Below are 115,343 nucleotides of genomic sequence, written 5' to 3' on the forward strand. Positions count from 1 at the left end.
CGATCAGTCAGCCAGCCTTGGCCTGGGTATTGGCCACAGGTTTCTTGGTCGGTTCGGACTTGGCAGTCGCCTTCTTGGTCTCGGCAGGCTTGTGCGCAGGTTTGTGCGCCGGCGCATGCTTGGCCGGGGCCGCCTTGGTCGCTGCTGGCTTGGCAGCCGCCTCCTTGACCACAGGTGCAGGCGCAACCGGGGCCGGCGCGGCTTGTGGAGCTGGCGCGGGTGCCGGCGCCACTTCCTCAGCCTTGGCGATCGGCTCGGCCTTCACTTGCGGCTTGTCCGCCCCGCCAAACAGGCGCTTGAAGAAGCCCGGTTTGTCCTGCTTGGCCTCTTCGACCTTTTTCGGCTCCTCTTTCACTGGCGCCTTGTCAGCCTTGTCGGACAAACCACCGAACAGATTGGAGAAGAAACCGCCCTTGCTTTCCTTGGCGGCCACCGCACCGGCTGCCGCTGCCGCCGCAACCGGCGCCACTTTGGCCGGGTCGAACGACTTGCCGGCCAACAGGTCCTGCACTTGGCTGGCCGCACGCTGGCCGCTGCGCAGGGCACCTTCCAGGGTGCCAGGGTACAGGGCATCGGTATGCTCACCGGCAAAGGTGATGCGTTGCACCGGGCGCTCCCACAAGCGCCAGTACTTGCTGATCTGCCCCGGGCCATAAGCCAGGTAGGCGCCACCGGTGCCGGCGTCGGTGCTGTAGCGCTTGAGCTCGTAACCGGTAAACGCACCACGGGCCTGTGGGTAGAACGCATGCAGGCGGATCAGCACCTGGTCGACCATCTGCTTGTCGCCAAATGCCTGCAGCAAGCGGGCGTTGTCGCCGGACAGGTTGATCACCACATTGGCGCCGCCCTTGAGCGCAGGCTCGATCCACAGCATGCCGAGGCCGGCGTTACTGAAGATTTCGCCCGACATGCGTGCGCGGCTTTCCCACACCGGCTTCTTGAACTTGAGCATCAGCTGGTCGCGCCAGCCATAGTTGGTGCCCTTCAACGCTGCCAGGTGCTGGTTGTCCAGGCCCGGGGTCATCTGGATCTTGGCCAGGGCGCGCAGCGGCACGGCCATGACCAGGTAATCGGCCTGATAGCCGACGCTGCCGACTTTTACCGTTACCCCGTCCTTGTCCTGGACGATGGCGGTAACCGGCGAGCTGGTCTTGATGGTTTTCAGCTGTTTGACGAACGCCTGGGCCAGCACCGGGCTGCCACCTGGCAGGCGTGCGGCACGCAGGTCGCGGTCGCTGACGCCACGGTACACGCGGTTCTGCTGGGCGAAGTACAGCAGCGACAGGCGCGACGGCTCATCGTAGCGGGTACGAATCTGCTGGTTGACCAGCTGACGGGCCGTGGCCGGCAGCTGCAACTTGTCGAGCCAGGTAGAGACGTTGATCTGGTCGAGGGCAAACAATGTGCTGGTTGCCTGCGGGTTCAGCGGGTCGTCGATGGAGCGGGCCAGGTCGTCGAGGGTTTTCTCGTAGCGCTTGAGTGCTTCGGCGGTAGCCGGCTGCTTGGTGGCCAGGTCCGTGGCGCTGAAATACTCGCCGTCGATCAGGTAACCGGGGGTACGCACGAACTCCGGCGCCGGCAGTGTTTCAAGCTTGAAACGGTCCAGGTACTGATTAAGCACCGGCTGCGCCTTGGCGTTGCCGATCCATTCGCTGGTGGCCAGGCCCGAACGCCCGCCCATGCCCGATTTGGCTTCCAGCAGGGTCACCTGCCAGCCTTTGTTCTGCAGCTCGTAGGCTGCCGTCAGGCCTGCCAGGCCGCCACCCACCACGATTGCCGTAGGCGTCTTGTCCTTTGCCAGCGCGGCGCCGCTGGACACACCAATCAATACCAACGCGCACAGGCGCACCCAAGCAGCAGCCATGTCGGCGAACTCCGAGTCAGAGGTTACAGATACGGGAAGAGGCAGGAATGCCCCGAGAAATGCGTTAAGAATACGTCACCTCCGCCAACCCTGCCAGCGCAGTGACATCAAGTGCTTTTGGCAACTGACATTTTTGCCAGTAGTCATGTCACACGGCCGCAGGCGAAGCTGGCGAAGATGGCCAAAAGCCCCGCCAGGAGGGCATGCGCATGATCTTCGAGGAGCATTTCCAGCACGTCGAACGGCAGTTTCTGTGGCACAAGCAGACGCTTCATATGGCCTCCGGCCTGAGCATCCGCTCGAATAGCACCTCGTGGACCGGCTTTCATGAAGCGTTCAAGGGTGAAGATGGCACCGAGCTGGTGATCGGTGAGCACAGCGATGTGGAAATCGTCTTCGCCCAGGAAGTCGAGTGCCTGCGGCTGGAATACTATGTGGTCAGCGACTTTCTTTGCGACGACCTGCACATGTTGTTCAATACTGAAAGCGTTGACTACGACCTGATTGCCCCGATCCCACGCAACTTCTACTGGCTCACCGTGGAAGGCAGCGGCTTACGCGACTTGCGCCCCGGCCCCATTGCCACGCATCCCTACCATCAGGTGATCGACGGCCCGTTCCGCCGCCTGACCATCTCTACCTCCCAGGCCGGCACCGTACACATCCGGCGCCTCGAATGGACCGGCACTCACCGCCATTGAAAGGCAGCGGTTGTCCTGCCCTGCGGCTTTGCTTAGGCTTACGCGGTCGAACCACGCCGCAAAGCCAGGAGAAGCGCCCATGGGCCTCAATGATCAGTGGATGCAACGTGACCTCAAGGTCCTGTGGCACCCCTGCACCCAGATGAAAGACCACGAGCAGCTGCCGCTGATCCCGATCAAGCGCGGCGAAGGTGTGTGGCTGGAGGACTTCGAAGGCAAGCGCTACCTGGACGCGGTGAGCAGCTGGTGGGTCAACGTGTTCGGCCATGCCAACCGGCGCATCAACCAGCGCATCAAGGACCAGGTCGACCAGCTGGAACATGTGATTCTGGCCGGTTTCAGCCACCAGCCTGTGATCGAGCTGTCCGAGCGCCTGGTGGCCATGACCCCGGCCGGACTCGACCGGGTGTTCTATGCCGACAATGGCTCGTCGTGCATCGAAGTGGCGCTGAAGATGAGCTTCCACTACTGGCAAAACGTCGGCAAGCCAGGCAAGAAGCGCTTCGTTACCCTGACCAACAGCTACCACGGCGAAACCATTGCCGCCATGTCGGTGGGCGATGTGCCGCTGTTCACCGAAACCTACAAGGCGCTGCTGCTGGATACCCTCAAGGTGCCCAGCCCCGACTGCTACCTGCGCCCCGAGGGCATGAGCTGGGAAGAGCACTCGCGCAACATGTTCCAGGCCATGGAACAGACCCTGGCCGAGCACCACGCCTCCATCAGCGCCGTGATCGTCGAGCCGCTGATCCAGGGCGCTGGCGGCATGCGCATGTACCACCCGGTGTACCTCAAGCTGCTGCGTGAGGCCTGCGACCGCTACGACGTGCACCTGATCCACGACGAGATCGCCGTGGGCTTTGGCCGCACCGGCACGATGTTCGCGTGTGAACAGGCGGGCATCCGCCCAGACTTCCTGTGCCTGTCCAAGGCCCTGACCGGTGGTTACCTGCCGTTGGCCGCCTGCCTGACTACCGACAAGGTGTACCAGGCGTTCTACGACGACTACCCGACCCTGCGCGCATTCCTGCACTCGCACAGCTACACCGGCAACCCGCTGGCATGTGCTGCAGCGCTGGCCACCCTGGACATCTTTGAGCAGGACAACGTGATCGAGGCCAACAAGGCCTTGGCTACGCGCATGGCCAGCGCCACCGCGCACCTGGCCGATCATGCTCACGTTGCCGAAATTCGCCAGACCGGCATGGCCCTGGCCATCGAGATGGTCAAGGACAAGGCTGGCAAGGTTGCCTACCCTTGGCAGGAGCGGCGTGGCCTGAAGGTGTTCGAGCATGCCCTGACCCGCGGCGCCCTGCTGCGCCCTCTGGGCAGCGTGGTGTACTTCCTGCCGCCTTACGTGATCACACCCGAGCAGATCGACTTCCTGGCGGAAGTGGCCAGTGAAGGCATCGACATTGCTACCCGGGAAAGCGTCAGCGTTGCCGTGCCGGCCAACTTCCACCCCGACTTCCGCGACCCGGGCTAGGTCCGGCGGCCAACCACCAAACCCTGTGGGAGCGAGTTCACCCGCGAATGCGATAGTGGATCCAGCATCGCATTCGCGGGTAAACCCGCTCCCACAGGGTCACATGATCCTTTTTCGTTCGAGCTGATCCATGAGACTGTCCCGCTTCTTCATCGACGCCCCCCTGAGCCTTGGCGAGCACGACCTGCCCGAAGCCCAAGCCCACTACATCGGCCGCGTACTGCGCATGGCCCCCGGCGATGCCGTGCAGCTGTTCGACGGCAGCGGCCAGGAATACCTCGGCCAGTTGCTTGAAGTGGGCAAGAAAACCGTACGCGTCAGCCTCGACCGGGCCCTGCCCGGCCAGGCCGACTCGCCACTGCACGTGCACCTCGGCCAGGGCCTCTCCCGTGGCGAGCGTATGGACTGGGCGATCCAGAAGGCCACCGAACTGGGTGCCAACGAGATCACCCCGATCGTCAGCGAACGCTGCGAAGTGCGCCTGAAAGACGAACGCGCCGACAAGCGACTGGCCCACTGGCGCCAGGTGGCGATCAGCGCTTGCGAACAATGCGGCCGGTCGACCTTGCCCGTCATCCACCCACCGATCACGCTGGCCGAATGGCTGAACAGCACCAAAGCCGAGCTGAGACTGGTATTGCACCCGGTGGCCGAGCCGCTCACCAGCCACGAAAAGCCTGCGACCCTGGCCTTCCTGATCGGCCCCGAAGGCGGCCTGAGCGAGGCCGAAGTCGAACAGGCCAAGGCATCCGGCTTCCATGCCGCACGCCTCGGCCCAAGGGTACTGCGTACCGAAACTGCGCCCGTGGTGGCGCTGTCGGTGGCACAGCAACTGTGGGGCGATTTTTAATTAGCGTACGTAGAACGACACCGCCACGAAGTGCATGAGGCTGCCGGCGATCACGAACAAGTGCCAGATGCCGTGCCCGTGGCGCAAGCGGCTGTCCAAGGCGAAGAAGATGATGCCGACGGTGTAGAACACCCCGCCGGCAGCCAGCCAGGCAAAACCGGCAGTGCCCAGCGAGTGGAGCAAGGGATTGACCGCCACCAGCACGATCCAGCCCATCACCGCGTAGATGATGATCGACAGAATCCGCGCCTCGGAGCGCGGTTTGATCTCTTGCAGCATGCCGATCACCGCCAGCCCCCAAACCACGCCAAACAAGCTCCAACCCCAGGGGCCGCGCAGGCTGACCAGGCAGAAGGGTGTGTAGCTTCCGGCGATCAGCAGGTAGATCGACAGGTGATCGAGCTTGCGCATGATCACCTTCGCCCGCCCACGGGTGCTGTGGTACAAGGTGGAGATGCTGTACAGCAACAACAGCGTGCTGCCGTAGATGGAGAAACTGACGATCTTCCAAGGGTCGCCTTGCAGGCCTGCGACCACGATCAGCCAGATGGCACCGATACAGGCCAGGACAGCACCCACCAGGTGGGTCCAGGCGTTGAAGCGTTCACCGTAATACATGCAAACACAGACCTCCCCCAACAGCTGTAAGTTTCAAGCGGCAAGCAGCAAGTGAATCGCGATAGCATTGATGTCATCGCTCTGGCTTGCAACTTTCCGCTGCAGCTTACAGCGCTCCTGGTTGCAGTTCCGCGTCACGCACCAGCCTTTCCAGCCCGGCCAGGTCCGGCACCCGCGCCACTTGCTCCCCCACCTGCACCGCCGCCAGTTCCAGGCGCCCCAGCGCCACATCCACATAATTCAGCTGGCTGTCGAGCTTGCACGAACGCGGAATGTCCTGCAGCAACAGCGCCAAATAACGCAGCCCGGTGTCGCCCAGGGCGTTGAGCACCACAACCCGCGCCCGCTCGCCGCACGGCGTCTCACCACCACACGCCGCTTCGAACCCGATCAGCGGCAGGCGCTGCTGTCGCCAGTCGATCCAGCCCAGGTGCCAGGCCGGCTCACCGCGCTGGCACACCAAATTGCGCTGACCGCTCAACTCGGCCACCGCAACGTTAGGCAACACCAAAGTACGGTCGCCCAAGGGCAGCAACAGCCCGGTCAGGCTGCTGCGCTGCCCGGCAATCAGTTCAAGCATGGGGCTGGCTCCAGTGTGCAATGCTCTGCAGCAACAACGACTCCTGATACGGCTTGCCCAGGTATTCGTTGACGCCGATGGCCATGGCGCGGTCGCGGTGCTTCTGCCCGGTACGCGAGGTGATCATGATGATCGGTAGGTCTTTCAGCCGCGCGTCACGGCGAATGCGGGTGGCCACCTCGAAGCCGTCCATGCGCGGCATCTCGATATCCAGCAGCAACACGTCGGGGCGGTGCTCTTCCAGCAAGGCCATGGCATCGACCCCGTCCTTGGCCGTCAGCACGCTCATGCCGTGGCGTTCCAGCAAGCGGCTGGTGACCTTGCGCACAGTCACCGAGTCGTCCACTACCATCACCAACAATGCGCGGCGCGGCACCGGGCCGAGCAACTGGCGCGGGGTGCCGCCACCGGGCAAACGGGCCAGGCGCCGCTGCTGGCCGCGCAGTTGGCCAAGCAGGTCGAGAATCAGCACGACCCGGCCATCGCCCAGCAGCGTCGCCCCCGACAGCCCGGCAACCGCAGCAAACTGCGGCCCCAGGCTCTTCACCACGATCTCGCGGCTGGGCGACAGGCTATCGGCCTGAATGGCGAACGATTGCTCCTTGGCGTGCACCAGCAGCACCGGCAACGGCACACTCTGCCCCAGCAAGGCGGGGCGCGGCAGGCCTTGCAGCAACTCGCCCAGATAACGCAGCTCATATTCATGGCCGGCATACACATAGCGGGGCGGGTCCAGCTGATAACACGCCGCCAGCTCTGCCGGCGGCACACGGACGATGCCCTCGATGGTATTCAGCGGGATCGCGTACTGCTCTTCGCCCAAATGCACCATCAGCGCACGGTTGATCGATACGGTGAACGGCAGGCGGATCAAGAAGCGTGCGCCCTTGCCCTGGGCCGACTCGATGCTCATCGAGCCCCCCAACTGCTTGACCTCTTCGTGCACCACGTCCATGCCCAGGCCACGCCCCGAAATCTGGGTGATCTTTTCAGCGGTGGAAAAGCCCGGGCGCAGGATGAACTGCAAGATCTCGTGATCGCTCAACTGTGCCTGCGGGTCCAGCAGGCCACGCTTGATCGCCTTGCGCCGCACGGCTTCAAGAGGCACACCGGCACCATCGTCGGTCATTTCGATGACGATATCGGCGCCTTCGTGCAGCAGGTTCAGGTGGATGGTGCCCTGCTCCGGCTTGCCGGCAGCCAGGCGCGCTTCGCGGCTTTCCAGGCCATGGTCCACAGCATTGCGCAGCATGTGCTCCAGCGGCGCCACCATGCGCTCCAGCACGCTGCGGTCAAGTTCGCCTTGGGCGTTGCCGACCACCAGTTCTACCTGCTTGCCCAGCTCGCTGGCCACCTGCCGCACCACGCGCTGCAAGCGCGGCACAAGGCGCTCGAACGGCACCATCAAGGTCGCGGTCAGGCCTTCCTGCAACTGGCTGTTCACCCGCGCCTGCTGCTGCAGCAGGCTGTAAGCCTCCTGGGCACGCTGAGCCAGGGTTTCCTTCAGGTCGAGCAAGTCCGAGGCGGACTCGAACAAGGCCCGCGACAACTGTTGCAACTGTGAATGGCGGTCCATTTCCAGCGGATCGAAATCGTCATAGGCATCGCCTTCGAACTGCTGACGACTGGAGATTCGCCCTTGGGTCTCGATGTCCAGGCGCAGCAGCTGGTCGCGCATGCGCTCAAGGGTGGTCTCCATCTCGTTGAGGGTAAACTGTGCATCGTTGACTTGCTGCTCGATGCGCCCACGAATGATCGAATGCTCACCCGCCAGGTTACCCAGGTCGTCGAGCAACTCGGCATCGACCTTGACCATGTCGCCTGGCGCCCGCTCTGGCGCTGCTGTCGGCACCTCGCTGGCGGCGGCTTCGACCGGCCCTTGGCCGGCAGCACTGTCGGTCAGGGCCGCGCTGCTGAAGTTACGGATATAGTCGATCAGCGCCGTGGCGGCATGCAGTGGCTGCCCCAGGCGCACGGCATCGAGCATGTGCGCCAGGCGGTCGTGGCAGTTCTGCAACAGCGCGAACAAAGGCGCGCTCGGCGGCAAGCGGCCGGCAGCCAGCAGTTCGTACAGAAACTCCAGTTCGTGAGCCAGGTCACCGATGGGGGCAATTTCGACCATGCGCGCCACACCCTTGAGGGTGTGCAGGTCGCGCATCAGGTTGTCTACCTCGACGCTGCTGCGCGGGTCGGCCTGCCAGCGCGCCAGGGCTGCGGCGGCGCTTTCGACGATGTCCGAGCTTTCTTCGAGGAACACTTCCAGCAGCTCTTCGCCTGGGCTTTCAGGCTCCTCAACCAGAGGCTCGGTCATGTCAGGCAGCTGCGGCTGATGGGGCAGCCCCAGGCCCAGGGTATCGGCCACGTCCATGTCCGGGTGCAACGGCGTGACCGTGTCGATGCCCACCAGGCCAGTGGCCTCTGGCGCCAACGCTTGGTCCAGCAGATTGCGCAGGCCGTCGACCGTTTCGGACCGCGGCGCGATGTCCTGCCCGGCCGCCACTTCATCGAGCATGTCCAGCAGGGCTTCCTGGGCGCGCTGGGCGTGGGCGAAGAAGCGCGCATTGGCAGGCAGGCTGCCCTCTTCCACGGCGCCATACAGGTCCAGTAAGGCCTCGCACACCTCATCCATCTGCCACAAGTCGGCCAGGTGCGCGGCGTGGCCGAGGGTGGTCAGCTGGTCGAGCAGGGTGTCCAGCGCATCACGTTGCCCAGGCTGTTGCTGCCAGCGCGACAGCAACGACTCGGCATCGAGCAGGATATCCATCGCCTGGGCCAGGAAACTGGCGACCAACTGCGGGTCGCGCTTGCCGCGCCGGACATGCTGCGGGTCGTCATGCAAGCTGGCCAGGCGCGCGTCTACGGCCTGGCCAACCTGTTCGATCAGCTCCGCAGCACCAGGGATGGCGGCCAACGGCGTGCTGTCGAGTTGCGCCAGGCCCAGGTGGAACAGCGAGCGTGCGGCTTCCAGCCATTCGATCTCGGCCATTTGCAAAGGCAGTTGGTGGCCCTTGTATTCCCGGACCAGGCGGTCGAAGGCGGTGGCCAGCTCTGCGACCGGCATCACCCCGGCCATGGCAGCGCTGCCCTTGAGCGTATGCAGGGCGCGCTGCAGGCCATCGCTGACCGGCGTATCGTGGCCGTCTGCGCCCTGCAGAAACACATCGAGGCTGGCCAGGTGGCCTTGCGCCTCAGTGCGGAAAATATCCAGCAGCAACGGGTCGAGGCCATCGATATCGGCAGCACCCGGTACGTCGTTTTCTGCCAGGGCATGCAGGTGCCCAGCCAACTGTTCGATTTCGGTCAGTTGCGGCAACTGGCCAGCCGCAAAGTCGGCCAGCAAATCGGGTAGGTGGACGAACACTTGCTGCAGGGCCACCACGCCCTCCGGGCTCAGCACGCTACGGCCCTCCAGCACCCGGTTCAGCAGGTGCTCGGCGCCCCAGGCCAGCTCGGCCACCGCTTCGGCATGCACCATGCGACCGCTGCCCTTGAGCGTATGCAGCGCACGGCGTACTTCCCCCAGCGCCTCGCGCTGCTGGTTGTCGGCACGCCAGCGCAGCCAGTGCCGCTCGATCTCCGGCAGCAACTCACCGGCTTCATCGAGAAACACCCCGCGCAGCTCGTCATCAATGCCGTCGCCATTGGCATCCTGGCCTGCACGGGTGTCGGCCTGCGCACAATACACGCCCAGCGCTGCCAGGCTTGCACGGGCCATGTCGATGAACGGCTGGGCATCCGCCAGCGGGTCGGCCACCCGCCATTGCAGGTAGCATTCGGCGGCACTCATGGCTTCACCCAGGTGGGCCAGCTCATCGGCGGGCGGCTCGACATCCAGGTGCTGCAACCAGCGCTGCACATAGCTGACGCAGCCGGCGAACAGCTCGGCTACGGCGGGCAGCATCAACATGGCCAGCGCGCCGCGAATCTGCTGCAGCAGCCCCGGCAATGGTTGCAGACGTTGGCGCGGCCAGTCGGACTCCAGGTAGTCGCCGATCAGGTCCTTGGCCTGCTGCAGTACGTTCAGCGATTCGTTCAGCACCAGCTGACGTATCTCGGCCAAGTCCGAGCCTGGCAGCCCGCCCTGCCCGTTTTCTTCCAGCGGGCCGACCATGCCGTTCAGCGAAGCCTCCACGTACAGCAAGGCGCCCGCCACATCCATCAGTACCGCGTCGTCCACCACGCGCTCGCCCTGGGCCAGGGCCTGCAGCGCCAGCACCTGGTCGATGATGACCCGCCGTGGTTGCTGGAAGCCCAGCACAGCCAGGGTATCGGCCACATGACGCAGCGGCGCCAGCAGGGCATCGAGCTGCTCGCTGTGCTGGCGGTCGCTTCGCACGAACTGGTCCAGGCGCTCCTTGATGCGCATCAGGTCGTCGCACAGTGCGGTCACCACCGAGCGCAGGGCATCGCGGCCCGGCCCGGCCTGCAGTTGTTCACGCCAATTGCCCAGCGACAGGTCAAGGTTGGCCAAGTCGTCAGACCCGGCAAAACGCTGTGCTGCACCGCTGATCAGACTGGCTTGGGCCAAGGGCTCGATACCTCGGCAGGCACGTAACTGATTGAGCAGCGGCAGCATCACCAAGGGCAGGTCGTGGCGGGCACCGCGCAAGCGCTCAAGGTACGAGGGCAATTGCTCCAGGCCACGAAACAGCGCCCCCAGGCAATCGCCCCGTGGGCTGACCTGGCCGTCGGCCAGCGCCTTGGCGAACAGTTCCAGCTCTTCGGCCAGGCGCGTCGCACCGCGCAGCTCAAGCATGCGCAGGCAACCCTGTACCTGATGCAGGTTGTCGACCACAAAGGCCAGCATCGACAGGTCGCCCGGTTCGCCGGCAAAACGCTCCAGCGCCTGGCGCGCCTGGCCCAGGCAGTCGAGGATGGCAGCCTTGGTCCAGGCCAGCGCTACCGTGTCGTGGCGCTCGGGACTTACAGCAGCAGAAGCCATGGGCACTCCTCAGCGCGGCGCATCGGTGGGGCTTTGCGCAGGTGGCGGCAGGGTGAAACCGGACACCGAACGGCGCATCTCGCTGGCCATGCGGGCCAAGTGGCGGATGCTGTCGGCGGTGGCACCGGAGCCGGCGGAGGTTTGCGCGGTAATCTGCTGGATCACCGCCATGGTGTGGGAAATCTGCCCGGCCGACGAGGTCTGCAACTGGGCGGCGTCAGAGATGCTGTGGATAAGATCGGCCAGGTTCTGCGATACCCCTTCGATCTCGGCCAGCGCCACCCCGGCATCCTGCGCCAGGCGAGCGCCACGCACCACTTCGGCGGTGGTCTGCTCCATGGAGATGACTGCCTCGTTGGTGTCGGCCTGAATGGTACGCACCAGCGCCTCGATCTGCCGGGTGGCCGACGACGAGCGCTCTGCCAGGCGCTGCACTTCGTCGGCAACCACGGCAAAACCACGGCCAGCCTCGCCGGCCAGCGAGGCCTGGATGGCCGCGTTGAGTGCAAGGATGTTGGTCTGATCGGCAATGTCGTCGATCAGGCTGACGATGTCGCCGATTTCCTGGGAAGACTCGCCCAGGCGTTTGATCCGCTTGGCGGTGTCCTGGATCTGCTCGCGAATGTTGTCCATGCCGTTGATGGTGTTATGCACCACCTCGTTACCCTTGTTGGCGATGGCCACCGAGCGCTCGGCCACCTTGGCCGACTCGTAGGCATGCGCCGAAACCCGATCGATCGACTCGACCATGTCGCCGACCGCCTCGGAGGCCTCGCTGATCTGCTCGGCCTGGTGCTCGGAAGCCTTGGCCAGCTGGCGGGCGGTGTTCTGGGTGTCCTGTACGGCAGCGGCAACCTGCACGGCGCTGTGGTTGATGGTGGCGACCAGGTCGCGCAGCTGGTCCACGGAATAGTTGATCGAATCGGCAATGGCGCCGGTGAAGTCTTCGGTCACCGATACGGTCACGGTCAGATCGCCATCGGCGAGCTCTTCGATTTCATCCAGCAGACGCATGATTGCCTGCTGGTTGCGTTCGTTCTTTTCTGCCGTTTCGCGCAGCTGGCGGTTGGTGGTGCGCACCATGACCAAGCCGATGAGGATGATCGAGGCCAGCGCCAGCAGGCCCAAGGCATAGCCGCCAACGGTATCGAGGGTGCGTCCACCGGCCAGGTTCTCGAAACCGTTGGCCAGGTGTGACGCCTCGTCCAGCAGGGTTTGCGACAGGCTGAAGATGTTGCCCGCGGCCTCACGCACGCGGAACAGTTCGGGCGAGGTTTCGAGAATTTCGTCGACCGAGCCCGCGACGAACTGGAACAGCTCGGCGATTTCGGCCAGGCGTGCACGGGCATCGGCATCCTCTACACGGGTTACCTGGATGGCCGCGTTACCACTGAGCATCCCCTCCAGCACCTGGCCAAAGCGCCCGGCATCGCGGCCAAAGGCATCCGCCGCCTGAGCGGCGGTATCGTCACCCGCCAGCACGGTGTTGACCGAGCCGAGGATGCGCTCGGCCAGCAACAGTTGGCGCTGCGCCACCGCCACCTGGTTGGCCGGAGCGCCGCTTTGCAGCAGGATCTCGACCACTTTTTCGTATTCCACCTGCAACTGCGGCACGGTTTCGGCCAGCGTGGCCGCTACCTGGTGCAGCGACAGCACGGTCTGCTCACTGGCCAGGATGGTGTCGGTATTCTTGCGCAGGTTTTCCCAGTCGCGGCGTACCGCTTCCATCTCGTCTCGCACCGTAGGCGGCGCAGCCGGCAACCCGGTGGACTTGTCACCCTGGCGCAGGTAGCCCCAGCGCCGCTCGAAGTCGTTGCGTGCATCCGACAGCAGCTTGAAGGCCAGGGCCTTGCCCGCGGCGGCTTCGGTGGCGTTCTTGGCAATGCGCTGAGACAGCACCCGCAGCTCGCCGGCATGGCCGATGTACTGCTTGTCGTAGTTGGACTGGGTGTTCAGGTAGGCAAAGTTGGCGAACAGCAGGATGATCGACAGGATCAGGATCAGAAACAGCACGGTGATCTGCGCGATGCTGCGGGTACGTGGGGTCACGGTGGTGGCAGTGACGGGGGTGGCAGGCTTGTTCACGTTCGCAGGTCCTATAACGCCACATCAAGAAAGCCCGGCGCCTGGGCCAAGGCGAAGGGGCTGAAAATTGCCCAGTTGCGTTCACGCGGGAAGTGCCCCTGCACGAAACGTGCAGCGGCGCGGATCAATGGCTGCGGCGGCGACAGTTGCAGGCTGTCGAGGGCGAAGTGTTGCAGGCCAAGTACCTCGTCCACCAGCAAACCAACGAACAGGTCGTCGTGGTCCAGCACCAGCACCCGCCGCTGCTTGCCCGGCGCGGCGTGGCCCAGGCCGAAGAAGCTGCTCAGGTCCATCACCGGCAACAGCCGGCCACGCAGGTTGGCCACCCCGCACACCCACGGTTGCACACCCGGGACGCGGCTGCTGCGCGGTTCGCGCAGTACCTCGGCCACCTCCCCCATGGGCGCGACGAACCACTGCCCGGCAATGCGAAAGCCGATACCGCTCCACTGTTGCAGGCGGTTGTCCTGCGGGGGCTGGTCGGCGACCAGCAGGCGGCAGCGCCGGTCGATGTCCAGCAACAACTCGAAGGCGGTCAGCGACGCGCCTTGCGGGCGGGTGGTCAAGCCCCCAGCACTTCTTTGAGCTTGGCGATCAGCGCGTCTTCTTCCACCGGTTTGGTCAGGAAGTCACGGGCGCCCTGGCGCGTGGCCCAGATGCGGTCGGTTTCCTGGTCCTTGGTGGTGACCACGATCACGGGGATGGCGGCGGTTTCCGGGTCCTTGCTGAGCTGGCGGGTGGCCTGAAAGCCGTTCATGCCGGGCATGACGATGTCCATCAGCACCGCGTCGGGCTTGTCCTGCCGGGCCAGCGCCACGCCATCGGCACCGTTGCTGGCCTTGAGCACCTGGTAGCCGTGCTTTTCCAGCCACTCGGTCAAGCGGTACATCTCTGTCGGCGAGTCGTCGACAATCAGAACTCGGGCCATGCTGTTTCCCCATCAGAAAAGTAAGGCCGTGCCATGGCGGGGCACGGTCAGGGTGCGGGTTGTTGGGTTGCGGCAAAACCGGGCACGTGGGCGCGGATCGCATCGAGCAGTTCTTCTTTGCTGAACGGCTTGGTCAGAAACTGATCAGAACCGACCACCCGGCCGCGGGCTTTGTCGAACAGGCCGTCGCGCGACGACAGCAGGATGACCGGCGTGTCCTTGAAAGCACTGTTGTGCTTGATCACGGCGCAGGTCTGGTAGCCGTCCAGGCGCGGCATCAGCACATCGACGAAGATGATGCCGGGCTGGTGGTCGACGATCTTGGCCAGGGCATCGAAGCCATCGCTGGCGGTGATCACCTCGCAGCCCGCTTCACCGAGCAACATCTGTGCAGTGCGGCGGATCGTGCGGGAATCGTCGATCACCATCACCTTCAGGGGTTGTTCCATAGACGCCTACCAATGGAAATTAGCTGCATTTTTAGCACACTCCGGGTGGCCATTCCATCTGCGCCGCCCCTTGACCGGCGGCGTTTGCGGCGCCACCCTGAGCCACTTTTCTTTCGAGCCATCGCGGCACCTGCCGCCAAGAGGAACCACCCCATGAGCGTACGCCTCGGCATTGTCATGGACCCCATCGCGTCCATCTCCTACAAGAAGGACAGCTCGCTGGCCATGCTGCTGGCCGCCCAGGCACGCGGCTGGAGCCTGTTCTACATGGAACAACAAGACCTGTACCAGGGCGAAAGCAAGGCCCGCGCCCGCATGCGCCCGCTGAAGGTGTTTGCCGACCCGGCGCACTGGTTCGAACTGGGCGAAGAGCAGGACAGCCCCCTGGCCGAACTGGACGTGATCCTGATGCGCAAGGACCCGCCGTTCGACATGGAATTCGTCTACAGCACCTACTTGCTGGAACAGGCCGAAAATGATGGCGTGCTGGTGGTCAACCGCCCGCAGAGCCTGCGCGACTGCAATGAGAAGATGTTCGCCACGCTGTTCCCGCAGTGCACCACGCCGACCCTGGTCAGCCGCCGCCCGGACATCATTCGTGAATTCGCGGCCAAGCATGCCGATGTGATCCTCAAGCCGCTGGACGGCATGGGCGGTACATCGATCTTCCGCCACCGGGCTGGCGACCCCAACCTGTCGGTGATCCTGGAAACCCTGACCGCGCTGGGCACCCAGCAGATCATGGCCCAGGCCTACCTGCCGGCGATCAAAGACGGTGACAAGCGGATCCTGATGATCGACGGCGAGCCCGTGGACTATTGCCTGGCGCGCATCCCGGCCAGCGGCGAAACCCGCGGCAACCTGGCCGCCGGCGGCCGTGGCGAGGCCCGCCCGTTGACCGACCGCGACCGCTGGATTGCCGCCCAGGTGGGCCCGACCCTGCGCGAAAAGGGCCTGCTGTTCGTGGGCCTGGACGTGATCGGCGATTACCTCACCGAAATCAACGTCACCAGCCCTACCTGCATCCGCGAAATCGATGCCGCCTACAACACCGATATCGGTGGCAAGTTGATGGATGCCATTGATCGCAAGCTGAAGGCGCGCTGACAGCCAACGCGAAGCAAAACCGCAGAGTGGGGTATGATGCCGGTCCTATTCGACTGAGCTGCTGCCCCGCCCTGCGGTTGCTGGATACCTGATGACGCTGCCCGCTGACATCCCCGCCACCCTGCTGCCTCCCCGTGTTCGCCCGGTGGACCGGCTTGGCTTTACCCTGTTCCTGGCTGCCCTGGTGCACCTGGCGCTGATCCTTGGCGTCGGCTTCAGCGTGGTCAAGCCTGCCGAAATCCGCCACACCATGGACATCACCCTGGCCACCTTCAAGAGCGAGAAACCGCCCGAGAAGGCCGATTTCCAGGCCCAGGACAACCAGCAGGGCAGCGGCACCCTGGACAAGAAAGCGGTGCCCACAACCACTGAATTGGCACCGTTCCAGGACAGCAAGATCAACAAGATCACCCCGCCGCCTGCCGCCAAGCCCGAGGTGGTGCCGCCCCCTACCCCACAAAAGTCGGCGGTAGTGACCACAGCGCCCAAGCCGCAGAAGGTTGAGCCCAAACCCAAGGAAAGCAAGCCACAGCCCAAGCCGGCGGCGCCAGCGCCAGACTTCGACAGCTCGCAGCTGTCCAGCCAGATCGCCAGCCTGGAAGCGGAGCTGTCCAACGAACAGCAGATGTACGCCAAGCGGCCGAAGATTCACCGGCTGAATGCTGCATCGACCATGCGCGACAAGGGCGCCTGGTACAAGGAAGAGTGGCGCAAGAAGGTCGAGCGGGTGGGTAACCTGAACTACCCCGACGAAGCGCGCCGGCAACAGATTTACGGCAATTTGCGGATGATGGTGTCGATCAACCGCGATGGTTCGTTGTATGAGGTGCTGGTGCTGGAATCGTCGGGGCAGCCGGTGCTGGACCAGGCGGCGCAACGTATTGTGCGACTGGCGGCGCCTTTTGCGCCGTTTACCGGGGATCTGGCCGAGTTTGACCGGCTGGAGATCATTCGTACCTGGCGGTTTGCCCGTGGGGACCGTTTGTCCAGTAATTGAATGCAGGCTTGGGCGTTGGGCTTGAGATGTGTGGTGGCGCGGAGATCGAGCGCCGCCCGCGCGGCGCATCGCGAGCTGCGCTCGCTCCTACGTTTGTTTCCGGCCAGTAACGCCTGTGACAGCCGCGCGCGACCGCCTTGTATGTACGACGCAATATTGCGCCATGCGCCAAAGCGTACGCGCGCAAATCCCGCAGGAATAATTGGCCCGAAACAAACGTAGGAGCGAGCGCAGCTCGCGATGCGCCGCGCGGGCGGCGCTCGATCTCAAAGGCGCCAAAAACCTAAAGGCAGGCGTCAACCAAACGACACAAATCCGCACCTTGTCAGCCTCGCCACCTGGCGCCACACTATCCCCCATGAAAACCCTCGCCCCGAGCTACCTCAAGCATCAGTTCCTGATCGCCATGCCGCACATGGCCGATCCGAACTTCGCCCAGACCCTCACGTACATCGTCGAGCACAACGAGCATGGCGCCATGGGGCTGGTGGTCAACCGGCCGCAGGAGCTGAACCTGGCCGACATCCTCGAGCAGCTGCGCCCGGATGAAACACCACCGGCCAGCACCTTGCAGGTGCCGATCTACCAGGGTGGTCCGGTGCAGACTGACCGCGGCTTCGTGTTGCACAGCAGCGAGTGCAGCTTCCAGGCCACCGTGGCGCTGGAAGGGCTGGCGCTGACCACGTCGCAGGACATCTTGCTGGCCATCGCTGCCGGGGTAGGCCCGAAACAAAGCCTGATCACCCTGGGTTATGCCGGCTGGGAAGCCGGACAGCTGGAAGCCGAGCTGGCCGACAACGCCTGGCTCAACTGCCCGTTCGACCCGGAAATCATCTTTGGCCTGGCCAGCGACCTGCGCCTGGACGCCGCCGCCGCCAGCCTGGGGATCAACCTGAACCTGCTGACCAGCCAGGCGGGCCACGCCTGATGGCCGAACTACGCCTGCTGCTGGGTTTTGACTACGGCAGCAAACAGATCGGTGTGGCCGTTGGCCAGGTCATTACCGGCCAGGCCCGCGAGCTGTGCACCCTGAAGGCGCAGAACGGCGTACCGGACTGGGCTCAGGTGGAAAAGCTCATCAATGAGTGGAAACCCGACGCCATCGTCGTCGGCCTGCCGCTGAACATGGACGGCACGCCCAGCGAAATGAGCGCCCGCGCCGAAAAATTCGCCCGCCGCCTGAATGGCCGCTTCAACCTGCCCGTGCACACCCACGACGAGCGCCTGACCACCTTCGAGGCCAAAAGCGAGCGCATGGCCCGTGGCGGCCAGCGCGGCAGCTACCGCGACAACCCGGTCGATGCCATCGCCGCCGCCCTGTTGCTACAAGGCTGGCTGGAGGCCAATACCTGATCATCTTTGCCGCCGGGCCCGCCCGGCGCACCCTTCCGAGGAGCCCGCAATGAGCCTACCCAATCCCGCCGAGCTGATCCGGCAGATGGCTGTCGACCTTCGCGTCCACCTGGCCCGCCGCAACATCAGCGAGCCACGTTACATCGGCATCCGCACCGGCGGTGTCTGGGTTGCCCAGGCCCTGCAGGAAGCCATGGGTGATACCAGCCCCATGGGCACCCTGGACGTTTCGTTCTACCGCGACGACTTCAGCCAGAACGGCCTGCACCCGCAAGTGCGCCCGTCCGAGTTGCCGTTCGAAGTGGAAGGCCAGCACCTGGTGCTGGTGGATGACGTGCTGATGAGCGGCCGCACCGTGCGCGCTGCGCTCAACGAACTGTTCGATTATGGCCGCCCGGCCAGCGTCACCCTGGTCTGCCTGCTGGACCTGGATGCCGGCGAACTGCCGATCCGCCCGAATGTGCTGGGTGCCACCCTGTCGCTGGCCGCCCATGAACGGGTAAAATTGACCGGACCCGCACCGCTCGCCCTCGAGCGCCAGGACCTCGCCTCCGCTTCCGCCCTTTAAGAGTCCCCCGCGATGACGCCATTCGACGCCAAGCGCCCGCTGCAGCTCAATGATCAGGGCCAGCTGCGCCACTTCCTCTCGCTGGACGGTTTGCCCCGCGAACTGCTCACCGAAATTCTCGACACCGCCGACTCCTTCCTGGAAGTTGGTGCCCGGGCAGTGAAAAAAGTCCCGTTGCTGCGCGGCAAGACCGTGTGCAACGTGTTCTTCGAAAACTCCACCCGTACCCGTACCACCTTCGAGCTGGCAGCCCAGCGCCTGTCGGCCGACGTGATCAGCTTGAACGTGTCGACCTCCTCGACCAGCAAGGGCGAGACCTTGTTCGACACCCTGCGCAACCTCGAAGCCATGGCCGCCGACATGTTCGTCGTGCGCCACTCCGACTCCGGCGCCGCACACTTCATCGCCGAGCACGTGTGCCCGGACGTTGCCGTGATCAACGGCGGTGACGGCCGCCATGCGCACCCGACCCAGGGCATGCTCGACATGCTCACCATCCGCCGCCACAAGGGCAGCTTCGAGAACCTGTCGGTGGCCATCGTCGGCGACATCCTGCACTCGCGCGTGGCCCGCTCCGACATGCTGGCGCTCAAGGCGCTGGGTTGCCCGGATATCCGCGTGATCGGCCCGAAAACCCTGATTCCGATTGGCATCGAGCAGTATGGCGTGAAGGTGTACACCGACCTCGCCGAAGGCCTGAAAGACGTCGATGTGGTGATCATGCTGCGCCTGCAACGCGAGCGCATGGCGGGTGGTTTGCTGCCCAGCGAAGGCGAGTTCTACCGCCTGTTCGGCCTGACCACCGCACGCCTGGCCGGGGCCAAGCCCGACGCCATCGTCATGCACCCGGGCCCGATCAACCGGGGCGTGGAAATCGAGTCGGCGGTGGCCGACGGCAAGCACTCGGTGATCCTCAACCAGGTCACCTACGGCATCGCCGTGCGCATGGCCGTGCTGTCCATGGCCATGAGCGGGCAGAACGCGCAACGTCAATTCGACCAGGAGAACGCCCAGTGACCCTCAGTATTCTCGGCGCCCGGGTCATCGACCCCAAGACAGGCCTGGATCAGGTGACCGACCTGCACCTGGACGGCGGCCGCATTGCCGCCATCGGCGCTGCCCCGGCCGGCTTCAGCGCCAGCCGCACGATCCAGGCCGATGGCCTGGTTGCCGCGCCCGGCCTGGTCGACCTTGGCGTGTCCCTGCGCGAGCCGGGCTACAGCCGCAAAGGCAACATCGCCAGTGAAACCCGCGCGGCCGTGGCGGGTGGTGTCACCAGCCTGTGCTGCCCGCCGCAAACCAAGCCGGTACTGGACACCTCGGCCGTGGCCGAGTTGATCCTGGACCGCGCCCGCGAAGCCGCCAACAGCAAGGTCTACCCGATCGGCGCCCTGACCAAAGGCCTGGAAGGCGAACAACTGGCCGAGCTGGTAGCCCTGCGCGACACCGGTTGCGTGGCCTTTGGCAACGGCCTGAAGGAAATCCCCAACAACCGTACCCTGGCCCGCGCCCTGGAATACGCCGCCACCTTCGACCTGACCGTGGTGTTCCACTCCCAGGACCGCGACCTGTCCCAGGGCGGCCTGGCCCATGAAGGGGCCATGGCCAGCTTCCTCGGCCTGCCGGGCATTCCGGAAACCGCCGAGACCGTGGCCCTGGCGCGCAATCTGCTGCTGGTGGAACAGACCGGCGTGCGTGCTCACTTCACCCAGATCACCAGCGCCCGTGGCGCGCGGCTGATCGAGCAGGCCCAGCAGCTTGGCCTGCCGGTGACCGCCGATGTGGCGCTGTACCAACTGATCCTTACCGACGAGTCGCTGCGTGAGTTCTCCAGCCTGTACCACGTGCAGCCACCGCTGCGCACCGCCGCCGACCGTAACGGCCTGCGTGCGGCGGTGAAGTCGGGCGTGATCCAGGCGATCTCCAGCCACCACCAGCCGCACGAACGCGATGCCAAGCTGGCACCGTTCGGCGCCACCGAGCCGGGTATCAGCAGCGTCGAGTTGCTGCTGCCACTGGCCATGACGCTGGTGCAGGACGGCCTGCTCGACCTGCCGACCCTGCTCGCCCGCCTGAGCAGCGGCCCGGCGGCTGCACTGCGCCTGCCGGCCGGTGAGCTGAAAGTGGGTGGCGCGGCCGACCTGGTGCTGTTCGACCCTCAAGCCTCCACCGTTGCCGGCGAGCAGTGGTTCTCGCGTGGCGAGAACTGCCCGTTCATCGGCCACTGCCTGCCGGGTGCCGTGCGTTATACCTTGGTCGATGGGCATGTTTGCCACGAGGCCTGAGTAACCTTCTTCGCGGGCACGCCCGCTCCCACAGGATCACCACTAACCCAAGGCATGTGGTAACCCTGTGGGAGCGGGCATGCCCGCGAATGCCCTCGCACGGTTCCCCCTGCCAAGCGCGACCATTCATCCCCCACGGTTGAAATCCTTACCCCCACCCCCATATGAGTCTGCATCAGGCACTTTCGCCCCGCTGCGTGGAGACTCTCCCCTTGACCACCATCGTTTCTGTCCGCCGTAACGGCAAAGTCGTCATGGGTGGCGACGGCCAGGTATCCCTCGGCAACACCGTGATGAAAGGCAACGCCAAGAAAGTGCGCCGCCTGTACCACGGCCAGGTCATCGCCGGCTTCGCGGGTGCCACCGCCGACGCCTTCACCCTGTTCGAACGCTTCGAAGGCCAACTGGAAAAACACCAGGGCCACCTGGTCCGCGCCGCCGTCGAGCTGGCCAAGGAATGGCGTACCGACCGCTCCCTGAGCCGCCTGGAAGCCATGCTGGCTGTGGCCAACAAGGACGCGTCCCTGATCATCACCGGTAACGGCGACGTGGTCGAACCCGAAGACGGCCTGATCGCCATGGGTTCCGGTGGCGCCTACGCCCAGGCCGCAGCCCGCGCCCTGCTGAACAAGACCGACCTCTCGGCCCGTGAAATCGCCGAAACCGCCTTGAACATCGCCGGTGACATCTGCGTGTTCACCAACCACAACCTGACCATCGAGGAGCAGGACCTGGCCGACTGATTCAGCTGTTCTGGCGCCCCTTCCCGGTGACGGGGCTTTTCCACGCTGATTCATCTGCCCAAGGACCGTATTGACCATGTCCATGACCCCCCGCGAGATCGTCCACGAACTCAACCGCCACATCATCGGCCAGGACGACGCCAAACGCGCCGTGGCCATTGCCCTGCGCAACCGCTGGCGCCGGATGCAGCTGCCTGCCGAGCTGCGTGCCGAAGTCACCCCGAAGAACATCCTGATGATCGGCCCTACCGGCGTCGGCAAAACCGAAATCGCCCGTCGCCTGGCCAAACTGGCCAATGCGCCGTTCCTCAAGGTCGAAGCCACCAAGTTCACCGAAGTGGGCTACGTGGGCCGTGACGTCGAGTCGATCATCCGTGACCTGGCCGATGCCGCGCTGAAGATGCTGCGCGAGCAGGAGATCATCCGCGTGCGCCACCGCGCCGAAGATGCCGCCGAAGACCGCATCCTCGATGCCCTGCTGCCACAGGCACGGGTGAGCAGCTTCGCCGAAGAAGCCGCACAGACCAGCACCGATTCCAACACCCGCCAGCTGTTCCGCAAGCGCCTGCGTGAAGGCCAGCTGGACGACAAGGAAATCGAAATCGAAGTGGCCGATGCCGTGGGCGTCGAAATTGCCGCGCCACCCGGCATGGAAGAAATGACCAACCAGCTGCAAAGCCTGTTTGCCAACATGGGCAAAGGCAAGCGCAAGGCGCGCAAGCTGAAGGTGAAAGAAGCGCTGAAGATGGTGCGCGATGAAGAAGCGAGCCGCCTGGTCAACGAGGAAGAGCTCAAGGCCAAGGCCCTGGAAGCGGTCGAGCAGCATGGCATCGTGTTCATCGACGAAATCGACAAGGTTGCCAAGCGCGGCAACGTTGGCGGTGCTGACGTGTCCCGTGAAGGCGTACAGCGCGACCTGCTGCCGTTGATCGAAGGCTGCACCGTCAACACCAAGCTGGGCATGGTCAAGACCGACCACATTCTGTTCATTGCCTCGGGTGCATTCCACCTGAGCAAGCCAAGCGACCTGGTGCCCGAGCTGCAAGGCCGTCTGCCGATTCGCGTGGAACTGAAGGCACTGACCCCGGAAGACTTCGAACGCATCCTGCAAGAGCCGCATGCCTCGCTGACCGAGCAGTACCAGGCCCTGTTGAAAACCGAAGGCCTGAACATCGCGTTCCAGGCTGACGGCATCAAGCGCCTGGCCGAGATTGCCTACCAGGTGAACGAGAAGACCGAGAACATCGGTGCACGTCGCCTGCACACCCTGCTTGAGCGTTTGCTCGAAGAGGTGTCGTTCAGTGCTGGCGACCTGGCCAGCACCCACGACGAAACGCCGATCCAGATCGACGCTGCCTATGTGAACAGCCACCTGGGTGAGCTGGCGCAGAACGAAGACTTGTCGCGTTACATCCTGTAAGTCCGCACGGGGCCGCTTTGCGGCCCCTTGCACATTCCTCCAAATCTCCAGAAGCTGTACTTCATCAGCTCCCGAGAGATTCCCCCATGGCCCGTCTACCTACCGCCATCAACCTGCACAAAGCCTCGAAAACCCTCACCCTCACCTACGCCCCCGGCGAGGTGTACACCCTGCCCGCCGAATTCCTGCGCGTGCATTCCCCCTCCGCCGAGGTCCAGGGCCACGGCAACCCCATCCTGCAATTTGGCAAGATCAACGTCGGCCTCGTCGGCCTGGAACCTGCCGGCCAATATGCACTGAAAATGACCTTCGACGACGGCCATGACAGCGGCCTGTTCACCTGGGAGTACCTTGAACAGCTGTGCCTGCGCCAGGAACAGTTGTGGGCCGAGTACCTCGACGAACTGCACAAGGCCGGGAAATCCCGCGATCCGGCCGAATCGGTCGTGAAACTCATGCTCTAGCGCAAGGGCTGCAGGGTTTAGAGCGCATTTTCTAAATTCATCTGTTTGAATGACTTACAGACAGCCCAGTGAAGGGCTGTCTTGCGCATTACATGAAAGTCGGGTAACCAATGGGTGTGGCAAGTTCCCTGCATCATTTTGCAGGCAGTCAGAACCCCCGCAGCACCGCTGTTCCTTATCACTGGTCACCCGAGTAGCAGTACCGGGCTCAGGGCTGTGCTCCTGTCACAGCAACCGGTACTCGTCTCAGGACAACGGAGCGTCGTAGATGAGTAACAAGAACAACGATGAGCTGCAGCGGCAGGCCTCGGACAATACCCTGGGGCTGAACCCGGTCATCGGCATTCGCCGCAAGGACCTGTTGAGCTCGGCACGTACCGTGCTGCGCCAGGCCGTGCGCCAACCGCTGCACAGCGCCAAACATGTGGCCCACTTTGGCCTGGAGCTGAAGAACGTGCTGCTGGGCAAATCCAGCCTGGCCCCGGAAAGCGACGACCGTCGCTTCAATGACCCGGCCTGGAGCAACAACCCGCTGTACCGCCGCTACCTGCAAACCTACCTGGCCTGGCGCAAGGAGCTGCAGGACTGGATTGGCAGCAGCGACCTGTCACCGCAAGACATCAGCCGCGGCCAGTTCGTCATCAACCTGATGACCGAAGCCATGGCACCGACCAATACCCTGTCCAACCCGGCAGCGGTCAAACGCTTCTTCGAAACCGGTGGCAAGAGCCTGCTCGACGGCCTGTCTAACCTGGCCAAGGACATGGTCAACAACGGCGGCATGCCCAGCCAGGTAAACATGGACGCCTTCGAAGTGGGTAAGAACCTGGGCACCAGTGAAGGTGCCGTCGTGTACCGCAACGATGTACTGGAGCTGATCCAGTACAGCCCGATCACCGAACAGGTGCATGCCCGCCCGCTGCTGGTGGTGCCGCCGCAGATCAACAAGTTCTATGTGTTCGACCTGAGCCCGGAGAAGAGCCTGGCGCGCTACTGCCTGCGCTCGCAGCAGCAAACCTTCATCATCAGCTGGCGCAACCCGACCAAGGCCCAGCGCGAGTGGGGCTTGTCCACTTACATCGATGCGCTCAAGGAAGCGGTCGATGCCGTGCTGGCCATTACCGGCAGCAAGGACCTGAATATGCTCGGTGCCTGCTCCGGCGGCATCACCTGCACCGCACTGGTAGGCCACTATGCCGCCCTCGGTGAGAACAAGGTTAATGCCCTGACCCTGCTGGTCAGCGTGCTGGACACCACCATGGATACCCAGGTTGCGCTGTTCGTCGACGAGCAGACCCTGGAGTCTGCCAAGCGCCATTCCTACCAGGCCGGCGTACTTGAGGGCAGCGACATGGCCAAGGTGTTCGCCTGGATGCGCCCCAACGACCTGATCTGGAACTACTGGGTCAACAACTACCTGCTCGGCAACGAGCCGCCCGTGTTCGACATCCTGTTCTGGAACAACGACACCACACGCCTGCCGGCCGCCTTCCACGGCGACCTGATCGAAATGTTCAAGAGCAACCCGCTGACCCGCGCGGACGCCCTGGAAGTGTGCGGCACCCCGATCGACCTGAAGAAAGTGCAGTGCGACATCTTCAGCGTTGCCGGCACCGCCGACCACATCACCCCGTGGCAGTCGTGCTACCGCTCGGCGCACCTGTTTGGCGGCAAGATCGAGTTCGTGCTTTCCAACAGTGGCCATATCCAGAGCATCCTCAACCCGCCAGGCAACCCCAAGGCACGCTTCATGACCGGCGCCGATCGCCCAGGTGACCCGGTGGCCTGGCAGGAAAACGCCACCAAGCATGCCGACTCCTGGTGGCTGTACTGGCAGAGTTGGTTGAGCGAACGTGCCGGGGAGCTTAAAAAGGCGCCGACCCGCTTGGGCAACCGCGCCTATGCCGCTGGCGAAGCCTCACCGGGTACCTACGTTCACGAGCGTTGAGTGGCCTTGCCGTGGCCGCCACCGGCGCGCCACGGTGCTTTTTTCACCGAAGAGTCGAATGCATGCCGGAACCCTACATCTTCAGGACCGTCGAACTGGACGACCAATCCATTCGCACCGCCGTCCGCCCGGGCAAGCCGCACCTGACACCGTTGCTGATTTTCAACGGCATCGGCGCCAACCTGGAGCTGGTGTTCCCGTTCATCGAGGCGCTGGACCCGGACCTTGAGGTCATCGCCTTCGATGTGCCCGGGGTGGGTGGTTCGTCCACACCGCGTCATCCCTATCGCTTTCCGGGGCTGGCCAAGCTGACCGCGCGCATGCTCGATTACCTGGACTACGGCCAGGTCAGCGCCATCGGCGTGTCCTGGGGCGGCGCCCTGGCCCAGCAGTTCGCCCATGACTACCCGGAGCGCTGCAAGAAGCTGGTGCTGGCTGCCACTGCCGCCGGTGCCGTCATGGTGCCGGGCAAGCCCAAAGTGTTGTGGATGATGGCCAGCCCCAGGCGCTACGTGCAGCCCTCCCATGTCATCCGCATCGCGCCAATGATCTACGGCGGTACCTTCCGCCGCGACCCGGACCTGGCCCTGCACCATGCGTCCAAGGTCCGCTCTGGCGGCAAGCTGGGCTACTACTGGCAGCTGTTCGCCGGCCTGGGCTGGACCAGCATCCACTGGCTGCACAAGATCCACCAGCCGACCTTGGTGCTGGCCGGTGACGACGACCCGCTTATTCCGCTGATCAACATGCGCCTGCTGGCCTGGCGGATTCCTAACGCCCAGCTACACATAATCGACGATGGCCACCTGTTCCTGATTACCCGGGCCGAGGCGGTCGCACCGATCATCATGAAGTTTCTCCAGGAAGAACGTCAGCGCGCGGTCATGCATCCGCGCCCCGCCTCCGGCGGTTGATTGTCGCTGCCCGGAAAGCGGGTAAGACGAGGGAGTGTTGCCATGACAGACAAACCGGCCAAAGGAACGAAAACGCTCCCCGCCACCAGCATGAACGTACAGAACGCCATACTCGGCCTGCGCGGGCGCGACCTGGTGTCGACCCTGCGCAGGGTGGGCCGCCACGGCTTGACCAACCCGCTGCATACGGCGCGCCACCTGCTGGCACTCGGCGGCCAGCTGGGCCGCGTGATGCTGGGCGACTCGCCCTACCAGCCCAACCCCCGCGACGCCCGCTTCAGCGACCCGACCTGGAGCCAGAACCCGTTTTACCGCCGTGGCCTGCAGGCCTACCTGGCCTGGCAGAAGCAGACCCGCCAATGGATCGACGAAAGCCACCTGGACGACGATGACCGGGCCCGCGCGCACTTTCTGTTTGGCTTGATCAATGACGCCCTGGCGCCGAGCAACTCGCTGCTCAACCCGCTGGCGGTAAAGGAACTGCTCAATACCGGCGGGCAAAGCCTGGTGCGTGGCGTGGCCCACCTGCTCGACGACCTGCGCCATAACGACGGCCTGCCGCGCCAGGTGGACGAGCGCGCCTTCGAGGTGGGGGGCAACCTGGCGGCAACACCCGGCGCAGTGGTGTTTCGCAATGAGCTGCTGGAGCTGATCCAGTACAAGCCGATGAGTGAAAAGCAACACGCCCGGCCCTTGCTGGTGGTGCCGCCACAAATCAACAAGTTCTATATCTTCGACTTGCAGGCACACAACAGCTTCGTCCAGTACATGCTCAAGAACGGCCTGCAGGTGTTCATGGTCAGCTGGCGCAACCCCGACCCGCGCCACCGCGAGTGGGGGCTGTCCTCGTATGTGCAGGCCCTGGAGGAAGCGCTCAACGCCTGCCGCAGCATCAGTGGCAACCGCGATCCCAACCTGATGGGCGCCTGCGCAGGCGGGCTGACCATGGCCGCGCTGCAGGGGCATCTGCAGGCCAAGCGCCAACTGCGCCGGGTACGTAGCGCCACGTACCTGGTCAGCCTGCTGGACAGCAAGTTCGACAGCCCGGCCAGCCTGTTCGCCGACGAGCAGACCGTCGAGGCCGCCAAACGGCGCTCGTATCAACGGGGGGTGCTGGATGGCGGCGAGGTGGCCAGGATTTTCGCCTGGATGCGCCCCAACGACCTGATCTGGAATTACTGGGTCAACAACTACCTGCTGGGCAAGGCGCCGCCCGCGTTCGACATCCTCTACTGGAACGCCGACAACACGCGCCTGCCGGCAGCCCTGCACGGCGACTTGCTGGACTTCTTCAAGCACAACCCCCTGACCCACCCCGCTGGCCTTGAAGTGTGCGGCACGCCCATCGACCTCAAGCAGGTCGACCTGGACAGTTTCACCGTGGCCGGCAGCAACGATCACATCACCCCGTGGGATGCCGTGTATCGCTCGGCCTTGCTGCTCGGTGGCGACCGCCGCTTCGTGCTGGCCAATAGCGGGCACATCCAGAGCATCATCAACCCGCCGGGCAACCCTAAGGCTTACTACCTGGAAAACCCTAAGCTTTCGGGCGACCCGCGCGCCTGGTTCTACGAAGCCAAACGCAGCGACGGCAGCTGGTGGCCCCTGTGGCTGGAATGGATCACGCCACGTTCCGGCCCGCTCAAGGCACCCCGTACCGAACTGGGCAACAGCACGTATCCACCGCTCGGCCCGGCGCCAGGCACCTATGTCCTGACCCGATGAGCCCGACAACTGGATGAAGACCCGCGACCGTATCCTCGAATGCGCCCTGCAACTGTTCAACCAGCAGGGCGAACCGAACGTTTCCACCTTGGAGATTGCCAACGAACTGGGTATCAGCCCTGGCAACCTGTACTACCACTTCCACGGCAAGGAGCCGTTGGTGCTGGGCTTGTTCGAGCGCTTTGAAGAAGCGCTGATGCCTTTGCTCGACCCGCCCCTGGAAGTACGCCTGGACGCCGAGGATTACTGGCTGTTCCTGCACCTGATCGTCGAGCACATGGCCCAGTACCGCTTCCTGTTCCAGGACCTGTCCAACCTGACCGGGCGCCTACCCAAGCTGGCGCGGGGCATGCGTAGCCTGATCAACGCGCTCAAGCGTACGTTGGCGGCGCTGCTGGCCAGCCTCAAAGGCCAGGGGCTGGTGGAGAGTGAGACCCAGGCGTTGGGGCAGTTGGTGGAGCAGATCACCCTGACGTTAATGTTCTCGCTGGATTACCAGCGGGTGCTGGGGCGCGAGGGGGATGTGGGGATCGTGGTGTATCAGGTGATGATGCTGGTGGCGCCGCATTTGCAGGCGCAGGCGCGGGCGGCGGCGGAGCAGTTGGCGGTGCGGTATCTGGAGGGGTAGGCCTGTTGTTTAGGCGCTAAGGCCTTCGCGGGCAAGCCCGCCCCCACAGGTAGATCACTGCTCTCAAGGGCTGTGATGTACCTGTGGGAGCGGGCTTGCCCGCGACGCAGGCGACGCGGTATTAGATCAGGGTACCGGTACCCGCTGGTGCCGACGGCGTGCTGCTGACCGGGGCAGCGGCAGGTGCCGGAGCTGCGGTAGCGGCCGGGGCGGCGCTGGCTGCTGGGGCTGCTGCCGGTTTGGCCGGAGCCTTTTTCACCGCAGGCTTCTTCGCCGCAGCAGGCTTGGCCGCTGCCGGTTTGGCTGCAAGCTTGGCCGCCGCCACCTTGGCTGCAGGCTTGGCAGCAGGTTTCGCCGCTGCCGTTTTAGCTGCCGGCTTGGCCGCTGCGGTTTTTGCCGCAGGCTTGGCTGCCGCTTTGGCCAGTGGCTTGGCCGCCTTGCTCGCAGCCGGTTTGGCAGCAGCGGTGCGCGACGAAACCGGCGTAACCGAAGCACCGGTCAGCTTCTCGATCTGCTTGGTCAGGCTATCCACCTGCTGGTGCAGGGCCTTGATCTCGTTGCGGCTCGGCACACCCAGGCGCGAAATGGCGCTGTTCAGGCGCTTGTCGAACGCCTCTTCGAGTTCGCTCCATTTGCCCAATGCACGGTCCTTCACGCCAGACACGCGCGAAGTGGTGGAGGACTTGGCGGTTTCGGCCACGTCTTCAGCGGTTTTCTTCGCCTGCTTCTCGGCCTTCTCGCCATCCTTCACCAGCGAGTCGAACAGCCTCGGGCCGTCCTGGTCGATCTTCGAATAGATACCCAGCCCCGCCAGCCAGATCTTGCGGGAGTATTTCTCGATCCCGCCGACCCAGGAGCTGCCTTCTTTTTCGGTGTTCTTCTTGCCAGCCATCCTGCTCTCCTTATGGTTTGTGCGCGACGCGCTCAAGCAGCTCGTGCAACTGTTCAAGCTTGATCGACAGCGCCTCAACGTCATGTTTAGACGGAATGCCGAGGCGATTCAAGGCGCGCCCTACCCGTGCGTCGAAAGCTTTTTCGATCTTGTCGAGTTGAATTTCTACCTTGCCACGTACGCGACTGACCTCTTCAGCCGCCTCGTCGATCTGGTTGTTGGCAGCATCGAGCTCTTTGTCGATACGTTTCTTGCCACGTTTCTCGACGCCTTCGCCGGCCTTGACCAGCTCCTGGAAGTAGTCTGAGCCCTCTTGGCCAACACGGGCGTAAGCGCCAATACCCGCCAGCCAGATCTTGCGTGCGTAGCCGCGAACTTCGCCCAGGGTGCCTTGGGCATCGTCCTTCTTCTTCACATTCACTTTGGCCATGCTCTGTACCTCATGTTCATGAGTGGAGGGATGAACCGCCCATGGAGGTTGGGCTTGAGCATAAGGTAGGAGGATGAATTAGAAACTTCACCCTAAGATCGCCGCACAGATGTATCTACCGCAGCTGCATCACGCTGGCATTTCAGCATTCGCTCCTCTTTGACCGGAGCCTCATGCCATGCCCCAATCGCCCACCACACCGTCCCTATCGTTCAGGCAATGGGTTGCGACGTACTTCGCCAACCGCCCCAGCTTACGAGAGGTCGTTGCCACCATAGGCTTCGACGCACTCGTAGCACGCTACCCATGGACCCGTGAGCAACACCCGCAACTGCACTCCATCAAAGGTTTCAGCATCCTGCATGACACAGATGATGAACCATCGACACAGCCAGACAACCTTGTCGACACGTTGCTTGAACATTTCCTCAGCGGCCGGCAAATGGCACTCAAGCCCACCGATCGGCTCAGCCTGAACCCACCTGCAATCTTCCGACCCAAAGCGCAAGCCCCAACCATCGACATTCGCATGGCCGACCTGAACATTGCCTACGACGATATGCTTGCAACCCTCTGCGAAGCATTCCAGCAGGCACAGGTCAGTTTCTGGAACGGCTGCGAAGGGGACTCGGACGTAACCCGTTTGCGCTGGATGCAGCAGGTGCTCAAGGCCGCATTGCTCGGCACGCTCGAGCGTCAGGGCCTGGACAGCGACCAGAAAGCTTTGCTGTACGCAGTGCTCGCTCAGGCAAAAACCTCGGCAACCGTACAAGGTGTGCAGGTTTCGTTGAGGGCACCAGGCAATACCGTCCACGAGGTCTTGCCGGACCTGCTCATCACCGGCAAGAAAAACGCTCGCGACCTGGTCTTGTGGTGCAAGCCCTCCGGCACTGTACGCGGTTTCAGCGGGCTCGCTGCATTCGCCACCGCTCTGCGCGACGAACTTTCCGAAAGCCATGCATTCGACACGATGTCGTGGGCCTGCACGGCCCTGGACGAAGACCCGTTCGGCTACCAGGCCCGGCAGCTGCTCAACAGCCTGCTGCAAAAAATTGACCGCGTTCAGCTTGGCGCTATCGAACACGTCAGTGATCTGGAGGACGAATTCAGTCAGCTGAGCGACCCCTCATCAATATTCCCTGCGTGCTTTCGTCTTGAGCAAACCACGCCCGCCATCACGCGGCCTGACTGGCTCGACAAAGCCACGGTCACCGACCGCTTCCAGTACCACATCGCACTGCTGGAGCTGTCGGCAAGGCAAATGTTGGAGCAGGGCGAAGGCTCGCTGGATGGAATCGAAGACTTGCAGCAATACACCGTTCGCCGCCTGCGCGAGCAAATACGCGATGACCATCCTGCCCAAGTGCCTCTCAACCCTGATCAGGTTGAGATCACGATTTCGCAGGTGGTGCAGACGTCTTCCGTGGGTCCGGCAACCCTTAAGTACCTGAGAACGATCAGCCTGACCGAACTGGCTATCTCTCGCCTGCCGTTGGGCAGCGACCAGGTTGCCTCGGCCATTCAACTCTCCGGGCAACAAGCGTCTGACACCTGGATGGATCTCGACTATGTCCATGCACTGGTCGCTGCAGTGGATGTGGGTGGTCAGTATCCGCAATATGTCCATGACCAACTCAAGACTGACCCCGACAAACGTCACCAACGCTTTGCCGAAGAATGGCGTGGTGCCCTGCTGCTGAGCGCGCTGCAGGCCAAGATTGCCGGGCATTTGAACGAGCGCAACTGGCAGGTCGTCGCTGATTTCTGTCGCCGTAAAGCCCACGCCGGCGCATCGCTGAAACTGGCGCCACTGTCGTTCAATAGCGTGCCAGACGGTCCGGTCGCCAACCGGGTGCATGGCATGTTCGTCATCGAGCTACCCGCAACGGGGGCCTGGCTACTCTACTGCCCCATGAATACCACGCAGCCCATCAGGCAGTTCGACAGCCACCTCCAGTTGATGAGCAGCATACGGACCGAACAATCCCTGCAGCAGGGCATCCTCCCGTGGCTGGATGACGACGCCCGCTCCATCTATGCCGACGATGGCTTCAACCACCCGCACCTGCATGCCGGCCTCATGGAACTGGCGCACCTGCTGGGGCCCGTTTCCGGGCTGGCCGCCGATGCCATCGAGCGCCTGAGGGCCCCGGTCACCCTGGCGTTCACGCCATGGCCCGATGCAGTTGACGAGAAAATGTTCGAAGCCAGGGCCGACTTGCTCCTGTTGCTGGCCTCCTGGCAGAGTGTTTCGAACGCACAGCAACGCTGGGCACTGGTCGTACGGTTCGCCTGGCTGGCATTCAATACGGTCACACCACTGCTGCGCGGCCCTTTGGGTGTGCTGGCCTGGCTGGTGGCCGCCCTGCTCAGCATCAAGGATGACCTGACGGCATTGACCCAGGGCAGCACCGAAGAAAAGTTGCTCGCTGGCACCGACATCCTGCTGAACCTGGCCATGCTGCTGGCCCATGGCCCGGCCGCTTCCGGGCCTGAACCTGAACGGCCGTTGCCACCCAGGCCGCGCCGTATATCGCGCAACACGGCAGCGCAGCCACCCGAACAAAGCGCTTGGCAAGCGCCGATTGAGCAATCCCGCGCAACGCTTAACGTCAGCCAATGGGGCCATGACCAGCGGCTCGGCAACCTGCCTCGTGAGGCCCGCGCAGCCCTGGACACCTTGCGCGCCAACGTTAGCCTGAACGGGCTCAGTGCGCTGGCCAGTGGCCGTATGCGCGGCCTGTACAAGGTCAACGCGCGGTACTACGTAAAGCTGCAGGATGTCGCCTATGAAGTCGAAGAGCGCTATGGCGGCATGCGCATCATTGGCCCGGACGTCAGCCAAAGTGAATGGTCGCAGACCTGGGGCGCAGAGCCCGACGGCTACTACATCGTCGGCCGCGAACGCAGCCGCGGGCCTTGGCTGACGCGCTGGAACGGCGAATGGATGCTCGACCTGCACATGTCGGGTGGCATGCCGAGAACGGCCAAGGCACTGGTCGACGAAAAAAAGGAAACCTTCAAGAAAATGCTGGAAAGCCGAACGGAGAATGACAAGAAACTCACCAGCACCGAGACCTTCATTGATGGCTATCTGGAGCGGGTAAAAGCCTATGATCAGGCGCTCCTGGCATTCGAGAAGGCCGTGGATGGCCACCCTGGCGCTACCCTCGATAACCTGCCGCCCGCTTTGCGGCAACAGCGACAAGCTCTGCGGGCCCTGCGCAACGAGGGGCGTGCAAACTTCGATGTGCTGGCACTCACCTACGAAAAGCAGGCGAGGCTGATAAGGGAGCAGGCACAACTGTATGCAGACATGAGCGACCCGAAATACGCCAGGTTCGACCCCAAGGCCGCAGCCTCGTTTGCCCGTGGTCAATGGTGGGAACAGTTGCTGACCTCGGACCTGCAGCAGTTCCGCCGCCTGCTCGACATGAATGACTATGAAGCACTCAAGGAGCAGTCGCACAGGCTTGTGCAATTGCCTGCAGGCCAGGAGCAAGCGGCACTCTACCTTGACTACAGCAAGCGCGTCGAAGCCGCCCTGGCGACTCATCGACGCATTTTCAACGTCAGCCAGCGCCTTGACCAGAACCTCGGCGAAGCGCTGACAGATGACAAGATCCAGTTCTCGGGCAAGCGCAAGAAACTCGACACCATCATCCAGAAGAGGCGTTATTCGACCCTGATCACCCGCGCACAGATCCTTAGCGACCTGTATCAGTTGATCGTGAGGCGAGACCTGCTCACCGTAGAAAACTTCGAAAGCACCCTGCTTTCGCAGAAAACCTTGCGCAGCAAACATTTGCACGAAGCGCTGCTGAGCCACGACAGCCTGGCCGCTGCCCATCTGACAGCCGAAGAACAGAAAGCACCGCTGGAAAGCGCTCTGGGCGAATACAAACTGACACTGGGTAATGCCGAGTACCTGCTTTCGCGCAACTTGCCGGCGGTGGACAGCCGCAAGCTCAATGAGTACATCGCTGAACTGCATGCACTGATAGACCTGACCGAAAATGACCTTGCCTACGTTTCTGCTGCGGCCGACACGCAGGATGCAATGCCCGACCAGCCCCTGACCCACAGGGTACGTCCCATCAGGCGCAAGGTGATCCGTACCAACCGGGGCAGATCCCTGGTCGTCGAGCAGGCGGATGAGGACAGCGAAGCCGTGCAAATCGACCCGATGAGCGAGCAGACGATTGCGCGCTACCAGCAACAAGGTGATCACTGGGAAGCCGTGCCGAAAGCTGCGCCAGCGCCTGACTATGCTCGCCTGCGTCGCAGCGGCAATGACCTGCTGGCCCAGAAAACTGCCAGAATCGCCCACGCCTCTCGCCACCTGGACGGCCCCAACAGCCTGGCGGACCTACTCGACTTCTATATTCAGGACATGGCGGACATCGCCGCCCCTTTGCGTGCCGGCCCGGATCAAGGGCATTCACTGGCCGCCAGGCTGGAACAGGCAATAACCGAGGTACAGGCAGAAAAGAAGCGCCTGTTGACCACTGCTTACCTGAACACCCAACACCCGGACAGCAAAGCGCTGCGCTTTCTGGTAGAGGCCGGCGAAGTCGAGGTCAGGCTGACCAGAAGCCGCAAGAAACTCAAGGCCAACGACTTTCTGGATGTGTATGACATTTATCGGCTGCAGCCCAGAGCCAAGCTCTGGGAAGCGCATTTTCATTACACCAGCGCCACTGCCAATGCCCGGCGGTTCGTCAAAGGGCATTTGAAGTTCCCGGACGCCATGAGCCGTGACGAGCGATTGCAACGGGCACTGGCGCCCACGGAGCGCTATCAGATCTATCGGGGTGACTTGCGTCTGGAGCAGATCGAGGACCTTGTCCCGTTTCCCGACAACTGAGCGCAGCGGGCGTCAGGCCAGCGCCTTGTCCAGCGCCCGCTCTATTTCACCCTTGATGGTGCCGCTCATCATCGACAGCATCATGCCCAGCTTCAGCTCCACACGGATGCTGTCCTCGCCAATGTGCACGCTGCCGTTGGCACCGCTGCGCGCCACATCGACCCGGTCACCGTTCCAGGTGGCCTTCAGGTCGTATTCGCGGCTGAGCTTGTCGACCAGGGCTTCGGCCTTGGCACGGGCGGCATCGCGGCCGAGGGAGTGTTTGCGTTCGACGCTGATCTGGGTCATGCGGGTGTTCCTGAAGATGTAGACATAATCGGCATTATGCCCGCCCCTGCCGACTGGCACACCCCGCCAAGACAAATCCGCCCGTTCGCCCTAGAATGGCGGTAATTTTTTCCGGTGAAGCGATATGAACGACCAGCGCAAAGGCGAACACGCCGAACCCACCACCCATTTCGGCTACCAGGACGTCCCTGAAAGCCAGAAGGCGAAGAAAGTCGCCGAAGTGTTCCACTCGGTGGCCGCCAAGTACGACCTGATGAACGACGTGCTGTCCGGCGGCATGCACCGCCTGTGGAAGCGCTTTACCATCGAGCTGTCGGGCGTGCGCAGCGGCAACCGCGTGCTGGATATCGCCGGCGGTACCGGCGACCTGGCCGCCAAGTTCTCGCGCCTTGTAGGCCCGACCGGCCAGGTGGTGCTGGCCGACATCAATGATTCGATGCTCAAGGTCGGCCGTGACCGCCTGCTCGACCGTGGTGTGGCCGGCAACATCGAGTTCGTCCAGGCCGACGCTGAAAAGCTGCCGTTCCCGGACAACCACTTCGACTGCGTGACCATCGCTTTCGGCCTGCGCAACGTCACCCATAAGGACGAAGCCATCCGTTCGATGCTGCGCGTGCTCAAGCCGGGCGGCCGCCTGTTGATCCTGGAGTTCTCCAAGCCGACCAACAAGCTGATGTCCAAGGCCTACGATGCCTACTCGTTCGCCTTCATGCCGCTGGCCGGCAAGCTGATCACCAATGACTCGGAAAGCTACCGTTACCTGGCCGAATCGATCCGCATGCACCCGGACCAGGAAACCCTGAAGAGCATGATGGTCGAGGCCGGTTTCGACCGCGTCACCTACCACAACATGACCAGCGGCATCGTTGCCGTGCACCGGGGGATCAAACCCTGATGCTGCTGGCCGGGCTGCTCGCCAGCGTCGAACATGGCCTGAACCGCATCCTGCGCATGGACAGCACGGCCCTGCCGCGCCTGGCCGCGCTGGAAGGCAAGGTCATCGAGATCGACTGCCGCCAACCGGCCCTGCAGGTGTTCATCCTGCCCGATGAAGAAGGCATGATGCTCGCCGCACACTGGCAGGGCGACGTCGACTGCAGCCTGCGCGCCCCGGCTGGCAGCCTGGCGCAACTGGCCCTGGCCAGGGACAAGACCGCCGTGCTGCACAGCCCGCAGGTCGAACTGCATGGCGACAGCGCCGTGCTGCTCGACCTGTTCGGCGTGCTGCAGGATCTGGAGCTGGACTGGGAGCACGAGCTGCAACGCTGGCTCGGCCCGGTTGCCACGGCCATGCTGGCCGGCCATATCCGCCTGCGTGCACGCTGGACCCGCCAGGGCCTGGCGCGCTTCAGCCAGAACCTGTCCGAGTACCTGGCCGAAGAGTCCCGCACCCTGGTGGGCAAACGCGAAGCCGAAGCCGCCTTCAGCGAACTCGATGCCCTGAAACTCGACACAGAACGCCTTGAGGCCCGCCTCAAGCGCCTCTCCCGATCACTTGATACCAGCGATAACGCATGAAGCTGCTCGCCGTCCGCCGTCTTTTTCGCATCCAGCGTGTGGTGATCCGCTACCGTCTCGATGACCTGCTGTTCGACCTGCCGCTGCCCTGGTGGCTGATGAGCCTGCGCCTGCTGATGCCGTGGCGCTGGCTGCCGCGCAAGCCGTCCGAGCTGAGCCGTGGCGCGCGCCTGCGCCTGGCATTGCAGGACCTGGGGCCAATCTTCATCAAGTTCGGCCAGTTGCTGTCCACCCGTCGCGACCTGCTGCCCAACGACATCGCCGACGAGCTGATGCTGTTGCAGGACCGTGTGCCGCCGTTCGACCCCAAGCAGGCCGTGGCCTTGATCGAGGCACAGCTGGGCGCCCCGGTGGCGCAGCTGTTCAGCCGCTTCGACGTGGAGCCACTGGCCTCGGCCTCGGTGGCCCAGGTGCATGCTGCACGCCTCAAGACCGGCGAAGAAGTGGTGGTCAAGGTGGTGCGCCCGGGCCTGAAGCCGGTCATTGCCCAGGACTTGGCCTGGCTGTTCCTGATCGCCAAGGCCGCCGAGCGCGCCTCCGCCGATGCCCGCCGCCTTCACCCGGTGGAAATCGTTGGCGACTACGAAAAAACCATTTACGACGAGCTCGACCTGCTGCGCGAAGCGGCCAACGCCAGCCAGCTGCGGCGCAACTTCGAAGGCTCCGAGCTGATGTACGTGCCCCAGGTGTACTGGGACCTGTGCCGCCCCAAGGTGCTGGTGATGGAGCGCATCTACGGCGTGCCGGTGACCGACATGGCCACCCTGGCCGACCAGCGCACCGACATGAAACTGCTGGCCGAGCGTGGCGTGGAAGTGTTCTTCACCCAGGTGTTCCGCGACAGTTTCTTCCATGCCGACATGCACCCCGGCAACATCTTCGTCAGCACCGTTAAGCCGTGGAGCCCGCAGTACATCGCTATCGACTGTGGCATTGTCGGTAGCCTTACGGCCGAGGACCAGGACTACCTGGCGCGTAACCTGATTGCCTTCTTCAAGCGTGACTACCGCCGCGTCGCCCAGCTGCACATCGACTCGGGCTGGGTACCAGCGCACACCAAGGTCAACGAATTCGAAGCAGCGATCCGCACCGTGTGCGAGCCAATCTTCGAAAAACCGTTAAAGGATATTTCCTTCGGCCAGGTGCTGATGCGCCTGTTCCAAACCGCACGGCGCTTCAACATGGAAGTGCAGCCGCAGTTGGTGCTGCTGCAAAAGACCCTGCTCAACATCGAAGGCCTGGGCCGCCAGCTGTACCCCGACCTGGACCTGTGGAGCACTGCCAAGCCGTACCTGGAACGCTGGATGCGCGACCGTTACAGCCCCAAGGCGATGTTCGGCAACATCCACAGCCAGGTCGAGCAACTGCCGCACCTGGCCGACATGGCCCGCGACCTGCTCGAACGCCTGTCACAGCCGCACCTGCACGACCCGCAACTGCCGGAACGGCGCCGCCAGGGCGACCGCTGGGCACTGCGCCTGCTGGGCGCCGGCCTGCTCGGTGGAGGTGCGGTACTGGCCGCTGGCGCCGCCGAAGCCGCCAGCCTGGCCGCCCCGGCTGCGTGGCCGGCCTGGCTGATGCTGGCCGCAGGCCTTTACCTGATCGTACGCCAATAGCCAGCCGCGCCCGTGGCTGGCACACTAGCGCAAAGGGCCCGGTACAGGAGCGGGCCCGTTTTGGAGTCGACGATGAAAGACTGGCTGGACGAGATCAAGTGGAACAGCGATGGCCTGGTACCGGCAATCGCCCAGGACCACAAGACCGGACGCGTGCTGATGATGGCCTGGATGAACCGCGAATCGCTGGCACTTACCGCCGCCGAGCAACGCGCCATCTACTGGTCGCGTTCGCGTGGCAAGCTGTGGCGCAAGGGCGAGGAATCCGGGCATGTGCAAAAGCTGCATGAGCTGCGCCTGGACTGCGACGCCGACGTGATCATCCTGATGGTCGAGCAACTGGGTCATATCGCCTGCCATACCGGCCGTGAAAGCTGCTTCTACCGCGTGTACGAAGACGGCCAGTGGAAAATCGTCGACCCGGTCCTGAAGGACCCCGATGCCATCTACAGCGCAGGACACTGACATGAGCGACACCCTCAACCGCCTGGCCCAAGTGCTTGAAGAACGCAAGCAAGCGGCGCCTGACAGCTCCTACGTGGCCAGCCTGTACCACAAGGGCCTGAACAAGATCCTCGAAAAGCTCGGCGAAGAATCGGTCGAGACCATCATCGCGGCCAAAGATGCCGCCGTGAGCAAGGATTACAGCGATGTCATCTACGAAACCGCCGACCTGTGGTTTCATAGCCTGGTGATGCTCAGCGCGCTGGGACAGCACCCACAGGCCGTGCTCGATGAGCTGGAGCGCCGTTTCGGGCTGTCCGGGCACGATGAAAAGGCCGCGCGACAGCCTTCGGCTTGAGCACAACGCATTCTAGGAGAGCACCATGGGTATTTTTGACTGGAAACACTGGATCGTCCTGCTGGTCGTCGTGGTCCTGGTGTTCGGCACCAAAAAGCTGAAAAACTTCGGCAGCGACCTGGGCGAGTCGATCAAGGGCTTCCGCAAGGCCATGAACGACGAAGAGAACAAGCCGGCCGAGCCAACACCGCCGCCTGCCCAACCTGCTCCGCCGGTGCAGAACACTGCGCAGCAGAGCCAAGGCCACACCATCGAAGGCCAGGCCCAGCCGGTCCAAGAGCCACAGCGGAAAGACTGACCCATGTTCGGCATCAGTTTCAGCGAGCTGCTGCTCGTCGGCCTGGTCGCTCTGCTGGTGCTCGGGCCCGAGCGCCTGCCGGGTGCCGCGCGCACGGCAGGCCTGTGGATCGGCCGCCTCAAGCGCAGCTTCAACAGCATCAAGATGGAAGTGGAGCGCGAGATCGGCGCCGACGACATCCGCCGCCAGCTGCACAACGAACACATCCTGCAGATGGAAGAAGAAGCCAAGCGCATCCTCAACCCGATGACGCCACCCGCACAGCCGCCGGTAACCACGGCCAGCGTGCAGCCACCTGCCGGGCTGGAAGCCAGGCCGGTCGAGCCGCCTGCCGCCCCGGCCACGCCTTCTGAACCGCCTCAACCGCCGCGAGCCCCATGAGCGAGATCCCGGAACACGACCAGCCGATGCCGCTGGTTTCGCACCTGACCGAACTGCGCACCCGCCTGCTGCGGTGCGTTGCCGTTATTTTCCTGATCTTTGCCGGGCTGTTCTCCTTCGCCCAGCAGATCTACACACTGGTCTCGGCGCCGCTGCGCGAGCACTTGCCGGCCAATGCGACGATGATCGCCACCGACGTGGCCTCGCCGTTCCTCACGCCGTTCAAGCTGACCATGATCGTGTCGCTGTTCCTGGCGATTCCGTTCATCCTGCAGCAGATCTGGGGCTTTATCGCACCCGGGCTGTACCGCCATGAAAAGCGCATCGCCATTCCGCTGCTGGTGTCGAGCATCTTCCTGTTCTATGCCGGCATGGCGTTCGCCTATTTCCTGGTGTTCCCGCTGATCTTCGGCTTCTTCGCCAGCGCCACGCCGGAAGGCGTGTCGATGATGACCGACATCGCCAGCTACCTCGACTTCGTGATGACGCTGTTCTTCGCCTTTGGCGTGGCCTTCGAAATCCCGGTAGCAGTGGTGCTGCTGGTATGGATCGGCGTGGTCGACGTGAAGTACCTGAAGAAGATCCGCCCCTACGTGATCATCGGCTGCTTCGTGGTCGGCATGGTGCTCACCCCGCCGGATATCTTCTCCCAGACCCTGCTGGCCGTGCCCATGTGGCTGCTGTTCGAGGTGGGTGTGCTGTGCGGCAGCATGATTCGCAAACGCAGCGCCCATGACGAAACCGCCGACGACCATAACGACCAGCCACCTGCGACCCAACCGTGAACCTGCTGCTTCTTGAAGAGGCCGACTTTGTTTCGGCCGACCGCGTCGTTCTTGCTGACCGGCGCTTCACCCACATGCAGGACATCCACCGCGTGGCGGTGGGCGACAACCTGCGCGTGGGCCGTATCAACGGCCTAATGGGCAAGGCCACGGTGCTACGCCTGGAAAAGCACGAAGCCGAGCTGGAAGTTGCGTTTGACCAGCCCCCACCGGCCAAGCTGCCGCTGACCCTGGTGCTGGCGGTGCCGCGGCCGAAAATGCTACGTCGGCTGTTCCAGACCGTGGCCACCCTGGGCGTGCCACGCCTGATCCTGGTGAACAGCTACAAGGTCGAGAAAAGCTTCTGGCAAACGCCCTTCCTGCAGCCCGAGAGCATTCGCGAAAACCTGATCCTTGGCCTGGAACAGGCGCGCGACACCGTGCTGCCCGAAGTCATCATCGAAAAGCGCTTCAAGCCCTTCGTCGAAGACCGCCTGCCCGCCATCGCGGCTGGTACCCTGGGCCTGGTCGGCCACCCCGGCCCCTACCCCGCCTGCCCCCGTGCCGTGGAGCAAGCCGTTACCCTGGCCATCGGCCCCGAAGGCGGCTGGATCCCCTACGAAGTCGACCTCCTAGGCAAGGCCGGGCTGGCGCCGGTGCAACTCGGTGACCGTATCTTGCGGGTCGAGACCGCGGTAACAGCGCTGCTTTCGCGTATTTTCTGACGCAAACGCCGTTTTTTCGCCCATCAAGTTTCCCTCTCCCAGGCCGATGCATTGGCAATACAACAACTATTTGTACTGCCAAGTCGCCAGGGAGTCGTACATGTATCAATGGTTAGCCCAATCGCTGGGCAATGTGAGCGTCAATCGCAAACTGGGGCTGGGCTTCGGCCTGGTGCTGCTGTTGACCCTGGCTATCACCCTGACCGGCTGGCACGGCATGGACAGCATCATCGACCATGGCGACAAGCTGGGAAACATCTCGGTCATCCAGCAGTACACCCAGGAACTGCGCATTGCTCGACAGCACTACGAGCGCCGGCGTGACGATGCCTCGGTGGCAGAACTGGAAAAGGCCTTGGCCAACCTCGACCGCCAGGTACAGCTGATGCTCGGGTTGATCGAGCACCCCGCCGATCGCCAACGCCTGGAGCAGCAGCGCGAAGCCGTGCGCACCTACCAGCAGGCATTCAACGAACTGAAACAGGCTGGCCAGCGCCGCGAAGCCAGCCGTGACGTGCTCGGCGACAGCGCCGACAAGGCAGCGGAACTGATCGGCCGCGTGCAGCGAGGCCTGCAGCAAGGTGGCGATATCAACCAGTACCAGCATGCGGTGGATGTGAGCGCCCTGCTGCAGCAGGCACGTTTTCAGGTGCGCGGCTACACCTACAGCGGCAACGCCGACTTCCAGCAAACGGCGTTGAAGGCCATCGACCAGGCACTGGCCGAGTTGCATGCGCTGCCGTCCAAGGTGCCTGCCGAACATGCCGCCAGCCTGGACGATGCCGCCACAGCCATGGGTGGCTACCGTGATGCGGTCATCCAGTTCGGCAATGCCCAGACCGCCAGCGAGCAGGCCCTGCAACGCATGGCCGAACAAGGCACGGTACTGCTGCAGACCAGCCAGGCGATGACCACGTCCCAAACCGAAGTGCGCGACGCCGCTGCAGCCCAGGCCAAAACCCTGCTCGCGCTTGCAACCGTGCTGGCCCTCGCCTTTGGCCTGGTGGCCGCCTGGGCCATTACCCGGCAGATCATCATCCCTTTGCGCCAGACCCTGCGCGCCGCCGAGCGGGTGGCCAATGGCGACCTGACCCAGAACCTGCCCGTACAACGCCGCGACGAGCTGGGCCAGTTGCAGGCCAGCATGCAGCGCATGACCCAAGGCCTGCGCGAGTTGATCGGCGGCATTGGCGACGGGGTAACGCAGATCGCCAGCGCCGCCGAACAGCTCTCTGCCGTCACCGAGCAAACCAGCGCCGGGGTGAACAACCAAAAGGTCGAGACGGATCAAGTGGCGACCGCCATGAACCAGATGACCGCCACTGTGCATGAAGTGGCGCGCAACGCCGAGCAGGCCTCGGAAGCCGCCCTGATGGCCGACCAGCAAGCCCGCGAAGGGGACCGTGTGGTGGGCGAGGCCGTGGCGCAGATCGAGCGCCTGGCGGGCGAAGTGGTCAACTCCAGCGAAGCGATGAACCAGCTCAAGGCCGAGAGCGACAAAATCGGCAGCGTGCTCGATGTGATCAAGTCGGTGGCTCAACAGACCAACCTGTTGGCCCTGAACGCCGCCATCGAAGCCGCCCGCGCCGGCGAGGCCGGGCGTGGCTTTGCCGTGGTGGCCGACGAAGTGCGCAGCCTGGCCCAGCGCACCCAGCAGTCGACCGAAGAGATCGAAGAGCTGATTGCCGGCCTGCAAAGCGGCACCCAACGGGTGGCCACTGTGATGGACAACAGCCGCCAGCTGACCGACAGCAGCGTCGAGCTGACCCGCCGCGCCGGCAGTTCGCTGGAAACCATCACCCGTACCGTGTCGTCGATCCAGGCGATGAACCAGCAGATTGCCACAGCTGCAGAAGAACAGACGGCCGTGGCCGAAGAGATCAACCGCAGCGTGATGAATGTGCGGGACATTTCCGACCAGACCTCGGCAGCCAGTGAAGAGACAGCCAGTTCCAGCGTGGAGCTGGCGCGGCTGGGCACGCACCTGCAGGGGTTGGTGGGGCGGTTCAGGCTCTAAACCGAGGAGCCAGAGAACCTTCCTACATACAGCAGTGAAATTTCCTACCTGATTATCAGGTCAAGTCCTACAGCTCCGCTGCCGATTGGCAGAGGTGTCATGCTGGTAATACGCCTGCATGCCCTCCCCCAATCGCACGGAGACTTCCCATGCTCGGCTACCTCAACCGCAAGCTAGGCAACCTCAATGTCGCCGCCAAGCTGGCCCTCGGCTTCGCCGTGGTCCTGCTGCTCACCCTGGCCACCACCATCAGCGGCTGGCGTGCTCTGGATGGCGCCATCAACCGCTCGCAACAGCTCAGTGAAATTGGCCATATTAACGATCTGGTCAAAGACCTGCGTGCCGAGCGCATCACCTTCCGCGTACTCAGCGACGACACCAGCAAGGCACGCATCCAGCAGGCCATCGAGCAACTGGAGCGCATGCTGACCACGTTGCAGCAGCGCAGCAGCGTTGACGAGTCCCGTCAGTTGCTGACGCAGAAACTGCAATTGCTGCAACAGCTGCGCGAAGACTTCACCGAGCTGCAAAGCACCGTCGCCAGCCGTACGACACTGCGCCAGGCCATGCAAGCGCAAGCGCTCAAACTGGACGATGTCATCGACGACTTGCAGACCCAAGCCTTGCTGACGATGTCTGAGAGCCAACAAGGCAGCGCGCTGGGCCTGATGGAAAGCCTCAGTCGCCATGTCGAAGGCGCCAACCAGCAAAGCCTTGTACCGGCCTACACCTTCTCGCCCGTCGAGGCGTTCACCAAGGTCGGCGACGATGCACTGGACGCCGCCGACAAGAGCCTTGAGCAACTGCTAAAGGCTCTGGCGCCGCTGAGCTTGCCACGATCACTGACCGAGCAGCCCGGCGTCGAGTTGGCCAAATACCGGGCCAGCCTGGATCAGTACCGCCGCGCAGCGGTGCGCGCCGAGCAGTTGCAGGACAGCATGGAAAAAATGGGCGACGAACTGGGCGTGGCGAGTGTAGAACTGGCCGGGCGCAAAGTTGAACAACGGGACAGCGAAGCCCTGGCCGCCCGCTCGCTGCTCACCAGCGTGGCGCTGCTGGCGCTGTTGCTTGGGGTGGTAGCCGCCTGGCTGATTACCCTGCAGATCACGCAGCCACTACGTCAGACACTGGCCGTGGCCGCGCGCATCGCCAAGGGTGACCTGAGCCAGGTTGACACCGTGCAACGCCGCGACGAAATGGGTCAGCTGCAAACCAGCATGCGCGAAATGACCTTGAGCCTGCGCGAGCTGATCGGGGGCATCGACCAGGGTGTTGGTCAGCTGTCGCAGGCTGCCACACAGCTGGCGACCAGCAGCGAGGATACCAAGCTGCGCATCAACCAGCAGCGTGAGGAAACGGACCAGGTGGCCACCGCCATGAACCAGATGAGCGCCACCGTGCAGGAAGTGGCACAGAACGCCGAGCAGGCCTCGCTGGCCGCGACCAACGCCGACCAGCAGGCGCAACTGGGTGACCAGGTGGTAGCCGAAGCCATCGGCCGTATCGAGCAACTGGCCGGGCAGATGGACCATTGCCTGACGGCCATGCAGCACCTGGCGGGCGAAAGCCAGCGGATTGGCAGCATCCTCGATGTGATCAAGTCGGTGTCCGAACAGACCAACCTGCTGGCCCTGAACGCGGCGATCGAAGCCGCCCGCGCAGGGGAAGCAGGCCGTGGTTTTGCCGTGGTGGCCGATGAAGTGCGCGGCCTGGCGCAACGCACCTCGACCGCCACCGAAGAAATCAGCCAACTGATCAGCAGCCTGCACAACGGTACCGACGAGGTCACCCACCTGCTGGACAACAGCAAACGCCTGACCGAGCAGAGCGTCGAGCTCAGCCGCAAAGCCGGTGATGCCCTGGGCCAGATCACCCACACGGTGTCGAGCATCCAGAGCATGAACCAGCAGATTGCCACCGCCAGCGAGGAGCAGAGCGTGGTGGCCGAGCAGATCAACCGAAGCGTGCTGAATGTGCGGGATGTGTCTGACCAGACCAGTGCGGCCAGTGAACAGACTGCCGCGTCAAGTGGCGAGCTGGAGCAGCTGGGGCAGCAACTCCGGGGGATGGTGGGGCGATTCAGTATCTGAAGGGACCCTAATCAAGAGGCCAGATGTACCTGATGATCAGCGCCTCATGGGCTGCCTTGCAGCCCACTGACACGCGTGGCGTAACGCGAGAGCACCTGACAAAAATGCCAGTTGTCGTTAATTTCCAGCGCCATAAGCGTATTCGCGACACTCATCCAGATCGAGGCGTAGTCATGACGAATACAGAGTTTACAACGCAAATATTCTACCAGAACAATCACGTATTCAATACCTTGCAGAAATGTTCTACTTCTATATTCCTCCGGTGCATCACTGGCCCTCTTGCTGTGCTCAGCAGCGCACGCCCATCACCTTCGCTACTTGCCCACGATCAAAACCACTCGATCTTGACAACACACAGCACACTCGAAACCCGCAACATCAACTATACGCCGTTTGGGTATACCAAAAGCAGCGAAAGAGGAATTCCCGCATACGCGGGAGAACTACTCGACCCGCTATGTGAAAGCTATTTACTTGGCAAAGGCTTCCGCGCTTTTTCGCCTGAGATCAATCGCTTCAAATCGAGTGATACCGTACCACCCTTTGAAATCCTGAACTATTATGCCTACTGCGAAGGTGATCCTATCAACGCCGTCGACCCATCGGGTCATGCAAAAATTTTTGTGCCACATTCAAAATTCGACCATATCAGGCGCCGATTGGTCCAGGAAACTTCCAGCGTAACTGAATACACCCCAAGTCTTCTAGAGAACCCACACACACGCACACATGCCGAAGCAAGCCTGAGTCTGATAGAAAAAATCAACACTCTAGACGGTAAACGCCTTTATCAGTCCTCGCGTATAGTTAATGCTAAAAACAAGCTAGAGAGTGCACGCAGGGTTTTAGCAGAAGCCTACCAGTAGGCGACGGCAACTGGGGATACCGAAACAAAATGAGCGTTGAAGAACGCATTGCAAAAGTATGCTAAAGACTGCAAAAAAAGATGCACCCAAACAACTAAAACAAATAAACTGGAGCATTAACAATCTTCTCGAGCAGCTCAACTTTCACACCACCCAGCTCAAGTTAACTCGCTTTAAAGGAGAAGATTACAGTGAAATGCAAAACCACATATTAACATTGTCAGCCCAAATCAGAAAAAGTAAAACCGCACCCATTGAACGCGGATCAATTCACGCATTTATATATTAACCAGCCAAAAATCTGCTTACAGGAGGGACGCAATGCGCCCTCCTCCACTCACAGCACCTGCCGCAAAAACGCCTGCGCCCGCCCATCCTCCGGCGCCTCGAAGAACTGTGCCGGCGCCGCATCTTCCAGCAGCTTGCCGTGATCGAAGAACAGCACCCGGTCCGCCACTTCCCGGGCAAAGCCCATTTCATGGGTGACGCAGACCATGGTCATGCCTTCCTGGGCCAGGGTCTTCATCACATCCAGCACCTCGCCGACCATTTCCGGGTCCAGCGCCGAGGTGGGCTCGTCAAACAGCATCACCTTCGGGTCCATGGCCAGGGCGCGGGCAATGGCCACCCGCTGCTGCTGACCACCGGACAGGCGTGACGGGTATTCGTTGGCCTTCTGGGCAATGCCCACCTTCTCCAGCAACGCACGCGCCTTGGCCTCGCGCTCGGCCTTGCTGCGCTTGCGCACCACCTTCTGCGCCAGGCACAGGTTTTCCAGCACGGTCATGTGCGGGAACAGGTTGAAGTGCTGGAACACCATGCCCACTTCACGGCGGTACGCGTTGATGTCGGTCTTGGGGTCGGCCAGCTGCAGGCCATCAATGGCCACATGGCCCTCGTCGAAATGCTCCAGGCCGTTCAGGCAGCGCAGGAAGGTCGACTTACCCGAGCCCGATGGGCCGAGCACCACTACCACCTCGCCCTTGGCGACATGGGTGGTGACGTTATCCACAGCCCGTACCACTTGGCCACGGGTGTCGAAGACTTTCAGCAGGTCACGGACTTCAATCACTTTGCGCAAGCCTCCGCTCGAGCCGGCTGGCAATGTGCGACAGCGGCAGGTTGATCAGCAGGTACAGGCCTGCCACGCAGAACCAGATCTCGAACGTCGAGAACGAGGTGGTGATGGCCTCACGGCCGCTCTTGGTCAGTTCGGTAATGGCGATCACCGAAACCAACGAGGTGTCTTTGACCAGGCTGATGAACTGGCCGGCCAGCGGCGGCAGCACGCGTTTGAATGCCTGCGGCAAGATGACGTGCCGCATCGACTGGCCGGCGTTCAGGCCCAGCGAGCGGGCCGCTTCGTTCTGGCCCTTGGCAATGGACTGCACCCCGGCACGGACGATTTCGGCCACATAGGCGCCAGTGAACAGCGCCAGTGCCGCCACCCCGGCAAACTCCCGGGACAGGTTGAGCACGGTGCCGATGAAGAAGTAGAAGATGAAGATCTGTACCAGCAGCGGCGTGCCGCGCACCAGTTCGACATAAACGGTCGACAGGTCGCGCAGGGTCGGGTTGTTCGACAAACGGCACAAACCGGCGAACAGGCCGATTACCAGGCCCAGGGCGCCGGACACTACCGAGATCCACAGCGTGGTCCACAGGCCCCATGCCAGCGGGCCAGCCGCCCAATGACGGGTGACGCCAATCTGGTCGCCTTCGGCCACATCGTCGCCACGACTCAGTTGCAGGCTGTCCTTGGCCACATCAAGTACTTGTTCGGCGCCGCTTTCATCTTTCAGCGTGACGCGGGCGTTATCGCCGGAGATGACGATGTCCTGCACGGTGCCGTAATTGGCAGCGCGCTGTGTTTCCTCGGCCTTGTAGGCGAAGTATTGCGGTACACGGTTCCAGCGCCACTCGTAGGAAATCATCGAGGTGGCCATGTACAGGCTGATCGCCAGGCCTACCAGCACCAGGGCGGTCAGCCCGTGCCAGTGCCACTGGGCTTTCTTGTGTTTGATCACGTGGGGTACTTCCGTAAATGCGAACGCGCAGGGTTTGCCTGCGCGTCGGGGTCATAAAGCCGGGCTTATGGCCTGGGCCTTATTCCATTTCCTTCAGCCAGTCCTTGTTCTTGAACCACTTGTCGTGAATACGATCGTAGGTCCCGTCATGCTTGATCTGGTGCAGGAAGTTGTTGATGAAGTTGATGCTGTCGTAGTCGCCTTTCTTCAGGCCGAAGGCCAGCGGCTCGTAGGTGAAGGGTTCTTCGAGGAACAGCAGCTTGCCAGCGCCGGCCTTCTCAACGGCCACCACGTTGTACGGTGCGTCGTAGACGAAGGCATCAGCCTTGCCGTTGACAACATCCATCACCGCTTCCTGCTCGTTGTCGTAGCCGTGGTACTTGGCTTTGCCGATCAGCTTCTTGGCGACCATTTCACCGGTGGTGCCCAACTTGGACGTCAGGCGGTACTTCTCGTTGTTGAGGTCTTTGTACGACTTGATCTCGCCCGCCAGTTCCTTGCGAATCAGCAGGGTCTGACCCACCACGATGAAGGGTTCGCTGAAGTTCAGGCGCAGGTTGCGTTCCTGGGTCAGGGTCATGCCGCTGCCGATCATGTCGAACTTGTCGGTCAGCAGGGCCGGGATGATGCCGTCATAGGCGGTGGATACAGCTTCGAACTTGACGCCCATGGACTTGGCCATGGCTTTGAGGATATCGACTTCGAAGCCGATGATTTCGCCACGCTTGTTGGTCATCTGGAACGGCATGTAGGTCGGGTCCATGCCCACCCGCAGGGTGCCGCGCTTGACTGCATCATCGATGGCGCCGGCCTGGGCCGCTGTCACGGCGACCAGGGCGGTAACACCGACCAGCAGTCGCGAAAGGTATTTCTTGATCATCACCAAGTCCCCTAGCAAGAAAAGTAGCGAATCTTATTGTATTGGCACGGCCGTACTGGCCGAGGCGTCGTTTCGGAATGGGATGCTAACGCATGGCGGCTCGGGGACCTAGAGCCGGGGGGGACTTTGTTGGCCAAAATCGGATTGTGGCCGAAGAATCGAGCGCCGCTTGCGCGGCGCATCGCGAGCTACGCTCGCTCCTACGGGTATTCATCGTAGGAGCGAGCGTAGCTCGCGATTGCGATCAATCAGGCGCCGACGAGTGCCGGTTGGCCTTCGTTCTCCGGATGCAGCGGCAACAGCGGCGAATGTGGGTCGTTCTTGATCGACGCACGCCACACATCGATCCACGCCGCATTGGGCTCGGCCCACACCTGCTCGTGCAGGCGGCTCAAGGCCACCGGGTCGCTGAGCAGGGCCAGGCGGGTATTGAGGTCCAGCCCTTTCGGCCCAACCTCCATGGCCTTGGCCACACGCTCAGCACGCAGCGCTTCGATCGGCGCCGCCTGACCATGACGGGCAGTGGCCATGGCACAAGCCAGGGCGTTCTGGCGTGGGTCGACCACGGCCCGCACGAAGCCGTCATGCAGGGCATGCCAGCGGTTCTCGTGGGTGTACCGGTCGGTGGCCAGCAACTCTTGCGGGGTAGCGTATTCCTCGGGAATGAGGAACAGCTTCTCGTCTTTGGCTGCCAGGCCCAGGCGCGTACGGCTGGAAATCACCGAAACCGGGATCGACAGCACCAGCGAGCCAACGATAGGCGCCAGCCACCACAGGAAGCTCGGGTTCAGCCACGCCACCAGCCCAGCCCAGGCAATACCCAGCAGGGTTTGCGGACCATGGCGGCGCACAGCCTCGCCCCACGGAGTGGAGTCGTCGTCACGTTGCGGCGAATTCCAGGTCGCGGCCCAGCCGAGGAACGCGGCCAGCACGAAGCGGGTGTGGAAGATCATGCGCACCGGTGCCAACAGCATGGAGAACAGCATCTCCATCAGCATCGACAAGGTGACCTTGACGCGCCCGCCGAACTCGACGGCACCTTTGGCCCAGATCAGGATGACACTGAGCAGCTTGGGCAGGAACAGCAGCACGATGGTGGTGGAGAACAGCGCCACGGCCTTCTCCGGGTGCCACTGCGGCCACAGCGGGTACAACTGGTACGGCTCGATGAAGTACTGAGGCTCCATCAGGGTGTTGGTCGCCAGCAGCGCAGTCGACAGCACCAGGAACAGGAACCACAGCGGCGCCGACAGGTACGACATCACCCCGGTGAGGAACACCGCACGGTGCACCGGGTGCATGCCCTTGACCAGGAACAGGCGGAAGTTCATCAGGTTGCCGTGGCACCAGCGGCGGTCCCGCTTGAGCTCGTCCAGCAGGTTTGGCGGCAGCTCTTCATAGCTACCCGGTAGGTCGTAGGCGATCCACACGCCCCAGCCGGCACGGCGCATCAGCGCGGCTTCGACGAAGTCGTGAGAAAGGATTGCACCGGCGAACGCGCCCTTGCCCGGCAACGGCGCCAGGGCGCAGTGCTCGATGAACGGCTTCATACGGATGATCGCGTTATGGCCCCAGTAGTGCGACTCGCCCAGCTGCCAGAAGTGCAGGCCGGCGGTGAACAGCGGGCCGTACACGCGGGTGGCGAACTGCTGCATACGTGCATACAGGGTATCCATGCCCGAGGCTTTCGGCCCGGTCTGGATGATGCCGGCGTCCGGGTTGGCCTCCATCAGGCGCACCAGGCTGCTCAGGCACTCGCCGCTCATGACGCTGTCGGCGTCGAGCACGACCATGTACTTGTACTCGCCACCCCAACGACGGCAGAAGTCGTCGAGGTTGCCGCTCTTGCGCTTCACCCGGCGCCGACGGCGGCGGTAGAAGATGCGGCCAAAGCCTTTGGTTTCGCGGCACACGTCCAGCCAGGCCTGTTGCTCGGCCACGGCAATGTCGGTGTCGTTGGTGTCGCTGAGCACGAAGAAGTCGAAACGGTCGAGGTTGCCGCTGGCGGCCACCGACTCGAACGTTGCACGCAGGCCGGCGAACACGCGCGGCACGTCTTCGTTACAGATCGGCATAACCAGTGCGGTACGCGCCTCGGGTGCAATCGGCTCGTTGCCGGCGCTGCTGCCCGAAATCTTGTACTTGTCGCGCCCGGTGAGCAGCTCGAGGAAGCCCATGAGCGCAGTCCAGAAGCCCGCCGACACCCAGCAGAACAGGATGCCGAAGAGAATCAGGATGGAGGTTTGCAAGGCATACGGCCACACCTGCACCACCGTATCCCACAGCGACTGGTTGAGGATTTCGTCGAGGTCGACGAACGACCAGCCTTGGTAGGGCAGGATGCCCTTCATGTACCAGCCGGCGACGATGGTCTGGCCGATCATCAGGGCCAGCAAGATGTAGCGGCGGATCGAGCCGACCGTGCGCCAGCGCGCCGGCGGCAGCTCGCGCTTGGGTGGCTGCGGGGCATTGGTGCGGCCGGTCATGCGCCGCCACATGCGGATCAGCACGTTGGTGCGCCAAGGCTCTGGCACCACTTTGGTGCGTTTGATCGGCGGGGCGATTTTCAGGCACAGGCGGCCGCTGCCGTCGACACCGAGCATTTCGGCGTCTTCCAGCTCGGCGGCGCTGCCCACGGTCAGGCGCGGGCCCACCGAGGCCTGCACGGCCTCGGCAGCGTCGGCGGCCGGTTTGGCCGCCAAACGTTGGTGCAGCTCACTGAACGACGTGCAATTGGCGAGCTCCGCCCGTTGCTCGTCACTCAGTGGTAGGTGAGCCAGGTACTCGCCAAGCGATACTGGCCTTGCGCTTGAGTTACTCATCGGCAGGCAACTGATAGCTCCAGGTCTCGGTCAGCACCTTCTCGGTGGTGGCCGGGGCCCCGTTGGTGGGCGCCGCATCGGCGGCAGGTTGTTCGGCCTTGGCAGTTTGCTCAGCCTTGACGGCTTTCTCGGCCTTGGCATGTTTGGCTGCGGCCTTGTCCTGCTTGGCGTCCTGCGCAGGCTTGGCGGGTTCGACCGGCACATCGCGCACCAGCGCGGCACGCATTTCGGTCGATTTGTTGGCTTCCTTGACCTTCAAGCGCAGGGTCAGGCGCCAGCCCTTGGTCTCAGGGTTATAGCGCAGATTGTTCTCGACCACCTCGGCGTTGTCGCCCACGCTGATCTGGCTGCGCACGGCGGTGTCTTCCGGCAGTGCGGCCAGGGCCGGGCCGGCGAAGTCGACCAGGAAGGCCACGCTGCCGTCTGGCTGGCGAATCAGGTTGGACTGCTTCACGTCACCGGTGGAACGCAGGGTCTGCTTGACCGAGCCCAACTCAGGCGCCTGGAACTTCGCCTCGTTGATGGTCCAGTGCAGGCGGTAGGCGTACTCGAACGGCTTGCCTGGCTCCGGCAGCTTTTCCGGGCTCCAGAAGGCAACGATGTTGTCGTTGGTCTCGTCGGCAGTCGGGATTTCGACCAGGTCGACGGTACCTTTGCCCCAATCACCCTTCGGCTCGATCCAGGCGCTTGGGCGCTTCTGGTAGTTGTCGTCGAGGTCTTCGTAGTCGCTGAAGGCGCGCTGACGCTGCATCAGGCCGAAACCACGCGGATTCTCGACACTGAAGTTGCTCACGGCCAGGTGTTTCGGGTTGTTCAGCGGGCGCCAGATCCACTCGCCATTGCCGGCGTGGATCGACAGGCCTTCGGAGTCGTGCAGGGCCGGGCGGTAGTTGAGCACCTTGGACGGCTGGTTAGGGCCGAACAGGTACATGCTGGTCAGCGGGGCTATGCCCAGGCGGCTGACCTGGTCACGCAGGAAGACCTGGGACTGTACGTCGACCACGGTATCGTTGCCCGGGCGCAGGGTCAGCTTGTAGGCACCGGTGGAGCGTGGCGAATCCAGCAGGGCGTAGATCACCAGGTGCTTGTCGGCCGGTTTGGGTTTTTCGACCCAGAACTCGGTGAAGCGCGGGAATTCCTCGCCCGATGGCAGCGCGGTGTCGATGGCCAGGCCACGGGCCGACAGGCCGTACACGTGGCCCTTGCCGACCACACGGAAATAGCTGGCGCCAAGCAGGGTCATGATCTCATCCTGCTTGTCGGCCTTGTTGATCGGGTACAGCACGCGGAAGCCGGCGTAACCCAGATTTTTGGTGGTTTCCGGGTCGTGTGGCACGTCACCGAACTCGAAGCGGCTCGGGTCGTACTTGATTTCCTCGACCTTGGTGGCGGTGACCTCGTTGATTTTTACCGGGGTATCGAAGTGCATGCCCTGGTGATAGAACGACAGCTTGAACGGGGTCTTGTCCTTGGCCCACTCGGCCTTTTCCTGCAGGAAATGAATTTTCTGATAGTCCGCAAACTTCATGTCGCGGAATACGGCCGGCAGGTTGCTTTTGGGTGCTTCGTACTTCTGGCCGGCCAGATCCTTTGCCTTGGCTGCAACATCGTCAAGATTGAATGCCCACAGCTGGCCCGCGCTCATCAGGCCGACCAGTGCCACACTGGCCATCAAAGCCTTGCGCAGCCCGGTTCCGGGGATTCTTGATGCTTTTTGGGGACTAACAATCACGAGCAACCCTCGCCGAAAACAGATCATGAAACCAACGGCCAGCGACAAATGCCGGGTTGGCGAGCACTGTTCGGACCCCGTGAGGGCGTAATGATTCCCCAAACGGATCCAGACAATGCTCGAGTCAGAGTGAAACGAACCTGCGAACGCAGGTCCATGCAGCGCGCGATTATCCAGCAGGTCGCGTGACAACGCATCAGGCTGGAACAACTATTTATCGTACAAAACCCCTTGTTTTCCCATAAACAAAGGGTTTTTTGAGTTCACATTTGTAACATAAATGTTACGGGGCCATCATTGACCAGGTGCACCTGCATATCCGCACCGAAGCGGCCACTGGCCACGTCGGTGTGCTGCGCGTTTGCCTGCTGCAAAAGATAGCCGAACAACTCGGCGCCGAGGGCCGGTGGCGCTGCCGTCGAGAAGCTCGGGCGCATGCCGTTGCGGGTGTCCGCCGCCAAGGTGAACTGCGACACCAGCAACAAACCGCCACCGACATCCTTGAGCGACAGGTTCATCTTGCCCTGCTCGTCGCTGAACACACGGTAGTTCAACAGCTTGTGCAACAGCTTATCGGCCTGTTCACGGGAATCTTCAGGCTCGACGGCCACCAGCACCAGCAAACCCTGGTCGATGGCGCCGACCACCTCGCCCGCCACTTCAACCCGCGCACCCCGCACGCGCTGGAGCAGGCCCCTCATGCTTCTTCCAGCGGCAGGTCGAGCAGGCGCCGGGCCATCTGGTCGGCCGCACGCACCAGGGCATCGGTAATACCCGGCTCGGAAGCCGCGTGGCCGGCGTCGCGGATGACTTTCAGCTCGCTGTTCGGCCAGGCCTGGTGCAGTGCCCAGGCGTTGTCCAGCGGGCAGATCACGTCGTAGCGGCCGTGCACGATAACCGCCGGCAGGTGGGCGATTTTCGGCAGGTCGCGGATCAGCTGGTCCGGCTCGAGGAAGGCATTGTTCATGAAGTAGTGGCATTCGATGCGGGCGATCGACAGCGCACGTTGCGGCTCGGAGAAGCGATCGACCACCAGCGGGTTGGGGCGCAGGGTGGCCGTGCGGCCTTCCCAGGTGGACCAGGCCTTGGCGGCGTGCATCTGGGCAATCTGGTCATTTCCGGTCAGGCGCTTGTGGAAAGCCTTGACCAGATCGCCGCGCTCTTCCGACGGAATTGGCGCGATGTAGTCCTGCCAGTAGTCCGGGAACATTCGGCTGGCGCCTTCCTGGTAGAACCACTCGATCTCCTGCGGCCGGCACAGGAAGATGCCGCGCAGGATCAACCCATGCACGCGCTCGGGGTGGGTCTGGGCATAGGCCAGGGCCAGGGTGGAGCCCCAGGAACCGCCGAACAGCACCCACTTGTCGATACCCAGGTGCTCACGAATGCGCTCCAGGTCCTCGACCAGGTGCCAGGTGGTGTTGTTCTCCAGGCTCGCGTGTGGCGTGGAGCGGCCACAGCCGCGCTGGTCGAAGGTGATGATGCGGTACAGCGTGGGGTCGAAGTAGCAACGGCTCTGGGCGTCGCAACCGGCGCCCGGGCCGCCGTGGATGAACACCACCGGCAGACCTTCGGGCGAGCCGCTTTCGTCGACATACAGCACATGCGGCGCTTCCACGGCCAGATCGTGCCGGGCGTAGGGTTTGATCTGCGGGTAGAGGGTCTGCATTGCGCACTCCGTGTGAGGATATTGACTGCCGTTGGGCATCATAAACCTGAATTGCGCTTAGAGCACCGTCCTCTAGGGTACGGCCACAAACCGGGCACACATATTTACCTCCAGCAGGCCAGGCAGCCCCCCGATAGTCCCTTGTCCCATACCTAGCAAGGGCCCACCATGCCAACCTCAGCCACCACGTCGCCTAGTGTTCATTACACCACCATCGAGCGCAAGATCCCCAATTGGCTCAGGCACGCCCCGCCAGAGGTTCATCGCGCCATGCGCAACGGGCAGCAGGCTCCAGCCTGGCTGGCCACAGCGATCCAGCGGCTACCGAAAATCGCCAAGGCATGGCAGGAAGAACATGCCCGTCACCGCGAACACCAGGCACAGGTGCAGAAACTGTTCGAACAGCTACCTGACCTGCAAGCCTACGCCGCCCAGGCCCTGACTGAAGCCATCAAGCAGCGATTCGGCCTCGACCTGGATGTGCACAACACGTACCTGGTCGATGCCCGCCTGATCGACTCGACCAACGCAAGCGACGCGCGCATGGCCGTAAACCAGGCCACCCGCTCTCTGCTGCAAAGCGCCCTACACAACTTTGACCAGGACGCCGCTGCCGAGCAAGGCATGGACGCGCCCAAGGCGCTGCTGAAGAAGTCCGTCATCCTCGATCATCGGCGCTTCATGGGCACCGTCCCGATCCGCAATGCAGTGGATATCAACGCCGAAGCCTTCGCCGACCTGTGCCGCACGCTGGACATCGGTGGCAAGTACCATGACCTGGTGCATGCGATCTATTACCCTCCGGGCGCGCAGCGCAGCGCGGATGAAGCCAGGCAGTCCGTTTACCAGACCCTGGAGCAAGCAGAGGTTTCGGCCTTCCGGCAGTCTTTGCATTTCGCCCGCCTCAAAGGCGATATCAGCGAGGCGCTGTACACCGCAGCCCTTGCAGTCCCCGTAGACCAGCCGCTATCGGCATCCTCGCCCGTAACGTTCAGCTTTCTCGACTTGTGGGAAGCGGAGCTGACCGGGGTTGTGCTGATCACCATGCGCGCCGCAGGTCATCAGGCCGTGGCACTGTACATCCCGGAGGACAGCGCAGAGCCCCTCAAGGAATTTACAACCCTGGAGGCTTTGCAGGCCGACTTGCGCGACAGGCTTCAGGCCAACATCAGTTACCTGGACAAGCACATCGCCGACCGCGACAAGGCATCGACGATCACTCGTCTCAAGGACCGTCTCACGCCCATCGCGTGGAGCGTTCGCGGGGTACGTGAGCGTGTCCCCGACCCGCATGCCGCCCTGTATCCGGTTAAAAAGCCATTCAGCCACGCGTTCCAGGGCGTCATGGCCTTCCAGAAAGCCGAACGGCATGAAAAGGATGTTCTGTTCCACGCAACTCCAACCGATATCGTCGACCGGCGCACCGCCCAGGCTCACCGGGAGCTGATCGCCAGTCGTGTGCTGACGGGCCTGAACATCGCCGGTTTCTTCGTGCCTGGACTGGGCGAGTTGATGCTTGCCGTCTGCGTGACCCAACTCGCTTACGAGGTATACGAAGGCATCGAGGCCTGGAAGAACGACGAACGCGACATGGCGTTCACCTACATGGTCGATGTCATTGAGAACGTGGCAATCATGGCCGCTTTGGCCGCAGCAGCCAAAGCAGCTGGAAGCCTGTCAGGTAGTGAAGGTGCCGGTGCGCTGGAAGGGCCGGAGGTAGAAAATGTTGCGGTGACGACACCCTCCTTCATCGAAGAGCTGGTGGAAGTCGAGCTACCGGATGGCAGCACACGCCTGTGGAACCAGGACCTGACCCCCTTCGAACAAGACGTCACGCTCCCATCAAACGCCAGCCCCGATGGGCTTGGGCTGTACCGTCAGGATGGCAAGATCTGGCTACGCCTCGAAGGCAAGACATTTTCACTCAAATGGAATGCCGACACCGGCACCTACAGCATTGAGCACCCCGCCAAGGCAGGCGGGTACGAGCCACCACTGCGGCACAATGGCGCCGGGGCGTGGCTGCAGGTAACGGACAAGCCGCTGAGCTGGTCGGGCATCGCACTGCTGCGCCGCATCGGTCACTTGAATGCCCAATTCGACGAACCGACGTTGCAACGAGTAATTGCGGTGAGCGACACCCACGAAGACGTACTGCGTCGGGCTTTGGCCGAGAACCAGCGGCTGCCGGCCTTGCTGGAAGACACGCTGCAACGCTTCAAGCTGGACGAAACGATCCGCCGGTCGCCGGACGCAAGCAGCTGGCCAGCCGAGTTTTCCCGGGCTTACGCCCGCGTATCGAGCGAACTGCCGCCGGAAGCTGAGACCATCCGGCGGGTATATCCGAACCTGCCAGTCGCCATAATCGCTGAGCTGGAGCGCGGCGCCAACGCCAGCGAACGGCAAATGCTCGGCAGCGGCAAAGTTCCCATGCGCCTTGGCGAGGAGATCCGCGTCTACCAGCAACACATCCGCCTTGCACGCGCCCGCGAAGGGATATACCTGTCGTGTGTGCCAAACTGGGACAGCGACCGACTGATCATGCACACGCTTGAGCGCCTGCCAGGCTGGCCCGCGGAAACAAAACTGCAGATGCTCCAGCGCATGTCCTGGCCTGCCCAGGAGCAGCGTATCGGCCCGCAGGACACGCGGCCCTACCCGACCATCACCCATGCAGGGGCAGGCTACATCGTGCACGATGAAAGCCGCCCCAATGCAGCGGTAACAGCATACCCAGACCTTTATGCCGCGTTGTACCAGGCGCTGCCTGAGGCCATGACGCAGTTGGGCGTCGCAGATCAGCTAGCGCTGAAGCGCCTGGTACAGGAAAGCCCCCTACTGCCCCGTTCGACCATGAGGACGATACTGGGCATGCAACCGGTTCGTCCCGGCTACCGTTCGCCCATGCGCTTGGCCGATGGGCGCCTGGGCTATCCGCTGAGTGGGGGCCGCCAGGCAACACAAGGCGTTACCCGCCAGCGCCTGATCGACGCGGTCGAAGCAACAGGACTCGTTGAACATACCGGGCTATCGGCGGACCAGATACTGCTTTCGCTTGCCAGTGGTGGCCGCACGCAAGTACAGATTCTCGAGCATCTGCAGGTGCTGCTGGAGCAGCGCAATGAACTGCAAAGCAGGCTGGCGGACTGGAGCGAGGGCATTTCACCCGAGACAGCGCAGGCTGCACGCGACCACAACGGCCTGCACGAGTCGATCATGCAACACTGGTATGACACCGCCCTGGCGGATGACACCCAGCACACGGCCGAGCTGCGTGTTACCCGCGTCCCCTTGGCCGATATCCCTCTCACCCTGCCCGATTTCTTCACCAATCGCGTGCGCAGCCTGAGCCTGCTCGATCTACCGTCAGGCAGCCTCTCCGGCTGGGCACAGCACGAACGCTTGCTACAACGCCTGCTCAGGCAGATGCCGCAGCTCGAATCACTGGAAATCAGCCGGCCCTATAACCCCAGGTCTACACCTTCTTTCTTTCTGCTCAGTGTCCCTTCCATCACCCAGATCCTGCCCGAGCTGCAACGGCTGGTGCTCACCAACCAGAACCTGCCGTTCTCCGAAAATGAACTCAACCTGTTGGCGGGGCTTCGCCAGTTGAGGTACCTGGACCTGAGTGGCAATCGCCTGGCCCCGAACAATAGCCCAAGCTTCCATGAACTGTCCCTGGATTTTCTGGGCCTGGATCACATGCAACTGGCACAGTGGCCGATCGGGATTGGCAGTGATGCCCTGGGGCGTATCGCCCGCCTGTCCATGCGCAACAACAACCTCAGGTCATTGCCATCATTCCTGCTCAATGAAGCCGACGCACTGCCCAACCCGACGGTGATCGCACTCGAAGGCAACCCTGTCAACGAAACCCATTTACAGCGTTTGCTGCTGAACGAGCGGACCGAGACAGCCGGTATTACCGTGGATGTGCCTGCAGAGTTGACAGGCCGGCTTGCACGCATTCGCGATGAGCGCCAGCAGATGCGCGACGCGATCGAAGGCTGGGCCCAGGCGTCCAGTTCCAGCAACCCGCTGACCCAGGCCGCGCTGGCGGACAGGCAGCGCATTCAGGCAGCGATCAGCCAGTTCTGGGAGCAACAGGAGCAGGGCCAGCGATACCTGCGCCTGCAACTGGAGGACGTGGCTGTCGATCAGTTCCCCAGGCGGCTTCCAGCATTCTTTGATGAGCGGGTTCAGGCACTCGTCCTGACCCGCACCATCGGCACCGCGTCGCAACTCGAAGACCTGCTCAGCCGCTTCCCCAATGTCACCCGGCTGACCATCGATGCACATCAGGCGGCCACTTCCTCACTGGCCTCTGCCTTGGCGCGCCTTCCCCAACTCAACTATCTGGAGTTTCGCAACATGGGGCTGGCCGTCGACCAGGCCATGCTGGAAGTCTTCGCGGGCCTGGAACACCTGACGTCACTGGACTTGTCCGGTAACCACGTCGGTACCATCAGCCAAGTACCCGCACGGCTGTCCAGCAACCTGCAATCACTTGCGCTGACCAACATGAACCTGCAAGCCTGGCCCAGCTGGTGCGACAGCTTGCTGCCGCTGGAACTGCTGGACTTGAGTAACAACCGCATTACCCAATTGCCCGAGCACATTCTCTCGAACCTGAACAATCCCATGCCGATTTCGTCGATCTCGCTGTTCGACAATCCATTGCCCCTTGAGACCATCATGCGTGTCCGCGCATTCTCGGACAGCCAGCACAGTTTTTCCTTTGCGCTGGACATCCCGGACAACCTGTTGCTTGTCAATTCTTCGAGCGAAGGATCACTCGACCATCCTCACTTCCCTCTGATGAGCGACGATACGCCCAGGCTCGAAGACTGGATGCTGGGTAACGAGGCCCAGAACGAGGCCTTGCGCGACTGCTGGGAAATGCTCGAAGGCAGTGATCTGCTGCGCCTGGCAGGCCGTTTGCGCAATGCTGCGCCCTATATGGACCCGACCTCGCAAGCCAGCTTCTGCGAGCGGGTGCGCATGGTGCTGGTTGTGGCCGCCAGCAACGAAGCTGAGCGCCCGTTGATGGAGAGTATCGCCGCGGCCGCATTGCCTCACCCGGAAACCGGCTCGCAGACTTGCCACGATGGTGCCCTGCAGGAGTTCAACAATATCGAGTTGTACCTGATGGGACAGCGCCTGATGATCGAGGCTGGCGATACCCTGCAAACGTTGCGCAGGCGCCTGTTGCAGCTGTTCAGGGTCGAGCAGCTGGAACTACTGGCCCAGCAGCGATCCGGCTCGGGCGACAGGGTTTCGGTGCGACTGGCCTACCGCCGCGAACTGGCCAGGGAGCTCGACCTTCCACTGGCCGACAGCATGCGTTTTCGAAGTGCCGCAAACCTGGCGCCGGATGAACTGTCGCAGGTGCTGGAAAAGGTGCGCAAAAGTGAACTGGGCGATCCCCTGGTCGACTACATGCTGGCGAACACGGACTGGGTTGCACGCCTGAGAGCCGAGCATGCCGACCGCTTTGCACAAGTAGAGGCACGCTTCCGACAGCATGTGCTTGAACTGGCCAGCAAGGACCACTCACTTGAGGAGGAATTGAGCCTGCAGCAGAGATTGCAAAACGATAAAAATCTGGAGGAGCAGGAACTGTTGCGTGAGCTCACGATAGCGCAGATTAACAGCTGATCACTCCCTGCAACTGGCGACGCGCATTGCCCGCAGCGCGTCGCCACCTTCACGGGCGAACTTCAACGCCCATACTGCGCCTTGCCCCAATCCAGCAGTGCCTGCAAAAGCTGCGTCAATACCTGCTGAGTCGGTTGCGCCAGGTCTTCGCGGTAGGCAAATGGCTCGGTCTCATTCATGTAGGTGCACTGCGCCAGCTCCAGTTGGACGGCATGGATGTGGTTGGCCGGGTCGCCGTAATACCGGGTGATGTGCCCACCCTTGAAGCGGCCATTGAGTACATGGCTGTAGTTTTGGGCTTCGGCACATACGCCCTTCAACCGCTCGGCCAGCAGCGGATCGCAGCTGGCGCCATTGAAGGTACCTAGGTTGAAGTCCGGTAACTTGCCATCGAACAGGTGCGGGATGCGCGAGCGGATCGAGTGGGCATCCCACAGCAGTGCATAACCAAACTGTTCGCGCAAGCGCTCCAGTTCACGGCGAAGCGTGCCGTGATACGGGCGCCAGATCTGCTCCAGGTAGCGCTTGCGTTCTTCGCCAGACGGCGCCAGCCCCTCTTTGAACAGCGGTTCGCCTTCAAACAACGTGGCCGGGTACAGGCCAGTGGTGGCGCCGGCGTACAGCGGCTTGTCGTCATCCGGGCGGTTCAGGTCGATGACGAAGCGCGAGTACTCTGCAGCTACCACGCTGGCGCCCATGTCGCGGGCGAAGTCGTACAGCTGCGGGATGTGCCAGTCGGTGTCCGGCAAGCTGCGCGCCTCATCGACCAGGCCATCGCGCACGGCGTCGCTCAGGCGCAGGCCGGCATGCGGCATGCTGATCAGCAGCGGCAGGTGGCCTTGATGAAAACTCAGTACCTTGTCCATCGTGCCTCGCTTAGTGGGAAATTTCGTGGCCCTTGCGCACCACGCGCTTGAGCAGGTCGCCACCCAGCCAGTAGGCCAGGTCGGCGGGGCGTTCGATTTGCCAGGCGACGAAGTCGGCTACCTTGCCCACTTCCAGCGAGCCGTGGCTGTCGCCAAGGCCCAGCGCCGTGGCGGCATGCACGGTGACGCCAGCCAAGGCTTCTTCTGGCGTCATGCGGAAACAGGTGCAGCCCATGTTCAACATCAGCCGCAGCGACAACCCTGGCGAAGTGCCGGGGTTGAGGTCGCTGGCCAGGGCAATCTTCACCCCGTGGCGGCGCAAGGCCTCCATCGGTGGCAGCTGGGTTTCACGCAGGAAATAGAAGGCGCCCGGCAGCAGCACGGCGACGGTGCCGGCTGCGGCCATGGCAATGGCGTCTTCCTCGGTCATGAACTCCAGGTGGTCGGCCGACAGTGCCTGGTAACGCGCTGCCAGGCTGGAGCCGTGCAGCGACGACAATTGTTCGGCGTGCAGCTTGACCGGCAGGCCCAGTTCGCGTGCCTTGATGAACAGCCGCTCGACCTGGGCCGGGGAAAACGCCAGGTGTTCGCAGAATGCATCCACGGCGTCCACCAGGCCCTCGGCAGCCAGGGCCGGCAGCATCTCGTCACAGATGTGCGCGATGTAGTCGTCGGGCCGGCCGGCGTATTCCGGCGGCAAGGCGTGCGCGGCCAGACAGGTGGCGCGCACCGCCAGCGGCAGTTCGTCGGCCAGGCGCCGGGCCACGCGCAGCATCTTGCGTTCGTTGGCCAGGTCCAGGCCGTAGCCGGACTTGACCTCGATCATGGTCACGCCATCGCGCATCAGCGCCTGAACCCGCTGGCGAGCACTGGCGAACAGCTCGTCTTCGCTGGCGGCACGGGTAGCCCGCACGGTGCTGGCGATACCGCCGCCCTGGGCAGCGATTTCGGCATAGCTCACGCCCTGCAGGCGCTGCTCGAACTCACCGCTGCGGTTACCACCGAACACCGCGTGGGTGTGGCAGTCGATCAGCCCCGGGGTGACCCAGGCGCCGTCCAGGTCCACCGTGCGGTCAGCATCGACCGGCGCCAGTTCGGCGCGCGGGCCGATCCACTCGATCAGCCCGGCACAGGTGACGATGGCCGCGTCCTCGATGGCCGAATAACGGCCCTCGGCCATGGTTGCCACATGGCAATGCTGCCAGAGGGTTCTCATGCATAATCTCCTTTACTAACGGTGCAGCTCGACGGGCTCTGCTGCCGGCTTGCCCTGCCCTGCACGCGGCTTGCACCACAGCAGGTAGGACGCCACCAGGAACACCACCCAGACCACGCCGACGATCAAAGCCGCCTGGGTGTCCGGGAAGTAGCCGAGCACACCAAAGATGAACACCATGAACGCGATGGCCATGGCCGGGCCGTAGGGCCAGAACGGTACCGGGAACTTGAGTTGGGCCACTTCCTCACGGCTCATGCTGCGGCGCATGGCCACCTGGGTAAGCAGGATCATCAGCCACACCCATACAGTGGCAAAGGTGGCAATGGACGCGATGAGCAGGAACACGTTTTCCGGGATCAGGTAGTTGAGCAGCACGCCGATCAGCAGTGCAGCGCCCATCACCACCACGGTCATCCACGGCACGCCATGTTTCGACAGTTTGCCGAAGCTGCGTGGCGCATGGCCTTGATGGGCCAGGCCATACATCATGCGGCCGGCGCCAAAGATGTCGCTGTTGATGGCCGAGATGGCTGCAGAAATCACCACGATGTTCAGCACGGCGGCGGCAGAGCCAATGCCCAGGTTGCTGAAGATCTGCACGAACGGGCTACCTTGGCTGCCGATCTGCGGCCATGGGTACAGGCACATCAGCACGAACAGGGTGAGTACGTAGAACAGCAGAATGCGCAGCGGCACGGCGTTGATCGCCTTGGGAATGACGCGCTGCGGGTCCTTGGCCTCACCAGCGGTGACGCCAATGATCTCGATGCCGCCGAAGGCGAACATCACCACGGCAAACGACGCGATCAGGCCACCCACACCGTTAGGCATGAAGCCGCCGTGGTCGAACAAGTTGCTGACGCCGACGGCATGCCCGGTACCCACCTGGCTGAAGCCGAAAGCCATGATGCCGAGGCCGGCCAGGATCATCGCCACGATGGCGCCGACCTTGAGCAGCGACAGCCAGAATTCCATCTCGCCAAATACCTTGACGTTGCACAGGTTGAGGCCGCCGATCAGGAAGACGATGCCCAGCACCCAGATCCAGCGTGCCACTTCCGGGAACCAGAAGCCCATGTAGATACCGAAGGCGGTGACGTCGGCGATGGCGACGATGACCATTTCGAAGGCGTAGGTCCAGCCGAGGATGAAGCCGGCCATGGGGCCGAGGTAGGTGCTGGCGTAGTGGCCGAAAGAGCCAGCCACCGGGTTGTGCACGGCCATTTCGCCGAGGGCGCGCATGACCATGAATACGGCAGCGCCGCCGATCAGGTAGGCCAGCAGCACGGCCGGGCCGGCCATCTGGATGGCTGAGGCGGAACCGTAGAACAGCCCGGTGCCGATGGCAGAACCGAGGGCCATGAAACGGATGTGGCGGGCACTCAGCCCGCGCTTGAGACCTTGAGCTTGTTGCATGTCACGTCCTTAAATTGTTTTTGTGGTCGTGAGATCGAAGGGGGCTGCCTTGCAGCCCAATCGCCGGCAAGCCGGCTCCCACAGAGACGGTGTGTCGCATCTGCAACTGTGGGAGCCGGCTTGCCGGCGATGGGCCGCACAGCGGCCCCTGGGGGCATTACAGGCTTGGCAGCACACCCGCCGGCAGCAAACCGGTCAGGCTCCCCTTGGCCAACAGTTCCACGGCCTTTTCGATGTCTGGCGCGAAGAAACGGTCACGGTCATAGTGCGGCACTTCGCTGCGCAGCGCCTTGCGCGCCTGCTCCAGCTTCGTGGAAGTCTTCAGGCCTTTGCGCAGGTCCAGGCCCTGGCAGGCGCCCAGCCATTCGATGGCCAGCACGCCACGGGTGTTTTCAGCCATTTCCCACAGGCGCTTGCCGGCAGCCGGGGCCATCGACACGTGGTCTTCCTGGTTGGCCGAAGTCGGCAGGCTGTCGACGCTGTGCGGGTGCGACAGGGCCTTGTTTTCGCTGGCCAGGGCGGCAGCGGTCACCTGGGCAATCATGAAACCGGAGTTGACCCCGCCGTTTTCCACCAGGAACGGCGGCAGCTGGGACATGTGCTTGTCCATCATCAGCGAGATGCGGCGCTCGCTGAGCGAGCCGATTTCGGCGATGGCCAGGGCAATGTTGTCGGCAGCCATGGCCACCGGCTCAGCGTGGAAGTTACCACCGGAAATCACATCACCTTCGGCGGCGAACACCAGCGGGTTGTCGGACACGGCGTTGGCTTCGATGCCCAGCACTTCGGCAGCCTGGCGCAGCTGGGTGAGGCAGGCGCCCATGACCTGCGGCTGGCAGCGCAAGGAGTAAGGGTCCTGGACCTTGTCGCAGTTCTTGTGCGACAGCGACACTTCACTGGAATCGCCCAGCAGGTCGCGGAAGCAGGCGGCGGTGTCGATCTGGCCGCGCTGGCCACGCACTTCGTGGATACGCGCATCGAACGGCGAACGCGAGCCCAATGCCGCTTCGACGCTCAGGCCACCGCAGGCGATGGCAGCAGCGTACAGGTCTTCACCCTGGAACAGACCGCGCAGGGCGTAGGCAGTGGAGGCCTGGGTACCGTTGAGCAGGGCCAGGCCCTCTTTGGCGGCCAGGGTCAGTGGTTCGAGGCCGGCAACCGCCAGGGCTTCGGTGGCCGACAGCCACTGGCCTTTGTAGCGGGCCTTGCCTTCGCCCAGCAGCACCAGCGACATGTGCGCCAGCGGCGCCAGGTCACCGGATGCGCCCACCGAGCCTTTCAGCGGGATGTGCGGGTAGACTTCGGCGTTGACCAGGGCGATCAGCGCGTCGATGACCTTGCGGCGAATGCCGGAGAAACCACGGCTGAGGCTGTTGATTTTCAGCACCATGATCAGGCGCACCAGGTCGTCATCCAGCGGCGCGCCAACACCGGCGGCGTGCGACAGCACCAGCGAGCGCTGCAGGTTTTCCAGGTCGTGGCTGGCGATGCGGGTCGAGGCCAGCAGGCCGAAACCGGTGTTGATGCCGTAGGCGGTACGGTCTTCGGCAATGATCTGCTCGACACAGGCAACGCTGGCGTCGATGGCCGGCGCGGCGCTGGCATCCAGTTGCAGGCGCACGGGCGCGGCGTGGATCGCGCGCAGCTGGGCCAGGGTCAGGGTGCCAGGCTTGAGGGTGAGTTCGGTCACGTTGCTACTCCAAATCGCGTGGAGCCGCAGGCCCGTTTTTCGGTGCCTGCGCGCTCCTTCTTGTTGTTCAGTATCACCCCTTGTGGGGTGTGATCCAAAGCGTGGCGATCACCCAGTGATCATCGGCAGGTCCAGGCCCTGCTCCTTGGCACAGTCGATGGCGATGTCGTAACCGGCATCGGCGTGGCGCATCACGCCAGTCCCCGGGTCGTTGGTCAGCACGCGGGCGATACGCTCGGCGGCTTCGTCGGTACCGTCGCAGACGATGACCATGCCCGAGTGCTGCGAGAAGCCCATGCCCACGCCACCGCCGTGGTGCAGCGACACCCAGGTGGCGCCGCCTGCGGTGTTCAGCAGGGCGTTGAGCAGCGGCCAGTCGGAAACAGCGTCCGAGCCATCACGCATGGCTTCGGTTTCGCGGTTAGGGCTGGAGACCGAACCCGAGTCCAGGTGGTCACGGCCGATCACCACCGGTGCCGACAGCTCGCCGCTGCGGACCATTTCGTTGAACGCCAGGCCCAGCTTGGCGCGCAGGCCCAGGCCAACCCAGCAGATACGTGCCGGCAGGCCCTGGAAGCTGATGCGCTCGCGGGCCATGTCCAGCCAGCGGTGCAGGTGGGCGTCGTCGGGGATCAGTTCCTTGACCTTGGCGTCGGTCTTGTAGATGTCCTCGGCATCGCCAGACAGCGCCGCCCAGCGGAACGGGCCGATACCACGGCAGAACAGCGGGCGGATGTAGGCTGGCACGAAGCCCGGGAAGTCGAAGGCGTTGGCCACGCCCTCTTCCTTGGCCATCTGGCGGATGTTGTTGCCGTAGTCGAAGGTCGGGATGCCTTGTTTCTGGAAGTCCAGCATGGCTTGTACGTGCACGGCCATCGACTGCTTGGCGGCTTTGACCACGGCAGCCGGCTCGGTCTGCGCACGGTCGCGGTACTGTTCCCAGGTCCAGCCGGCTGGCAGGTAGCCGTTCAGTGGGTCGTGGGCGCTGGTCTGGTCGGTGACCATGTCCGGGCGCACGCCACGCTTGACCAGCTCTGGCAGGATTTCGGCAGCGTTGCCGTGCAGGGCGATGGAGATGGCCTTGCCTTCGGCGGTGTACTTGGCGATGCGCGCCAGGGCGTCGTCAAGGTCGGTGGCCTGCTCGTCGACGTAGCGGGTTTCCAGGCGGAAGTCGATGCGGCTCTGCTGGCATTCGATGTTCAGCGAGCAGGCGCCGGCCAGGGTAGCGGCCAGTGGCTGGGCGCCGCCCATGCCGCCCAGGCCTGCGGTGAGTACCCACTTGCCTTTCAGGCTGCCGCCGTAGTGCTGGCGACCGGCTTCGACGAAGGTTTCATAGGTGCCCTGGACGATGCCCTGGCTGCCGATGTAGATCCAGCTGCCGGCGGTCATCTGGCCATACATGGCCAGGCCTTTGGCGTCCAGTTCGTTGAAGTGTTCCCAGTTGGCCCAGTGTGGCACCAGGTTGGAGTTGGCGATCAGCACGCGCGGGGCGTTGCTGTGGGTCTTGAACACGCCGACCGGCTTGCCCGACTGCACCAGCAGGGTTTCGTCGTCTTCCAGGCGGGTGAGGGTTTCGACGATCTTGTCGTAGCATTCCCAGTTACGGGCGGCGCGGCCGATACCACCGTACACCACCAGTTCTTTCGGGTTTTCCGCGACCTGCGGGTCGAGGTTGTTCATCAGCATGCGCAGTGGCGCTTCGGTCAGCCAGCTTTTGGCGGTCAGCTTGTTGCCACGTGGGGCACGGATTTCAACGTCACGGTATTTGTTGTTGTCGGTCACGGGAAAGGTCCTCTGCGGTCGTCCGCGGGCGGGTATGTCGTGGTCAATATACAAACACACCTTTACTTGTATGTACAAGCATGGACAACCAAAATAATTGGACCTTGCCGTTCCTGACTTGAGTGTGTGGTGGTGCGTAGATCGAGCGCCGCCCGCGCGGCGCATCGCGAGCTACGCTCGCTCCTACGTTTGTTTCTGGCCAATTATTCCTGTGGGATTTGCGCGCGTACGCCTTGGCGCAAGGCGCAATATCGCGTCGTACAAACCAGGCGGTCGCGCGCGCCTGTGACAGGCGTTACTGGCCCGAAACAAACGTAGGAGCGAGCGTAGCTCGCGATGCGCCGCGCGGGCGGCGCTCGATCTCACAGGCGCCAAAAATCTACTGGCGAACCCTCAGCGCCCAACCAACTCGATCAGGCAGAACCGCCCCTGAACCTCCAGCCCAAGCAATTCGTCATTGCCCTCCAGCCGCAGGCAGTCATGCAGCCCCAACCGCTGCACCTCATGCCCTGCCATGGTCACCTCAACCTGGCTACTGGCCGCAAACAACAACACCGTCGACGCCGAGCTGTACAACCGGCTGGTGCCATCGAACCACTGCAACCGCGTCCGATACCGCTGCGGTGCATAGATCAGGTTGAAATCGCGAATCGGCCCGCCCAATAGCTTGCAGCTGACCTGGCTTTCGCCGCTGAAGGCAAAGGCATCCAACGGCAACAACGGTCGGCTGGCCTGGCCATCGACCAGCAGTCGCATGCCATCGCCCTGCAGCACAGTGATGATCCGCTGGTAGCCGGCGAACGTGGAAAAGCCACCCGACTCCTCGATATCGGCAATCGACAGGCGCCAGCCAAAACCGTCCAGCCCTTCACCGCTGTCGCGGGTAATTTCTTCGGTGAAACCGCCACCGTTCTTCCACGGCATGCGCGGGTAATCCTGCGCACGCAACAACTGCAGTTGGCTCATTTACTGAAACGTCCTTCCAGGCGATGACGGGAACCGGGGTGTATCAACCGTGCAGCGGTCACCGGCTGGCGGCCGGACCAGGTGCGGCGACGAATCAGCAGGCAAGGCTCGCCCCGCTCGATCTGCAACAGGGTGCATTCGTCCGGTTCGGCCAGGATGGCCTCGACCACGTGCTCGCCCTCGGTCAGCGGCGCCACTTGGGATAGGTAGGCGTAAGGCGTCTGCCGGGTGAAGTCCTGCTTGAGGTAGTCAGGGGCAATGGCCGCGTTGACGTAGCGGTCCTCGATCTGCACCGGCACGCCGTTTTCAAAATGCACGATCAGCGAGTGGAACACCCGCTGGCCTTCACGCATGTCCAAGGCCAGGGCCCGTTCGGAGCCGGCGGCCTCTTCGGCAAGGGTAATGACCTGGCAGCTATGCTGATGGCCGCGCGCGGCAATTTCGTCGGCAATGTTGTTGACCTCGAACAACGCCGATCGGCCCTTGGGCTCAGCCACGAAGGTACCCACGCCTTGCATGCGCACCAGCAGGCCTTCAGCCGTCAGCTCGCGCAGGGCGCGGTTGATGGTCATGCGGCTGAAACCCAGCTCGCTGACCAGTTCGCTCTCGGAGGGAACCCGGTGGTGTGGCGGCCAGCTGCCGTTGTCGATCTGTTGGACGATCATTTGTTTGACCCGGGCATACAGCGGCGCCGGGCCCTCGCCCATCTGGGCAACCAGCGCGGAGACAGGAGGTGTCGGCACGGCGTTGAGTCCTTTGCAATGGAATGAGCGGTAGCTTGCCGCAGTTTACCCGGCAGGCAAACGCCTGTATATGTATATACAAGTTAACAATAACAGGATTTCACCGATGTCCGCCTACTTCGCCGAACGCGCCCTGCTGCCAACGGGCTGGGCCAGCCATGTCCGTATCGAGGTCGCCAGCGATGGCCATGTAGCCAGCATCGAGCCGGGCGCTTCGGCCGAAGGGGCTGAACGCCTGGCCGGTCCGTTGCTGCCCGGCATGCCCAACCTGCACTCGCATGCCTTCCAGCGCGCCATGGCAGGCCTGGCGGAAGTCGCCGGCAACCCCAACGACAGTTTCTGGACATGGCGCGACCTGATGTACCGCCTGGTCGGGCAGATCACCCCGGACCAGCTGCAGGTCATCGCCCGTCAGCTGTACATCGAGATGCTCAAGGCCGGCTACACCTCGGTAGCCGAGTTTCATTACGTGCACCATGACAATGCCGGCAAGGCCTACGCCGACCCGGCCGAGCTTTCCCGCCGCATCAGCGCGGCTGCGGCCGACAGCGGCATTGGCCTGACCTTGCTGCCGGTGCTGTACAGCCACGCCGGGTTCGGCGGCCAGGCACCGAACGACGGGCAGCGGCGCTTCATCAATTCCACCGAAGGGTACCTGCAACTGCAGGCGCAACTGTCCCCGATCCTAGCCGCGCAGCCTGCACAGCAGCTGGGCCTGTGCTTCCACTCGCTGCGTGCGGTAACGCCTGGGCAGATCGCCGACGTGCTGGCGGCCAGCGACAAGCAATGCCCGGTGCATATCCATATCGCCGAGCAGCAGAAGGAAGTGGACGACTGCCTGGCCTGGAGCGGCCTGCGCCCGCTGCAATGGCTGTACGAACATGTGGAGGTCGACCCCCGCTGGTGCCTGGTGCATGCCACCCATGCCGAGCCGGATGAAGTCACCGCCATGGCCCGCAGCGGTGCCGTGGCCGGGTTGTGCCTCACCACCGAGGCCAACCTGGGTGACGGGATTTTCCCGGCGGTGGACTACTTGGCGCAGGGCGGGCGCATGGGCATTGGTTCCGACAGCCATGTGTCACTGAGCGTGGTGGAAGAACTGCGCTGGCTGGAATACGGCCAGCGCCTGCGTGACCAGCGGCGAAACCGCCTGTACCGCGGCGATCAACCGATGGTCGGGCGCACGCTGTATGACGCGGCACTGGCAGGTGGTGCGCAAGCGCTGGGGCAAGGAATTGGAGAGCTGGCCGTGGGCAAGCGTGCCGACTGGCTGGTGCTCGACGGGCACGACCCTTACATCGCCCTGGCGGATGGCGATGCCATTCTCAACCGCTGGCTGTTTGCGGGTGGGGATCGCCAGGTGCGGGATGTGATGGTGAATGGGCAGTGGGTAGTGCGCCAGGGGCGGCATGCACAGGAGGAGGAAAGCGCGCAGGCGTTTGCTCAGGTACTGCGGCAGCTTTTGGGTTGAGTGTACTGGGGCTGCTTAGCAGCCCTTCTCGGGCAAGCCCCACAGGGTTTTGCGCATAACCTGTGGGAGCGGGCTTGCCCGCGAAGGGTTGCAAAGCAACCCCAAAAAATCAGTGCATTTTTACAATTTGCTGATCAGACGCACGCCAGATAAGCCGGCTGGTGTCATACCCCTGCTGTCGTGCCTTGGACAGCAGATTCTCGCGCTCCCACGCCGGCAATGTCGGCGTACGCGACAGAATCCACAGGTGCTTGCGATCCGGGCTGCCGACCACCGCCGTGCGGTAACGCTCATCCACATACAAAATCCAGTACTCGCCCCGAGCCACGCCCGGCACCAGCTTGGTAAACCAGTTGTCGAACTCTACCCACAGCTTGTCGGTATGCCCCGGCTCCTGAATGCTGGCGTGCCCCTCGGCACGCAGCCATTCATCACCCATGGTGCGGCAGCGGTTGAGCACGCCAAAGCTGCCATCCGGCTTGAGGTTGTAGTGCGCCTCGGACTGCTCGCAACCGGTCTGGTAGCGCATAGGCAGGCGTGCCAGCTCGAACCATTTGCCCTGATAGCGCTTGAGGTCGACATTGCCGGCGGTTTTCGGCGCCAGCGGGTCGTGCACGGAGCCTGCACAACCGCCCAGCAGCAACGCCAGGCATACCCCCATCAGCAGGTACGCACGCCTCATTTGAGACCCTGCCCTGAATACATCAGCACCTTGTCAGCTGCGTACTGCACGCTGATGAAGCTCTTCTCGTCCCCCCAGGTGCAGCTGCTCATGCCCAGCGCGCCAGAGCACTCGGTCGGCGTGCCGAGCAACTGCTCGACCTCGGCCTTGTTCATACCGGCCTTGATCTTGGAATAGTTTTCCTGGTTGATCTTGCTGCAGGCAGTCAGGACGACGCACAGCGACAACAGGGCGAGGGAACGCAACGACATGAAGGACACTCCTGGAGAGGGGATACAGGCGAGTGGCCTGCAGTGACCTTCGACGGAAAAAACCCTCCCGGGTTCCCTACCCCACCCCATTTACCCCTACACCATTGGTCGGGTGGCCACTACCGTGCGATTAATCACAAAGTAATAGTCATCTCCCAATAAAAAAGGCCGCCCCTTGCAGGAGCGGCCTTGCGTCGCGACGGCCTGCACAGCAGGCCCAATGCCTCAGAACCTGGACCCGGGCTCCAGCAAAAAGTCCATCTCTTCACTGGTGCTCGGCCGCTCCAGCACCAGGTTGCGGTGCGGGAAGCGCCCGAACCGGGCAATCACGCGCTGATGCTGCTCGGCATAGTCGAGGAAGCCTTCAAACAGCCGGCGATGGGCCTCTGGCTGCTCGTCGAGCAATACCTGATAACGCTCGACACACAGGTTCTGCCAGTCCAGCACCTCGGCATGCTCCAGCACCAGCAGCACGAACACGCGCTGGATGGGCAGCAACTGGTAGTCCCAGCCCTTCTGCAGGCCCTGCATGGCCACCACCTGGGCACGCCGGTCGCCCTCGAAGGCGCGCGGCGTGTCGCGGTAGATCATGCGCGGCAGCTGGTCCAGCAGAATCAGCAGGCCCAGCCAGCCCTGCGGGCTTTGCTGCCACTCGTCGAGCCCGCCGGCCAAGGCCTGCTCGGTCAGCTCGCCAAACAGCGCATGGGCATCGGCATCGTGATGCTTGCCGAACCACAGCGTGCTCTTCTCGTCAGCCACGGCCTGGGGACTGGTGCCCCAACCGAACCACCACTCCAGCAACGGCTGCCAAGGTGCGAGCATGACTTATTCCTTGTGGTAGGCGGTAACGCGCTCGACCTCTTCCTTCGAGCCGAGGATCACCGACACGCGCTGGTGCAGGCTTTCTGGCTTGATGTCGAGGATGCGATCGTAACCGTTGGTGGAAGCGCCGCCAGCCTGTTCGATGATGAAGGACATCGGGTTGGCTTCGTACATCAGGCGCAGCTTGCCCGGCTTGCTTGGCTCACGGGCGTCACGTGGGTACATGAACAGGCCGCCACGGGTCAGGATGCGGTGTACGTCGGCCACCATCGAGGCGATCCAGCGCATGTTGTAGTTCTTCTTCAGCGGGCCGGTCTCGCCGGCCAGCAGCTCGCCCACGTAGCGTTGTACCGGGGCTTCCCAGTGGCGCTGGTTGGACATGTTGATGGCGAATTCGGCGGTGCTTTCCGGCACACGGATGTTTTCGTGAGTCAGAACGAAGCTGCCCAGCTCGCGGTCCAGGGTGAAGCCCTTCACGCCATTGCCCAGGGTGAGGATCAGCATGGTCTGCGGGCCGTAGATGGCGTAACCGGCGGCGACCTGCTGGGTGCCTGGCTGCAAGAAGGCGTTTTCGTTCAGGGTTTCGTTCTGGCTCAGGTATTCGTTAGGGCAACGCAGTACCGAGAAGATGGTGCCGACCGACACGTTGACGTCGATGTTCGACGAACCGTCCAGCGGGTCGAAGACCAGCAGATAGGCGCCTTTCGGGTATTTGCCCGGGATCTGGTAGGCGTTGTCCATTTCTTCGGACGCCATGCCGGCCAGGTGGCCGCCCCACTCGTTGGCTTCCAGCAGGATATCGTTGGAAATCACGTCCAGTTTCTTCTGGACTTCGCCCTGCACGTTTTCAGTGCCCATGCTGCCCAGCACACCACCCAGGGCGCCTTTGGACACGTGATGGCTGATTTCCTTGCACGCACGCGCCACCACTTCGATCAGGAAGCGCAGATCGGCAGGGGTATTGTTGCTGCGGGTCTGCTCAATCAGATAGCGACTCAGGGTAACGCGGGACATGTATGGCTCCGAACGGATTGGGGGGATGAAAAACCCCCGCAGTTTACAGGGAGAGTTGCAGGCTAGCGAGTAATGAGACTCGCCACGGCTCTCTGACGGCACAATAGGTCGCTAGTTCAGCCTTCGCCAGGCCGGTGGTCTGGTTGTGAGGCCATTCGCCGGACCGCCCGCGAATGGCCTCACATCAATCCAAAGCCTTCCAGATCTCGGTGGCATACTCACGAATGGTCCGGTCCGACGAGAACCACCCCATCCGCGCCGTGTTCAGCACCGCCATGCGCCACCACTCCTGCGGCGTGTGCCACAGTTCCTCGACCCGCCGCTGGGCATCCCAGTAGGCATCGAAGTCGGCGCACACCAGGAAGCGGTCATACGCCACCAGCCCGTCGATCAACCCGGCGTAGCGCGATGGGTCGTCCGGCGAGAACACACCGCTGCGAATCGCCTGCAGCACATCATTCAGGCGGTTGGACGCGGCAATCGCCGCACTGGCACCAAAATCACCCGCCTTCTTGCGTGCCTCGACCTGCTGGGCGGTCAAGCCAAAGATGAACATGTTGTCGGCGCCCACCTGTTCGCACATCTCCACGTTGGCGCCATCTAGCGTGCCGATGGTCAACGCGCCGTTCAGCCCGAACTTCATGTTGCTGGTACCGGAGGCTTCATAGCCGGCCGTTGAAATCTGCTCGGAAAGGTCTGCCGCCGGGATGATGCTTTCAGCCAGGCTGACGTTGTAGTTGGGCAGGAACACCACCTTCAGGAGGCCACGGACGGTCGGGTCGTTGTTCACCACCCGGGCGATGTCGTTGGCCAGTTTGATGATCAACTTGGCCTGGTGATAACTGGCTGCCGCCTTGCCGGCGAAAATCTTCACCCGCGGCACCCAGTTGGTACCGGGGTCGTTGCGTATGGCCTGGTACAACGCCACGGTGTGCAGCAGGTTGAGCAACTGGCGCTTGTACTCGTGGATGCGCTTGACCTGCACGTCGAACAACGCCTCGGGGTTTACCGTAACGCCGATGCGGTCCTGGATGATGCTGGCCAGGGCGCGCTTGCTGTGCAGGCGCTGGGCGGCGAACTGCTTGCGAAAACCAGGCTTGTCGGCAAACGGCACCAGGCCGGCAAGCCGCCCTTCAGGGTCGTCCTTGAGCTCTGGCCCAAGCGCCTCGACCAGCATGTCGGTCAACTGAGGGTTGGACTGGTACAACCAGCGGCGGAAAGTAATGCCGTTGGTCTTGTTGTTGATGCGCTGCGGGTAAAGCTTGTGCAACTCGGAGAACACGGTGCTCTTCATCAACTTGCTGTGCAGCGCCGACACGCCGTTGACGCTGTGCGAGCCAAGAAACGCCAGGTTGCCCATGCGCACGCGGCGGCCGTTGTCTTCCTCGATCAGCGACACGGCGCGCAGCACGTCGAAATCGTGCAGGCCTTTGGCGCGCAGCGAGTCGATATGGTAGGCATTGATGAGATAGATGATCTGCATGTGCCGGGGGAGCATGCGCTCCATCAGCGCGACCGGCCAGGTTTCCAGGGCTTCGGGCAGCAGCGTGTGGTTGGTGTAGGCGAGCGTGCCGACGGTCAGCTCCCAGGCCTTTTCCCACGGTATTTCATGCTGATCCACCAACAGCCGCATCAACTCCGCCACGGCAATCGATGGGTGGGTGTCGTTGAGCTGGATGGCTGCCGCATCGGGCAGGTTGAGCAGGTCTTTGTGCATGTTCAGGTGGCGGCGGAGCAAGTCCTGCAACGAAGCCGACACGAAGAAATACTCCTGACGCAAGCGCAGTTCCTGCCCCGCCTCGGTGCTGTCCGCCGGGTACAGCACGCGAGAAATGCTCTCGGCCCGCGCCACTTCGGCCACGGCCCCCAGGTGGTCGCCCGCATTGAAGCGTTCAAGGTGCAGCTCTTCCAGCGCCCGTGCACGCCACAAGCGCAAGGTGTTGACGCTGGACCCGCGCCAGCCGACCACGGGCGTGTCATAAGCGACCGCCCGCACCGTCTCACCCGGCGACCAGACCTGGCGCTGGGCACCGCTATCATCGCTCAAGGTTTCAACGCTGCCGCCGAAGCTGATCGGGTAGATCACCTCGGCACGCTCGAACTCCCACGGGTTGCCGAAATCCAGCCAGTTCTCGGTCTGCTCCTGCTGCCACCCATCGACCAGGGCCTGACGGAACAGCCCATGCTCGTAGCGGATGCCATAACCATGGGCGGCAATACCCAAGGTGGACATACTTTCCATGAAGCACGCCGCCAGCCGGCCAAGGCCACCGTTACCCAGCGCGGCGTCGGGTTCGAGCAGGCGGATGCGCTCCAGGTCCACGTCCAACCCTTCCAGTGCATCGCGGGCGATGTCCAGCAGCCCCAGGTTGCTCAGGCTGTCATACAGCAGGCGCCCGATAAGGAATTCCAGGGAGAGGTAGTAGACCCGCTTCTGGCTGCGTCGATAGGCCTGGCGGGTATGGTCCATCCAGTGGTCGACCATGTGATCGCGCGCAGCCAGGGCAATGGCTTCGAACCAGTCATGGTCGAAGGCGTGCTCCGGGTCCTTGCCGACCGCATAGGTCAGCTTGTTTAGTACTGCGGCGCGAAAATCCGCGACTTCGGCGTCACGTGCTTTGGGTTCCTGGGACATGCGACATCCTCGGGCAAGTTGACGAAAGCGGAGGGAGATTGTTGAGACTAGACCCTTCGACCGGGAGTGACAGTTACGGTTCGCAGTTTTCATGCCCACTCTGCGATTCCGGCAAAAGGTTGTTCATAAATTGAACAATTCCGGTATCATCGCGCGCCCCAAGACCGTGATCCACCCTATAAAGATGAAAACGACCCTGATCGCCGCCGCCGAAGTCGACCGCCTGGAGACTTGGCAGCGCTATGCCAGCCACATGTGCGGTGGCTGCCACTCGACCTGTTGCACCCTGCCGGTGGAGGTGAAGATCAAGGATCTGATCCGCATCGGCGTGGTAGACGAGTTCGAAAAAGACGAGCCGCCGAAAAACGTGGCCAAACGCCTGCAGAAGGAAGGCATCATCGAGCGCTTCAACCAGAAGTCGGGCATCTTCACCCTGACCCGGATGAGCAACGATGACTGCATGTATCTGGATCGTAAGAGCCGGCTGTGCACCATTTATGACAAGCGCCCGGATACCTGCCGCAACCACCCAAAGGTTGGGCCGCGGCCGGGGTATTGTGCCTATAAGCCCAAGGTTGTCGGGCGCTGATCGTTAGCCTGTTCCGGCCTCTTCGCGGGTAAACCCGCTCCCACAGGATCTCTGCAAGGTTCAGAGCCTGTGCAGTACCTGTGGGAGCAGGTTTACCCGCGAAGAGGCCAGCACCGACAGCACAATTACTGAAGGCATAAAAAAACGCCCCCGGCCTTTCGACCGGGGGCGTTTTCATTCAGCCTGAGCTAACTCAGTTCTTGGCTTTCTTGGCAGCGCGGGTACGCTCGCCTTCGTCCAGGATCTTCTTGCGCAGGCGGATCGACTTAGGCGTCACTTCGCACAGCTCGTCGTCCTGGATGAATTCCAGGGCCTGTTCCAGGGTGTGGCGAACTGGCGGTACCAGGGCGATGACTTCGTCTTTGCCCGAAGCACGCATGTTGTCGAGCTTCTTGCCTTTGGTCGGGTTCACGCCCAGGTCGTTGTCACGGCTGTTCAGGCCGATGATCTGACCGTTATAGATCTCCTGACCGTGCTCAACGAACAGCTTGCCGCGCGCCTGCAGGGTTTCCAGCGAGTAGGTCAGCGCCTTGCCGGTTTCGACCGAAACCAGTACGCCGTTCAGGCGGCCGGACATCTGGCCCGACTTCATGGTGTCGTAACGATCGAAGATCGAGGTCAGGATGCCTGCACCGTTGGTCAGGGTCAGGAACTGGTTACGGAAACCGATCAGACCACGGGCTGGAATGTTGTACTCCAGGCGCACACGGCCCTTGCCATCCGGAACCATGTTGGTCAGGTCGCCTTTACGCAGACCCATCTCTTCCATCACCTTGCCCTGGGATTCTTCAGGGATGTCGATGGTGACGTTCTCGAACGGCTCCTGCTTCACGCCGTCCACTTCGCGGATGATGACTTCAGGACGGCCTACGGCCATCTCGAAGCCTTCACGGCGCATGGTTTCGATCAGTACCGACAGGTGCAGCTCACCACGGCCCGATACCTTGAACTTGTCAGGGGAATCGGTTTCCTGAACGCGCAGAGCAACGTTGTACAGCAGCTCCTTGTCCAGACGGTCCTTGATGTTACGGCTGGTGACGAACTTGCCTTCTTTACCGCAGAACGGCGAGTCGTTGACCTGGAAGGTCATGGAAACGGTCGGCTCGTCAACGGTCAGCGGCTTCATCGCTTCTACCGCATCCGGGGCGCACAGGGTGTCGGAGATGAACAGCTCGTCGAAACCGCTGATGCAGACGATGTCGCCAGCCTGGGCTTCTTCAACGTCTACACGGTGCAGGCCGTGATGGCCCATCAGCTTCAGGATACGGCCGTTACGCTTCTTGCCGTTGGTGTCGATGGCGACAACCGGGGTGTTCGGCTTGACGCGACCACGGGCGATACGGCCAACGCCGATAACGCCGAGGAAGCTGTTGTAGTCCAGTGCGGAGATTTGCATCTGGAACGGGCCGTCACGGTCAACAGACGGCGCAGGTACGTTGTCGACGATCGACTGGTACAGGGCGGTCATGTCTTCGCCCATCTCGGTGTGGTCCAGGCCGGCGATGCCGTTCAGGGCCGAGGCGTAGACGACTTTGAAGTCCAGCTGTTCGTCGGTAGCACCGAGGTTGTCGAACAGGTCGAAGATCTGGTCCAGAACCCAGTCAGGACGCGCGCCCGGGCGGTCAACCTTGTTGATCACGACGATTGGCTTCAGGCCGGCTTCGAAGGCCTTCTTGGTCACGAAGCGCGTTTGCGGCATCGGGCCGTCCTGGGCGTCGACCAGCAGCAGCACGGAGTCGACCATCGACATTACACGCTCAACCTCGCCACCGAAGTCGGCGTGGCCGGGGGTGTCGACGATGTTGATGTGGTAGCCGTTCCAGTTGATGGCGGTGTTTTTCGCCAGAATGGTAATACCGCGCTCTTTTTCCTGGTCGTTGGAGTCCATGACGCGCTCGTCGTTGAGCTCGTTACGCTCCAGGGTGCCGGACTGACGCAGGAGTTTGTCGACCAGGGTGGTTTTACCATGGTCAACGTGGGCGATGATGGCGATGTTACGCAGATTTTCGATCACAAGTGTATCTCGATCAGAGGATTCGGTTGCCGCCCAGTGTAGGCGGCCAATATGTACTGTTTAAGGCTCAGCGGGCCCGGCGGTCGGGAGGGCGATGGCGGATACTGCCGCCATACAGCCCCGGCGTCTTATGTCGGACGATAAACACGCACATTGGCATGTCCCTCACTGAGCAGGTGGTGTGCGTGCAAACGGCTCATCACACCCTTGTCGCAATACAGCAAGTACTGGCGCGTGGGGTCCAGGTGCTTGAACTTGCTGTTGATCGCGTAGAACGGCATGGCCTGGACTTCGATACCTTCCAGCGCCAGGGGTTCGTCTTCCTGGGCATCGGGGTGACGAATGTCGATGACGATCTGGCCTGGCAGCGCCTCGGCCACTTCCTCGATTTCGATGTCCTTGCCCAGCTCGTCGATCACATGGTCGATGGAAATGAACTTGGCGCGCTCCAGGGCGCGCTCCAGCACGGCCATGTCGAACTGCTTTTCTTCATGTTCCATGCGGTGGCGCTTGGCGTGAGTGGTCGGGTTTACCGAGATCACGCCGCAGTATTCTGGCATGTGCTTGGCGAAGTCGGCGGTGCCGATTTCGGTGGCCTGGTCGATGATGTCCTGCTTGTGGCTGGCCAGCAACGGGCGCAGCACCAGCTTGTCGGTGGCCGAGTCGATGATCGACAGGTTCGGCAGCGTCTGGCTGGACACCTGGGAAATCGCCTCGCCGGTGACCAGCGCGTCGATCTGCAGGCGGTCGGCCATGTGCGCGGCACCGCGCAGCATCATGCGCTTGAGGGTGACGCCCATGTAGCTGTTGTCGACCTTGTTGAGGATCTCGCCGACCACTTCTTCGAACGGCACGCTGATGAACAGCACGCGCTGGCTGCTGCCGTACTTTTTCCACAGGAAGTGGGCCACTTCCATCACGCCCAGCTCGTGGGCACGGCCGCCGAGGTTGAAGAAGCAGAAGTGGGTCATCAGGCCACGGCGCATCATCTGGTAGGCCGCCACGGTGGAGTCGAAGCCACCGGACATCAGCACCAGGGTCTGCTCCAGGGCGCCCAGCGGGTAACCGCCGATGCCGTTGTGCTGGTTGTGGATCACGTACAGGCGCTGGTCGCGGATTTCGATGCGCACCAGCACTTCAGGGTTCTTCAGCGCGATGCCGGCGGCGCCGCATTGCTGGCGCAGCTGGCTGCCGACGTAGCGGTCGACGTCCATCGAGGTGAAGTCATGGTGGCCACCGCGCTTGCAGCGCACGGCGAAGTGCTTGCCGGCCAGCAGATGGCCGAAGTGGTGCTTACACTTGGCGACGATGTCGTCGAAGTCACCCAGCGGGTATTCCTCAACCTGCAGGAAGTGGGTGATACCCGGCGTGCAGGTGAGGCGCTCGATCATCTCGCGCTGGACTTTCTCGTCTTCGACGCGGGTGACCACTTCGAGATTGTCCCAGACACCATCAACCGCGAGCTCAGGGTCGAGATCCTTGAGCACATTGCGGATATTCTTGCCGAGCTGGCGGATAAAGCGCTTGCGCACCGGCCGGCTCTTGATGGTGATTTCTGGGAAGACTTTGACGATAAGTTTCATTGGTTAACAGCGCGCGCAGGGCCTGCCGAAAATGAGGGGCGCGAATTATAGCGGAAATTGCTCAGGATTTGACCAACTTTTGATCAGAAGCTTTGAGATAAATGCAAGACCGGGGTTTTGCAGTGCCTGTTCCGGCCCTTTCGCGGGCAAGCCCGCTCCCACAGGAGCCGTGCAAGCTTCAAAGAGCACACCGTACCTGTGGGAGCAGGCTTGCCCGCGAAGGGGCCCTTAAAAAAAGCACATCCGCCTGACAGTGCACATTTATGGTGCATCACCACCAAAACTCGCATCTTTAGGGTGCATTATTCGCCGTCAGCCGCGTGCCAAATGCCCGCAAACGCCCCCTTTTATCCCGCCCTCGCCATTTTCGGGCACTGGCATGCAATTTGCTCCCTTGTGAGGCAGGTAAGCTTGGCCGACTATCCGCGCCCGGCAACACCCTTTTTCCAGGGCAGCGGCCCACCGCGCTCTAGACCATCCGGAGGACAACATGTCGAAGTCGGTTCAACTCATCAAAGATCATGACGTCAAGTGGATTGATCTGCGTTTCACGGACACCAAAGGCATTCAGCACCACGTGACCATGCCGTCGCGTGATGCGCTGGACGAAGACTTCTTCGAAGTCGGCAAGATGTTCGACGGTTCCTCTATTGCTGGCTGGAAAGGCATCGAAGCTTCCGACATGATCCTGATGCCGGTTGACGACACTGCCGTCCTGGACCCGTTCACCGAAGAACCTACCCTGATCATCACCTGCGACATCGTCGACCCGTCGAGCATGCAGGGCTACGATCGCGACCCACGTGCGATCGCCAAGCGCGCCGAAGAGTACCTGAAGAGCACCGGCATCGGTGACACCGTATTCGCAGGCCCGGAGCCAGAGTTCTTCATCTTCGACGAAGTGAAGTTCCAGTCGGACATCTCCGGCTCGATGTTCAAGATCTTCTCCGAGCAAGGCTCGTGGATGACCGGCGCTGACGTGGAAGGCGGCAACAAAGGCCACCGTCCAGGCGTGAAAGGCGGCTACTTCCCGGTTCCGCCGTTCGACCACGACCACGAAATCCGTACTGCCATGTGCAACGCACTGGAAGAAATGGGCCAGACCGTTGAAGTTCACCACCACGAAGTGGCGACTGCCGGCCAGAACGAAATCGGCGTCAAATTCAACACCCTGGTGAAGAAGGCTGACGAAGTACAAGCCCTGAAATACGTCGTGCACAACGTTGCCGACGCTTACGGCCGTACCGCCACCTTCATGCCGAAGCCACTGTACGGTGACAACGGTTCGGGCATGCACGTACACATGTCGATCTGGAAAGACGGCAAGAACACCTTCTCGGGTGAAGGCTATGCCGGCCTGTCCGACACCGCCCTGTACTTCATCGGCGGTATCATCAAGCACGGTAAGGCCCTGAACGGCTTCACCAACCCGTCGACCAACTCGTACAAGCGTCTGGTTCCAGGTTTCGAAGCACCGGTAATGCTGGCCTACTCGGCGCGTAACCGTTCCGCCTCGATCCGTATTCCTTACGTCGGCAGCCCGAAAGCCCGCCGTATCGAAGCACGCTTCCCGGACCCATCGGCCAACCCGTACCTGGCCTTCGCGGCCCTGCTGATGGCTGGCCTGGACGGCATCCAGAACAAGATCCACCCAGGCGATGCTGCCGACAAGAACCTGTACGACCTGCCACCAGAAGAGGCCAAGGACATTCCGCAAGTGTGCGGCAGCCTGAAAGAAGCCCTGGAAGAGCTGGACAAAGGCCGTGCGTTCCTGACCAAGGGCGGCGTGTTCTCCGACGACTTCATCGATGCCTTCATCGAGCTGAAGTCGGAAGAAGAGATCAAGGTCCGTACCTTCGTGCACCCGCTGGAATACGAGCTGTACTACAGCTGCTGATCTGATCGGCGCCCCGCGCCGATGACCTGATCTGGAACGGCCTCCCTCGGGAGGCCGTTTTCGTTTCTGCGCCACACAGAAATCACCTCACCCACGCTATGCTCTATCTTGGTGCACAACAAAGCGCCTTGCCCCTATTTGCTCCCCAATCTGGTTCACATGAAACGTTTCATCCAGAGTTTCTGATCCGAATTTGCGCAGATACAGGCCTTTATCGGCAAATCCCGCTTCTTTTCGGAGCTTTGGTTTGTTTCTTGCATTTCTAGCAGGTAGAGAGCCTCGCATCGGCGGGGCCACCGCACCTGGCCCTGGCCAAAGCAGGGCCAGGCAAGCGCCAAAAGAGGTCAACGACGCCTTATGACCATCAGCGATGCACAGCACCGTCTGCTTCTGGACAACCTGACTACCGCCACGTTGCTGCTCAATGCCGAGCTGCGCCTGGAGTACATGAACCCGGCCGCGGAAATGCTGCTGGCCGTCAGCGGCCAACGTAGCCATGGGCAGTTCATCAGCGAGCTGTTCACCGAGTCGACCGAAGCGCTCAGCTCGTTGCGCCAGGCGGTCGAACAGGCGCACCCGTTCACCAAGCGCGAAGCGCAGCTCACCTCGCTGACCGGGCAGACCATCACCGTCGACTACGCGGTAACCCCTATCCTCAACCAGGGCCAGACCCTGCTGTTGCTGGAGGTGCACCCGCGCGATCGGCTGCTGCGCATCACCAAGGAAGAGGCCCAACTGAGCAAGCAGGAAACCACCAAGATGCTGGTGCGCGGCCTGGCCCACGAAATCAAGAACCCCCTCGGCGGCATCCGTGGCGCGGCGCAGTTGTTGTCACGCGAATTGCCCGAGGAAGGCCTGCGCGACTACACCAACGTGATCATCGAAGAAGCCGACCGCCTGCGTAACCTGGTAGACCGCATGCTCGGCTCGAACAAGCTGCCATCGCTGGCCATGACCAACATCCACGAAGTGCTGGAGCGGGTCTGCAGCCTGGTCGAGGCCGAAAGCCAGGGTTGCATCACTTTGGTGCGCGATTACGACCCAAGCCTGCCGGACGTCTTGATAGACCGCGAGCAGATGATCCAGGCCGTCCTCAACATCGTGCGTAACGCCATGCAGGCGATCAGTTCGCAGAACGAGCTGCGCCTGGGCCGCATCACCCTGCGCAGCCGCGCCTTGCGCCAGTTCACCATCGGCCATGTGCGCCATCGCCTGGTGGCGCGGGTGGAAATCATCGACAACGGCCCGGGCATCCCGCCGGAACTGCAAGACACCCTCTTCTATCCCATGGTCAGTGGCCGCCCCGACGGTACCGGGCTGGGCCTGGCCATTACCCAGAACATCATCAGCCAGCACCAGGGCCTGATCGAGTGTGAAAGCCACGCAGGCCACACCGCCTTTTCGATCTACCTGCCTCTGGAACAAGGAGCCACCGCCTCATGAGCCGAAGTGAAACCGTATGGATCGTCGACGATGATCGCTCCATCCGCTGGGTACTGGAAAAAGCCCTGCAACAGGAAGGCATGACCACCCAGAGCTTCGACAGCGCAGATGGTGTGATGGGCCGCCTTGCGCGCCAGCAACCGGACGTGATCATTTCCGACATCCGCATGCCGGGTGCCAGCGGCCTCGACCTGCTGGCACAGATTCGCGAGCAGCACCCACGCCTGCCGGTCATCATCATGACCGCTCATTCCGACCTGGACAGCGCCGTGGCGTCTTACCAAGGCGGCGCTTTCGAGTACCTGCCCAAACCGTTCGACGTGGACGAGGCAGTCTCGCTGGTAAAACGTGCCAACCAGCATGCGCAGGAGCAACAAGGGCTGGATGTGCCACAGAACCTGGCGCGCACCCCGGAAATCATCGGCGAAGCACCGGCCATGCAGGAGGTGTTCCGCGCCATCGGCCGCCTCAGCCACTCCAACATCACCGTGCTGATCAACGGCGAGTCCGGCACCGGTAAAGAACTGGTGGCCCACGCCCTGCACCGCCATAGCCCGCGTGCGGCGTCGCCGTTCATTGCCCTGAACATGGCAGCGATCCCCAAGGACCTGATGGAGTCTGAGCTGTTCGGCCATGAGAAAGGCGCCTTCACTGGCGCTGCCAACCTGCGCCGGGGCCGCTTCGAGCAGGCCGATGGCGGCACACTGTTCCTCGACGAAATCGGTGACATGCCTGCCGACACCCAGACCCGCCTGCTGCGGGTGCTGGCCGATGGCGAGTTTTATCGCGTTGGCGGCCACGTGCCGGTCAAGGTCGACGTGCGCATCATTGCCGCGACCCACCAAAACCTGGAGTCGCTGGTGCAGGCCGGCAAGTTCCGCGAAGACTTGTTCCACCGCCTGAACGTGATTCGCATCCATATTCCTCGGCTGGCCGACCGCCGTGAGGACATCCCCGCCCTCGCCCGCCACTTCCTCGCCCGTGCCGCTCAGGAACTGGCAGTCGAGCCGAAGATCCTCAAGCCGGAGACCGAAGAGTTCATCCGCAACCTGCCGTGGCCGGGCAACGTGCGGCAGATGGAGAACACTTGCCGCTGGATCACCGTGATGGCCTCCAGCCGCGAGGTGCTGATCGGCGACCTGCCGCCTGAACTGCTGAACCTGCCGCAGGATGCCGCACCGGTCACCAACTGGGAGCAGGCTTTGCGCCAGTGGGCCGACCAGGCGTTGGCGCGCGGGCAATCGAACCTGCTGGACAGCGCGGTGCCGAGCTTTGAGCGGATCATGATCGAGACGGCACTCAAGCACACCGCCGGCCGCCGCCGGGATGCCGCGCTTTTACTGGGTTGGGGGCGTAATACCTTGACCCGCAAGATCAAGGAGCTGGGGATGAATGTGGCGGGCGGTGATGACGAGGAAGGTGATGACCACTAACGCTCGGTAATCCTGCAAGATCCCTGGGGCCGCTTTGCGGCCCCAGCCATTTCAGCCTCCCGATGCACCGATCCTGTGCCCAATGCACCTCTCGAAGGCACAAATCCCCTCAAAACCCGGCCAAATACCCCTCAAAGCCCAATATTCACGGGCTTTGCAAAATTGGCACGCCCCCTGCAATACCTAATACATACCCAGTTTCGGGGGCCCTGGTACAGGCAGGCCGGGTGACCCCCTCTTTTATTCGCAACACCGCCCGTTTTGGGGACCTCGGTACAGGCAGGCCGGGACATCCCCCCTTTACACGCAACACGCAGTACCCCTTTTGGGGACCCTGGTACAGGCAGGCCGGGATATCCCCTCTTTTATTCGTGCAGTTTCACCTGCACACGCCAGCGCCCAGCGTCCTCTGCACCGGCCCACTCGCCCTGCAGGGGACGCGCCGCCACCACTGTCAGCAACAAGCCTTCCTTGCTCTTCTGCACCCGCCAGCTCACCGGCTTCCCCGCCAGGCTCAATTGCCCTTGCTGGGCCTTGCCCTGGGCCTGGAACAGCAACGCAACCGTCCCTTCCACGTTCTCGCCGTGCAGCTGCGGTTCTTCATTGAACCAAAGGTCCAGGCCGTCCTGCACCACCTCCACCTGCTGCAATACCCGCTCTTCGGGCGTTGTCAGGCGACCAATCATCAACCCGACCATAACGCCAACGATCGCCAGCGACAGCATCATCCGTGGGAAGGCCTTCGAACGCACGTCCGGTTCAGGGGTAGAATGCCCGTCATCTTCACGCTTGGAGCCGTGCATGTTTCACGTCATCCTTTTTCAACCAGAAATTCCGCCGAATACCGGCAACATCATTCGCCTGTGCGCCAACAGCGGCTGCCACCTGCACCTGATCGAACCCATCAGCTTCGAACTGGATGACAAGCGCCTGCGCCGCGCCGGGCTGGATTACCACGAGTATGCCACGCTCAAGCGCCACGAGAGCCTGGCCGGATGCCTGGAAAGCCTGGGCAACCCACGGCTGTTCGCCTTTACCACCAAGGGCTCGCACCCGTTCCATGAAGTGGCCTACCAGCCGGGCGATGCCTTCCTGTTCGGGCCAGAGAGTCGCGGGTTGCCTGCCGAAGTACTGGACAGCCTGCCAGCCGAACAACGCCTGCGCCTGCCGATGCGGCCAGGGTGCCGTAGCCTGAACCTGTCCAATACCGTGGCGGTGACAGTGTATGAGGCTTGGCGGCAGAACGGGTTTGCCGGGAGCTGATCTTTCACCTGCAAGGGCCCTTTCGCGGGCATGCCCGCGAAAGGGCCGGAACAGGCAATAAAAAAGCGCCCCGAGAGGCGCTTTCCTGATACCGGCAGCGATTACTGAACAGTCTGCACTTCGCCCGCTTCCTGCATGCGCTGCATTTCTTGCGCGTACAGGGCGTCGAAGTTGACCGGCGACAGCATCAGGGCCGGGAACGAACCGCGGGTCACCAGGCTGTCCAGGGTCTCACGGGCGTACGGGAACAGGATGTTCGGGCAGAACGCACCCAGGGTGTGGCTCATCGAAGCCGCATCCAGGTTGGCGATCAGGAAGATACCGGCCTGCTGTACTTCAGCGATGAACGCCACTTCGTCACCGTTCTTGACGGTAACCGACAGGGTCAGCACCACCTCGTGGAAGTCGCCTTCCAGGGCTTTCTGCTTGGTGTTCAAGTCCAGCGCGACGCTCGGCTCCCAGCTCTGGCGGAAGATCTGCGGGCTTTTCGGGGCTTCGAACGACAGGTCGCGCACGTAGATGCGCTGCAGGGAGAACTGAGGGCTGTTGTCTTCTGCAGCAGCGCCGTTGGTCTGTTGGTCAGTCATGGCAGATCCTTATCCTAATGTTTTTGAATGCAGTGCAAATCAGGCCGCCAGCAGCGCGTCGAGCTTGCCGGCGCGCTCCAGGGCATAGAGGTCATCGCATCCACCGACATGGGTGCTGCCGATCCAGATCTGCGGCACCGAGGTGCGACCGGCCTTCTGGCTCATCTCGGCGCGCACCTGTGGTTTGCCGTCGACCTTGATTTCCTCGAAGGCCACGCCTTTGCTCTCAAGTAGGTACTTGGCGCGCATGCAGTAGGGGCAGTAGTCGCTGGAATAGACGATGACGGGCTTCATATCACTTCACCAGGGGCAGGTTATCGGCTTTCCAGCTGGAAACGCCACCGCTCAGTTTGGCAGCGGTGTAGCCAGCCTTGAGCAGTTCGCGGCAATGGGTGCCGGACTGCTGGCCCATTGCGTCGACGACGATCAGGGTCTTCTCTTTGTGCTTGTCCAGCTCGCTCATGCGGGTGGCCAGCTTGTCCTGCGGAATGTTGATCGCACCGACGATGTGGCCGGCGGCGTATTCCTTGGCCGTACGGATGTCGACGACCAGGCCCTTGTCGGCATTGACCAGGGCGGTCAGTTGGCCGTTGCTCAGGCTCTGGCCGCCACGGCGGATTTCATTGAGCAGCAGCAGGACCAGCAGAACAACGAAGATCGCAACCAGGATGTAGTGATCTGTCGCGAATTGAATCAGGTGAGCAACCATCAGCGGTGTTCCAGGCGATTGAAAATGCCGGCCAGTATACACAGCCCCCCAGTGCCACCAAAGCCCGACAGGCCGGAGGGAAAGGTACCTTCATGTTGCTACATCGGGCGCGCTGGTCAGGCAATAGGACGAATATTCGCCGCTGGTGGCGGATTTGCCCTAAAATGCGTGTCTTTATCATCTTTGAACAACCGTGAGTTTGATTGATGACGAGTACGCCCAAACCCCTGGTCCTGATCATCCTGGATGGCTTCGGCCACAGCGAAAGCCCCGAACACAACGCCATCTTTGCCGCCAACACGCCGGTCTATGACCGCCTGCGCGCTACCCAGCCGCATGGCCTCATTTCCGGCTCGGGCATGGATGTCGGCCTGCCGGACGGGCAGATGGGCAACTCCGAAGTCGGTCACATGAACCTGGGCGCCGGTCGCGTCGTGTACCAGGACTTCACCCGGGTGACCAAGGCCATCCGTGACGGCGAATTTTTCGAAAACCCGGTGCTCACGGGTGCCGTGGACAAGGCCGCCAGCGCCGGCAAGGCCGTTCACATCCTCGGCCTGCTGTCCGATGGCGGCGTACACAGCCACCAGGACCACCTGGTGGCCATGGCCGAACTGGCCGCACAGCGCGGCGCGGAAAAAATCTACCTGCACGCCTTCCTCGATGGCCGTGACACCCCACCACGCAGCGCGCAGTCGTCCATCGAACTGCTCGACGCCACCTTCGCCAAGCTGGGCAAGGGTCGCATCGCCAGTCTGATCGGCCGCTACTTCGCCATGGATCGGGATAACCGCTGGGACCGCGTCAGCGCGGCCTACAACCTGATCGTCGACAGCGCCGCCGAATACACTGCCGACACCGCCCAAGCCGGCCTGGAAGCAGCCTACGCTCGTGACGAGAGCGACGAGTTCGTCAAGGCCACGCGCATTGGCGAAGCGGTCAAGGTCGAAGACGGCGATGCCGTGATCTTCATGAACTTCCGCGCCGACCGTGCCCGTGAACTGTCGCGTGTGTTCGTCGAGGCCGATTTCAACGAATTCCCGCGTGCACGCCTGCCAAAACTGGCGGCCTACATCGGCCTGACCCAGTACTCGGCCAAGATTCCGGCGCCGGCAGCCTTTGCACCGGCCAGCCTGAACAACGTGCTGGGCGAGTACCTGGCCAAGCACGGCAAAACCCAGTTGCGCATTGCCGAGACCGAGAAGTACGCCCACGTCACCTTCTTCTTCTCGGGTGGCCGTGAAGAACCGTTCGAAGGCGAAGAGCGCATCCTGATCCCGTCGCCAAAGGTTGCAACCTACGACCTGCAACCGGAAATGAACGCGCCAGAAGTAACCGACCGCATCGTCGAAGCGATCGAGCAGCAGCGCTTTGACGTGATCGTGGTCAACTACGCCAACGGCGACATGGTCGGCCACACGGGCGTGTTCGAGGCTGCGGTGAAGGCAGTTGAAGCGCTGGATACCTGCGTCGGCCGCATCGTCGAAGCGCTGGCCAAGGTGGACGGCGAAGCGCTGATCACCGCCGACCACGGCAACGTCGAGCAGATGGAAGACGAATGCACCGGCCAGGCGCACACCGCACACACCACCGAGCCGGTGCCGTTCATCTATGTGGGCAAGCGCAACGTGAAAGTGCGTGATGGCGGCGTGCTGGCCGACGTGGCGCCAACCATGCTGAAGCTGCTGGGGCTGGAGAAACCAGTGGAAATGACCGGTACTTCGATCCTGGTCGACGCCTGATTCGGTGTGTTGGGGCTGCAAAGCAGCCCCTTTGCACATGAATTCCAGACAAACGCCCCTCTGCACCCGCAGCGAGGCGTTTTTTTTGCCTGCCCGGGCGGGCATACTAGGCCAGTCTCCATCCTTGGTACGCCAAACTCCATGCTTCGCGCCCTGATTCTCCTAGCCCTGTCTTGCCTGCTCAGCCCGGCCTTTGCCGATGAGCGTGCGCAGACCCAGCAGCAACTGGACGCCACCCGCCAGGACATTGCCGAGCTCAAGAAGACGCTGGGCAAGCTCCAGGAAGAAAAGGCCGGTGTGCAAAAGGACCTCAAAGCCACCGAGACCGACATCGGTAACCTCGAAAAGCAGGTGGAGGCACTGCAACAAGAACTAAAAAAGACCGAGGGCGATCTGGAGCGCCTTGATACCGAGAAAAAAAAACTCCAGAGCGCCCGCGTTGAACAACAGCGACTGATCGCCATCCAGGCCCGCTCGGCCTACCAGAACAACGGCCGCGAGGAATACCTCAAGCTGCTGCTCAACCAGCAGAACCCCGAGAAGTTCGCCCGCACCCTTACGTATTACGACTACATCAGCAAGGCGCGCCTGGAACAACTGCGTACCTTCAACGAGACCCTGCGCCAGCTGGCCAACGTCGAGCAGGAAATTGCCAGCCAGCAGGAGCAGTTGCTGGCCCAGCGCGCCGACCTCGACAGCCGCCGCCAAGCCCTGGAAGCCGAGCGCGGCAAGCGCCAGCAGGTGCTGGCCAAGCTCAATGGCGACATGAAGGACCGCGACCAGAAGTTGCAGGCCCGCGAGCAGGACCAGGCCGACCTGTCCAAAGTGCTCAAGACCATCGAGGAAACCCTGGCCCGGCAGGCCCGCGAAGCTGAAGAAGCACGCAAGAAAGCCTTGCTGGCCCAGCAGGAAGCTGAAAAACGCCGCCAGCAGGAAGCCCTGGCCGCCGCCGCTGCCCGCGAACAGGCCAAGGAGCCGGTGGAGCCACCGAAAAAGGCACGCACTACCCTGGGCCCGATGGTTTCCAGCGACGGCGCCAACTACGGCGGCGCTTTTTCTGCCGCACGGGGCAAACTTCCATGGCCCGTCAATGGTCGACTGCTGGCACGCTTTGGCGATGCCCGCGGCAGCGATGCCCGTGCCAAGTGGGACGGGGTGATGATCAGCGCCAACCCAGGCACCCAGGTACGTGCCGTACACGGCGGGCGCGTGGTGTTTGCCGACTGGTTGCGCGGTGCCGGCCTTCTGGTCATTCTCGACCATGGCAACGGTTACCTGAGCCTGTACGGCCACAACCAGAGCCTGCTCAAGAGCGCCGGTGATATCGTCAAGGCCGGTGAAGCCATTTCCACCGTTGGCGACAGCGGTGGCCAGGACGCGGCAGGCTTGTACTTCGCCATCCGCCAGCAGGGCCGGCCGACCGACCCTTCGCAATGGTGCCGGGGCTAGTCAAATTTCAACGGCGTAGCCTGAGTGCTGCGCCGATGCTCCCCAGGGAGCGCTTACAGGATCAGGAGTTCGTTCGACATGCTGCACTCGCCTCGTCTCACCCAGCTGGCCCTGTCCATCGCCCTGGCGGTCGGTGCGCCCCTGGCCGTTGCTGCAGAGCCGGCCAAGGCCGCCGCAGTGCCCGCCACCGAGGTCACGGCCAAGGCGCCACTGCCACTGGAAGAGCTGCGCACCTTCGCCGAGGTCATGGACCGCATCAAGGCGGCCTATGTAGAGCCAGTGGACGACAAGACCCTGCTGGAAAACGCCATTAAAGGCATGCTCAGCAACCTTGACCCGCACTCGGCCTACCTCGGCCCCGAAGACTTCCAGGAGCTGCAGGAAAGCACCAGCGGCGAGTTCGGCGGGCTGGGCATCGAAGTAGGCCAGGAAGACGGCTTCATCAAGGTGGTCTCGCCTATCGATGACACCCCGGCCTCCCGGGCTGGCGTGCAGGCCGGCGACCTGATCGTCAAGATCAACGGCGCCCCGACCCGCGGCCAGACCATGACCGAAGCGGTCGACAAGATGCGCGGCAAGGTTGGCGAAAAAATCACCCTGACCTTGGTGCGCGACGGCGGTAACCCGTTTGACGTGACCCTGGCCCGCGCGGTCATTCAGGTCAAAAGCGTGAAGAGCCAGCTGCTGGAAAACGACTACGGCTACATCCGTATCACCCAGTTCCAGGTCAAGACCGGTGACGAAGTGGGCAAGGCCCTGGCCAAGCTGCGCAAGGACAACGGCAAGAAGCTGCGCGGGGTCGTGCTGGACCTGCGCAACAACCCGGGCGGCGTACTGCAATCGGCGGTGGAAGTGGCCGACCACTTCCTGACCAAGGGCCTGATCGTCTACACCAAAGGCCGCATCGCCAACTCCGAACTGCGTTTCTCCGCCGACCCGGCCGACGCCAGCGAAGGCGTGCCACTGGTGGTGCTGATCAACGGCGGCAGTGCCTCGGCCTCCGAGATTGTCGCCGGCGCCCTGCAGGACCAGAAACGCGCTGTGCTGATGGGTACCGACAGCTTCGGCAAAGGCTCGGTGCAGACCGTGTTGCCACTGGCCAACGACCGTGCCCTGAAGCTCACCACCGCGCTGTACTTCACCCCCAATGGCCGCTCGATCCAGGCCCAGGGCATCGTCCCCGATATCGAAGTACGCCCGGCCAAGCTCACCGCTGAAGTCGACACCGACAACTTCAAGGAAGCGGACCTGCAGGGGCACCTGGGCAACGGCAACGGCGGCGCCGACCGCCCGACCGGGAGCAGCAAGCGCAAGGAGCGCCCACAGGATGACGACTTCCAGTTGAGCCAGGCGCTGAGCCTGCTCAAAGGGCTGAACATCACCTCAGGCAAGTGATTCACCCTATGCGGTATCTGCTGTGTCTGTTGTTCTGCCTGTTGGCCGGGGTCGTGCAAGCGGCACCGGCCAACAAGGCCTACATGAGCATCATCATCGACGACCTGGGCCAGAGCACCGAGCGGGACAGCCGCACCCTCGCCCTGCCCGGCCCGGTGACCATGGCGATCATGCCCGACACCCCCCATGCCAGCGATTTCGCCCGCCAGGCCCATAAGGCCGGCAAGACGGTGATCCTGCACATGCCCATGGACCCTGCCACCGGGCCCTATGCCTGGCACCCCGAGTTGCCGCTGCCGGTCCTGGCCAGCAGGCTGGACGCAGCCTTGGCCAAGGTGCCATTCGCCGCCGGCATCAACAACCACATGGGCAGCCGCATGACCGCCCAGCGTGATGCCATGACCTGGTTGATGGGTGAGTTACAACAACGTCACCTGTTCTTCGTCGACAGCCGCACCAGCGCGGCCACCGTGGCCGCCGCCGAGGCCCAGCGTATCGGCCTTGCCCACGTTTCGCGCGATGTGTTCCTCGACGATGTACGCACTACCGAGGCCATCACCGGCCAGTTGCAGCAAGGCATCGCCCTGGCGCGCAAGCAGGGTTCGGCCGTGCTGATCGGCCACCCTTACCCGCAAACCCTGCAAGTACTGGAACGTGAGCTGCCCCAGCTCAGGCGCCAGGGCATCGAGCTGATCAACCTGAAGCAGATGATCGCCGAACGTAGCAACCAGGCCATGCCCGCCCATGGCAAGCACGGCCAGTACAGCAATCGCTGAAGTGCTCAGGTGAAGTCGATAATGCCCGCCACGTCAGCCAGCCGCAGTTCGCCCCGGTAGATATCCAGCAAGTCGCGCCCACTGGCGGCCGCACGCATCTGCGCCAAACGCCCCAGCTTGCGCTGCGACCACAGTTTCAGGTGCCCCTTGGTGAAATCGCTGGCTGGTGTAGTGCTGCTGGGGTAATGGAAGTGCGCCTCCCACAGCCCCTCACCCACGGCTCTGCCTTCCCTGGGCAAACGCCGGACTTCGTAAATATCCAGATAATCGCTGGCCGCAAGTGCCTTGCGCGTCCCGACACGCTGGATGGTTATCAGTTTCTGCTCGTGCAAATAGCGCAGGCCGTTGGCGTTAGGAGAACTGGTCGAGTAGTACAAGGCCGTCAGGAAATCACGGCGGACAGTCTGTAACCGCTCGACTGCGGCGGTCAGCCCTTCGAATAGCTCATCCCCGGGTGAATGCCCGGCCAATGCCTCATTGAGCTTTTCCAGATGCCCGTCGATGATGGTTGCCAGGTTCAGGGGCTCATTGGCTTTCAGGTACCCTCGCGCCAGGCCGACAACCGCGTCAGTCTGATTTATAAACGCCCGGGCCTGTTTACGGCTGACATGCGGATCGAGCGGTGAGCGCGGGTCTTCCTGCGCTTGCTCAAGCGCGTCCTCGACCCATGCATCGTCCTGCTGCCGAAATGTCTTGAGCACGTGTTGAGTGCGAGAGTCACGCTGCTGCACAAGCGCAACGCCATCCACTTCGACTTCCTCGGCCAACACACTGCGCCCCTGCTGTGTACGCGCCAAGTGCCTTCGCCCTCCTCTGGGTGCATGAACCTGGACGCGCATGGGCCGCAACTCCTGCAACTGCTCTTCCCGAACCCATTGAGCCATTTCCTTTTCAGCCGCGCCTTTCAACTCACCCAACACCTTCTGGTAGGCCTTCAGCTGCTCCGCCTTGATCGCGGCACCGCCTACACTGGCGAGGTAGTCCGCCATGGTCGATGCTTCTTCATAAACTTCCAGCACCCCTTTCAAGACCTCGATGCGGTCCGCCACGCCCAACGTGCTGCCGGCAAGGTCACCGTGCGCACTACCGGCACTTCTCAGGTTGCTCCCCGACAGGTATTCGAAATAATCCTGCAACACACGTTCCTCGACATCGGCAAGCCGATCGAGGGTGAGCTCGCCCAGATCCTGGAGCAGGCGGAACTTAAGGTCCACCGCCGTCAGCCGCCGCTGTTCGATCTGGCTTTTAAGCTCCCTGTCCTTGCTTATACGCGCCTCGGTTTCACGATCGCGGAAAGAGAAGGTATCGTCGTTGAGCGTTTCTTCGAGCAGACGGTCAAACAGGCTGGAAGCATCGACCATGTCCATTTCCCATTTCACAACGGTCACAAGTTCCTGACGAAACGCTACATACAGCGCAATTTCCGCCTCCCCCTCAGGGTGAACCGTAATCTGCTCCGCGAGCGTATCGATGTCAGCATTGTTAATGAACTTGGCCAGCTCATTGTAAAAGGTCGCGACACTGTCAATCAGGTCCTGCCGACTACTATTACGCAGGTCAGCCAATGCACCGGTAAAGGTAGGATCGTCATGCCTGAAGGCATAAAGCTCGCCGAGAACGGCGTCATGCTGGACCAGGTTATCGATGACAGCCTTCAGTTCGTACGCAAGCTTGATGTTGATCTGCTTGCGCAAGCGGCGGGTCAGTTCAAGCTCTTGCAGGTTGAGCTCGTCGGGCTGCTCGATCGCCTCCAGCACCTGGATCCGCTTGTCCTTGGCTATCAGCAAATCACGGTGCCGGTTGAGTGGTTCAGCCAACGCGTTATGCCGCTGGGAAAGCTCTATTTCTTTGGCTTTTAGCGCCTCGATCTTGCGCTGGTTTTGCTCCTTGAGCAGTGTGCGCCGGCTCTTGGGCATACCCCCTCGCAAACGCAAACCCGCATCGATATGCCACTGCCCGTACTTGGGTTCAAGCCAAGGCCCCATCTCCCCCGTCGTGGTCACGACACGCACACGGTCATTGTCGGGCTGCACTTCATAAACATCACCGGCAAGGGTCACGTACAAGCGCTGTGCTATCTGATAGAGACCTTGCCATGGGCCGCTCTGGATCACTTCAAGGCCATTGACCGAGACGGGTGAACGCAACTTCAGCAATGCGCTGCGCCGCTCAGGCGCAAGCAGGTTGAAACCCTGCATGTCACGCCAACGGGTTTCCAGCAACGTGGATACCTGTTCACCCAAGCCACTGGGCAAACCTACCTTGCCTTGGGCCGGTGAGTCGCCGGCTACGGCCTCGAATGCACCGGCCAATGGCAGCTCCGGGTACTCAACCCGGCCACCCGGCGGCGTCGTGCCCTCAACAGCGGAAGGCAAGCGCGCATGCAGAAGGGCCATGGCTGCATTCAATACCAGGTCCACCACCGCTGCCGATCGTTCAAACTCACTGCCGTGCTGCCAGATCGCTACGTCACGCGTGATACCTGACATGGCTTGAGCCAGCCAAGCTACGGTGGCAACAGGGCCACGCAGCAGCAACGTCGCCACATCAAACAGCAGCCAGGCACCCTTGACCAACAGTGCCCAGCGGCTTTCTGCATTGGATACGGCATTACGGTCCGCCAGCTCGATCAACAGCTGCCGATTGGCGTTGTACAGGTAGGTGTCGACATCCGCCTTCCAGAACTGTGCACTGAAACTGGCGGGTTGAGCGGGCTCAGGCAAAATCGAGGTATCGATGATCGGCCGGCCCAGGTGCGGCTCCAGGAAACCGCCATTGTCGTAGACCGGCCTGGCCGACGCCGGCAGCCACGTCAGAATGCTGTCCTGCAACGCGCCTGCCTGGCGGATGGCTTTCATCATGTGCGAAAGGCTGGCGAACTCTGTCAGCGCCGCATTGCCATACAGAGGGCGGTACAACAGCACCGTCGAAGGTTCCGTGCATTTCAGCACATACATACCCGTTACCTGGTCGGGCTCACGCGCATCCGGCGCTCGCTTGAACGCCAAGGGCATCAGCACACTCGCTGGCAATTCCGTATCCAGCAGGCCACGGCAATAATCACCCACAGCCTGCAAGCCTGCCTCACTCAATGTGCCACCCATTCTGGCCGACAGGGCGCAGAACAACAGTGAGCATCGCCACTCACGCGCGAACCGGGCCATGCGCACTTGACGTGTATAGGGCTCGTCCAGCTTGTCGGCGACGTACGTGGGGTAATGAGCACCGATATCGACCCTGGCGACCAGTGCTTTCAAGTAATCCAGTGTGAGCCAATCCATGATCAGCTGGCCTTGCGAATGGCTGACCCCCGTCAACGTTGCGCCATCGAGCGAAGCCAGGTTGCCGATGGCAAACTCCGTCAGGCTCATGCTGCGATGCTCCACAGCGCCGCCACCGGGCCCGGCACCGGCGCCCCCTGGTATTCCCCTGGCGAGGGTGAGCGTGAGTTGCAAGTCGTCGGCAAAGTAGTTGGCATCCACCGGATGGTCAGCCAACATTTCTGCTCTCAGCCGTTGGCTGGCATAGCTGTACAGGTCCAGCACATCGTCCAGTGCACCTGTGCCATCCGACTGTGCCTGGGCCAGCGCAAGGTCAAACAGGGCAGCCTGGCAGGCGAAACTGTTCGGTGCACTGGCGGCCAGCAGCCCCGGCGGCACATCAGGCTTGCTGTCATTACCCGCACGGTAACCCTCGATGAACCACTGAGCGGGGTCCGTTACGCGAGCGTAGGCTTGCTCCAGGGCTTCCACGCTCTCAACGTGCATGTACCGCAGGCGCCGCGCCGAGGTAAGCATGCGCTCCAGCAGCAGTGTGCATTGCTGCGCAAAGCTGTCGCCCTCCAGCTCATGGCGGTCCCACGTCATCGAATCGAAACGGTAACGCTCCGCCAAGCGTTCACGCAGTGCCAAGGCAAATGCGTCGAATGTGTCATAAGCCAACACCACACTCGATGGCGCACACCACACAACGGCCTGCGCTTCATCACACTCACCCTGTAGCAGAAGGTCTGGCAGCAGTAGCGAGACTGTCTGCCCATCCAGCAGCAGGTGAACTTCAACAACAAAAACCGAAGGTTGCTGCTTACCGCCCTGAAGCAGACCGAGCACACAGGCCCTTTGCAGGTCATCCAGGCCTTGCAACGGCAAGTTCTGCAAGAGCGCAGCACGCATGGCCAGCGCCAACCAACGTTCACGAGGCGCGCCCATGCTGCCCGTTTGCGACCAGTAGTCCACCTGGGCCTGGCTGAAATACTCCGGCAGCGTCAGCACAAGGTCTTCCAGGTCGCTCAGGGCGTTGGTGATTGCCACCATGTTGTAGGTGAGCGAATTTCCCTGCTGATCCTTCAGGTAGTAGGGCGCTTGTACGGCAATATGGAAAGTGCCTCCGGCTGCCCCGAGGGACATAAGCGGGCGCCCTGACTGCAGGCTTTCCATGACGCAATCGACCAAGGGCCGAGACGTCCAGCTGTCGTAAGGGCGGGACGACTCGGCTTTATCCACAGGCACCAGCAGCGTGATGTACTCAGCCGATGGCAAGGTGGCAGTAGCAAGAATTGGAACATGGCGGGTCAGGACCATGAGCAACTGCTCGCTGGCCACTTCACGCATCGTAGGGCGTTTGGCGAACTCGGCACTGACAGCGGCATGAAGATCCGGGATGGGCGTTTGCTCGAAAACCATGCGGTGGCTCCTTGTGAATGACGATCAGCAAGGATGAAGAGCAGCCGCCACGCCATGCGGTATCTATTTAATCGGCACAAAAAAGGCCCTGCCGTTGCCGGCAGGGCCCTCTCATATGGCGATAACGCTGATCAGCTGTACACACGCCCCAACAGCTGGCGATGGCTTTCGAACTGGTCAAGCACATCACGCACGATCTGCTCCGGCGCAAAGCCCATCAGGTCGTACTCCTGGCTGCCATCGTGCAGGTACACCTCGGCACGGTAGAAGCGCTGGCGCACCTCCGGCTCGCCTTCCACCGGCGCCTCGCTCGGCGCGGCCATGTAGCCGTCAAGGCTCACTTCGTAAACGAACGGGTTACCCTCGTCCATCATCACCCGCAGGCCCATCATGTTGCGCGACTGGCCAACGCGGGTTTCCACCTCAAAGCCCAGAGTCTGCAACTGCGCGGCCGCTTCTTTCAGCGCCGGGCTGACCTGCTTGTCCATGAAGCGTTGCACCACAGCCTGGGTCGGTTGCAGCTCCAGTTGGGTCAGGCGCTCGCTGAAACCGCGACGGCCACGGGCGGCCAGCTCGGCGCGCTCGCTTTCTACTGCAACGTCCTGCTTCATGGCCTTGTACAGGCCAAACATGAACAGCACCAGCACCACCGAGAACGGCAGGCCCGCCAGTACCACCATGGTCTGCATGGCTTCGAAGTTACCGGCAAACAGCAGGCCGATGGTGACCAGGGTGATAACCACCGACCAGAACACCACCATCCAGTGCGGGGCGTCTTCGTCGACCTTGCCGCCTTTGCACGACAGGTTGGCCATCATCACCGCGCCGGAGTCGGCCGGGGTGAGGAACAGCACAAAGCCCACGAACACCGCTACACCGATCACGATCTTGGCTGCCGGGAAGTATTCCAGCAGCTGGTAGATCGACATCGACGGTTGCTCCAGCGCGGTCTTGCCCAGCTCCACGGCGCCCTGGTTGATCACCAGATCCAGGGCGGTGTTGCCAAAGATCGACAACCAGGCCAGGGTAAAGCCCAGCGGGATCAGCAGCACGCCCATCACCAGCTGGCGCACGGTGCGGCCCTTGGAGATACGGGCAATGAACATGCCGACGAACGGGCCCCAGGAAATCCACCAGGCCCAGTAGAACACGGTCCACAGGCCCAGCCAACGCTCGGACTTGCCCGCCTCGCCTTCATACACGTACAGGTCGAAGGTTTTCAGCACGATGCCGTTCAGGTAATCGCCGATGTTCTGCACGAAGCCGTTGAGCAGGTGCAGGGTTTCGCCGCCCAGCAGCACGAAGATCAGCAGGCCGCTGAACAGCATGATGTTCAGGTTGGACAGGCGGCGAATGCCGTTCTCCACACCCGAAACCGCCGCCACGGTGGCCACACCCGCCATGACCAGGATCACCACCAGCAGGTTGGTCTTGCTGTGGTCCATGCCAAACAGGTATTCCAGGCCAGAGGACACCTGCATCGAGCCAATGCCCAGGTTGGTCACCAGGCCCAGCAGGGTGACGAACATGCCGAAGATGTCCACGGCGTTGCCGGCAGCGCCCTTGACCCAACGCTCACCCACCAACGGGTACAGCGCCGAGCGCAGTGCCAGCGGCTGGTTGTGGCGGTAGGCGAAGTAACCCACGGCCAGGCCGACCAGGGCATAGATTGCCCAGCCGTGCAGGCCCCAGTGCAGGAAGGTTAGTTGCAGGCCCTGGCGCGCAGCTTCGAGGCTGGCCGGGGTACCTTCCGGCGGGTTGAAGTAGTGGTCCAGCGGCTCGGAAGCGCCGAAGTACAGCAGCGAAATACCGATACCGGACGAGAAGAGCATGCCGGCCCAGGCGCCGTAGCTGAAGTCCGGCTGGTCGTCCTTGCCGCCCAGCTTGAGGCTGCCGTAGTCGGAGAAGGCCAGGTAAACGACAAACACCAGGTAACCGCAGATCACCAGCATGTAGTACCAGCCAAAGGTGCGCGTCAGCCATTTCTGGGCCACGCCCAGCACCTGGCCGGCGGTTTCGGGTACAGCGATCAGCAAGGCAGTCAGAACAAGGATCATCAGCGCGGAGGTGAAGAACACCACGCGGTTGACCCGTACCCTCTCGGCGGGGGGCTTGGTAAGTGAGGCAGAACTCATTGCACGAATGCTCCGGGCAGTACGGCTGTGGAGGCTAATCAGTCATTCCCGAGCAATTGGTGGAATATCCCCACTGCGTCAGGTGTTATAAAAGCACCCTGGAAACCGTGATCCCGAATCGATACGTTGCAAAAAAACAGACAGATGGCCTGCTGAAAAAGCCACACCTCGGCAGAGGTGCGCGCATTCGTCACAGATCACTTCGCCCGCTCCAAGGGCCTGTCGCAGGGCCAGTGACCGTACGGCAGAATCTGCATTTCGCATCGCTCATGCCCGTCAACGCCTTGTATTCCGGGGGTTACGCGATTTCCTAGGGTGTCAACTCGTGCCTTCTCGACCGCCTGAAAAACTGTCAATGGCACAAATTGTCGCAGAGCTTATTCTTTATTGATTGAACGTTCAATCAAAACAAAATAGACTGGCCTTCGCCGAGTCAGCCGCCCGTCGTCTGCTCGCAGGCCTGAGGAGATAGCAAGATGCCCAAGGTCGGTATGCAACCCATCCGCCGCCAGCAGTTGATCGAAGCCACGTTGCAGGCGGTCGATCAGGTCGGTCTGGGGGACGCCAGCATTGCGCTGATTGCCCGTTTGGCCGGTGTGTCGAACGGCATCATCAGTCACTACTTTCAGGACAAGAACGGCCTGATTGCAGCGACGATGGGTTACATCATGAACATGCTCAACGAAGGTGTTCGAGCACGTCGCCAGGCCCTGACGGACGACAGCCCGCGCGCTCACCTGAAAGTGATCATCGAGGGCAACTTCGATGCCAGCCAGGTAAACGGCCCGGCAATGAAAACCTGGTTGGCCTTCTGGGCTTCCAGCATGCACCAGCCCGATTTGCACAGGTTGCAGCGGATCAACGACCACCGCTTGTATTCCAACCTGTGCTGCCAGTTCCGCCGCGCCTTGCCGCTCTACCATGCGCGCAAGGCAGCCCGCGGCCTGGCGGCCTTGATCGATGGACTGTGGCTGCGTGGCGCCCTGTCGGGTGATGCATTCGACACCGACCAGGCGATACGGATTGCTTACGAATACATGGATCTACAACTGGCTAAACAGCACACCCTGGGTACAAACGACCAGGCCGCTGAACAACCGCGCACGGCCCTTGCCAACCCGGCTGGAGCGTGACGCGCAAGCCAAACCACACACTGCACTTGCGAGGACACTATGGCCCGTTTCGGAACGCAAAAACTCTACATTGATGGCGCTTACGTCGACGCTGGCAGCGATGCCACCTTCGAAGCCATCAACCCGGCCACCGGCGAAGTCCTCGCCCACGTACAGCGTGCCACCCAGGCTGACGTCGAGAAGGCTGTGGAAAGCGCCGAGCGCGGCCAGAAAGTCTGGGCAGCGATGACTGCCATGCAGCGTTCGCGCATCCTGCGCCGCGCCGTCGACATCCTGCGCGAGCGCAACGACGAGCTGGCCATGCTGGAAACCCTGGACACTGGCAAGTCTTACTCCGAAACCCGCTACGTCGACATCGTCACCGGCGCCGACGTGCTGGAATACTACGCAGGCCTGGTACCGGCCATCGAAGGCGAGCAGATCCCGCTGCGCGAATCGTCCTTCGTCTACACCCGTCGCGAGCCACTGGGCGTCACCGTGGGTATCGGTGCCTGGAACTACCCGATCCAGATCGCCCTGTGGAAGTCCGCCCCGGCCCTGGCCGCTGGCAACGCGATGATCTTCAAGCCGTCGGAAGTCACCTCGCTGACCACCCTGAAACTGGCCGAGATCTACACCGAAGCCGGCCTGCCGAACGGTGTGTTCAACGTCCTGACCGGCAGCGGCCGCGAAGTCGGCACCTGGCTGACCGAGCACCCACGCATTGAAAAAGTGTCCTTCACCGGCGGCACCACCACTGGCAAGAAGGTCATGGCCAGCGCCTCCAGCTCGTCGCTGAAGGAAGTCACCATGGAACTGGGCGGCAAGTCGCCACTGATCATCTGCGCCGACGCCGACCTGGACAAGGCCGCCGACATCGCCATGATGGCCAACTTCTACAGCTCGGGCCAGGTATGCACCAACGGTACCCGCGTGTTCATCCCTGCCGAGATGAAAGCGGCTTTCGAAGCCAAGATCGCCGAGCGCGTAGCCCGCATTCGCGTTGGCAACCCGGAAGACGAAAACACCAACTTCGGCCCGCTGGTCAGCTTCCCGCACATGGAAAACGTGCTGGGCTACATCGCCAAGGGCAAAGAGGAAGGTGCCCGTGTGCTGTGCGGTGGCGAGCGTCTGACTGCCGGTGACTTCGCCAAGGGCGCCTTCGTGGCCCCGACCGTGTTCACCGACTGCACCGACGACATGACCATCGTCAAGGAAGAAATCTTCGGCCCGGTGATGAGCATTCTCACCTACGAAACCGAAGAAGAAGTGATCCGTCGTGCCAACGACACCGAGTACGGCCTGGCCGCCGGTGTGTGCACCAACGACATCACCCGCGCCCACCGCATCATCCACAAGCTGGAAGCCGGTATCTGCTGGATCAACGCCTGGGGCGAATCGCCGGCCGAAATGCCGGTTGGTGGCTACAAGCAGTCGGGCGTCGGCCGTGAAAACGGCGTCAGCTCGCTGGCTCAATACACCCGCATCAAGTCGGTCCAGGTCGAGCTGGGCGGCTACAACTCGGTTTTCTAAACCCTGTCTAGCCACGCCCATGCCGCTGCGCACGGGCGTTCCCGCTCCCTGATCACCGCCAAACACGAGGGTACTTTCATGTCCCAAGAATTCGATTACATCATCGTCGGCGCAGGCTCCGCCGGTAACACCCTGGCTACCCGCCTGACCGAAGACGCCGGCGTTACCGTACTGCTGCTGGAAGCCGGTGGCCCCGACTACCGCTTCGACTTCCGCACCCAGATGCCAGCCGCCCTGGCCTTCCCGCTGCAGGGCCGCCGCTACAACTGGGCCTACGAGACCGACCCGGAGCCGTATATGGACGGCCGCCGCATGGAATGCGGTCGCGGCAAAGGCCTGGGTGGCTCGTCGCTGATCAACGGCATGTGCTACATCCGCGGTAATGCCCTGGACTTCGATGGCTGGGCAGAACTGCCAGGCCTGGAGGACTGGACCTATCTGGACTGCCTGCCGTACTTCCGCAAGGCCGAAACCCGCGACATCGGCCCGAACGACTACCACGGTGGCGAAGGCCCGGTCAGCGTGACCACGCCGAAAGCCGGCAACAACCCGCTGTTCCACGCCATGGTCGAAGCCGGCGTGCAGGCCGGTTACCCGCGCACCGAAGACCTGAATGGCTACCAGCAGGAAGGCTTCGGCCCGATGGACCGTACGGTGACCAAGAACGGCCGCCGCTCCAGCACCGCCCGTGGCTATCTGGACCAGGCCAAGAAGCGCCCGAACCTGACCATCGTCACCCACGCCCTGACTGACCGCGTGCTGTTCGACGGCAAGCGCGCCATTGGCGTGACCTACCTGGTCGGCGACAGTGAAGAACGTGTTGAAGCCCGTGCCCGCAAGGAAGTGATCGTCAGCTCTGGCGCCATCGCATCGCCGCAACTGCTGCAACGCTCCGGCGTCGGCCCGCGTCACTTGCTGGAAAGCCTGGACATCCCGGTGGTACACGACCTGCCGGGCGTTGGTGAGAACCTGCAGGATCACCTGGAACTGTACCTGCAGTACGCCTGCACCCAGCCAGTATCGCTGTACCCCTCGCTGCTGTGGTGGAACCAGCCGGCCATCGGTGCGGAGTGGATGTTCAACGGCACCGGCATCGGCGCCAGCAACCAGTTCGAGGCTGGCGGTTTCATCCGTACCCGCCCTGAGTTCAAGTGGCCGAACATTCAGTACCACTTCCTGCCGGTCGCCATTAACTACAACGGCTCCAATGGCGTGAAGGAACACGGCTTCCAGGCGCATATGGGCTCCATGCGCTCGCCGGCCCGTGGCCGCATCCAGGCCAAGTCGAAGAACCCGCGCCAGCACCCGAGCATCCTGTTCAACTACATGTCCACCGAGCAGGACTGGCAGGAATTCCGCGACGGTATCCGCCTGACCCGTGAAATCATGGCCCAGCCTGCGCTGGACCCGTACCGTGGCCGCGAAATCAGCCCGGGCGCCCACGTGCAAACCGACGAAGAACTGGACAAGTTCATCCGCGAGCACGCCGAAACTGCCTTCCACCCGTCCTGCTCGTGCAAGATGGGCACCGATGATATGGCAGTGGTCGACGGCGAAGGCCGTGTGCACGGCATGAAGGGCCTGCGTGTGGTCGATGCGTCGATCATGCCGCTGATCATCACCGGCAACCTCAACGCCACCACGATCATGATCGCCGAGAAAATCTCCGACAAGATCCGTGGCCGCAAGCCATTGCCGCGCAGCACTGCCAAGTACTATGTGGCGGGCGATGCACCGGTGAAGGGCAAGCCGATGCGTGAAGTGAAGCAGGCCTGACATCGGCACCATTGGGGCTGCTTTGCAGCCCTTCGCGGGCTTGCCCGCGAAGGGCCGCAACGCGGCCCCAAATCCCTTGGTTGACTGGCATCAGGTCGGCAGCGCAAAGAATGTACGCATCAACCCGTCATCCTCCACACCCAATCGTTCCGCCATCACCTGACGGTTGAACAACGCCCCCGTGCGCATCTCACGCACCCTCGCCCCCTCCGGCGCCCGCGCCAGTGCCTTCAGGCACACCTCCATGAAGCGATGATTGTCTCCCTTCACCGGCGTCAGCTTTTCAACCTGCAAATAACGCCCCGGCATCATCAGCGACTCCGCCTCGTCCGGACGCCTTGAGAACGGCCCGATCGGCATTGCCTGCACGTCCTCACCCGGCTCCAGCACATACACCAACGCGTTGTCGCCAAAAGCCCCCTTGCCGCTCACCTGGGTCTGCGGGTCGTTGAACACCTCCCACAGGGCATAAGGGTTTTCTGTGAACGACGTAAAACGAATAAACAGGTCACCCACAACAGCTTGCCGCTGCGTGTCATTCGAGGCCACATGCGCTTCTATCCAGGCCTGGAGCGTTGCGCGATCGTCGAAGACCACCAGCACATTCTGCGCATCGGGTAGATAGACGCACTGCCTGCCGGTCTTGAGTGAGTACAGAAACAGCGGCCTGACACCGGGATCGCTGCTGGAAAGCGAACGCCAGCCACCCCGGGCATTTGCAGGATAATCCTCGCGCAGCGCTTTCAGGCTACTCGGCAGCAGCGTCACACGCAGCGTTGCCGCAAGCAGTTCACGCCGCTCAAGTTCGCTGAGCACGGACTGGCCGACAACGGCAAGAAAGCGGGCGCGGGCCAGTACGCAGTAATCTTCGCCACACTGCTCACGAAAACGGCTCAGTGCCTCGCTGTAGCGCCCCGCAAAATCCATTTGCCAGAACGCCTTCAGCATCGCCTGCGGGTCGAGCCGCACTTCGTTACGCTCGTCATAATCGCCATGGCTGGCATCCACCCGGTAGAAACCGCCATAGACACTCAACTCATCGGCAGCGGTCTGCTGCTGTGGGCTGAAGCGCTGGATAACCAGCTCGGTCAGGCTCAGCGACCGCTGCGGCGGCCCACGGTGGCACCAGCCGGTGTAGCTGTGCGAGCTGCTGGCCGCCGACTGGAACTCGTGCCAGTAGAGCGTGTCCGGGTCCAGCCAGTACCCCAGCTGCTGGCGCAGCACATGGCCCGCCGCCTGGCGCGCAAGGCCGTGCAAATCAGGAAATTGCCCAAGCAGGCGCTGGGCCACCTGGGCAAGAGGGAGGCGTTGTTTATCGTTCATGCTATTCGGCTGCCTGACTGTGGGGGACACCACTACATCCGCAAGCCGTAACTACAGTGCGGTATCGCTTTACAGCCCGCATCAGCCTCAGGTTAGAATCGATTGGCACGCGACCTGCTAGCTTTTGCTGAAAAATCCGCTACCACGTCCCTTCCCCCGCTGTTTCGGAGTACCTGCCTTTGGATGCAAGCACCATCAATAGCCTGTTCCTGATCGGCGCATTGCTGGTGGGTGCAAGTATCCTGGTCAGCTCGCTGTCGTCACGCCTGGGCATCCCTATCCTGGTCATTATCCTCGCCGTCGGCATGGTCGCCGGTGTGGATGGTGGCGGCATCATCTTCAACAACTACCCCACCGCCTACCTGGTGGGCAACCTGGCGCTGGCCGTGATCCTGCTAGACGGTGGCCTGCGCACGCGGGTGGCAAGTTTTCGCGTGGCGCTGTGGCCGGCGCTGTCGCTGGCCACGGTCGGGGTCATGATCACCACCGCCCTCACCGGCCTGGTCGCCGCCTGGCTGTTCAACCTCAGCCTGATCCAGGGCTTGCTGATTGGCGCCATTGTCGGCTCCACCGACGCCGCAGCAGTGTTCTCGCTGCTGGGCGGCAAAGGCCTGAACGAGCGGGTTACCGCCACCCTGGAGATCGAATCGGGTAGCAACGACCCGATGGCAGTGTTCCTGACCGTCACCCTGATCGACATGATCGCCAGCGGCCAGACCGGCCTGCACTGGAGCCTGCTGGGCCACCTGCTGCGCGAGTTCGGCATCGGCGGCCTGCTGGGCTTGGGTGGCGGCTGGCTGATGCTGCAACTGGTCAACCGCATCAACCTGGCTGGCGGCTTGTATCCGATCCTGGTGGTGGCCGGTGGCCTGGTGGTGTTCTCGTTGACCAACGCCCTGCACGGCAGCGGTTTCCTCGCCGTGTACCTGTGCGGCCTGGTGCTGGGCAACAAGCCGATCCGCAGCCGCCATGGCATCCTGCACATGCTCGACGGCATGGCCTGGCTAGCCCAGATCGGCATGTTCCTGGTGCTGGGGCTGCTGGTCACTCCGCACGACCTGCTGCCCATCGCCCTGCCGGCACTGGGCCTGGCGCTGTGGATGATCCTGGTGGCGCGGCCGCTGTCGGTGGTCGCCGCCTTGCTGCCCTTCAAGGCCTTCCATGGCCGCGAAAAAGGCTTCATTTCCTGGGTGGGCCTGCGCGGCGCGGTACCGATCATTCTGGCGGTGTTCCCGCTGATGGCCGGCCTGCCGGACGCCCAGCTGTTCTTCAACCTGGCGTTCTTCATCGTGCTGGTGTCGCTGCTGGTGCAAGGCACCAGCCTGCCGTGGATGGCCAAGCTGCTGAAAGTGACCGTACCGCCAGACCCGGCACCGATCTCCCGCTCTGCCCTGGAAGTGCACATCACCAGCGAGTGGGAGCTGTTCGTGTACCGCCTGGGTGCCGAAAAATGGTGCATCGGCGCCGCCCTGCGCGAGCTGAAAATGCCCGAAGGCACGCGGATTGCCGCCCTGTTCCGTAACGAGCAGTTGCTGCACCCGTCGGGCAGTACCGTGCTGGAAGTAGGCGACATGCTCTGCGTGATCGGCCACGAGCACAACCTGCCGGCCCTGGGCAAACTGTTCAGCCAGGCACCCCAGCGCGGCCTGGACCTGCGCTTTTTCGGCGACTTCGTACTCGAAGGCGATGCCGAACTGGGCGCGGTTGCAGCGTTGTACGGCCTGAAGCTCGATGGCCTGGACGCGAAAATGCCGTTGGCGCAGTTCATCCGACAGAAGGTCGGAGGCGCTCCAGTAGTAGGTGACCAGGTCGAATGGCATGGCACGATCTGGACCGTGGCGACCATGGACGGGAACAAGATCCAGAAAGTGGGCGTCAGATTCCCCGAAGGAACGCGACCCGGACCAGGATTGTTCCTCTAAACTTCGTTTCTGCCGGATCCACAAGTAGTCTGCCTATGTCCCTGCGCGTGTACCTTCGCACAGCCCTGCTCGGGCTGTGCCTGTCCCTTTCCTTTGCGGCCACCGCCGCAGAGGCCCCGACCACCGCCAGCATCCAGAACAGCCTCGACAAGATCGCCGAGCGCAAGCTGCCCGAGGCCGACCAGAAGGCCCTGCAGCAGGTGCTCGAACAGACCTTGAGCCAGCTCGCCAGCAAGGAAGACAGCGAGAAGAAGCTTGTCGCACTTAAGCAGCAGCTGGCCGGGGCCCCGAAAGAAACCAGCGACAGCCAGAAAGAGCTCGCCAGGCTCAAGGAAAGCAAGCCCCAGCCCGTCGCCCAGCGTTATGCCACGCTGAGCGTGCCGCAGCTTGAGCAGATGCTCAGCGAGCGCAACACCCAACAGGGCGAGCTGCAAAAGGCGCTGTCCGAAGCCAACAGCCTGATCATCAACTCGCAAACCCGCCCGGAACGCGCCCAGGCCGAAATCAGCAACAGCCAGGCCCGTGCTCAGCAGATCAACAACATCCTCAAAACCGGCAAGGACGGCGGCAAATCCATCAACGCCGACCAGCGCAACCAGCTCAATGCCGAGCTGGCCTCGCTCAATGCGCTGACCCTGCTGCGCCGCCAGGAGTTGGCCGGTAACAGCCTGCTGCAAGACCTGGGCAACGCCCGCCACGACCTGCTGATCGAACGCGCCACACGCCTGGAGCAGGAAATCCAGGACCTGCAGACCCTGATCAACGACAAGCGCCTGGCCCAGTCCCAGGAGGCGGTAACCCAGCAGTCCATCGAAGCCCAGAAGGCCGGCGGCAGCAGCCTGCTGGCCACCGAAAGCGCGCTTAACCTCAAGCTTTCCGACTACCTGCTGAAAAGTACCGACCGCCTGAACGAACTGACCCAGCAGAACCTGCGCACCAAACAGCAACTGGACAGCCTGACCCAGGCCGACCAGGCGCTGGACGAGCAGATCAACGTGCTCAAGGGCAGCCTGCTGCTGTCCAAGATCCTCTACAAGCAGAAGCAGACCCTGCCGCACCTGAAGGTCGACCGCGACCTGGCCGACCAGATCGCCGACACCCGCCTGTACCAGTTCGAGGTCAACCAGCAGCGCGAGCAAATGAGCAGCCCGGTCACCTATGTCGACAAGCTGCTGGCCGCCCAACCGCAGGAAGCGGTGACGCCTCAGCTGCGCAAGGCCCTGCTGGAAGTGGCGATCAACCGTAGCGACCTGCTGGAGCGGTTGAACCGCGAGCTGTCGGCACTGCTGAACGAATCGATCACCCTGCAGCTCAATCAGAAGCAGTTGCTGGGCACCGCGCAGAGCCTGCGCACCACCCTCGACGAGCAGATGTTCTGGATCCCCAGCAACAAGCCGCTGGACTGGGACTGGCTGAGCTATGTGCCAGAGCGCCTGGCCGACCAGGTCGCCAACCTGCCGTGGGGTTCGGGCCTGAAAGAGCTGGCCGACGGCCTCAGCCAGCGCCCGCTGCTGTTCCTGCCATTGCTGCTGGTGATTGGCGCCCTGTTGTGGCGGCGCCAGTACCTGTACCAACGGCTGGGCAAGGTGCACCAGGACATCGGCCATTTCCGCCGTGACAGCCAGTGGCACACGCCCCAGGCGATTCTTATCAACATCCTCTTGGCGATGCCGGTCAGCCTTGGCCTGGCGCTGTGCAGCTACGCCCTGCAGATCGACGCCCGCGGGCAAAACGCCAACCTCGGCGCCGCCCTCTGGCAACTGGCCCAGGCCTGGCTGGTGTTCTACACCGCCTACCGCATCCTCGCCCCCGGTGGCGTGGCCGAAATCCACTTCCGCTGGCACAAGCCGCAGGTCGAGTTCTTGCGTGGCTGGGTGCGCCGCCTGGGCACCGTGGTACTGGCGCTGGTCGGCGTGGTGGCGGTGGCCGAGCACCAGCCTTCGGCGCTGGCCGACGACGTGCTGGGTATCGGCGTGGTGCTGACCTGCTACGCACTGATGGCCTGGCTGCTCAGCCGCCTGCTGCTCAGCAGCCCCGCGCACCGCGACACCTCGCTGTTCCGCAGGGCCGTGGGCGTGGCGTTCACCGCCCTGCCCATCGCCCTGTTCGTCGCCGTGTGCTTCGGCTACTACTACACCGCGCTGAAACTCACCGACCGGCTGATCTACACCTTGTACCTGCTGCTGTTCTGGCTGGTGATCGAAGCCGCCTTCGTGCGCGGCCTGTCGGTGGCGGCACGGCGCCTGGCCTACCAGCGCGCGCTCAGCAAGCGGGCAGCGGCCAAGGAAGGGCTGGATGGCGAAGTCATCACCGAAGAGCCGACGCTGGATATCGAGCAGGTCAACCAGCAGTCGCTGCGCCTGATCCGCCTGGCCCTGCTCGGCGGCTTCATCGCCGGCCTGTACTGGGTCTGGGCAGACCTGATCTCGGTGTTCGCCTACCTCAACAACTTCGTCCTCTACGAATACACCAGCGGCACCGGCGCCGCCGCCAGCATGGTACCGATCAGCCTCGGCGACCTGCTGGGTGCGCTGGTGATCGTCGGCATCACCTTCGCCCTGGCCGGTAACTTGCCGGGCCTGCTGGAAGTCCTGGTGCTGTCACGCCTGAACCTGGCCCAGGGCAGCGCTTACGCCACCACCACGCTGTTGTCGTACACCATCGTCGGCGTCGGTATCGTCAGCACCCTGTCCACCCTGGGGGTGAGCTGGGACAAGCTGCAATGGCTGGTGGCGGCACTGTCGGTGGGCCTGGGCTTCGGCATGCAGGAAATCTTCGCCAACTTCATCTCCGGCATCATGATCCTGTTCGAGCGCCCGGTGCGCATTGGCGACACCATCACCATCGGCAACCTGTCCGGCACGGTCAGCAAGATCCGCATCCGCGCCACCACCATCACCGACTTCGACCGCAAGGACATCATCGTCCCCAACAAGACCTTCATCACCGGCCAGCTGATCAACTGGTCGCTGACCGACACGGTCACCCGGGTGACGCTGAAACTGGGCATCGACTACGGCTCCGACCTGGACCTGGTGCGCGACCTGCTGCTCAAGGGCGCGCACGAAAACCCGCGCGTGCTCAAAGATCCGGAGCCGATCGTGTACTTCCTCAATTTCGGTGAAAGCTCGCTGGACCACGAACTGCGCATGCACGTGCGCGACCTGGGCGACCGCAACCCAACGCTGGACGAGATCAACCGCTACATCAACCGCGAGTTCAAGGCCCACAACATCAAGATCTCGGTACGCCAGGTCGAGGTGTTCCTGATGGACCAGAAGGACGGCAAGCAGCAGCTGATTCCGCTGGAGCAACCTAAACCCGATGGCACTGCACCGGCCTGAGTGGGCTCGAATGCTTTATTCTGTGCTGAATCTCAGGAGCAGCCCGTGAAAGCCCTCGACCAACTCACTTTCGACAACCGCTTCGCCCGCCTGGGCGATGCGTTCTCTACCCAGGTCCTGCCCGAACCCATCGCAGACCCGCGCCTGGTCGTTGCGAGCGAGTCGGCCATGGCGCTGCTCGACCTCGACCCCGCGCAGGCCGACCTGCCGGTGTTTGCCGAGCTGTTCAGCGGCCACAAACTGTGGGAAGAAGCCGACCCACGGGCGATGGTGTATTCCGGCCACCAGTTCGGCTCCTACAACCCACGCCTGGGCGATGGCCGTGGCCTGCTGTTGGCTGAAGTGCTCAACGACAAAGGCGAACACTGGGACCTGCACCTGAAGGGGGCCGGCCAGACCCCGTATTCGCGCATGGGCGACGGCCGCGCTGTGCTGCGCTCGTCGATTCGCGAGTTCCTCGCCTCCGAAGCCCTGCACGCCCTCGGCATCGCCACCAGCCGTGCGCTGTGCGTAGTCGGCTCCAGCACCCCGGTATGGCGCGAAACCCGGGAAAGCGCTGCCATGCTCACCCGCCTGGCGCAGAGCCATGTGCGCTTCGGCCATTTCGAATACTTCTACTACACCAAACAGCCCGAGCAGCAGCGCGTGCTGATCGACCATGTACTGCAGCAGCATTACCCTGAATGCCAGGCTGCCGAGCAACCGTACCTGGCCATGTTCCGCACCATCGTCGAACGCAATGCCGAACTGATCGCCCGCTGGCAGGCCTATGGTTTCTGCCACGGGGTGATGAACACCGACAACATGTCGATCCTGGGCATCACCTTCGACTTCGGCCCCTACGCCTTCCTCGACGACTTCGACGCCAACTTCATCTGCAACCACTCCGACGACCGGGGCCGCTACAGTTACGCCAACCAGGTGCCCATCGCCCACTGGAACCTCAGCGCGCTGGCCCAGGCCCTGACCACGGTGATCGAGGTGGAGCCCCTGAAAGAAGCGCTGGGCCTGTTCCTGCCGCTGTACCAGGCCCACTATCTGGACCTCATGCGCCGCCGCCTGGGCCTGACCACTGCCGAGGATGACGACATGGCGCTGGTCGAGCGCCTGCTGCAGTGCATGCAGCGGGGTGGCGTGGACTACAGCCTGTTCTTCCGCAAGCTGGGCGAACAGCCGGTGGCCGATGCGCTGAACGTAGTGCGTGATGACTTCATCGACCTGGCCGCTTTCGATGCCTGGGGCGCAGATTATCTAGCCCGCTGCCAACGCGAACCCAGCAATGCCCAAGGGCGCCGTGAGCGAATGCATGCGGTGAACCCGCTGTATGTGCTACGCAATTACCTGGCGCAGAAAGCCATCGAAGCGGCTGAAGCGGGGGATTACAGTGAAGTGCGGCGGTTGCATCAGGTGCTGACCAGACCGTTCGAGGAACAAGCCGGCATGCAAGCCTACGCTGAGCGACCGCCGGAATGGGGCAAGCATCTGGAAATCAGCTGCTCTTCATGATTAATGCCCAACCCTGTGGGAGCGGGCTTGTCGAGGCGTCGAACCGCCGCGAAGCAGGTAACGCGATGGATGGCACCGGCTTCGCCGGTGTTCGCGGGCAAGCCCGCTCCCACAAGGGAAACGAGAATCCAACCCCGGAGATGACATGTCTGACCCACTGGTAATCCCCTGCCCCCACTGCAACGGCCTCAACCGCCTGCCCGCCGAGCGCCTGGGTGACACCCCGAAATGCGGCCGGTGCAAACAAGACATGCTGCTGAGCACCCCTTTCGAGCTCACCGAGGCCAGCTACGCCAGCCAGATCAAAGGCGACCTGCCGCTGCTGGTCGACATCTGGGCCGACTGGTGCGGCCCATGCAAGTCTTTCGCCCCCACCTTCGAACAGGCCGCCCGCCAACTGGCCGGCCGTTGCCGACTGGCCAAGCTCGACAGCGAAGCCAACCGCAACCTCGCCGGGCAACTGGGCATCCGCTCGATCCCCAGCCTGCTGCTGTTCAAGAACGGCCGCGAAATCAGCCGCCAGGCCGGGGCATTCCCACTCCAGTCGTTGCTGGAGTGGGTGCGTAGCCAAGGGGTTTAAGCGCTCTCTTCGAGCAACGAATGCAACTCGACAAACTGCTGCGTCAGCTTGTGCTTTGGCTCCAGGTGAATCAGCGGCAGGCTGGCATGGTGCGATTCACGCATCTTCACCGAGCTGCCGAGGTACACCGGTAGCACCGGCAGGCCTTCGGCCAGCAGTTCGTCGAGCATCTGCTGCGGCAGGCTGGCGCGGGACTGGAACTGGTTGACCACGATGCCTTCGACCATCAGGTCTTCGTTGTGGTCATCCTTGAGGTCTTCGATCTCGGCCAACAGGCCGTACAGGGCCTGGCGTGAGAAACTGTCGCAGTCGAAGGGAATCAAGACGCGATCGGCGGCAATCAGTGCAGAAACTGCGTAAAAATTCAGCGCTGGCGGGGTGTCGATATAAATCCGGTCATAATCCTCATCCAGCTCGTCCAGCAGCTTTCGCAGCTTGTTGATCTTGTGCTTGGCCTCAAGCTTGGGCTGCAAGTCAGCCAGTTCTGCCGTGGCGGTAACCACATGCAGGTTGTCGAACGGGGTTTCGTAGATATCGACCTTGTTCTTCTTGCTGAACGGCCCGCTGGACAGGCTTTGTTTGAAGAAGTCGGCAATCCCCATGGGGATGTCCTCGCCGGTGAGGCCGGTGAGGTACTGGGTCGAGTTGGCCTGGGCATCCAGGTCGATCAACAGGGTCCGATAGCCTTCATTGGCACTGACCGCCGCCAGGTTGCAGGCAATGCTCGACTTGCCCACGCCACCTTTCTGATTGAACACCACGCGCCGCATGATTGACCTCCGTGTTTCAACGAATGCCCGAGTATGTGGCGGCACTGCGGCAATGGCCAGTGCCATTTGACCGGCATCAGCCCTGGCCGACCACCTGCCCAGTCAACAGCTCGGCAAATGCCTTGGCCATCACCGAATGACCGCGCTCGCGCTGCACCAGCCACACCGCCGACATCGCCCCCTCATCCAGCAGCGTGCGATATACAACCCCTTCGATGCGCATGCGCTGGAACGACGCCGGCAATACCGACACGCCCAGGCCCGCCGACACCAGGCCAATGATGGTCATCGCCTCCCCCGCCTCCTGGGCAAAGTGCGGGCTGAAACCCGCCTGTCGTGCCAGGCTCAGCAACTGCGCATGCAGGCCGCTGCCGTAACTGCGCGGGAAGAACACGAATGGCTCATGGGCCAACGCCGCCATGTACACACCCTGGTCAGAGCCCTCCGCCAGCGGATGCGAGGCGTTGATAACCGCCACAAGGGGCTCGCGGAACAACTCCGTGGCCACCAGACCTTCCGGCAACGGCATCGGCCGCATCAGCCCCACTTCGATGGACTCATCGAACACCCCTTCGGCGACATCGCGGCTGCTCATTTCCTTGAGGTTCAGGTGCACCGCCGGGAAACGCTGGCGAAAGGCATGGATGGCCTTGGGGATCTTCGAGGTGAAGGGTGCCGACGAGGTAAAACCGATCTTCATCTCGCCCAGTTCTCCCAGCTGTGCACGCCGGGCCACATCGGCCGCCTTCTCCACCTGCGCCAGCACCTGACGCGCTTCCTCAAGGAATAACCGCCCTGCCTCGCTCAGTTCCACCCGACGGTTGGTACGCTCGAACAGCCGAGCCCCCAGCTCCTGCTCCAGGGCCTGGATCTGTTGGCTCAGCGGCGGCTGCGAAATGCCCAGCTGCTGCGCGGCACGGCCAAAGTGCAGCTCTTCGGCCACGGCGATGAAGTAACGCAGATGGCGCAGTTCCATGATCGGCTCCAAACAGGTCGTAAAACATCTCAAATAGGTCGAACAATATATTGGATCTAATCATTAGCCAGCTATATGCTTTTTTCATTGCGCCAGAGGTACCCGCCCGTGAAAACTGCTGTAGCCCCCCTTCCCGCCGAGCCAGAACCTGCCCCCCTGAACGAAATGTGGATCGAGAAAGGCACCCCCGCCTTCATGAAGACCGTCCTGGCGCTGTTCAGCGGCGGCTTCGCCACCTTCGCCCTGC

Annotated in this window: 91 protein-coding genes and 2 pseudogenes (1 of these 93 running past the window's edge); 52 read left to right on the forward strand and 41 right to left on the reverse strand. The window is 62.6% G+C overall.

Features of this window, described 5'->3' with window-relative positions; translation table 11 throughout:
• Positions 1 to 7: 7 nt before the first annotated feature.
• Positions 8 to 1,864, reverse strand: a complete 1,857-nt coding sequence (locus ACF8MI_RS12985) for a flavin monoamine oxidase family protein (RefSeq protein ID WP_200928855.1) — start codon at positions 1,862 to 1,864, stop codon at positions 8 to 10.
• A gap of 209 nt (positions 1,865 to 2,073) precedes the next feature.
• Between ACF8MI_RS12985 and ACF8MI_RS12990 the strand changes: the two genes are divergently transcribed.
• From ACF8MI_RS12990 to ACF8MI_RS13000, 3 genes are all read left to right on the forward strand, one after another.
• A complete protein-coding gene (locus ACF8MI_RS12990; protein ID WP_060501034.1) occupies positions 2,074 to 2,565 on the forward strand; it encodes a hypothetical protein in 492 nt (163 codons plus the stop codon).
• A gap of 79 nt (positions 2,566 to 2,644) precedes the next feature.
• Positions 2,645 to 4,051, forward strand: coding sequence for an adenosylmethionine--8-amino-7-oxononanoate transaminase (locus tag ACF8MI_RS12995; protein WP_156867869.1), 1,407 nt, complete (start codon positions 2,645 to 2,647; stop codon positions 4,049 to 4,051).
• Between the two features lie 130 nt (positions 4,052 to 4,181).
• Complete coding sequence (locus tag ACF8MI_RS13000; protein ID WP_060501038.1) at positions 4,182 to 4,901, forward strand: 16S rRNA (uracil(1498)-N(3))-methyltransferase; 720 nt, start codon at positions 4,182 to 4,184, stop codon at positions 4,899 to 4,901.
• Here ACF8MI_RS13000 and ACF8MI_RS13005 read toward each other — a convergent pair whose 3' ends face one another.
• The 7 genes from ACF8MI_RS13005 to ACF8MI_RS13035 form a co-directional block, all read right to left on the reverse strand.
• Positions 4,902 to 5,519, reverse strand: a complete 618-nt coding sequence (locus ACF8MI_RS13005; RefSeq protein WP_060501040.1) for a hemolysin III family protein — start codon at positions 5,517 to 5,519, stop codon at positions 4,902 to 4,904.
• 106 nt (positions 5,520 to 5,625) lie between these two features.
• Positions 5,626 to 6,099 (reverse strand): chemotaxis protein CheW, encoded by a 474-nt coding sequence (locus ACF8MI_RS13010; protein WP_060501042.1) that lies wholly within the window; start codon positions 6,097 to 6,099, stop codon positions 5,626 to 5,628.
• On the reverse strand, positions 6,092 to 11,041 hold the full coding sequence (locus tag ACF8MI_RS13015; protein ID WP_156867871.1) for an Hpt domain-containing protein: 4,950 nt from the start codon (positions 11,039 to 11,041) through the stop codon (positions 6,092 to 6,094). The genes ACF8MI_RS13010 and ACF8MI_RS13015 overlap by 8 nt, the downstream gene beginning before the upstream one ends.
• A gap of 9 nt (positions 11,042 to 11,050) precedes the next feature.
• Positions 11,051 to 13,090: a methyl-accepting chemotaxis protein gene (locus ACF8MI_RS13020; RefSeq protein WP_223623663.1), complete on the reverse strand. Its 2,040-nt coding sequence runs from the start codon at positions 13,088 to 13,090 to the stop codon at positions 11,051 to 11,053.
• Between the two features lie 47 nt (positions 13,091 to 13,137).
• Positions 13,138 to 13,692, reverse strand: coding sequence for a chemotaxis protein CheW (locus ACF8MI_RS13025; RefSeq protein ID WP_012274550.1), 555 nt, complete (start codon positions 13,690 to 13,692; stop codon positions 13,138 to 13,140).
• The gene (gene pilH, locus ACF8MI_RS13030) at positions 13,689 to 14,054 is read right to left on the reverse strand and encodes a twitching motility response regulator PilH (RefSeq protein ID WP_016712413.1); all 366 of its coding nucleotides are present in this window, start codon (positions 14,052 to 14,054) and stop codon (positions 13,689 to 13,691) included. The genes ACF8MI_RS13025 and pilH overlap by 4 nt, the downstream gene beginning before the upstream one ends.
• A gap of 47 nt (positions 14,055 to 14,101) precedes the next feature.
• The gene (locus ACF8MI_RS13035; protein WP_060501047.1) at positions 14,102 to 14,503 is read right to left on the reverse strand and encodes a PleD family two-component system response regulator; all 402 of its coding nucleotides are present in this window, start codon (positions 14,501 to 14,503) and stop codon (positions 14,102 to 14,104) included.
• 153 nt (positions 14,504 to 14,656) lie between these two features.
• On the opposite strand from ACF8MI_RS13035, the gene gshB reads away from it, so the two are divergent.
• From gshB to ACF8MI_RS13105, 14 genes are all read left to right on the forward strand, one after another.
• Positions 14,657 to 15,610: a glutathione synthase gene (gene gshB / locus ACF8MI_RS13040; protein WP_060501049.1), complete on the forward strand. Its 954-nt coding sequence runs from the start codon at positions 14,657 to 14,659 to the stop codon at positions 15,608 to 15,610.
• 91 nt (positions 15,611 to 15,701) lie between these two features.
• Positions 15,702 to 16,607: an energy transducer TonB gene (locus tag ACF8MI_RS13045; protein WP_016712416.1), complete on the forward strand. Its 906-nt coding sequence runs from the start codon at positions 15,702 to 15,704 to the stop codon at positions 16,605 to 16,607.
• 358 nt (positions 16,608 to 16,965) lie between these two features.
• Entirely contained in the window at positions 16,966 to 17,535 is a 570-nt protein-coding gene (locus tag ACF8MI_RS13050; RefSeq protein WP_060500582.1) for a YqgE/AlgH family protein, read from the forward strand.
• The gene (ruvX, locus tag ACF8MI_RS13055) at positions 17,535 to 17,960 is read left to right on the forward strand and encodes a Holliday junction resolvase RuvX (protein ID WP_200928856.1); all 426 of its coding nucleotides are present in this window, start codon (positions 17,535 to 17,537) and stop codon (positions 17,958 to 17,960) included. Before ACF8MI_RS13050 ends, ruvX begins: the two co-directional genes overlap by 1 nt.
• Before the next feature lie 49 nt (positions 17,961 to 18,009).
• Positions 18,010 to 18,528: a bifunctional pyr operon transcriptional regulator/uracil phosphoribosyltransferase PyrR gene (pyrR, locus tag ACF8MI_RS13060; protein ID WP_104833832.1), complete on the forward strand. Its 519-nt coding sequence runs from the start codon at positions 18,010 to 18,012 to the stop codon at positions 18,526 to 18,528.
• A 12-nt stretch (positions 18,529 to 18,540) separates the two neighbouring features.
• The gene (locus ACF8MI_RS13065) at positions 18,541 to 19,545 is read left to right on the forward strand and encodes an aspartate carbamoyltransferase catalytic subunit (RefSeq protein WP_011536054.1); all 1,005 of its coding nucleotides are present in this window, start codon (positions 18,541 to 18,543) and stop codon (positions 19,543 to 19,545) included.
• Positions 19,542 to 20,813, forward strand: a complete 1,272-nt coding sequence (locus ACF8MI_RS13070; protein WP_164525153.1) for a dihydroorotase — start codon at positions 19,542 to 19,544, stop codon at positions 20,811 to 20,813. Before ACF8MI_RS13065 ends, ACF8MI_RS13070 begins: the two co-directional genes overlap by 4 nt.
• Before the next feature lie 212 nt (positions 20,814 to 21,025).
• Complete coding sequence (hslV, locus tag ACF8MI_RS13075) at positions 21,026 to 21,556, forward strand: ATP-dependent protease subunit HslV (RefSeq protein ID WP_003249309.1); 531 nt, start codon at positions 21,026 to 21,028, stop codon at positions 21,554 to 21,556.
• Between the two features lie 76 nt (positions 21,557 to 21,632).
• Complete coding sequence (gene hslU, locus ACF8MI_RS13080; RefSeq protein WP_060500589.1) at positions 21,633 to 22,976, forward strand: ATP-dependent protease ATPase subunit HslU; 1,344 nt, start codon at positions 21,633 to 21,635, stop codon at positions 22,974 to 22,976.
• A gap of 86 nt (positions 22,977 to 23,062) precedes the next feature.
• Positions 23,063 to 23,440, forward strand: a complete 378-nt coding sequence (locus ACF8MI_RS13085) for a gamma-butyrobetaine hydroxylase-like domain-containing protein (RefSeq protein WP_060500591.1) — start codon at positions 23,063 to 23,065, stop codon at positions 23,438 to 23,440.
• Between the two features lie 268 nt (positions 23,441 to 23,708).
• Positions 23,709 to 25,388 (forward strand): class II poly(R)-hydroxyalkanoic acid synthase, encoded by a 1,680-nt coding sequence (gene phaC / locus ACF8MI_RS13090; protein ID WP_164525154.1) that lies wholly within the window; start codon positions 23,709 to 23,711, stop codon positions 25,386 to 25,388.
• A gap of 62 nt (positions 25,389 to 25,450) precedes the next feature.
• A complete protein-coding gene (phaZ, locus tag ACF8MI_RS13095) occupies positions 25,451 to 26,302 on the forward strand; it encodes a poly(3-hydroxyalkanoate) depolymerase (RefSeq protein WP_060500594.1) in 852 nt (283 codons plus the stop codon).
• 42 nt (positions 26,303 to 26,344) lie between these two features.
• Positions 26,345 to 28,027, forward strand: coding sequence for a class II poly(R)-hydroxyalkanoic acid synthase (gene phaC, locus ACF8MI_RS13100; protein ID WP_060500596.1), 1,683 nt, complete (start codon positions 26,345 to 26,347; stop codon positions 28,025 to 28,027).
• Positions 28,028 to 28,040: 13 nt separating this feature from the next.
• The gene (locus ACF8MI_RS13105; RefSeq protein WP_016712425.1) at positions 28,041 to 28,655 is read left to right on the forward strand and encodes a TetR/AcrR family transcriptional regulator; all 615 of its coding nucleotides are present in this window, start codon (positions 28,041 to 28,043) and stop codon (positions 28,653 to 28,655) included.
• 121 nt (positions 28,656 to 28,776) lie between these two features.
• Here the strand turns inward: ACF8MI_RS13105 and ACF8MI_RS13110 are convergent, their stop codons facing one another.
• Positions 28,777 to 29,547: a phasin family protein gene (locus ACF8MI_RS13110; RefSeq protein ID WP_200928858.1), complete on the reverse strand. Its 771-nt coding sequence runs from the start codon at positions 29,545 to 29,547 to the stop codon at positions 28,777 to 28,779.
• A gap of 10 nt (positions 29,548 to 29,557) precedes the next feature.
• Positions 29,558 to 29,977: a phasin family protein gene (locus ACF8MI_RS13115; protein ID WP_060500600.1), complete on the reverse strand. Its 420-nt coding sequence runs from the start codon at positions 29,975 to 29,977 to the stop codon at positions 29,558 to 29,560.
• 178 nt (positions 29,978 to 30,155) lie between these two features.
• On the opposite strand from ACF8MI_RS13115, the gene ACF8MI_RS13120 reads away from it, so the two are divergent.
• On the forward strand, positions 30,156 to 34,844 hold the full coding sequence (locus tag ACF8MI_RS13120) for a hypothetical protein (protein ID WP_104833829.1): 4,689 nt from the start codon (positions 30,156 to 30,158) through the stop codon (positions 34,842 to 34,844).
• A gap of 12 nt (positions 34,845 to 34,856) precedes the next feature.
• On the opposite strand, the gene ACF8MI_RS13125 is transcribed toward ACF8MI_RS13120, so the two are convergent.
• Positions 34,857 to 35,132, reverse strand: coding sequence for a polyhydroxyalkanoic acid system family protein (locus ACF8MI_RS13125; protein WP_016712430.1), 276 nt, complete (start codon positions 35,130 to 35,132; stop codon positions 34,857 to 34,859).
• Positions 35,133 to 35,256: 124 nt separating this feature from the next.
• Here ACF8MI_RS13125 and ubiE point away from each other — a divergent pair, with 124 nt between their 5' ends.
• From ubiE to ACF8MI_RS13195, 14 genes and pseudogenes are all read left to right on the forward strand, one after another.
• The gene (gene ubiE / locus ACF8MI_RS13130; RefSeq protein ID WP_016712431.1) at positions 35,257 to 36,027 is read left to right on the forward strand and encodes a bifunctional demethylmenaquinone methyltransferase/2-methoxy-6-polyprenyl-1,4-benzoquinol methylase UbiE; all 771 of its coding nucleotides are present in this window, start codon (positions 35,257 to 35,259) and stop codon (positions 36,025 to 36,027) included.
• The gene (locus tag ACF8MI_RS13135) at positions 36,027 to 36,650 is read left to right on the forward strand and encodes an SCP2 domain-containing protein (RefSeq protein ID WP_060500605.1); all 624 of its coding nucleotides are present in this window, start codon (positions 36,027 to 36,029) and stop codon (positions 36,648 to 36,650) included. The genes ubiE and ACF8MI_RS13135 overlap by 1 nt, the downstream gene beginning before the upstream one ends.
• On the forward strand, positions 36,647 to 38,266 hold the full coding sequence (ubiB, locus tag ACF8MI_RS13140) for a ubiquinone biosynthesis regulatory protein kinase UbiB (RefSeq protein WP_060500607.1): 1,620 nt from the start codon (positions 36,647 to 36,649) through the stop codon (positions 38,264 to 38,266). Before ACF8MI_RS13135 ends, ubiB begins: the two co-directional genes overlap by 4 nt.
• A 72-nt stretch (positions 38,267 to 38,338) precedes the next feature.
• A complete protein-coding gene (gene hisI, locus ACF8MI_RS13145; RefSeq protein WP_003249284.1) occupies positions 38,339 to 38,731 on the forward strand; it encodes a phosphoribosyl-AMP cyclohydrolase in 393 nt (130 codons plus the stop codon).
• Between the two features lies 1 nt (position 38,732).
• Positions 38,733 to 39,068, forward strand: a complete 336-nt coding sequence (locus ACF8MI_RS13150) for a phosphoribosyl-ATP diphosphatase (protein WP_060500609.1) — start codon at positions 38,733 to 38,735, stop codon at positions 39,066 to 39,068.
• A 25-nt stretch (positions 39,069 to 39,093) separates the two neighbouring features.
• The gene (locus tag ACF8MI_RS13155) at positions 39,094 to 39,366 is read left to right on the forward strand and encodes a twin-arginine translocase TatA/TatE family subunit (RefSeq protein WP_200928859.1); all 273 of its coding nucleotides are present in this window, start codon (positions 39,094 to 39,096) and stop codon (positions 39,364 to 39,366) included.
• A 3-nt stretch (positions 39,367 to 39,369) separates the two neighbouring features.
• Positions 39,370 to 39,747, forward strand: coding sequence for a Sec-independent protein translocase protein TatB (gene tatB / locus ACF8MI_RS13160; protein ID WP_060500613.1), 378 nt, complete (start codon positions 39,370 to 39,372; stop codon positions 39,745 to 39,747).
• Complete coding sequence (tatC, locus tag ACF8MI_RS13165; protein ID WP_016712436.1) at positions 39,744 to 40,532, forward strand: twin-arginine translocase subunit TatC; 789 nt, start codon at positions 39,744 to 39,746, stop codon at positions 40,530 to 40,532. Before tatB ends, tatC begins: the two co-directional genes overlap by 4 nt.
• Complete coding sequence (locus ACF8MI_RS13170; protein ID WP_104833827.1) at positions 40,529 to 41,236, forward strand: 16S rRNA (uracil(1498)-N(3))-methyltransferase; 708 nt, start codon at positions 40,529 to 40,531, stop codon at positions 41,234 to 41,236. The genes tatC and ACF8MI_RS13170 overlap by 4 nt, the downstream gene beginning before the upstream one ends.
• A gap of 217 nt (positions 41,237 to 41,453) precedes the next feature.
• A pseudogene (locus ACF8MI_RS13175) lies at positions 41,454 to 42,398 on the forward strand (methyl-accepting chemotaxis protein); the annotation flags it as partial.
• A 141-nt stretch (positions 42,399 to 42,539) separates the two neighbouring features.
• Complete coding sequence (locus tag ACF8MI_RS13180; RefSeq protein WP_371257697.1) at positions 42,540 to 43,253, forward strand: methyl-accepting chemotaxis protein; 714 nt, start codon at positions 42,540 to 42,542, stop codon at positions 43,251 to 43,253.
• A gap of 149 nt (positions 43,254 to 43,402) precedes the next feature.
• Positions 43,403 to 44,488: pseudogene (locus ACF8MI_RS13185) on the forward strand (methyl-accepting chemotaxis protein); the annotation flags it as partial.
• Positions 44,489 to 44,629: 141 nt separating this feature from the next.
• The gene (locus ACF8MI_RS13190) at positions 44,630 to 45,343 is read left to right on the forward strand and encodes a methyl-accepting chemotaxis protein (protein WP_392491774.1); all 714 of its coding nucleotides are present in this window, start codon (positions 44,630 to 44,632) and stop codon (positions 45,341 to 45,343) included.
• 23 nt (positions 45,344 to 45,366) lie between these two features.
• Positions 45,367 to 46,212, forward strand: coding sequence for an RHS repeat-associated core domain-containing protein (locus tag ACF8MI_RS13195; RefSeq protein WP_392517568.1), 846 nt, complete (start codon positions 45,367 to 45,369; stop codon positions 46,210 to 46,212).
• Positions 46,213 to 46,549: 337 nt separating this feature from the next.
• Here ACF8MI_RS13195 and ACF8MI_RS13200 read toward each other — a convergent pair whose 3' ends face one another.
• The 7 genes from ACF8MI_RS13200 to pip form a co-directional block, all read right to left on the reverse strand.
• Positions 46,550 to 47,284: an amino acid ABC transporter ATP-binding protein gene (locus tag ACF8MI_RS13200; protein WP_060500635.1), complete on the reverse strand. Its 735-nt coding sequence runs from the start codon at positions 47,282 to 47,284 to the stop codon at positions 46,550 to 46,552.
• Positions 47,277 to 48,239 (reverse strand): amino acid ABC transporter permease, encoded by a 963-nt coding sequence (locus tag ACF8MI_RS13205; RefSeq protein WP_200928863.1) that lies wholly within the window; start codon positions 48,237 to 48,239, stop codon positions 47,277 to 47,279. The genes ACF8MI_RS13200 and ACF8MI_RS13205 overlap by 8 nt, the downstream gene beginning before the upstream one ends.
• 79 nt (positions 48,240 to 48,318) lie before the next feature.
• Positions 48,319 to 49,116, reverse strand: coding sequence for a transporter substrate-binding domain-containing protein (locus ACF8MI_RS13210; RefSeq protein WP_060500637.1), 798 nt, complete (start codon positions 49,114 to 49,116; stop codon positions 48,319 to 48,321).
• A gap of 251 nt (positions 49,117 to 49,367) precedes the next feature.
• Complete coding sequence (gene mdoH / locus ACF8MI_RS13215; protein WP_060500623.1) at positions 49,368 to 51,941, reverse strand: glucans biosynthesis glucosyltransferase MdoH; 2,574 nt, start codon at positions 51,939 to 51,941, stop codon at positions 49,368 to 49,370.
• On the reverse strand, positions 51,934 to 53,673 hold the full coding sequence (locus ACF8MI_RS13220) for a glucan biosynthesis protein G (protein ID WP_201296075.1): 1,740 nt from the start codon (positions 53,671 to 53,673) through the stop codon (positions 51,934 to 51,936). Before ACF8MI_RS13220 ends, mdoH begins: the two co-directional genes overlap by 8 nt.
• Before the next feature lie 263 nt (positions 53,674 to 53,936).
• Positions 53,937 to 54,374 (reverse strand): D-aminoacyl-tRNA deacylase, encoded by a 438-nt coding sequence (gene dtd / locus ACF8MI_RS13225; protein ID WP_200928864.1) that lies wholly within the window; start codon positions 54,372 to 54,374, stop codon positions 53,937 to 53,939.
• Positions 54,371 to 55,342, reverse strand: coding sequence for a prolyl aminopeptidase (gene pip / locus ACF8MI_RS13230; RefSeq protein ID WP_104833822.1), 972 nt, complete (start codon positions 55,340 to 55,342; stop codon positions 54,371 to 54,373). Before pip ends, dtd begins: the two co-directional genes overlap by 4 nt.
• 168 nt (positions 55,343 to 55,510) lie before the next feature.
• On the opposite strand from pip, the gene ACF8MI_RS13235 reads away from it, so the two are divergent.
• Complete coding sequence (locus ACF8MI_RS13235) at positions 55,511 to 61,000, forward strand: dermonecrotic toxin domain-containing protein (RefSeq protein ID WP_233458200.1); 5,490 nt, start codon at positions 55,511 to 55,513, stop codon at positions 60,998 to 61,000.
• A 62-nt stretch (positions 61,001 to 61,062) separates the two neighbouring features.
• Here ACF8MI_RS13235 and hutG read toward each other — a convergent pair whose 3' ends face one another.
• From hutG to hutC, 7 genes are all read right to left on the reverse strand, one after another.
• A complete protein-coding gene (hutG, locus tag ACF8MI_RS13240) occupies positions 61,063 to 61,866 on the reverse strand; it encodes an N-formylglutamate deformylase (RefSeq protein WP_164525161.1) in 804 nt (267 codons plus the stop codon).
• A gap of 10 nt (positions 61,867 to 61,876) precedes the next feature.
• Positions 61,877 to 63,082 (reverse strand): imidazolonepropionase, encoded by a 1,206-nt coding sequence (gene hutI / locus ACF8MI_RS13245; protein ID WP_060500631.1) that lies wholly within the window; start codon positions 63,080 to 63,082, stop codon positions 61,877 to 61,879.
• Positions 63,083 to 63,097: 15 nt separating this feature from the next.
• Positions 63,098 to 64,501 carry an amino acid permease gene (locus ACF8MI_RS13250; protein ID WP_060500633.1) on the reverse strand — a complete coding sequence of 468 codons (1,404 nt, stop codon included), beginning with the start codon at positions 64,499 to 64,501 and terminating at the stop codon, positions 63,098 to 63,100.
• Positions 64,502 to 64,658: 157 nt separating this feature from the next.
• Positions 64,659 to 66,191: a histidine ammonia-lyase gene (gene hutH / locus ACF8MI_RS13255; protein WP_104833820.1), complete on the reverse strand. Its 1,533-nt coding sequence runs from the start codon at positions 66,189 to 66,191 to the stop codon at positions 64,659 to 64,661.
• 108 nt (positions 66,192 to 66,299) lie between these two features.
• Positions 66,300 to 67,973 (reverse strand): urocanate hydratase, encoded by a 1,674-nt coding sequence (gene hutU / locus ACF8MI_RS13260; protein WP_104833819.1) that lies wholly within the window; start codon positions 67,971 to 67,973, stop codon positions 66,300 to 66,302.
• Between the two features lie 393 nt (positions 67,974 to 68,366).
• Positions 68,367 to 68,939, reverse strand: coding sequence for a HutD family protein (locus tag ACF8MI_RS13265; protein ID WP_200928865.1), 573 nt, complete (start codon positions 68,937 to 68,939; stop codon positions 68,367 to 68,369).
• Positions 68,936 to 69,646 (reverse strand): histidine utilization repressor, encoded by a 711-nt coding sequence (gene hutC, locus ACF8MI_RS13270; protein ID WP_156866887.1) that lies wholly within the window; start codon positions 69,644 to 69,646, stop codon positions 68,936 to 68,938. The genes ACF8MI_RS13265 and hutC overlap by 4 nt, the downstream gene beginning before the upstream one ends.
• Positions 69,647 to 69,788: 142 nt before the next feature.
• Between hutC and ACF8MI_RS13275 the strand changes: the two genes are divergently transcribed.
• Positions 69,789 to 71,153: a formimidoylglutamate deiminase gene (locus tag ACF8MI_RS13275; protein WP_156866827.1), complete on the forward strand. Its 1,365-nt coding sequence runs from the start codon at positions 69,789 to 69,791 to the stop codon at positions 71,151 to 71,153.
• Positions 71,154 to 71,262: 109 nt separating this feature from the next.
• On the opposite strand, the gene ACF8MI_RS13280 is transcribed toward ACF8MI_RS13275, so the two are convergent.
• The 5 genes from ACF8MI_RS13280 to ACF8MI_RS13300 all read right to left on the reverse strand — a co-directional run bounded on the left by ACF8MI_RS13280 (position 71,263) and on the right by ACF8MI_RS13300 (position 76,557).
• Complete coding sequence (locus tag ACF8MI_RS13280; protein ID WP_060500646.1) at positions 71,263 to 71,835, reverse strand: lipocalin family protein; 573 nt, start codon at positions 71,833 to 71,835, stop codon at positions 71,263 to 71,265.
• Positions 71,832 to 72,086, reverse strand: a complete 255-nt coding sequence (gene bamE / locus ACF8MI_RS13285) for an outer membrane protein assembly factor BamE (protein WP_003249234.1) — start codon at positions 72,084 to 72,086, stop codon at positions 71,832 to 71,834. Before bamE ends, ACF8MI_RS13280 begins: the two co-directional genes overlap by 4 nt.
• Positions 72,087 to 72,311: 225 nt before the next feature.
• Positions 72,312 to 72,908, reverse strand: coding sequence for a DUF924 family protein (locus ACF8MI_RS13290; RefSeq protein ID WP_104833816.1), 597 nt, complete (start codon positions 72,906 to 72,908; stop codon positions 72,312 to 72,314).
• Positions 72,909 to 72,911: 3 nt separating this feature from the next.
• Positions 72,912 to 73,922, reverse strand: coding sequence for a class 1 fructose-bisphosphatase (locus ACF8MI_RS13295; RefSeq protein ID WP_016712457.1), 1,011 nt, complete (start codon positions 73,920 to 73,922; stop codon positions 72,912 to 72,914).
• A 184-nt stretch (positions 73,923 to 74,106) separates the two neighbouring features.
• Positions 74,107 to 76,557 (reverse strand): glycogen/starch/alpha-glucan phosphorylase, encoded by a 2,451-nt coding sequence (locus tag ACF8MI_RS13300; protein ID WP_060500651.1) that lies wholly within the window; start codon positions 76,555 to 76,557, stop codon positions 74,107 to 74,109.
• 184 nt (positions 76,558 to 76,741) lie between these two features.
• Here ACF8MI_RS13300 and ACF8MI_RS13305 point away from each other — a divergent pair, with 184 nt between their 5' ends.
• On the forward strand, positions 76,742 to 77,146 hold the full coding sequence (locus ACF8MI_RS13305) for a YkgJ family cysteine cluster protein (RefSeq protein ID WP_016712459.1): 405 nt from the start codon (positions 76,742 to 76,744) through the stop codon (positions 77,144 to 77,146).
• 193 nt (positions 77,147 to 77,339) lie between these two features.
• Here ACF8MI_RS13305 and typA read toward each other — a convergent pair whose 3' ends face one another.
• Positions 77,340 to 79,160, reverse strand: coding sequence for a translational GTPase TypA (gene typA, locus ACF8MI_RS13310; protein ID WP_016712460.1), 1,821 nt, complete (start codon positions 79,158 to 79,160; stop codon positions 77,340 to 77,342).
• A gap of 128 nt (positions 79,161 to 79,288) precedes the next feature.
• Positions 79,289 to 80,743: a tRNA uracil 4-sulfurtransferase ThiI gene (thiI, locus tag ACF8MI_RS13315; protein WP_060500653.1), complete on the reverse strand. Its 1,455-nt coding sequence runs from the start codon at positions 80,741 to 80,743 to the stop codon at positions 79,289 to 79,291.
• Positions 80,744 to 81,233: 490 nt separating this feature from the next.
• Here thiI and glnA point away from each other — a divergent pair, with 490 nt between their 5' ends.
• The 3 genes from glnA (at position 81,234) to ntrC (ending at position 85,516) form a co-directional block, all read left to right on the forward strand.
• Positions 81,234 to 82,640, forward strand: a complete 1,407-nt coding sequence (gene glnA, locus ACF8MI_RS13320) for a type I glutamate--ammonia ligase (protein WP_060500655.1) — start codon at positions 81,234 to 81,236, stop codon at positions 82,638 to 82,640.
• A gap of 357 nt (positions 82,641 to 82,997) precedes the next feature.
• Positions 82,998 to 84,083 carry a nitrogen regulation protein NR(II) gene (gene glnL / locus ACF8MI_RS13325; protein WP_016712463.1) on the forward strand — a complete coding sequence of 362 codons (1,086 nt, stop codon included), beginning with the start codon at positions 82,998 to 83,000 and terminating at the stop codon, positions 84,081 to 84,083.
• Positions 84,080 to 85,516, forward strand: a complete 1,437-nt coding sequence (gene ntrC / locus ACF8MI_RS13330) for a nitrogen regulation protein NR(I) (protein WP_016712464.1) — start codon at positions 84,080 to 84,082, stop codon at positions 85,514 to 85,516. Before glnL ends, ntrC begins: the two co-directional genes overlap by 4 nt.
• Positions 85,517 to 85,881: 365 nt before the next feature.
• On the opposite strand, the gene ACF8MI_RS13335 is transcribed toward ntrC, so the two are convergent.
• Entirely contained in the window at positions 85,882 to 86,319 is a 438-nt protein-coding gene (locus ACF8MI_RS13335; protein WP_060500656.1) for a hypothetical protein, read from the reverse strand.
• On the opposite strand from ACF8MI_RS13335, the gene trmL reads away from it, so the two are divergent.
• Positions 86,318 to 86,779, forward strand: a complete 462-nt coding sequence (gene trmL / locus ACF8MI_RS13340; protein WP_012274606.1) for a tRNA (uridine(34)/cytosine(34)/5-carboxymethylaminomethyluridine(34)-2'-O)-methyltransferase TrmL — start codon at positions 86,318 to 86,320, stop codon at positions 86,777 to 86,779. The genes ACF8MI_RS13335 and trmL overlap by 2 nt on opposite strands.
• A gap of 101 nt (positions 86,780 to 86,880) precedes the next feature.
• Here trmL and secB read toward each other — a convergent pair whose 3' ends face one another.
• From secB to ACF8MI_RS13355, 3 genes are read right to left on the reverse strand one after another with little or no spacing between them, the layout of a single operon-like run.
• On the reverse strand, positions 86,881 to 87,366 hold the full coding sequence (gene secB / locus ACF8MI_RS13345) for a protein-export chaperone SecB (protein ID WP_200928866.1): 486 nt from the start codon (positions 87,364 to 87,366) through the stop codon (positions 86,881 to 86,883).
• Between the two features lie 39 nt (positions 87,367 to 87,405).
• Positions 87,406 to 87,660, reverse strand: a complete 255-nt coding sequence (gene grxC, locus ACF8MI_RS13350; protein WP_003249204.1) for a glutaredoxin 3 — start codon at positions 87,658 to 87,660, stop codon at positions 87,406 to 87,408.
• 1 nt (position 87,661) lies between these two features.
• A complete protein-coding gene (locus ACF8MI_RS13355) occupies positions 87,662 to 88,075 on the reverse strand; it encodes a rhodanese-like domain-containing protein (protein WP_019098297.1) in 414 nt (137 codons plus the stop codon).
• A gap of 206 nt (positions 88,076 to 88,281) precedes the next feature.
• Here ACF8MI_RS13355 and gpmI point away from each other — a divergent pair, with 206 nt between their 5' ends.
• The 4 genes from gpmI (at position 88,282) to ACF8MI_RS13375 (ending at position 93,437) form a co-directional block, all read left to right on the forward strand.
• On the forward strand, positions 88,282 to 89,817 hold the full coding sequence (gpmI, locus tag ACF8MI_RS13360) for a 2,3-bisphosphoglycerate-independent phosphoglycerate mutase (RefSeq protein ID WP_060500660.1): 1,536 nt from the start codon (positions 88,282 to 88,284) through the stop codon (positions 89,815 to 89,817).
• Positions 89,818 to 89,958: 141 nt separating this feature from the next.
• The gene (locus ACF8MI_RS13365; RefSeq protein WP_060500661.1) at positions 89,959 to 91,266 is read left to right on the forward strand and encodes a murein hydrolase activator EnvC; all 1,308 of its coding nucleotides are present in this window, start codon (positions 89,959 to 89,961) and stop codon (positions 91,264 to 91,266) included.
• A gap of 78 nt (positions 91,267 to 91,344) precedes the next feature.
• The gene (locus ACF8MI_RS13370) at positions 91,345 to 92,661 is read left to right on the forward strand and encodes a S41 family peptidase (protein ID WP_060500663.1); all 1,317 of its coding nucleotides are present in this window, start codon (positions 91,345 to 91,347) and stop codon (positions 92,659 to 92,661) included.
• 8 nt (positions 92,662 to 92,669) lie between these two features.
• A complete protein-coding gene (locus ACF8MI_RS13375; protein WP_060500665.1) occupies positions 92,670 to 93,437 on the forward strand; it encodes a divergent polysaccharide deacetylase family protein in 768 nt (255 codons plus the stop codon).
• 5 nt (positions 93,438 to 93,442) lie between these two features.
• Here the strand turns inward: ACF8MI_RS13375 and ACF8MI_RS13380 are convergent, their stop codons facing one another.
• On the reverse strand, positions 93,443 to 98,119 hold the full coding sequence (locus tag ACF8MI_RS13380) for a hypothetical protein (RefSeq protein WP_392517569.1): 4,677 nt from the start codon (positions 98,117 to 98,119) through the stop codon (positions 93,443 to 93,445).
• Between the two features lie 131 nt (positions 98,120 to 98,250).
• Positions 98,251 to 100,197 (reverse strand): BCCT family transporter, encoded by a 1,947-nt coding sequence (locus ACF8MI_RS13385; protein WP_225850699.1) that lies wholly within the window; start codon positions 100,195 to 100,197, stop codon positions 98,251 to 98,253.
• Positions 100,198 to 100,730: 533 nt separating this feature from the next.
• Between ACF8MI_RS13385 and betI the strand changes: the two genes are divergently transcribed.
• From betI to betA, 3 genes are all read left to right on the forward strand, one after another.
• Positions 100,731 to 101,387: a transcriptional regulator BetI gene (gene betI, locus ACF8MI_RS13390; protein ID WP_060498023.1), complete on the forward strand. Its 657-nt coding sequence runs from the start codon at positions 100,731 to 100,733 to the stop codon at positions 101,385 to 101,387.
• Between the two features lie 39 nt (positions 101,388 to 101,426).
• Positions 101,427 to 102,899 carry a betaine-aldehyde dehydrogenase gene (gene betB / locus ACF8MI_RS13395; RefSeq protein ID WP_027614845.1) on the forward strand — a complete coding sequence of 491 codons (1,473 nt, stop codon included), beginning with the start codon at positions 101,427 to 101,429 and terminating at the stop codon, positions 102,897 to 102,899.
• A gap of 78 nt (positions 102,900 to 102,977) precedes the next feature.
• Positions 102,978 to 104,675 (forward strand): choline dehydrogenase, encoded by a 1,698-nt coding sequence (betA, locus tag ACF8MI_RS13400; protein ID WP_060498024.1) that lies wholly within the window; start codon positions 102,978 to 102,980, stop codon positions 104,673 to 104,675.
• Between the two features lie 90 nt (positions 104,676 to 104,765).
• On the opposite strand, the gene ACF8MI_RS13405 is transcribed toward betA, so the two are convergent.
• The gene (locus ACF8MI_RS13405) at positions 104,766 to 105,899 is read right to left on the reverse strand and encodes a dermonecrotic toxin domain-containing protein (protein WP_256219127.1); all 1,134 of its coding nucleotides are present in this window, start codon (positions 105,897 to 105,899) and stop codon (positions 104,766 to 104,768) included.
• On the opposite strand from ACF8MI_RS13405, the gene ACF8MI_RS13410 reads away from it, so the two are divergent.
• From ACF8MI_RS13410 to trxC, 5 genes are all read left to right on the forward strand, one after another.
• Entirely contained in the window at positions 105,900 to 106,049 is a 150-nt protein-coding gene (locus ACF8MI_RS13410; protein WP_256219128.1) for a hypothetical protein, read from the forward strand.
• Between the two features lie 128 nt (positions 106,050 to 106,177).
• A complete protein-coding gene (locus tag ACF8MI_RS13415) occupies positions 106,178 to 107,920 on the forward strand; it encodes a potassium/proton antiporter (protein ID WP_016712480.1) in 1,743 nt (580 codons plus the stop codon).
• Positions 107,921 to 107,955: 35 nt separating this feature from the next.
• Positions 107,956 to 111,264 carry a mechanosensitive channel MscK gene (mscK, locus tag ACF8MI_RS13420; protein WP_060498026.1) on the forward strand — a complete coding sequence of 1,103 codons (3,309 nt, stop codon included), beginning with the start codon at positions 107,956 to 107,958 and terminating at the stop codon, positions 111,262 to 111,264.
• A gap of 45 nt (positions 111,265 to 111,309) precedes the next feature.
• Complete coding sequence (selO, locus tag ACF8MI_RS13425) at positions 111,310 to 112,770, forward strand: protein adenylyltransferase SelO (protein WP_200928868.1); 1,461 nt, start codon at positions 111,310 to 111,312, stop codon at positions 112,768 to 112,770.
• A gap of 145 nt (positions 112,771 to 112,915) precedes the next feature.
• Positions 112,916 to 113,350: a thioredoxin TrxC gene (gene trxC, locus ACF8MI_RS13430; protein ID WP_104833812.1), complete on the forward strand. Its 435-nt coding sequence runs from the start codon at positions 112,916 to 112,918 to the stop codon at positions 113,348 to 113,350.
• Here trxC and ACF8MI_RS13435 read toward each other — a convergent pair.
• Both ACF8MI_RS13435 and ACF8MI_RS13440 read right to left on the reverse strand, forming a co-directional pair.
• Positions 113,347 to 114,120, reverse strand: a complete 774-nt coding sequence (locus ACF8MI_RS13435; RefSeq protein WP_060498029.1) for a ParA family protein — start codon at positions 114,118 to 114,120, stop codon at positions 113,347 to 113,349. The two genes, trxC and ACF8MI_RS13435, sit on opposite strands and share 4 nt — an antisense overlap.
• A 76-nt stretch (positions 114,121 to 114,196) precedes the next feature.
• The gene (locus ACF8MI_RS13440; protein WP_060498030.1) at positions 114,197 to 115,096 is read right to left on the reverse strand and encodes a LysR family transcriptional regulator; all 900 of its coding nucleotides are present in this window, start codon (positions 115,094 to 115,096) and stop codon (positions 114,197 to 114,199) included.
• A gap of 165 nt (positions 115,097 to 115,261) precedes the next feature.
• On the opposite strand from ACF8MI_RS13440, the gene ACF8MI_RS13445 reads away from it, so the two are divergent.
• A protein-coding gene (locus ACF8MI_RS13445; protein ID WP_225521377.1) for an MFS transporter crosses the window boundary here: on the forward strand, positions 115,262 to 115,343 show its start. The gene runs 1,103 nt beyond the window's last position; only the first 82 of its 1,185 coding nucleotides appear in the window; it begins with the start codon at positions 115,262 to 115,264; its stop codon lies beyond the right edge, outside the window.

It is taken from the genome of Pseudomonas sp. yb_9 (assembly GCF_043103635.1).
Lineage (GTDB): Bacteria > Pseudomonadota > Gammaproteobacteria > Pseudomonadales > Pseudomonadaceae > Aquipseudomonas > Aquipseudomonas monteilii.

Bases quoted from the DNA above. Each gene is read 5' to 3' on its own strand.
- ACF8MI_RS12985 (WP_200928855.1), bottom strand. From the start codon at position 1,864: ATGGCTGCTGCTTGGGTGCGCCTGTGCGCGTTGGTATTGATTGGTGTG.
- ACF8MI_RS12990 (WP_060501034.1), top strand. From the start codon at position 2,074: ATGATCTTCGAGGAGCATTTCCAGCACGTCGAACGGCAGTTTCTGTGG.
- ACF8MI_RS12995 (WP_156867869.1), top strand. From the start codon at position 2,645: ATGGGCCTCAATGATCAGTGGATGCAACGTGACCTCAAGGTCCTGTGG.
- ACF8MI_RS13000 (WP_060501038.1), top strand. From the start codon at position 4,182: ATGAGACTGTCCCGCTTCTTCATCGACGCCCCCCTGAGCCTTGGCGAG.
- ACF8MI_RS13005 (WP_060501040.1), bottom strand. From the start codon at position 5,519: ATGTATTACGGTGAACGCTTCAACGCCTGGACCCACCTGGTGGGTGCT.
- ACF8MI_RS13010 (WP_060501042.1), bottom strand. From the start codon at position 6,099: ATGCTTGAACTGATTGCCGGGCAGCGCAGCAGCCTGACCGGGCTGTTG.
- ACF8MI_RS13015 (WP_156867871.1), bottom strand. From the start codon at position 11,041: ATGGCTTCTGCTGCTGTAAGTCCCGAGCGCCACGACACGGTAGCGCTG.
- pilH (WP_016712413.1), bottom strand. From the start codon at position 14,054: ATGGCCCGAGTTCTGATTGTCGACGACTCGCCGACAGAGATGTACCGC.
- ACF8MI_RS13035 (WP_060501047.1), bottom strand. From the start codon at position 14,503: ATGGAACAACCCCTGAAGGTGATGGTGATCGACGATTCCCGCACGATC.
- gshB (WP_060501049.1), top strand. From the start codon at position 14,657: ATGAGCGTACGCCTCGGCATTGTCATGGACCCCATCGCGTCCATCTCC.
- ACF8MI_RS13045 (WP_016712416.1), top strand. From the start codon at position 15,702: ATGACGCTGCCCGCTGACATCCCCGCCACCCTGCTGCCTCCCCGTGTT.
- ACF8MI_RS13050 (WP_060500582.1), top strand. From the start codon at position 16,966: ATGAAAACCCTCGCCCCGAGCTACCTCAAGCATCAGTTCCTGATCGCC.
- ruvX (WP_200928856.1), top strand. From the start codon at position 17,535: ATGGCCGAACTACGCCTGCTGCTGGGTTTTGACTACGGCAGCAAACAG.
- pyrR (WP_104833832.1), top strand. From the start codon at position 18,010: ATGAGCCTACCCAATCCCGCCGAGCTGATCCGGCAGATGGCTGTCGAC.
- ACF8MI_RS13065 (WP_011536054.1), top strand. From the start codon at position 18,541: ATGACGCCATTCGACGCCAAGCGCCCGCTGCAGCTCAATGATCAGGGC.
- hslU (WP_060500589.1), top strand. From the start codon at position 21,633: ATGTCCATGACCCCCCGCGAGATCGTCCACGAACTCAACCGCCACATC.
- ACF8MI_RS13085 (WP_060500591.1), top strand. From the start codon at position 23,063: ATGGCCCGTCTACCTACCGCCATCAACCTGCACAAAGCCTCGAAAACC.
- phaC (WP_164525154.1), top strand. From the start codon at position 23,709: ATGAGTAACAAGAACAACGATGAGCTGCAGCGGCAGGCCTCGGACAAT.
- phaZ (WP_060500594.1), top strand. From the start codon at position 25,451: ATGCCGGAACCCTACATCTTCAGGACCGTCGAACTGGACGACCAATCC.
- phaC (WP_060500596.1), top strand. From the start codon at position 26,345: ATGACAGACAAACCGGCCAAAGGAACGAAAACGCTCCCCGCCACCAGC.
- ACF8MI_RS13105 (WP_016712425.1), top strand. From the start codon at position 28,041: ATGAAGACCCGCGACCGTATCCTCGAATGCGCCCTGCAACTGTTCAAC.
- ACF8MI_RS13110 (WP_200928858.1), bottom strand. From the start codon at position 29,547: ATGGCTGGCAAGAAGAACACCGAAAAAGAAGGCAGCTCCTGGGTCGGC.
- ACF8MI_RS13115 (WP_060500600.1), bottom strand. From the start codon at position 29,977: ATGGCCAAAGTGAATGTGAAGAAGAAGGACGATGCCCAAGGCACCCTG.
- ACF8MI_RS13120 (WP_104833829.1), top strand. From the start codon at position 30,156: ATGCCCCAATCGCCCACCACACCGTCCCTATCGTTCAGGCAATGGGTT.
- ACF8MI_RS13125 (WP_016712430.1), bottom strand. From the start codon at position 35,132: ATGACCCAGATCAGCGTCGAACGCAAACACTCCCTCGGCCGCGATGCC.
- ubiE (WP_016712431.1), top strand. From the start codon at position 35,257: ATGAACGACCAGCGCAAAGGCGAACACGCCGAACCCACCACCCATTTC.
- ACF8MI_RS13135 (WP_060500605.1), top strand. From the start codon at position 36,027: ATGCTGCTGGCCGGGCTGCTCGCCAGCGTCGAACATGGCCTGAACCGC.
- ubiB (WP_060500607.1), top strand. From the start codon at position 36,647: ATGAAGCTGCTCGCCGTCCGCCGTCTTTTTCGCATCCAGCGTGTGGTG.
- hisI (WP_003249284.1), top strand. From the start codon at position 38,339: ATGAAAGACTGGCTGGACGAGATCAAGTGGAACAGCGATGGCCTGGTA.
- ACF8MI_RS13150 (WP_060500609.1), top strand. From the start codon at position 38,733: ATGAGCGACACCCTCAACCGCCTGGCCCAAGTGCTTGAAGAACGCAAG.
- ACF8MI_RS13155 (WP_200928859.1), top strand. From the start codon at position 39,094: ATGGGTATTTTTGACTGGAAACACTGGATCGTCCTGCTGGTCGTCGTG.
- tatB (WP_060500613.1), top strand. From the start codon at position 39,370: ATGTTCGGCATCAGTTTCAGCGAGCTGCTGCTCGTCGGCCTGGTCGCT.
- tatC (WP_016712436.1), top strand. From the start codon at position 39,744: ATGAGCGAGATCCCGGAACACGACCAGCCGATGCCGCTGGTTTCGCAC.
- ACF8MI_RS13180 (WP_371257697.1), top strand. From the start codon at position 42,540: ATGAACCAGATGACCGCCACTGTGCATGAAGTGGCGCGCAACGCCGAG.
- ACF8MI_RS13190 (WP_392491774.1), top strand. From the start codon at position 44,630: ATGAACCAGATGAGCGCCACCGTGCAGGAAGTGGCACAGAACGCCGAG.
- ACF8MI_RS13195 (WP_392517568.1), top strand. From the start codon at position 45,367: ATGTACCTGATGATCAGCGCCTCATGGGCTGCCTTGCAGCCCACTGAC.
- mdoH (WP_060500623.1), bottom strand. From the start codon at position 51,941: ATGAGTAACTCAAGCGCAAGGCCAGTATCGCTTGGCGAGTACCTGGCT.
- dtd (WP_200928864.1), bottom strand. From the start codon at position 54,374: ATGAGGGGCCTGCTCCAGCGCGTGCGGGGTGCGCGGGTTGAAGTGGCG.
- pip (WP_104833822.1), bottom strand. From the start codon at position 55,342: ATGCAGACCCTCTACCCGCAGATCAAACCCTACGCCCGGCACGATCTG.
- ACF8MI_RS13235 (WP_233458200.1), top strand. From the start codon at position 55,511: ATGCCAACCTCAGCCACCACGTCGCCTAGTGTTCATTACACCACCATC.
- hutG (WP_164525161.1), bottom strand. From the start codon at position 61,866: ATGGACAAGGTACTGAGTTTTCATCAAGGCCACCTGCCGCTGCTGATC.
- hutI (WP_060500631.1), bottom strand. From the start codon at position 63,082: ATGAGAACCCTCTGGCAGCATTGCCATGTGGCAACCATGGCCGAGGGC.
- ACF8MI_RS13250 (WP_060500633.1), bottom strand. From the start codon at position 64,501: ATGCAACAAGCTCAAGGTCTCAAGCGCGGGCTGAGTGCCCGCCACATC.
- ACF8MI_RS13265 (WP_200928865.1), bottom strand. From the start codon at position 68,939: ATGAGCCAACTGCAGTTGTTGCGTGCGCAGGATTACCCGCGCATGCCG.
- hutC (WP_156866887.1), bottom strand. From the start codon at position 69,646: ATGGGCGAGGGCCCGGCGCCGCTGTATGCCCGGGTCAAACAAATGATC.
- ACF8MI_RS13275 (WP_156866827.1), top strand. From the start codon at position 69,789: ATGTCCGCCTACTTCGCCGAACGCGCCCTGCTGCCAACGGGCTGGGCC.
- ACF8MI_RS13280 (WP_060500646.1), bottom strand. From the start codon at position 71,835: ATGAGGCGTGCGTACCTGCTGATGGGGGTATGCCTGGCGTTGCTGCTG.
- bamE (WP_003249234.1), bottom strand. From the start codon at position 72,086: ATGTCGTTGCGTTCCCTCGCCCTGTTGTCGCTGTGCGTCGTCCTGACT.
- ACF8MI_RS13290 (WP_104833816.1), bottom strand. From the start codon at position 72,908: ATGCTCGCACCTTGGCAGCCGTTGCTGGAGTGGTGGTTCGGTTGGGGC.
- ACF8MI_RS13295 (WP_016712457.1), bottom strand. From the start codon at position 73,922: ATGTCCCGCGTTACCCTGAGTCGCTATCTGATTGAGCAGACCCGCAGC.
- ACF8MI_RS13300 (WP_060500651.1), bottom strand. From the start codon at position 76,557: ATGTCCCAGGAACCCAAAGCACGTGACGCCGAAGTCGCGGATTTTCGC.
- ACF8MI_RS13305 (WP_016712459.1), top strand. From the start codon at position 76,742: ATGAAAACGACCCTGATCGCCGCCGCCGAAGTCGACCGCCTGGAGACT.
- thiI (WP_060500653.1), bottom strand. From the start codon at position 80,743: ATGAAACTTATCGTCAAAGTCTTCCCAGAAATCACCATCAAGAGCCGG.
- glnA (WP_060500655.1), top strand. From the start codon at position 81,234: ATGTCGAAGTCGGTTCAACTCATCAAAGATCATGACGTCAAGTGGATT.
- glnL (WP_016712463.1), top strand. From the start codon at position 82,998: ATGACCATCAGCGATGCACAGCACCGTCTGCTTCTGGACAACCTGACT.
- ntrC (WP_016712464.1), top strand. From the start codon at position 84,080: ATGAGCCGAAGTGAAACCGTATGGATCGTCGACGATGATCGCTCCATC.
- trmL (WP_012274606.1), top strand. From the start codon at position 86,318: ATGTTTCACGTCATCCTTTTTCAACCAGAAATTCCGCCGAATACCGGC.
- ACF8MI_RS13335 (WP_060500656.1), bottom strand. From the start codon at position 86,319: ATGCACGGCTCCAAGCGTGAAGATGACGGGCATTCTACCCCTGAACCG.
- secB (WP_200928866.1), bottom strand. From the start codon at position 87,366: ATGACTGACCAACAGACCAACGGCGCTGCTGCAGAAGACAACAGCCCT.
- grxC (WP_003249204.1), bottom strand. From the start codon at position 87,660: ATGAAGCCCGTCATCGTCTATTCCAGCGACTACTGCCCCTACTGCATG.
- ACF8MI_RS13355 (WP_019098297.1), bottom strand. From the start codon at position 88,075: ATGGTTGCTCACCTGATTCAATTCGCGACAGATCACTACATCCTGGTT.
- gpmI (WP_060500660.1), top strand. From the start codon at position 88,282: ATGACGAGTACGCCCAAACCCCTGGTCCTGATCATCCTGGATGGCTTC.
- ACF8MI_RS13365 (WP_060500661.1), top strand. From the start codon at position 89,959: ATGCTTCGCGCCCTGATTCTCCTAGCCCTGTCTTGCCTGCTCAGCCCG.
- ACF8MI_RS13370 (WP_060500663.1), top strand. From the start codon at position 91,345: ATGCTGCACTCGCCTCGTCTCACCCAGCTGGCCCTGTCCATCGCCCTG.
- ACF8MI_RS13375 (WP_060500665.1), top strand. From the start codon at position 92,670: ATGCGGTATCTGCTGTGTCTGTTGTTCTGCCTGTTGGCCGGGGTCGTG.
- ACF8MI_RS13380 (WP_392517569.1), bottom strand. From the start codon at position 98,119: ATGGTTTTCGAGCAAACGCCCATCCCGGATCTTCATGCCGCTGTCAGT.
- betI (WP_060498023.1), top strand. From the start codon at position 100,731: ATGCCCAAGGTCGGTATGCAACCCATCCGCCGCCAGCAGTTGATCGAA.
- betB (WP_027614845.1), top strand. From the start codon at position 101,427: ATGGCCCGTTTCGGAACGCAAAAACTCTACATTGATGGCGCTTACGTC.
- betA (WP_060498024.1), top strand. From the start codon at position 102,978: ATGTCCCAAGAATTCGATTACATCATCGTCGGCGCAGGCTCCGCCGGT.
- ACF8MI_RS13410 (WP_256219128.1), top strand. From the start codon at position 105,900: ATGGCCCGCCGCCTGGCGCGCAAGGCCGTGCAAATCAGGAAATTGCCC.
- mscK (WP_060498026.1), top strand. From the start codon at position 107,956: ATGTCCCTGCGCGTGTACCTTCGCACAGCCCTGCTCGGGCTGTGCCTG.
- trxC (WP_104833812.1), top strand. From the start codon at position 112,916: ATGTCTGACCCACTGGTAATCCCCTGCCCCCACTGCAACGGCCTCAAC.
- ACF8MI_RS13435 (WP_060498029.1), bottom strand. From the start codon at position 114,120: ATGCGGCGCGTGGTGTTCAATCAGAAAGGTGGCGTGGGCAAGTCGAGC.
- ACF8MI_RS13440 (WP_060498030.1), bottom strand. From the start codon at position 115,096: ATGGAACTGCGCCATCTGCGTTACTTCATCGCCGTGGCCGAAGAGCTG.